Genomic DNA, 115343 nt, shown 5'->3' with positions numbered 1-115343 from the left:
ATATTTAATGAAAACGGAGTCTGCACCAGAGTTATTGAAAAAGTAACTTCAAAAACGGCAGCAGAACAGATTCTGGAAGAATAATGTTTCTTATACTAAAGCACAAATATTTTCATCTGCGAGACCCTTCTAAGGGAGGCTTTGAAAATATTTGTACTTTTTTATGTTGATCTTTATTCTGTCTCGTAATAGTTTAGCTCTTCATCTTCACCAGGAAGAGTAACACATTTTTGAAACTTCAGTCCCAGTTTTTCGATCAGATTCTGAGAGGAAAGATTGTCTTTTGAGATGATGGCCGATATTTTTGACAGTCCGAAATCATCCATTCCAATGGATTTTACCTTTTTGGCGGCCTCAATTGCATATCCTTTTCCTTCAAACTCTTCCAACAGAGAATATCCGATATCTACGACATCAAGTCCTTCTCTTTCAAAGATTCCCACAGCTCCTATTTTTTCGTTCCCTTCCTTGGTTAGCAAAAGATAGTTTCCGAATCCAAGTCTTTCAATTTGCGGCGCAAATCTGCTCAGGATATAATTCTCAGCATCCTCAATGGTATTAACGTTGCGGTTGCCGATATATTGGATAAACTTAGGTCTGTTATAAAGTTCAAAAATGAAATCTCTGTCTTCACGGGACATTGGCCGAAGTATTAACCTCTCAGTCTCGTAAACGTTATCTGCGTTTGGGTGTTTTGTTAAGCTCATCTTTCTTTGGTTCTTCCTTTTTTTCGATTTTTAAAAGTCTCGGGTTGTTAGCACATTTTTTATTGTAAAGCTCAATGTAGGTTCCGTTATCTTTTACCTGAGTAACAGCTCCTGTAGCTTTATTTACCGTCAAGGTATAATGTGTTTTCTGATAAGGGCATTCTTTTGAGGTCAGTTTTCCAAGATCTAAATAATAATTAGACTTGTCTTCGTGATAATTTCCTGCAAGATCTTTAAATTCTTCATCTACGATATAGCCGTCAGCAGATAATACTATTGCGGCTTCCTGAGCATTATCAACTTTTCCCACGAACTTTTTAAGCCCCTCTACATCAAGAACATAATTTACCTTTCCTCCTTCGGAATAGGCAATATAATAAAAACTGTCCTCACTGGGAAACAAATTGAATCCCGAAAACTGAGGAGTATAGCTTAGTTTACTCGCAGTCTTTATCTCCTCTCCTTTTCCGTAGCTGTTGTATACCAGCACCCAGGAGTCCACTTTATTATCAGGATTAATCTGCTGCAAAATACCCGAAATACTTGCAAATTTCTTTTTCTCCTGAGAATATCCTAAAATTCCCAAAAGTAAAAAAGAAAAAACAGTAAAGCGTGTTGCAGTTGTAATCATAATTTTAAAATCAATAGAAAGTATACCAAATATTACATGAATTTCTCTCCTTTCTTGAAACTTTTTAAATCGAGAACATAATCTTTTATCAGCTGATCATTTTCACGGGGGCAGATAAGAAGTGCCTTATCGGTATCTACAACGATATAATTTTCAAGACCGTCAATAATCACCGCTTTATTGTTGTTTTTTAGACGTACAATATTTCCTTTTGAGTTGTAGGCCAGTAAGTGCTTTAGTTTAAAAGCATTTCCGTCTTCATCTTTTTCTGTATTTTCATAAACAGAAGTCCATGTTCCAAGGTCACTCCATCCTAAATCTGATGGAATTACATATACATTTTTAGCTTTTTCTAAAATTCCATTGTCTATAGAAATCTTTTGAACCTTCGGATAAATGGTTTCAATACAGCTGTTTTCTTTGTCTGAATTGTATTCACACGCCATAAAATGCTGCATCATCTCAGGAAGATAGTTCTCAAAAGCATGGTGAATGCTTTTTACATTCCAAATAAATATCCCTGCATTCCAAAGGAAATCTCCACTTTCTAAAAAGCTTTGAGCAATTTCAAGAATCGGTTTTTCTGTAAATGTTTTTACTTTGAAATATTCCGATCCCGTTTTTTCTACAAACTGAATATATCCGTATCCGGTGTCAGGCCTTGTAGGAGTAATCCCAAGTGTTACCAGATAATCATGTTTTGAAGCGACTTCAAATGCCAGCTCCACTTTTTCCAAAAAAACATCCTCTTTAAGGATCAGATGGTCTGCCGGTAATACAATCATGGTTGCATCCGGATTAATTTCAGCGATTTTGTTAGCCATATAAAGGTTACATGCTGCTGTGTTCTTCATAAGAGGTTCCCCCACAACATTTTCTTCAGGAATTTCCGGAAGCTGCTGATGAGAAAGTGATACATACTCCTTATTCGTAATCACGAATATATGCTCTTTAGGAATTATCTTGCTGATTCTGTCATAAGTCTGCTGAATCATGGTACGTCCTGTTCCTAAAATATCCTGAAACTGTTTTGGAAATTTCTGCGTACTCATCGGCCAGAACCGGCTCCCGATTCCACCCGCCATGATAACGCAATATCTATCTGATTTTAACATTCTTAGCTACATTTTTCTACCCTGGCCAAAGGTTTGAAAGAATACTTTCTTCCGGTAGCCAGGTTCTGACAAAGATAGTTTTTTTTAACCAGACCTTCGAATAAATACTTTTCGTTGCGATAGATAAAAAACTCACCCTTCTGAAGTTCTTCAATAAACTGGAGCCTATCGTCTTGTTTTTCAGTATGAAAATACCGTACAAGATCCGGGCTTGCCATGAAATTTGCCTTTGGTGATTTTGAAAACTTTACGATGACTGGTTTCAAATCTTCGTCATAGACTTCAAGGCTTTCAAGAAGCATATTTTTATACGTTTCTTTCCACTCACTGCCATGAGGTGAAATTCTGCGTCCATATTTTTCAAAGGCAATCAAATGCGCCAGTTCATGGGTGAGCACAAAGAAAAAAAGCTGAGGAGTTAATGTAGAATTGACTGTAATTTCATGAGAATTGTCTGGGAGCTTTCTGTAATCTCCCAGTTTAGAATTTCTATTTCGTGTAACTTTTATATGAATATAGTAATCTGAAAACCATATCCTTAAGTATTTAAGTGTATTTTGAGGTAAATATTTTTCTAGTGATTGGATAGACATTTTACAAACTTAACGGAATTCCTGCATAGAAATTCAATAGTTTAAGACTAAAAAGGTAATTATATTTCGCCTGTGCTACTGATCCCTGTGCATTTGCATAATTATTTCTTGCGACATTTACATCATAAATAGTTGTTCTTCCCACTGCATAGCTTTTATCTGCAAACTCAAGAGCAAGTTTTGAGCTTTTTTCCGCTTCTACCGCTGCCAGATAGCTTTCATAGTTAGCATCTGCATCAAACTGGGCCTTCTGTACATTTTGTCTTACAGTCTGTTTCTGTTGTTCCCATGTATTTTTGGCAATACTTTCATTTATTCTGGATTGCTCTACCTGGAGTTTTGTTATTCCTTTATTGAAAATAGGAATATTCACAGAAACACTGGCCTGCTGTCCAAAGTTGTCTTTATACTGCTGAAAGAATCCTTTTTCCTTTACGTAGATAAACTCATTTCCTATATTATCAGTATTCAAAAGGTTGTTATAGAAAGTTCCTACTCCTACACTAGCCGTTATAGTAGGCCAAAAAGCGGTTTTCGAAACTTCGGTCTGAGCTTCTGCCGAATTGATCCTGCTTACAGCAGCTTTTATTTGAGGTTGAGATTCATAGGCTATGGCTAAAACTTCATCCACAGATTTAAGTTCAGGAGCTAACTGATCTGAAACAGCGACATCTTCCACATCAAAATTCTTATAATCAGATAATTGTAAAAGCTGAACCAAAGCAAACAAACTTCTTCCCACGTTCACCTCAGCCGTTTTTAAATTCTGCTTCTCTCTTGCTAAGGCAGCTTCCGCTTCAGCGAGAACAGTTTGAGAGGTTGTTCCTACGTTTGTTGTAATTTTTGCTCTGTCGTATTGTTTTTGTGCATTTCCCACAGCACTTTCGGAGATCTTCACAATTTCTTTATTTAGAAGTGTGGTTAGATACTGCTGTGCTATCTGTAGAGAGATATCATTTTTAATGGTTTCTACATCATAAAGACTTGCCTCTAAATCAAACTGACTTTTTCTTACCGTCTTTTCCATTCTGCCATTATTGTACACCAAAACATCAGCTCCAACACTGGCATTATTACTGAACCTGTCATTTCTTAAACTTCCTGTTCCGAACGACGTCTGTCCAAAGCTGACCGTATTTCCTAAACTCCCTGAAACAGATGGTAAATAGCCTTTTTTAGCAATTTTAAGGCTTGCATCCTGCGATTGCTTGTTATATTTATTTTGGATAACCTGAAGATTATGCTCCACTGCATAGCTTACGCATTCTTCTAAGGACCATTTCTTCTGAGCGTTTAAACCCAGATAACCCAATCCGAAAACGATAATCCAAACTTTTTTCATATGTATATGTTTATTTGTTTTTTAATGGTCCTATGAAATCGCGTCTTCTTCATCAATATTGGTATCTCCAAATGAGAGCGATTCCCTATTAAGATTTTTCAATATTAGACGAATTAAATATAAAAAAGTTACAGATTGAAAAATTATATTTTATTTTAAAAAAACTTTTGAGAATTTTGTACCATGACAAATGAACAATATCAGGAAGCTATCGATTGGCTTTTCGTGCAGATGCCCAACTATCAGGTAGATGGGCAGAAGGCTTACAAACCGGGACTTGATAATATTACCAAGCTTTGTGCTTTCTTTGGAAATCCTCAGGAAAAGATACAGTGTATCCATATCGGAGGAACCAACGGAAAGGGCTCTTCAAGCAATATGCTGGCTTCAGTTCTTCAGGAAGCAGGTTATAAAGTGGGGCTTTACAATTCACCGCATCTTATCGACTTTACAGAGCGAATCAAGGTTAATGGGAAAAACTGCAATAAAGAATTTGTCTTTGATTTTATTCAGAAACTTAAAAGTATTCCGGAAGATATCCGTCCTTCTTTTTTTGAGTTCACTACAATCATGGCGTTTGAATATTTTTATCAGCAACAGGTAGATTTTGCCATTATTGAAGTGGGACTGGGGGGAAGACTGGATTCAACCAATATTATTCAACCCCTGATTTCAGCCATTACGAACGTTCAGCTTGATCATCAGAATATTTTGGGTGATACTATTGAAGAGATTGCCGGAGAGAAGGCGGGAATTATAAAAAGCCACATCCCTATCATCTCCGGCGATGACAATGATGTGGTCAAAAATATTCTCAGAAAGAAAGCTCTTGAAGAAAATGCACCTTTTACAGATGCCACATTCATCCAGAGTGAGCTTACTTCTGATCTGAAAGGAAACTATCAGAAGAAGAACATTAAAGTGGTACTGGCTATAGTAGAAGAATTAAAGAAGTTAGAAATAAACATTACGAACGAAGATCTTGAAAAAGGACTGCTAAACGTTCATCAGAATACAGGTTTTATAGGCCGTTGGTTTGAATTCTCAAAAGATCCGCTTATCATTTGCGATACGGGACATAATCAGGCAGGTTTGGAGCACGTTTTTTCGCAACTTAATTCAATTGACAGGCACAAGCATGTCATTTTGGGGTTTGTAAATGATAAAAAAATAGATGAAGTGATGGATTTACTTCCTGAAAATTCTGAGTTTTATTTTGCAAAACCATCTGTCAACAGGGGAAGACACCCGGAAGATTATGAAAATCTACTTCAGGAGGCGAAAATTTTTTATAAAATTTTTAATTCTGTACAAGAAGCGTATCTAGCTGCAAAAGAACGATGTACAAAAGAAGAAATGATTTTTATCGGCGGAAGCAACTTTGTTGTTGGAGATTTTTTAGAAAAAAATTTGGAGATTACTGAATAAGTTGTATATTTGCACCACTCTAAACAAGGAAACAAGTATAGGGGCTCTTAGCTCAGTTGGTTCAGAGCATCTGGTTTACACCCAGAGGGTCGGGGGTTCGAATCCCTCAGGGCCCACTAAAAAGGATACTGAAGCCTTTCAAAAAATTTCAGGGCTCTTAGCTCAGTTGGTTCAGAGCATCTGGTTTACACCCAGAGGGTCGGGGGTTCGAATCCCTCAGGGCCCACAAAATCTCTCAGGAAACTGGGAGATTTTTTTGTTATATATAAACTAAAAAATCTATGAAAAAACTTTTTATACTTTCCTTATTTATTATAACTTCTATAAAAAGTCAGACTCTTGGAACTCAGGATATGACCTTTGGAAATAGTGGATCAACAGAATTCACATTTAGCCCACCTGTCAAAGGATTTCAGGCTTATAATATGAATCTTCTCCCAAACAATGATTTTCTTGTGGGAGGCGTGTCCAATTGGGGATGTAGCTCAACAAGCAATTACACAGGAATTCTTTCTAAATTTAACCAGGAGGGAACGTTAGATACTTCTTACAACCAGAACGGTGTTTTAGACAATTCAGCTATTGTCAACAGGATGAAACCATCAAGGGACGGCAATTATTTTATACTAAATCAATATTCTACTTTATCGAAAGTTGACGTTAATGGTAATCTTATTACTTCTTGGGGGGTGAATGGCTATATTACATTACCCTATCCCTATAACATCCGTGATTGGAAAGAATCTCTTAATAACGAAATTATCATTAATGCTGTTAAAGTAAATTTTGACAACAAAGTATACTCTGCTATTTTCAAATATCATCAAAATGGTACTTCAGACGTTTCCTTTGGTACTAGTGGTAAAATTGAATTTGCCAATCAGCCCAATCTCATTATAGCTAAAACTGATATAGACAATGAGGGTAATTATATGTTTACGGGAAAAATTAGCACTAGCTTAGTATATAATGATGCCAATATCATTGTTTTTAAAACCAATCCAAATGGAAATCCAATTTCCAATTTTGGAACAAACGGGCTTTTAACAATAACTAATTATGTATCTAATACTACCAATGATACTTTTACCTTTATCACTCCTGACAACGGCATTATCATTATCACCGATAGACTTTTAATGTTTAAAGTTTTATCTAACGCAACTCTAGATCCTTCCTTCAGTAATGGCTATAAGTTTCCTCAAAATGTTGCCGGTATTACCGATGTTCATTTTGTCAATAATAATTTTTATGTTTTTGCGGATAGAAATGCAACCACGTTTCTTCTGGGAAAGATAAATATCAATGGAAATATTGATACAACTTATAATGGAAATGGCTATATATTAATCAATAAACTAGCTGGTCCTCATGGTTCAACAAAGACGCTTATTCAAGGGAATCGATTAATTATTGCTGAAAATATGGAAAACTATTACTGTTCCCAACTCAACTGGAAACTTATAATGAGAAGATTCTATATTGGTGAAGTTCTTTCAACAATAGAAAATAAATACCCTGATTATACAATAATTTATCCCAACCCTGCAGAAGACAAAGTTTTTGTGAAAGGCCTTACTAATATAGAGCTTTTATCCATTGATGGTAGGAAAATTGAAATAAAAACTCAATTTAAAGACAAAGAACAAATTCTTGATATTAGCCAACTAAATAAAGGAATTTATTTTATTAAAGGCAAAAGGCATGATGACAAAGTAGTTTCTAAAAAAATAATAAAGAAATAATTTTATTGGCCGTCAATAAAAACTCGGAATTGATTTACAATCAATTCCGAGTTTTTTTTCTAAAAGCAACTTCAAAGTACAAAAATCAATACCTTTTATTTCATTTTCCGAATGAGAAGTCCCAGCTTATAAAGATCAAGATAACGAAGGCTGCAATTTCCTTTTAAAAGCTGTTTTTTAAGATAAGTATCTTTTGTCCAAAAAATAAGGCCAAGAAAAGGCTTAAATGGAGTGGAATCAATCTGGTGATACAATTTCACCAGCTTGACTTCAGAAAGCCTTGAACGGAGGTCTTCGTCTTTAAGCATTTCAGCCAGACTTTCTACAGACTCTTCCACTTTTCCAAGATAGACTCCGTTTTCTTCTAAATCATTATTGAGAATAGGATCATCAATATGGTCAATCTTTACCTTTTCAGATTTTAAATCCATTGCAAACAGAAGGTCTTCATATCCATACTTTTGAAATTGGGGATTAAAGGCAATTTTTTCAAGCACAGCTTTTTGAATCACAAAATTATTAGTCTGGAAGCTCAAATAAGGTTTCTCCAGACGCAATGCCAGTGAAAGGTTTTCTCTTTCAACAGCAAATTTCCATCTTAGCAAATGATTTTGATCCGGAAAAGAATCCAGAACCTTCCTGCCTCCATAAATAACCTGAGTACCTGGGTTATCCTGTATAAACTGAATGTATTTTTTTAAGAAATTCTCATTGACAATCTTTCCGTCACAATCCAGAAACAGAAGATATTCTCCTGTAGAATATTTAAGAAAAAGATTACGGATTTGAGATCTTCCTATGTTTTTTTCAAGAAATATAAATTTTTGTACACTATCGTGAACTTCTCTGTTCAATTCTTTGAAACTGTTTTTCGAAGCATCATCAATCAGAATGATCTCAGCATCTACCCCACTCTCTTCAACTTCATTTTTCAAAGTAAAAACAAGCTCACGAACATCAAAATTATAAACAGGAATACAGATTGATATCTTCATGTCATCTGATTTTATCAATGACTTTTTGGATCCTAAACTCCTCAAGACATGCCCAATCTCCTCTGTAGCACTCTTTATCTCCGAACACAGAACACGGCCTGCAGGTAAGATCTTTTACCTGAACCACATCTTCCTCACTTTGCCCGAATCCTAAAAATCCGGCATAAGGATGCGTTGCCCCCCAGATAGAGATGCATCTTGTTCCCATAAGACTTGCAAGGTGCATATTGGCAGAATCCATAGAAATCATTATTTCCAGTTCTGCAATTTTGTTGAGTTCTTCTTCAAGAGTTAATTTTCCGGAAAGACTTTTTGTATTAGGAATCTGCTGTTCCCATTTTTCAAGAGTTTCAGTTTCTTTTTTCCCCCCTCCGAAGAAATATATAGTATGTTTTTCTGATAAAATTTTAGCCAGTTCAAATGACTTCTCTAAAGGCAGCATTTTTCCTTTATGCTGAGCAAAAGGAGCAAAACCAATGCCCAATTTATGATTGGAAAGTGGTCTGAGTTTTTGGGAAAGTTCCACCCTGAATCCCATTTTTCTAAAAACATCAGCATAGCGTTCTACTGTTTTCTTCAGCTGTACTTTATCCAGATTCCATACGTCTGTAAGATGCTCCTTCTCTTCTTTCCCTTTATCTATTTTGAAAACCTTAAGTCCTTTTCTTCTGTAGATTTTATCCAGAACCTTTGTTCTGATTACATCATGAAGATTGGCAATACAATCGGGGTTAAATTCCCGGATCAGCTCATTACTTAACCTTCTCAATCCAAAGAATCCTTTATAGTTATCTACATCGATTCCTTTGAATATTACATTGGGAATTCCCGCAAAAAGAGCTTCAAAGTTTTTTCTTGAAACCATAACAATTTCCACATCGGGATTCTGTTCCAGAAATTCTCTGAAAACAGGCACTGTCATTGCAACATCTCCGAATGCCGAGAAACGATATGCTAAAATTCTGGTCACGGTTATGATTTCAGTTGGTAGGCTACTGCGTAAAATTTGATTTGTTTTGTCATTGCCATCAATCCATTGGCTCTGGATGGTGAGAGAAATTCTTGTAATCCTATTTCTGCTATAAACTCGAAATCGGAATCCAGAATCTCCTGAGTGGAGTGTCCACTATAAATACTCACTAAAAGAGAAACGATACCTTTTGGCAAAATCCCATCTGAATCTGCATTAAAGAAAAGTTTCCCTTCTTTAAATTCAGCATCAATCCAAACCTTGCTCTGGCAGCCTTTAATAAGGTTTTCATCTGTCTTTCTTTCTTCCGGCAAGCCCTTCAGTTCTTTTCCAAGATCAATGATGTACTCATACTTTTGCTCCCAATCTTCAAGAAACGCAAATTCGTCGATTATTTCCTGCTGTTTTTCCTTAATGGTCATTTTAATCAAATTTCTTTATGCAAAGATAACCAATTTTGTAAAAATTATCTGCAGGATGCTTTTTCAAAAAGTTGCAGGATATTCCTTTCCTCATTTTCCCAGCAGAAGACGTCTGCAGCCTTATTAAGTTCGTTTTGGTAAAACAATCTTCCGTTGTTTAGAACTTTACTGATCGCGTTTTCAATGGTACCAGGCTGATGGTCTGTAATCATTTCGCCTACATTAAACTGATTTTTTATGCGCTGCATCTCAGGGAAGTCAATCATCACAAGAGGCACCCTGGACTGGATATAGTCGCAGACTTTATTAGGAAGAGAATAATAATAGCTCACGCCGTTATTTTCTTCAAGACTGAATCCTGCATCGACAGTTTTTGTAATTTCCCGAAGGTTTTCCGGTTTTAGCTTGCCGAGAAAAAACACTTTATCCTGAAGGTTTTCCTGTGCTACAAGGTCTTCATATTCTTTTTTCTTTGGTCCATCCCCTGCTATTTTCAGAACAGCACCTTTAATATGGTGCATTGCAACAATCATTTTTTCAATTCCTCTAGACTGGTTGATCGCTCCCTGATATAGGATTATCTTAGGGCTATTATCCGGAATCTCGGGTACAGAAAGAATCTTCCTCGGAATATTTCGTACCACAACAGGGTTTACATTGTATTTCTCATGAAACCATTCTGCATAGCTTTGGCTTTCTGTCATCATGAATTCCAATTTAGGAATCAGATTTCTTTCAAGCATCCTCCAGAATTTCTGTGACATCCTGTTTTGTATAGCAGGCATTTCCGTAAAAATTTCATGGCTGTCAAAGACTAATGGGATATTAAGTTTTTTTGCAATGAGATAATTTGGCAGAAGTGCATCTATATCATTAGCAAGAAGTATGGTGTCTTTGTCAGCTTTTTTCTTCAGTTCTTTATAAAGCTTCCAGTTGAATTCAAAATAAGCAGTCTTTAGACTTTTAGACTTTACCTCTATTCTCGAAAAAGAATATGGGCGTTCCATTTTTTCATTTCCACCCCAGTCATTTCCTATAAGGTCTATGGAATATCCGTTATCAAAAAGGGTTTTGCATACTTTTTCTATTCTTTGATCAGTATACAGATTGCTAAAAGCAGAAACTATTATTTTTTTCTTCATGAATCTTTCTTGTCTATTATTAGATAGTATATCTGAATGAAACTAATCAGCCCATTGGGAATAATAACCGGCCAAAGCATTCCATTAAAGATACCGTAAATAACAAAACAAATACAGCCAATCATATTGACAACTCTGATTTTTCTTACATCTTTCAATATGAAACTCAATACGATAAAAACCGAAGCTGAGTAACCGATATAAGTGGTAATTTCAGGATTCATGAGAAAATTTTAAGAATAACAAACTTAATCATTTTCAATAAGATAATAAAATTTTTTCTGCCATAAAGTCATTAATTGATTTTTGGTAAAATATTTGTAATTTAGATAATGAATAAAAGGTAATGTTGCCTTTGTTCTAATGAGATATATTATGGATTATAAGTTTTCACAAGGTTTGAGCCAAGTGTTCAAACAAAGCAAAAGCGAAGCTAAGAGGCTGAAAAGTGAATTTCTTAATACAGAACATCTACTTTTAGGTATTATAAAAACGGAAAACTCTGCAAAAGAAATCCTTCAAAACCTTAATGCGGATTTAACACAAATCAGAAGAAAAATTGAAACTTTAAATACAGCAAGTCTTAATCCCATTTCTGAGGAGGTTACCAATATTTCTTTCACCAAGATGGCTGATCATGCCATTAAACGTGCGGAGTTAGAATGTCGTCAATATAAAAGCAATGAAATTAATACCGTTCACCTGCTTTTAGGCATTCTTTATAAATATGAGGACCCTACTTCAAATATTCTGGGAGCTTACGATATCGACTATGAAGGAGTTTCAAGAGAATACCAGACCATGCTCAAAAACTCCGGGCAGTCACCACAAATGAGTGCTTACGATGATGATGATGAGAGAGAGGAATTTGAGCAAATGAGAAAGCCTACCGGAAACTTAGGTTCTGCGAAAAGTAAAACACCTACTTTGGATAACTTTGGTAGAGACCTTACTTCTTTGGCTAGAGATGGAAAACTGGATCCTGTGATCGGACGTGAAAAAGAAATCGAGAGAGTTTCTCAGATCTTATCACGTAGAAAGAAAAACAATCCGCTTCTTATTGGGGAGCCCGGAGTTGGTAAATCTGCGATCGCTGAAGGGCTTGCATTAAGAATTCAACAGAAAAAGGTTTCAAGAGTTCTTTACGGAAAACGAGTGATCACACTGGATCTTGCCAGTTTAGTAGCAGGAACCAAATACCGTGGTCAGTTCGAAGAAAGAATGAAGGCCATTATGACTGAACTGGAGAAAAACAGAGATGTCATCTTATTTATAGATGAGCTTCACACTATTGTAGGAGCAGGAAGTTCTACGGGAAGTTTAGATGCTTCCAATATGTTCAAACCTGCTTTAGCAAGAGGAGAAATTCAATGCATCGGAGCTACCACTCTGGATGAATACCGTCAGTATATTGAAAAGGATGGCGCTCTGGAAAGAAGATTCCAGAAAGTAATGGTGGAACCTACTTCTATAGATGAAACCATTCAGATCCTTAATCAGATCAAGGATAAGTATGAAGAACATCACAATGTGGTTTATACTCCTGAGGCGATCTTAGCGTGTGTCAATTTGACATCGAGATATATTACTGACCGTTTTTTACCAGACAAAGCAATTGATGCGATGGATGAAGCGGGTTCAAGAGTTTATATTAAAAACATGAAGGTTCCTACTGAGATCATTGATTTTGAAAAGAAAATCGAAGAGATCAAAGAACTGAAACAAAAAGCTGTAAAAGCCCAGGATTATCTTGAAGCAAGAAAGCTTAAAGATGAAGAGGAGCGTCTTCAGATGGAGCTGAACTCTGCTCAGGACAAATGGGATAAGGATGCAAAAGAGAAAAAAGAAACCGTAACTGAAGAAAATGTAGCGGAAGTGGTTTCTATGATGAGTGGTGTTCCTGTAACCAAAGTTGGCAAAAATGAGCTTGATAAACTAGCTCAGATGGATGAGAAACTGAACGGGAAAGTGATCGGACAGGCAGATGCTGTGAAGAAAGTTGTTAAGGCAATTCAAAGAAACAGAGCTGGTCTAAAAGATCCTAACCGCCCTATCGGTACATTTATCTTCCTTGGAACAACTGGTGTTGGTAAGACTGAGCTGGCCAAAGTAATGGCAAGAGAACTGTTTGAATCTGATGAATCTCTGATCCGTATTGACATGAGTGAATACATGGAAAAATTTGCGGTTTCAAGATTAGTAGGTGCGCCTCCGGGATATGTAGGATATGAAGAAGGTGGTCAGCTTACCGAGGCTGTAAGAAGAAAACCTTATGCTGTGGTTCTTTTAGATGAGATTGAAAAAGCTCACCCGGATGTATTCAATATTCTGTTACAGATTCTTGATGAAGGCCACGTTACTGACAGTTTAGGAAGAAAGATTGATTTTAGAAATACAATTATCATTCTTACATCCAATATCGGAACAAGAGATCTTAAAGATTTCGGAGACGGTGTAGGATTTGGAACTTCAGCTAAAAAGACAACTTCAGATTCAAGAGCGAGAAGCACGATTGAAAATGCACTTAAAAAAGCATTTGCTCCGGAATTCTTAAACAGAATTGATGATATTGTGATCTTTAACTCTCTTGTACAGGATGATATCAAGAAAATTATTGATATTGAACTGAACAAACTTTATGGCAGACTTGAAAAATTAGGATATAAAGTTGAACTGACTGAAGAGGCAAAAGACTTTATTTCTGAAAAAGGATGGGATAAAGATTTTGGAGCAAGACCATTGAAACGAGCTATCCAGAAATACATTGAGGACTTATTGGCAGAAATGCTTGTAAATAAGCAACTGAATGAAGGAGAAACTGTAGTTCTCGAGGTGAATGAGGCAAAAGACGGACTAGTCGGAAAATCTCAAAAAACGAAAAAAACGACCGAAAAGTCCCAATCGTAGTACAAGAAATAATTTAATAATAACAGAAGCACCGCAGCTAAAACTTGCGGTGCTTTTATTTGTAATTTAAAAATCAATTTCAGGAAAAATTAAAGTCCCACCACAAAACCGATATTAGGGACCAATCCATTTGAAAACACACTTGAATTCTGCTTCCAAAGTACATTATACATCAGCCCCAGCTGCATAAAAGAATGATTGCCGATTCGCTGCATATATCCACCGCCAAGATACAATGCTGTTTCTTCTCTATTGTATTTATAATCGTAGTATTTATCTTTATAATCGATAAAATAATGCTGCATATTAGCTCCCAGATAGAAAGATCTTGCAAAATAATAGTTTAAAAACGGGCCAACTCCAAACATGGTGGACCTGTAAAAATCTGAAGTCTGCCATGACACACTTCCCACCACTCCCCCTTCAAGGTCATCGGTAAGTCTATAACCTACTCTTGGAGAAGCCTGCAGGTAAAATGAACTGTTGCTTCCAAATCCCAGACCTATTCCTCCCCCGAAAGTCCATCTGTTGTTATCCTGCGCTGCAGTGCCTACAGAAACCTGAGAAAATACTGATCCTGAAGCCATTAACATCAGGGAAATAATAATTTTTTTCATATATAGATATTTTATTTTCATAATATTCTATGCTTTCACCACGTGCTATTGGTGTAATGTGATGGTGATTATGATAATATCGTTTTTATCAATGTTTAAAATTATGGTTTTTTTACGAATTTATTTAGTTGTATTTTTGTTGCATCAAACTAAGAACTCCCGTTAAGAGTTTCGTAAAATTGAAATACAATGAAAATAGTAGTAGGCCTCTCAGGAGGTGTAGATTCCAGTGTTACAGCACATTTATTGCAACAGCAAGGTCATGAAGTTGTGGCATTATTTATGAGAAACTGGAATGATGCTTCGGTAACATTAGAGGATGAATGTCCATGGATCGAAGATAGTAATGACGCTCTGATGGTGGCCCAAAAGCTGGGGATCCCGTTTCAGGTGATTGACATGAGCGAGCTTTACAAGGAAAGAATCGTTGATTATATGTTCGATGAATATCAGAAAGGAAGAACTCCGAATCCTGATGTTTTATGCAACAGAGAGGTAAAATTTGACGTTTTTATGAAAACGGCTATGTCTTTGGGGGCTGATAAAGTGGCAACAGGACATTATGCAAGGGTTGACTCAACCATTGATGAAAATGGAAAAGAAATTTTCCATCTTTTAGCAGGAAAGGACAACAATAAAGATCAGTCTTACTTCCTATGTCAATTGAGCCAGGATCAGCTGTCAAAATCTTTATTCCCTATCGGAGAGCTTACAAAGCCTCAGGTAAGAGAAATTGCAAAAGAAATCGGTCTGGTAACGGCTGATAAAAAGGATTCTCAGGGATTATGTTTTATCGGTAAAGTAAGCCTTCCACAATTCCTGCAGCAGCAGCTGAAACCTAATGAAGGAGAAATTGTAGAGATTTTCAAAGATTCACCATTATTTTCAGAAGAAAAGAAAGAGTTTTCATCTAAAGAAGAAGAACTTGAATTTTTATCAAGAAAGATCAATTATAAAAAAGCTGACGGTAAGGTGATTGGAAAACATCAGGGAGCTCAATTTTTCACCATCGGACAAAGCAGAGGTCTTGGAATAGGCGGTCATAAAGAAAGCTGTTTTATTGTCTCCAGAGATATGGAAAACAATATTCTCTTTGTAGGAGAAGGAAGCCATTTCCCGGGTCTTTACAAAAAAGCTTTAAAAATTGATAATTCTGAACTACACTGGGTACGTGAAGACCTGAGACTTCAAAATGGAGAATCTATGAAAGTAATGTCAAGATTCAGATACAGACAGTCTTTGCAGGAGGCAACGATCTATCAGTTTGAAAATGCTTTTTATATTGAATTTAATGAGCCTCAGTCTGCTATTGCTGAAGGACAGTTTGCTTCATGGTATATTGAAGACGAACTTATCGGCAGCGGAGTGATTTCGTAAATACTATATCAGGTTAGGATCTCAGAATAAGAGATCAGCATCTGAATTATTAAAAAATTAAATATTAACAATCGATATAAGCCCGGAACAGTTTTGTTTCGGGTTTGTTTTTTATGGGTTTATTACTTTATGTTTTTCTTTAAATAGTATTTAATAAGCAACACTTCTGCAAAGCCTTCCGCTATCAATATCATGATCAAAAATCCTACAGGTTTTCCCAGCAGTACTCCTCTTACCAGTTTTATTAATCCCAAAAGGAAAATAAGAATCATAAAGGAAAGTGTGGTTTTTGAAACCGTTTCTTTAAATGATTTTAAAGCCAAAACAGAAGCATAAAATCCGAATACCAGAAGTAAATAAAACTTGAGAAACTCAGGGGCCCTTAAAATTACAGGATTGAATGTATGCGAAGTTGCAGCAAGTTCTAAAAAGCTTATCACAACCGGAACTGAATGAATAATTATCTTTTTCATAGTTTTATTTTTTTTAACCACCACAACCTCCGCATCCTCCACAGCCGCCTCCACATCCCCCGCCGCAACTACCCCCGCCGCTGCAGCTGCTTCCTCCACAGCTCGCTCCGTCGTCTTTCTTATTCTGTCCACTATTATTACTTATAGCAGAGACCAACAACCCGAAAGAGAAAATGCCTATAATGGATAAGAATATCGAAATAGAGGTGCTTATCATCTCACCCAAACACGAGGATAGCATTAGAAACACGGTGAACAGAGGAATCAATCGGAGTTTTTTCCACCAATTGTTTGTTTTTTTATCTTTTTCATATCCGGACCAGATTTCCAGAGGAGCTTCGCAGTGGAAAATTTCACGATAGCTCTTTAATGTTCCTGAAAACCAATTCATATGTTTGCGCTCTTCATGGTCTCCCCCTTTTGAAGGATGATGATGTAAGGTGCGTTTTAAAATATTCGGACAGAATTCTTCCCAGTAATTCTGCGTGTAGATCAAATGCATATGCCATACTTTATCTACTACTTTGCTGGGGGAAGCGCCATGAGGAAGAATACAGCAGAGGTATACAAACTTCTTGTACTCTTCTATGGCTCTATTAGCAAAATCAAGGCTCCAGTTTTCGTCTTTTGCCAGTTTTTTTGAAAAAGGAAAATCAGCATCAGAAGCGTCTAAGGAAAACCCCTGGATCCTTTCCCAGAGGAATTCATCTTGTAATATGAGTTTTGTTTCCATTGTATTAACTTTTATTTTCTACTCAAATATCTTTTGATTTTAAAATATAAAAGTCTTCTCTCCATCTTTTTTGGATGGATAAAAATCTTAAATTAGTCTTATAAAGTATAGTGATGAAAAAAGAAGATATTCTGCATCTTGAGAAGCTAATGAATTTTTTAGGACGCCATTTTTTAAAGAAAAACCATTGGGAGGATGTTACAAAGACTGAATGGTCCTACATCTGCGCGGAACTGAACGAGCTTATTGCAAATGATCATTCAGAAAAGGGTATCAATAAAGACCCGGATCTTCTGGGGACCAATTATCTGTATGAACATCTGATCATTAACAAGTTAAAAAAGTTCAGCCAGAATGAAAATGCAGTTCTAAGCAGGCCTAATCTCGCAAAATTAAGCCAGATTGTAAAAGTATTGGGGTATTCCAATTATATAGATTTTATCAATTCGAATACGGAGTCTTTCAATTTTAATGATCTTAGAATTGATATGAATAACACGGCCATGAATACGGCTCTTCTGGACCGTTTAACCGGCTTCTGGTATTCCTATAACAGAAATCTTCCCGAAAATCCTTTACAAGCTAAAGAAGACAGAATCTGGCGCTCGGCGATGGAGATCTACAAATCTGAAACTACCGGTGAATATTTTATAGAAAGAAGCGGTGGTGACCATCACAAATATTTCGGTAAGGTGACAGCCTATTCAGATTATGTATTTATCATTATGAACAGCAATACCTTTATCCGGCAGAGGCATTTTATTTCAAGAATAAAAGATAGTAAGGAAAAGCTTAAAAATCCGGATTACAAGCTTCATGAGCTTCACTTTATCAGCACTTGCATAAGTTTCAATCAGGAGCCGATTGCTTTATTTGAAATCTACCAGAAAGCAGACCGGAAAACCTTTGTTTCAGACTCCATCAGTTTTCCTGTTGACAGCGATGAAATACCACCGTCTATATTAAAACAGCTTGAAGATACTGAATCTAACAGAATTGATTACAAATAGTTGGATGAATAAATTATTTTTTGAAAATTTTCTGTAACGTATTTCAAATTGTCATACTTACTGAGTAAATAATAATAAAACCAGTAGTATGAAAACAACTTCTTCCAACAATCAATATACAGCAGCAAACAATGTTTTGATCTGTATCGTATCAATGCTTTTAGGTTATAATATCTATCAGGCAGTGTATCACCCTGAAAAGTCAGAACTTTTACTTTGCATTGCTCTTGTCATATTTACTTCGGCTATGATAAGAAAATATGAGACAAAAAAAATGAAAAACGAATAGGAAGATATCTATTTACCATATCCATCCCGGAGCATAAACGTTTCGGGATTAATTTTTCTCTTATGCCTAGAATACATTTAAATATTTAAAATCAATGTATTACCGCAATAATTGTATAATTTAAATGTTCATAAAAGTGAACCCTCAATAGTCTCACTATGGAATATTATGAATTGTATGAAGTTTTGAAAGGTCATTTTGACTCCGGAAAAGGCGTTGTGGAAATCAAGGAGCTGAATCTAACGATTCAATCTCTTCCTTTTGAATCCAAAGCTTGTAATCTGCTTTATGGATCTGAAAATATGAATTGTACACAGCATCAGCAGCCTCTGAACATCAATGAAAATGCTTATCTTTTTTATAGTCAGCCTTCTATAGACATCCGGGATTTTGATATTGAATGCAATAAAAAATTTGAGTATCATATTCTTAAGAGAGCAGATGTAGAAGTGGCCAGCGGATGTATTCTGTTCTTCCATGGCCTCAATGAAAAGAAATGGGATAAATATCTGCCGTGGGCTTATGAATTGGCTCAAAGAACCCACAAAGCGGTCATTCTGTTCCCTATCGCTTTTCATATGGACCGCGCTGCTCCTGTATGGGCAGACCGCCATCAAATGATGGAAGTGGTAAATTCCAGAAAATTAAAATATCCGGAAAACACCAATTACTCTTATATCAATGCTGCGATAAGCGCAAGGCTGGAGGCCCATCCTCAGAGAATATTCTGGTCCGGGCTGCAAACTTATTCGGATATCATTGAGGTGGTAAAAGACATTAAAAATAATCATATAAAAGGTATTTCTACCGATGCAAGTCTGGATTTATTCGGGTATTCCATAGGATCATTCCTTTCAATGATTATCAAAATGGCTGACCCGTACCACTTTTTCACATCATCCAAGGTATTCTGTTTTTGTGGAGGAATGACCATTGACCGGATGTTTCCGATCTCAAAATATATCATGGACACTCAGTCTACGGTTAGAATGCAGTCTGTTTTCACCGAATTACTAAGTTCGGATTTTAAATCTGATCCCCGTTTAAGACATTATCAGAATGATGATCAGCATCCGCATGAAAGCTGGTTCAAAAAGATGCTGCGCTATAATTATTTTCAAAAGGAAAGAGAAGACAGAATCCGCGAGATTCAGTCTCAGATAAAGGTATATGTTCTTGAAAAAGACTCTGTAGCGCCTCCCATTGAAGCTTTAAATACGTTAACCGGAGGATACCGTGACATTGAGGTAGAGGTTGAGATCAAAGATTTCCCTTATGAATATTCACATATGGTTCCTTTTCCTTTAACTCATAAAAATAAAAAGGAGGTGACCGAAGCCTTCTATCAGTTTGTAAAATCAGCAGGTGATTTTTATAATCAGTAAACCATTCTCATTTCAGCGGTAAAAGAACGCAAGGAATAGTTTGAAAAACAATAAAATAAGATCCATGGCATTTGTTTTTGTAAGTTGGTATGAAAGGTATATACAGCAAAATAAAGGTATTTTGAGCCTAAAAGCAATGACTTTCCTTAATACCTTTATTTTCAGTTTTTGATCAGCTTACCAGCCAATCTTTAAAATCCTTGACACGGTCTCTGCTTACCGTAATTTCTTCCTGGGGCTGAAACTCCATATCCACTTTATAATAAGGCGATGTATGAATGTTTTTAATGTAGTCTGAGCTGATAATAACCTGTCTGTTGACACGGAAAAACTTTTTATTGTCCAGTACTTCTTCCAGTTCGTCCAATGTAAAATCTGATGGATAGCTGCGGTCTTCTGTCTGAAGATATACGATTTTATTTTCACTGAAGAAGCAGCTTATTTCCTGAGTCTGTATGATTTTCAGATTATATCCTATTTTCACCAAAACTCTGGAAAGGGTTGATTTTTCTTTTTTTATAAGCTGTTTTATATCCTGAGAATTTACGGTGTCATTTGCAGGAATGAATGATTTAAACTTTTCAACAGCACCGGAAAGATCTTCTTCCAGAATAGGTTTTAATAGATAATCAATACTGTTTAGTTTAAAAGCCTTAAGGGTATACTGATCAAAAGCCGTAGTATAGATGATAAAGCCTTTGGTAGGTACTTTTTCAAAGATATCGAAAGACAGTCCGTCTCCTAAAACAATATCAGAAAAGATCAGCTGCGGGTGTTCGTTTTCAGAAAACCAGGCTACCCCTTCTTCCACTGATTCTATTTTTGTAACGACTTCAATTTCAGGAAAATTACTCAGCATTCTTTCTAATTTCCTTGAAGCTGGTTTTTCGTCTTCTATAATGACAGTTTTGATCATTGAGTTTTAATTTTGGTTGTCAGATTTTGGGAATTAAAGTTAAATAAAAACAGACCTATTTTAATAGTCTATAGGCTGTTTATCTTTTTTAAGCTCTCTTTCAATCATATCTCTTTCCCATTCGGAATCAAAAACAAACAGTTTTATGGCTTTTACAAAGAGAATAAGTCCCCATATTGCCAATATTGTGTATCTATCGAACAGTCTAATTCTAATGATTTCTTCGTCAAAAACAGTATCCGGAAGGATCAGAAGAGCAATGATAGCAAATAAAAAAATATTTCTATAGAATTTTTTAATGTTGCGGGTTCTTGTGTATGCCGTGTGATAATCCATGATTGTATAAATTTTTTAATTTATTATTATAATGTTTTTGTTTTTCCTCTTTCCTGTTCCATCAACTCTTTTATTTTTTTCTCTTCCCAGCTTCTTCCGATTCCAAATATGTTTACGGCATGAAAAATAACGCCTATTCCCCAACCCAGCATAGGCCATAAGAACCACAGATATCCTGGAGAGGTCAGCAAATTTAATGCTGCTAAAAATGGAATTACAATACAGTAAGAAGTAAGATTTCCATAAAATTCTTTTAATTCTTTTACTCTTCTTGAAGCTTTTTTGTAAGCTATCGTTTCTCTATCAGATGATAAAATTTCCATACTATTTTGTTTTAAAAGGTTAGTTTGTCTTTTTTGTTGAATCAAAGGTAGGTCAGAGAACAGCCTTAAATCAATTTTATATTACCGAACGGTAGAATATGCTATCTGAATGGTAAAAACCCGAAAGTAATGAATATATAGATGCTGAGTAGACGCAAAGCAGATCTGCCAGTCTGATGTTTTCTTGTAAAAAACAGAACCTGCTTACTGAATTATCGCAGGCATGTAAAAGAGAGGATCAATAAATAAAAGGAATTATTTTTTTGGTGTTCTTTCTGTATTCGATGTATTCATCTCCAAACTGTTCTACCAAAGCCAGTTCTTCCACTTTAATTCTGTAGGCAAATGCTAAAAACGGAGGTATAAAAGCAAAGAGTAAAGACCACCAGTTATTGAGGTATAAACCAAGACCAAGAGAGGTCAAAAGAGAAAGAGCATACGAAGGATGTCTTACATATTTATAAAATCCTTCTTTTTTGATTTTATGGTCTTCTCTTATGGTGACATCCACTGTAAAATATTTACCTAAAGATCTGATAATAATGAATCTTAAAACAATTCCCAATATAATAAAAAGCTCTCCTACATACATGATCCAGTCAGCCTTTATAATGGGAAGTTTTGTATTATAAGAAAGAATAATAGAGGCCCCTATAGAAAAAGGAATGGCAAGCCACAGAATATTCAGGGTAGATTTATCTTTATCTTTCTTGTCACTTTTCGTGGATTTCAGCATATTTTTATACAAAAACTCACTGAGAAACCAAGCGGCCATAGAAACGGTAAAGAGTATTTGTAAGGTATTCATATTTTATCTTTTGTGTTAATAAGTTTATTTCATTTATTGCCTGTTCTGCCTTTTAAGACCGTATTAAAGTTCTTTTTGTTTTTCAATCAATTCCCGGATTTTTCTCTCTTCCCATTCCTTTACAAACCGCACTTTAGGCAAAAAGACGATCAACGCATGAGAAAAAAGTCCAATTCCCCAGAATATGGCCGTAAAAAAGTTTTCAAACTGGAAATAACTTTCTCCGGGTTTCAGCTGCGAATAGTTGTAAAAGACGATTACAATATTTACCACCAAATAGGCAAATAAATGCCCGTAAAAACCTCTTAACTGGTCTACCTGTCTTTTAGCCTGCTGATATTGAATATCATCTTCGTCAAATGTTTTCATTATTTTTATTTTTTTGTTGATCCATAATTTCTCTGATCTTTTTTTCCTGCCAGGATTCTCCAATCCCGAAAACCCGGAAAGCACGGAAGGCCAAAGCAACTCCCCACCCAAATAACGGGTACCAGAACCAGTAGGTTCCCCTTCCGGTAAAAAGATTGATAAAGATTAAGAAAGGAATAATAATACAGTAAGAAATCAGGTTAGAATAAAATCCTTTAATTTCTTTAACTCTCTTTTGTGCTCTTTTATATGCCGCAGATTCATCCTCCGTCTGTACACTGGAAATATTGGGTTTAGCAGAAAGCATCGGAAGCTTTACTTTAAAATAGTCTTCAGATTTTTCTATAAAAACATTTTTCTTTGTAAGAAGAGAATAGCGCTGAACAATATTGGTAAGTCCTATCCCGGAACTTTCCTTGATCTGTTCCCTTACCTGCAGGTTGTTTTCAATACAAAGGGTATCACCGTCTGAAAAAATCCTGATCGCTAAAGGTTTTGATGAAGTAGCAAAATTATGTTTGATACAGTTTTCCAGCAATAGCTGCAGAGCCAGGGGAACCACATATCTCCGATAATCTTCTTTTGGAACATCAAAAGTGAAATCTACACTGTCTTCAAATCTGGTTTTTAAAAGATCACAATACGTTTTGGCAAATTCGATCTCATCTTCAACGGTTACCAGCTCTTTATCTTTTTGTTCAAGTACATACCGGTAAATCTTTGACATAGAGGCAGTAAATTTCTGAGCCTGCTGGGGATTTTCATCGATCAGCGAGCTTAAAACATTCAAAGAGTTGAAAAGAAAATGAGGATCCAGCTGGTTTTTCAAACTTTCAAACTGGGCATTGGCAGACTTAGCAATAAGCTTCTGCTCCACTACTTCTTTCCGGGAAGTCTTCTTCAGCTCTTCCATGAATCCTTTTGCATGAAGAAAAGCTGTAATCAGAAGAGCTATATTGATCATAAACCAATTGGTAACCCCATATTTTGAAGAGAAAAACTCTTCCACAGTAGCTGTTCTCTGGATCACAACATAATTCATATAATTACAGAAGTACACCAAAACAAAGTTCCCGATAATGATTGAAATAATGCTTAAAACAGCTCTAAGCCTGGTAGCCTCAGACCACGGAAATCTTTTATTAAGAAACTCATTAATAATTCCGTTTCCTACCCCCAATACGAAAGTATACATGGTAGAAAGCAGCATTGTCATCATAAAGGTGCGAAACGTTTTTTCATCATTAAAAAATAAGAAGAAAAACAATGTCGTTCCCATTGAGACCCAAAGTAGTATAATAAAATTTTTACGTTTCATGATCCTTTTCTTAACTCAAAATTAGTTTTTATTAAAGGTATCAAAAAGTATTTCTTACCGAAAGGCTAAATTTCTTTACCGAATGGTATAAAAAAACCTTCACAGAATGAAGGTTTTGTAAGTTTAAAACAGTAAAAAGTAAGTCGGAAAAAAGCTTTATTTACAATAAACCATAATATTATATTTCAACAACTTACATCCCTATTATTTTGTTTTTTCTTCCGGAAGGCTGATGAAATATTCAGCTTCTCCTTTTCCCCAGTTTGGATCCAGCGCTGTTCTGGGTTTATAAGCGTTGAATTTTGCCAGTGCGTCTTTAAACATCTCTACTCCTTTGGTTTTGCTTCCGCCAAACTGTTCTGGGGTAAAATAGATGTCCTCAGCCTTAATAAGAGCTATTCTTGGATTGGCTGCATCAAGCTTTTGTGCAATATTAAGCTCTTCAGTGGCTCTGGCTCCATCAGTCATATATCGCTGTTGAGGATTCACCATCATTCTCAGAGAATACGCCATTTTCCTCAATAGATGAACTTCTGCATTATCAGCACCTGCAAGATTCTGGGCCATTCCCAAATATTTTTCTGCCTGTGCCGCTACTCCATCAAGATCCTGGGTATTTCCGGTTCTCATCATAAGCCTTCCTTTCTGAATCTGGGAAAAAGCAGCATAGTACTGAGGAAGCCACTGAGAGCTTTCTTTACTTCCTATTCTCTGGAAATCGTTGGCCAATGTCTGAAACTCTTCCGGAGTTTTACAGGTTTCTATTTTCGCAATTTTCTCAGTCATTATTTTTTCGTAATCAGTCTGTGCAAAAGCAGTTAAGCTCATAAAGGCTAAAGCAAAACTTAAAAGGTATTTTTTCATGATATCAAATTTTAAAAGTTAGTTGTATTGTATATTCGAAGTTATGTTTTTATAAATTATTATTGATTGCATCATCTGTTTTATCTACTCCAAAGCTGATAAATGCTCCTATAAATACAAAGGTATTCACGGGTGGCACAACTGCAGAGCTTCTTGATCCGTCTACGGAAAAGTTATATCCGTACACGTTTTTTGATCCTAAAACATTGGTAATACTCAGAACAAGTACAGGGAAAACCTTTGAATCCTTTTTGCCTAGGTTCGGTAAATAATTAATACTGAAATTTAAAGCATTATAATCTTTTAGTTTACCCTCATTTCTGGTATAATTAATTGCTTTCCCATCTTCAAATTTAGAAGCAATATCGTAATAAGGTCTTCCTTTGGCATAGGTATAGGATAAATTAGCTCCAAGTTTCCATTCCGGAATAAATCTCTTTACCACTGCTGAAAGAGTGTGATCTGCTGCAAAAGACGGTTTCATACTGACAGGATAGTTCAGAAAGTCTCTCTTTGAATCAAGAAATGAATAGCTGATCCAATAATCAATATTTTTAAATGTTTTCTTATTGTCTCTCCAAAACAGTTCCAGTCCTTTTGCATAACCGTATCCATCATTATTTAGAGCCGTCTGCACCTGTTGGTTCTGTTCCTTGTCCGGAGTCACATTAAATGTCTTGATCAGCTGGTCATATTTTTTATAAAAAGCTTCAAAACGCAACGTTCGCCCTTCCGAAGCTCTCTGAACCTGGAAAATATAATGCTGTGACTGTTGAAACCCCAAATCCGCAGGTCTATTGATATATTTGCTCTCCGGATTTTGATAGAAAAGACCATAAGCCAAAGAAGTTGTCCAGTCTTTGGCAAGACGGTAAGCCAATGCCAAACGCGGGGCAATATTATTTTTATTCAGAAAAGATGAATGCTCTGCCCTGATTCCTATTTTTGCAGATAAAGCATTGCTGAATCCAAGATCTGTTTCTACGAAAGCAGAAGAAATCAGATCTTTATAATGTTTCTGAACCTCTTCAAAGTTTAAATTTTCATCTGTGTTATTCAATTCAAAACCTCCTCTCACAGCACTTATTTTATTTATTTTCCTTTCAAGAACTGCTTTGAAATTCACATAATTTCCATCTGTGAGCAATCTTGTTTTATTGGATTCTATATCACTTGTTTCTGTAGAAAAATTAAGATCCGATCTGTTGTACGAATAAGAGCCTCCTATATTCAGAAGATATTTCCCAAATTTTTGTCTGAAAGAGAGATTGTGATACGTATTTTTTCCGTCTAATCTTATCAAACTGAAATCATATCCAGGTTCAAGGCTTTCAGATTTCACTCCCATCTTATTAGAATTGTACATTCCGTAATATTTAAAAAATCCTCCTGATTTTGTTTTAAATCTAAAATTCATGTCTCCGTTAAGACCCTGTGGAGCGTCAATAAAATTGGTATTGAAATTAAAGACTTTCTGCATCAGGCTTAACATTGAATATCCTGCTGAAGCGCCAAAAGAATAGTTTTTACTGTCTGCCAGCTTTTGAAATCCTGCATTCAGAAAGATAGGAGAAACTCCAAGATTATAAGAACTCTCATCCGGAAGGTCAACACTTTCAAGCATCAATGCTCCTGAAAGCGCCTGCCCGTAGAGAGCAGAATATCCGCCACTTGAAAATATATTACCTTTAAAAAGAGAAGTATTAAACTGATCTCTTCCTGCAATTCCCGGAATAGAATTAGAAAAATAATTGTTGATAAGACTCCCGTCCATAAAGATCCTGGATTCGGTTCCCGTACCTCCTCTGATGAATAAACCTTCTGTTCCTCCAACCTTTTGAACCCCGGGAAGAAAGGTCAATGCTGAAGAAATCTGTCCGTCTGCTCCTGCAGTAGTATAAATATCAATAGGCGTCAGTAATGTAGTTGCTCTTTTCCGGTCGCTGGCTTCAATAGATCCTGCAGATACTACTACGGCATCTATTTCGCTGATCTGTTCTTTAAGATCCGTATTGAGAATGATTGCCTGATCATCAAGGCTGATACTTTTTTCAACGGTCTCATATTTGGGATGGGTGAAGGTTATTTTGCGATCTCCTTTTTCTGATGTTTCAAAAGAAAAATTACCCTGGGCATCCGTAGTTGACCCGTCATAGGTATCTTTTAGTGTGACATTTACTTCACTTACTCCTTTACTTTTAAAAGTTACCCTTCCTGATACTTTTATCTGAGAATATCCCGTCATAAAAGTGATCAGAGCAATCAGAAGCAGTATTTTTTGTCCTTGTGGTTTCATGGTTATTATTATCTGGGTCAAAAATAGGATGAGAAATGCCTTTCTATAAAAAAATTATTACCGAAAGGCATTCTTTTGCTACCGAATGGTAAATTACAAAACAGGAATACAAAAATCCACCATCATTTTACCTTCCGGATGCTCTTTAAAATTGGAATGGTAGATCTCAAAAGGAAATTCTTTTCTCATTGAATAATGATGCTCATTCATCCATAAAAACAATGATACCCAGCATTGCTCAAAATCATTAAGGGTTACTTCTCCACTTCCTACAATGTATTTTCCTGCATCAATGGTTTCAGAAAACACTTCTCCTTCAGTACTTTCAAGCTTTTCATCCAGAAGCATACACGCGTGTATTCTTACCTTATCGGGAGGAGTCACTTTGAAACTTTCATGGTATACAGAAATCATTTTCACATTTTCCCGTGGAAACAGATGTTTCTTTCCTGCCCAATCTATCAGAATATTATAGGAGGGTTCCACATCAGCAATTCCCAGGCTCATTACTGCTGCAAGTTGCATTTCCGGCAGTTCTTTAATTTCAATTTTCAAATTCATTTTCGTCCAGTTTAACAGGTTTTCTATAGTGCAAATATATTGGCCAAAAACCGTATCAACTTGTCCGTTCTTGCTTTGTGTTTGTAAAATCTTGTGAAATCTGGGGGGCGCTGATCTCCGGAATTCAGAAGGAGGTATTCCGTAATACTTTTTAAATGTTTTGCTAAAGACTGAATGATTTGAAAATCCGAGATCAAAATAGATATCCTTAATTCCTTTTTCTTTGTGTACAGCCAGATAAAAAGCGCTTTTTTCTATTTTCTTTCTGGTAATATAGCTCTGAAGTGTTTCTCCGGTAATCAGCTTAAATATCCTGTGAAAATGAAACGGGGAATAAGCACTGATCTCTGCAATTTTTTCCAGAGAGAGATCCGCATCAAGGTTTGTATCGATATACTGGATTGTTTTTACAATCCGTTTTTTATATTCTTCCAATTATAAAATATTGATTAACAAAAATATTGATATGAATAGGATATCTGTTGTTTATTATTGCTGTTTAAAGAAATTTCTACTTTATAATCTTATACTTCCACAAATTTTAAAAGAGGAATAGTCTTTTTAATATGTATATCGGGCGACGCAATATAGCTGTGGTAGGATTCATAAATAAAAATCTCTCTTGTAAAAAACTTTTCACCGTCAATGACACATTCATCATTCACTATTTCAAAGGATTCCAGAGGAAGCATCATACCGCTGCCATGCGCTTTTATAACCGCTTCTTTTCTCGTCCAGTAAGTAAAAAATCCTTTTACTTTATCTTCAGTTTCATAGATTTCCTGAAATTCAGCTTCTGTCATTTGAAATTTAAAGTCCATATAGTTGATTTCCGGATTGGTAAATTCTATATCTATTCCTATAGGAAATTCAGCGATAATACAGGTTACAATATCTTTAGAATGAGAAATATTGAAATGAAGATGAGAATTTTTCAGATAAGGCTTTTTATTGGGAAGAATACCTGTTTCAACTTGAGAGATATTGTAATACGTCTGTAAGCCATATTGCAATAAAACTCTTCCCAGCAGAGAAAGCTGTGCATCCTGCCATCTTCTGTATTTCATGATATCTTTTCTAAAGTCTTCAGAAAACAGGTGTAAATACCGGTCCAGAACAGACTGATGCTTTTCCTCACTGATAAAGGCAGATAAAATGACCATTTTTAGTTCTTTACGGTTGCTGATTATGATGACTGCTTATATTATATCACGCTAAAATTAAGCATTTTCCATCCATTTTTCAAAGCAATTATCCATAAGGTTCATATTATAAAATCTAAAGAAAAAATAAAATACAATAAGCTTCTACTTTTCACTAACTTTAGAAAAAAGACCTGAATCATAAAGCGCTTTGGAAAATCTTTTTTAATTTTATCCTATAATCACTATAAATCATTTAAAAATGAACGTAAAAACATTAACATTACTGGCAGGGTTTGCATTTTTAGCCGTTTCATGCGGAACTACAAAAATGTACTCTGTAAATGCCAAAAGCGGAACCCAGACAGGAGGAACAGCCAAGTTTACCCAAAAAGGAAATGAAGTAATCATGAAACTGGATATCACGAACCTTACTCCAGGAATTCATGCTGTACACATTCATGAAAAAGGAGATTGCTCGGCAGCAGACGGAACCTCTACAGGAGGTCACTGGAACCCATCCAAGAACGATCACGGTAAATGGGGAGCTGAACATTTCCATATGGGAGATATAGGAAATCTGGTTGCTGATCAGAGCGGTACGGCAACACTGACGTTCAAGACAGATAAATGGTGTCTTGGCTGTACAGACGAGTCTAAAAACATTATCGGAAAAGGACTTATTGTACACGCAGCTGCGGATGACTTCCATACCCAGCCTACAGGAAATGCAGGAGGGAGAGTAGGATGTGTAGAAATTAAGTAATCATTTTTACGCAATAAAAAATCCGCTAATTTTCATTAGCGGATTTTTTATGTTTAGGATTTTGCTCCCATATCTGATACAATATTCATTGCTTCCTGCAGGTAAAGATCTTTTTTCAGATTCTTGATCCACATTTCAGATTTTTTCTTGAAAGCTTCATCTTTTTTCTCTCTTTCAATTTCACTTGGATACATCGTGAACTGAAGACCATTTTCAAATTTTGTTAAAGCTTTGAACTTCTCGATCTGAGATTTTCTGTGCTTCATCAGGTCATTGAATTTATTAATATTCAGTGTAATATTTTCTTCTTTATCCAATTTCTCTCTCCATTGAGCTGATTCTAACAGGAGCTGATAATTGCTGTTTTTAGCCATTCTTCCAGCACTTGCCTTTTCAAGAGCCTGAATATTGAAATAATTCAGTTTTTCGAATTTTGTTGGTGGAATTTTATCCCATGCTAAAGCAAAATCATCATATCTCTCTCCTACTTCTGCATAGGTAAAGAAATCCTTCATCTGAATATCAGAAACAATTCCTTTTCTCTGTGTAGATTCTCCTGTAATTCTGTAGAACTTCTGAATCGTCAGTTTTAAAGATCCGAAATCATCTTCAGTATTCAGGAATCTATTCAGGTCAACAAACGTCTGAACGGTACCTTTTCCGAAAGACTGAGGCGATCCCACGATCATTGCTCTTCCGTAATCCTGCATTACTCCCGCTAAAATTTCAGAAGCAGAAGCTGAAAGTTCATTTTGCATGATTACAAGAGGACCAGTCCAGATAGGAGCTTCATATTTATTCTTTAGAGTCTGTATTTTTCCGTTTCCATCTTTCACCTGAACGTAAGGTCCGGCATCCATGAAAAGCCCCATAATATCTCCTACTTCAGTTAATGAACCCCCTCCGTTGTTTCTAAGATCAAGAATAATTCCTTCAATATTCTGAGCTTTAAGTTTAATGATTTCATTTTTAATATCATCAGAAGCATTTCTTCCTTTGGCATTTTCAAAATCAGCATTAAAGCTTGGAAGGTTGATAAACCCATATTTCTTCCCGTTCGGTGTATTTACGACAATACTTCTTGCAAAAGTATCTTCAATTGCTACCTCCTCACGAATCATGGTTACATCCTTGATGCTTCCGTCTTTTTTCTGAACCGTTAGAGTAACCGGAGTTCCTTTCTCTCCTCTGATAAGTCTTACGGCTTCATCAGAAAGCATTCCAACAACATTTACAGCATCTTCTTTTGGTTTAGATTTTACCTTCAGAATCTTATCTCCTTCCGAAAGCTGCTTGGACTTCCATGCAGGTGCCCCAATCGTCAGAGCTCCCAGGTAAAGATTTCCCTTTTTCTCCTGGATCAAAGCTCCGATACCAATTACTTTACCGGTAAACTGAGTATCAAAATCTTCTTTATCTTTTGGTGAATAATAGTTAGTATGCGGATCAAATACTTCTGTATATGCATTCATATACACAGTAAACCAATCCATTTTTTTTCTCTTCTTGAATCGGGTAAAGGTATCTTTCACAAGATCTTTTACTTCATCTGTCGCCTTTTTGATCTTCTCATCCTGAGTAAGAGACTTAAACTTGATGGTATCTTTCAGCTTGTACTTCTGAACAGAATCTTTCTTCTCTTTCTGAGCTTCTTCTTTGCTGTTCATTGATTCAACCTCCTGCAGGATATTATATTTAATGAATTTTTTCCATTCATTATATTGTTCCTGCTTATTAGCCGGTACTTTTTTAAGCTTTGGCTCAAGCGTCAGGGTTTCATCTTCCTGAAGGTTGATAGGCTTGCTGAAAATATCCTGTGTGATTTTATCAATCTCATCTACCCTTTGGTAAAGTCTGTCGATGGTAAGCTTATAGAACGTAAGATCTCCCTGACTGATATAATCGTCAAGCTTTGTTTCATGCTTGCCAAATTCATCCATATCAGATTGCAGGAAATATCTTTTTGCAGGATCTACCAATTCGAAATAATGCTTATAAACATCCTTCGAATAGGCATCATTGATAGTTTTTGGACTATAATGCAGATAAGAAAGTGTATTTTTTACGCTCACCATTATCGTCTGCATCTTTTCATCATCGTTCTTTGGCGAGTTGAAACAAAACATTAGACTGGTTAATGGAATAAGGAGTAAAAATTTATTCAGTTTGAAATTTTTCCACATAAACTGTCTTTATTTATTAATTTTTTAAAAAATAGGTATTGTAATGAGTAGCCATAATTAGCAGACTGTTACAAATGATCAAATTTAATACCTTATTTACAAATATCGAACAGTTTTACCTATTTTTATTAGAAGAGATTTATAAATACTAAAGTCTTCTCTCTACATCCTGTGCTATCAGGAGTTTTCAGAGAAAAACAAAGCCAATAATCTTATCTTTTTTTACTCTTTTTTATCCTGAAAAACTTTATAAACAGACCGCCTAAAAATCAATCCTTCCTCACAAGGGCATGAAATATGCTAGTATTTAATCAAATAACTTTAAAATGTAATGTCATGAGAAGTTTACTATGGTTAGTTGCAGTTATCTGTATAGTCGTTTGGCTTTTAGGAATGTTAGGAATTGTACCCGGTATTAGTACGGGTTACCTAATACATGTCTTGCTGGTTATTGCCATTGTTGTTATCCTTTACAATATTATTACAGGCAGAAAACCACTGGACTAAGCCATATTAAGTGTTTAACCCATTAAAATCATTATCAGACTCAGCAGATGCTCTCTTTCAGAGGGGAGTTGAATAAGATTCGCCTTGAAAGAATGCATCTGTGAGGTACTGAGATGATGAGAAGCTGGAATGGTCTTCGCACGATAGACGCCAGTGTTGTAAATTTTGGAAGTTTTAATGAATTTATATTCCACTTGTTTTTTTAAACACAAGATTTCCTTCTTCATGCTCCCTGCTTTATTTTCTGATCAAAATAGCTCATTTTGTTTCACTACTGCCTCATTAATAATACATCTGGTATTTTTTAACATCTTATTTTTAACTACATTTGATGTGTTAAAAATTCATTTTGTTCATTTCAAAATATGAGCAAATTGTACTGTATTTGTATTAAATAATTAAAGATAATTTATGGAAAGACCACTTATTCTGGTGACTAATGATGACGGAATTACAGCTCCCGGTATTAGAAATCTTATCAACTTTATGAATGAAATCGGGGAAGTAATAGTTGTAGCCCCGAATTCTCCCCAAAGTGGAAAAGGCCACGCAATCACCATCAATTCTACCCTAAGCTATGAAGAAGTCACTCTGGAAGGGCCACAAACCGACTATTCTTGTAGCGGAACTCCTGTAGACTGTGTGAAAATGGCTCTTGACAAAATTCTGACAAGAAGACCTGACATTGTCGTTTCAGGAATCAACCATGGAGCAAATTCTTCTATCAATGTAATCTACTCCGGGACTATGTCTGCTGCAGTAGAAGCAGGTGTAGAAGGAATTCCTGCGATTGGATTCTCATTATTAGACTTCAGCTGGGAGGCAGACTTTAGTCAAGCTAAAGAATTTATTCAGAATATCGTAAGAAGAACGCTGGAAAATCCTATGCCTAAAGGAATTGTTTTAAACGTAAATATTCCAAAACTTCCCGCCGGAGAAATAAAGGGAATAAAAGTATGCAAACAGGCTAATGCAAAATGGGAAGAAAGCTTCGACGAAAGAATAAACCCACACGGAAAAAAATATTACTGGTTAACGGGTTACTTCAACAATATGGATGAATCTGAAGATGCCGATGAAACCGCTTTGGCCAACGGATATATATCTATCGTACCTGTAAAGTTTGACCTTACAGCCTATGAGTATATGAAGACTCTGGAGGAAGTAATGAATTTTGACAATGCATAATAAGTGAGATAGCTCAGCTTATCATTCACTAGATGAATATCATTAAAATTGAGCTTTCATGGATATAAAAAGCTCTGTATTTTATGAATTACAAGAACCAATAAAGGCATGAAATAATATTTCATGCCTTTATTCATTTTAAATAATAAGCCAGACAAAGGGATAAAAACTTCATTCATTTTCTGCTTACTTTCCGGTTTTAAAGCTGTGTCTCATTTTTATTTTTACGTTGAAATTATTATAATCTTCTTACCGAAATTCCGTGGGATTAAGACAATCCTTCCCATATTATTTAGTACCTTTATTCTGAAAAATAATTACAAGATGCGTATAGAATATGAAATAAAACTGGGATTTAAGGATGTAATGTTCCGCCCAAAACGTTCCACCCTGAAGTCCCGTTCGGAAGTAGATCTTGAAAGGGAATTTACGTTCAGACATACTCAAAAAAAATGGAGAGGAGTTCCTGTAATTGCCGCGAATATGGATACTGTAGGTACTTTTGAAATGGCTGTGGAACTGGCAAAAGAAAAGATAATTACAGCTATTCACAAGCATTACAGTCTGGATGAATGGGATGAGTTCCTGGAAAGCCAGCCGGACAGTATCTATCAGTATATTGCTCTAAGTACCGGTACCGGAAAAGCTGACGAAGAGAAGATTAAACATATTGTAGAAAAACATCCAAAAATAGAATTTCTCTGCATTGATGTAGCCAATGGATATTCTGAGCATTTCGTTGATTTTGTGAAGAGAGCAAGAGCTAATTTCCCGGATAAAATTATTATTGCCGGCAATGTGGTTACGGGAGAAATGGTGGAAGAACTTCTTTTGGTAGGAGCAGATATCATCAAAGTAGGTATCGGACCTGGTTCAGTGTGTACTACCCGGGTAAAAACAGGAGTTGGCTATCCTCAACTTTCAGCAATTATAGAATGTTCTGATGCGGCTCATGGTTTAGGAGGCCATATTATCGCTGACGGAGGGTGTAAAGTTCCCGGAGATGTAGCTAAAGCTTTCGGTGGTGGTGCAGATTTCGTTATGCTGGGCGGAATGTTTGCCGGTCATGATGAAAGCGGAGGAGAAATGATTGAAGAAAATGGCAAGAAATTCCGTTCATTTTATGGAATGAGTTCTAAAACAGCTATGGATAAACATTCCGGAGGAGTTGCAGAATATCGTGCTTCTGAAGGTAAAACCGTAAAAGTAGCTTATAAAGGACCCGTTGCAGAAACAGTGAAGGATATTTTAGGCGGAGTAAGATCAACCTGTACTTATGTAGGAGCTTCCAAACTTAAAGAACTTTCTAAAAGAACAACTTTTATAAGAGTTCAGGAGCAGGAAAATCAGGTTTTTAATTAATCCTGAATTTTAGAAAGAATTAAAAAAGTGAGGCTATACATTTTGTATAGCCTCATTATATTTTTAAGTTAACATCCCTCCGTCAACGTTTAGCGTCTGCCCGGTAACGTATGATGACATATCACTTCCGAAGAATACACATGCATTAGCGATGTCTTCCGGCTGCCCTCCTCTTTTCATAGGAACTCCGTCTCTCCATCCCTGAACTGTTTTCTCATCCAGAACAGCGGTCATTTCTGTTTCAATGAATCCAGGTGCGATAGCATTACATCTGATATTTCTGGATCCTAATTCTAATGCAACAGATTTTGTAAATCCGATAACGCCTGCCTTAGAAGCTGCATAATTGGCCTGTCCGGCATTTCCTTTCACTCCAACTACTGAGGTCATATTGATAATAGATCCTGATCTCGCTTTCATCATTGGCTTGATTACCGCTTTTGTAAGATTGAAAACTGAATCTAAGTTTACTTTGATCACTTTATCCCAATCATCTTTTGACATTCTCAGAAGCAGGTTATCTTTTGTAATTCCTGCATTGTTTACCAAAATATCAATTTGTCCGAATTCTGCCATTACTTCTTCCACCAACTGCTGTGCAGCATCATAATCTGATGCGTCAGACTGATATCCTTTGATTTGGGTTACAGAACTTAAAGCTGCTTCTAATTCTTTAGCTTTGTCTACAGAGCCGGCATAGGTAAATGCTACTTTTGCTCCCTGCTGAGCAAACATTTCAGCGATACCTTTCCCGATTCCTCTTGTAGCTCCAGTAATTAGTGCTACTTTTCCTTCTAATATTCTCATATCTATTGACAATTATTTTCTTTATAACTCATTCAGCTAGCGATTGCTGACTCACTTAGTATATATTATTCCTTTACGGAATTAAACGGTTTGCAAAGATATTATAAATTGTTATTCAACGCATTGAAATCAGCAAAATACTGCACTTTTTTGATCATTTCCTATTAAAATCCTAAAGCTGAGGAGGATTATTTCTAAATCTGGTGAAATAAATGAGCTCTGTCTTTTTATTCTTATCCAGTTTCAGTACTTCCTTCTGCCAGGAATATTTATCATAATCAATTTCTTTCAGCAGTTCATTCTGAAAATTCAAAACTCCATATTTTCCCTCTTTTTTTACTACAATTTCATTTTCAGAGTTCCCAAATATTATGATATCATCGTAAATAAAGGGTACAATTTCCGTTCCTTTTCCATCCAGAATACCATAAAAATTGTCTTTATTTTTACATACAAGAGGTTTTGAATAAGGATTTAGAAAGTTAAAATATTCATTATTCTCATTCCTGATCCAGCTTATGTTTTTCAGCTCATCCCTAGATTTGTCTTTCAATGAAAATCTATAGTATTTATCCGATTCCTTCACAATAAGTCCTTCAGGATAAAATCCGAGAATATCTACATCTTCATTAATCACATTTTTAAGATCTTTATCAAGAAGTTTCTCCTCCCCTTCTTTTTTAAGATAAACAACATCTCTTCCTGAAATGGTAAAACTCTGTATGAAATTATATTCCTGTGGAACAATTATATTTCCCTCCAGATCGGCAATTCCGGATTTCTTAGTCTTGTCGTTATAAATGCTGAAAAGATTGTTAAATAAAGGGGTTAAAGATTTAAAAACACTGGAATACAACTTCTTATCTTTTTTATAAAAGACCGTTGTTTTATTATTTTTGCTGAGATAAATATATTCTTTCTTTCCAAAATATTCCGGAATGATCTCTTTAAAAGTTTCATCCGCAATTGTATTTTCTTCTGTATCGATAAGTCCGTATTTCCCTGTAGCTTTATTCTGGGTAATCAAATAAGGATAAGAACTGATACTGGTTACCAACTTCGAAAATGTGTGCAGTGTCTGTCCGTTTTCATCAATGATTTCACTTTGATTATTGTCATTAGTTATAAGAGCCCTCCCTTCTTCAAAATAATAATCATCTTTAAATCCTCTGGCACTTACCTGTTTTCCATTGAAGTCATAGAGAAACCATCCTTTATCTTTTAAAACAAAGAATCTGTTCTTTCCTGAAAATCTGATTTTGTCTGAATAGGAAATAATCTCTTTTCCATTATAATCATAAACGGCCTCTTTTCCTTCTCTGGAAGAAATGATGAACTCTTCACTCCACCACGGTGTATTAAATTCCTGATTATTTAAAGGGATAAATTCTTTTCCTTTTTCATTAATAACAGCTGATTTCCTGGTGTAATTGGTTTCTTCAGAATAAAGAATGAATCTGTTTTTAAAAACATGCAAAATACTACCTTTATAAGGAGACTCAAAGGTAACCGTACCTAAAGAATCCACAATACCATGCTTTTCGGAAACAGGATCATACAAAGTACCATACCCATCTGAGTAAGAATTAACCTCCTTTCCTGTTTTTTTTGAAAGGATAACCTTCATATATTGGTTAGTCTGCGCTGTACAGACTACAGAGCACAATACAAAAATTATTTTTTTCAAAGGAAATTAAATAGAATTATTAACAATAAGAACGATCTCTCCTTTTAAAGTTTTTGATTTGGAAAACTCAATCAATTCATTGATTGTTCCCCGTTTGGTTTCTTCAAATTTCTTAGAAATTTCACGGCTTAAACTTACTTTGGTTTCTTCTCCAAAAAACTCTTTGATCTGCTCCAAAGTAGTATTGATTTTATGTGGGCTTTCATAGAGAACAATGGTTTTTTTTTCTTCTGCAAGCTGTTTCAGTTTCGTCTGTCTTCCTTTTTTCTGAGGTAAAAAACCAGCAAACAAAAATTCATTGTTGGGAAGTCCCGAAACCACCAAAGCTGGAATAAGAGCCGTTGCTCCCGGCAGGCAGATCATTTCGATATTGTTGTCCGCTCCGGCCTTTGCCAAAAGATATCCGGGGTCCGAAATCCCAGGGGTTCCTGCATCGGTAATAATAGCAATATTCTGCCCGTTTTTAAGGTCTGTAATGACTTTCTCTGTTGCCTGATGCTCATTGTGCAAATGATAAGATTTCAAAGGCTTGGAGATTTCAAAATGTTTTAAAAGAACTCCAGAAGTCCTGGTGTCTTCACATAAAATATACTCTACTTCCTTCAGGACATTTACCGCCCTAAAAGTCATATCTTCCAGGTTCCCAACAGGTGTGGGAACAAAATATAAGATTCCGCTCAAAATTATAAGAATTTATTTTCCACCAATATCCAAAGTCTCTGCGCATATTCATCCACATTATCCCATTTTCTATCGTAATAAAGATCGCTAAGATATTCTTTCGCTTCTTCCAGTGTTTTAAAATGATTCAGCTGGGCTACTGTATCGTTAAGATCAATCTGACTTCCTGCAAACAGCATTTTTGAGAAGGCAATTCTATCATTCAGATCCAGCTTAAACTCTGGTTTTTGCTTGTCGGCTTCCATAAAATGGGTAGGAATATTAGATTTCAGAATACTTTCTGTATCTACTTTCCCAGCCGGACTCTGGGTTGCTTCTTTAGGAATTTCTCTTTCCAGAGGATCATCGTCAAAAAGTGACTGAACCGCTTTCATTCCTTTGATATTGGCTAATTTTATTTTTTTCTCCTGATGATATTCTTCTAAGTTTTCAAAACTTTCATCAGAAGGATGTCTTTCTGTTTCTTCAGGAACAGGTTTATCTATTTCAACAATTTTTCGTCTGTCATAGACTTCTGCAAGAATATTTTCTTCCTTTTGATTTTGTTCAGAATGGTCATTTTTGATCTCATTCAGAATATGATCTACATTGGAAGTTTCGGTGGTCATTTCGCCCTGTTCAATCGAAGAAGTTAAAACGAATTGTTCTTCATTTTCTTCAATCAGCATTTCGTCATCCAGCATTTCTGTATCAAAAATACTTGGAATTATTTCTTTGGCTCTGTTTTCTTTATCCTCATTCACCATTGGTTCTATTACCTCCGGTTCAGCTGTTTCATCTTCATTACTTCCTATTTCACTTAATTGACTGTTGAATGCCTCTTCTTCTTCTGTCAATGTATCACTAAACATATCTTCGTTGATATCTTCATCAAAATCAGGTTTTGAATCTGACAGAATTTTCTCTTCATCTACAAAACTCAGTACCGCTCCGGAAGCCAATACATTTTCATTTTCATCAATTTCATTCAGCTGATTATTAAAAATAGCTTCTTCTTCTGTAATTTCATGGAAAGAAACGGGCTCTTTACTGTTCTCAACTGGCTTTACCCCGGAGTTTTCTTCTACTAAGCTTATCATGTTTTCATGAAATTCATTCTCAACAATCTCATTCAGCTGATTGTTGAAAACGGCTTCTTCTTCCTCGGGTTTGTCAGCAAAAAATTCATTTTCATCAATTTCGTTCAATTCATTATTAAAAATCGCTTCCTCTTCTGTGACTTCATTTCCGGAATCGTGGTGTTCTCCTTCTCCGGACGCAAAAGAGAGATGTTGATTTTCCTGATGCCGGCCTGCATGGTCAGTAACGAAATATTCAATATTCTTTTCCAGTAATTTCAAAAAAGAAATCCTGTTAGCAAGCTCATCTACAAGATCTTGCTTGGAAAGTAATTCGTCTACGTTATTTATTTTATCCAGATTATCAATGATATTCTTGGACTCAAAAAAAATTTTTTCCTTTAAATCTTGGATATTCTGCATAATAAGATTCTTATTAAAATTGCTTACTTTTGATGTTAAAAATATACGGCTAATTTAACAAATGTTTTTAGAAAATACAATTAATCATTCCAAACAAAGCGGTTGGATGGAAGTGATTTGTGGCTCTATGTTTTCGGGTAAAACCGAGGAGTTAATCCGCAGATTGCGAAGAGCAGAAATGGCAGGACAGAATGTAGAAATTTTTAAACCGAAGCTGGATATCCGGTATTCTGAAGAGGATGTAGTTTCTCATAATCAGAATAAAATACGGAGTACAGCAGTAGAAAATCCGAATGAAATTCTTCTGTTGGCTTCCAATTGTGATGTAGTAGCTATAGATGAAGCTCAGTTTTTTGATGAAAGTATTGTGGATGTGGCCAACCAGCTTGCCAACAGCGGTGTAAGAGTAGTGATTGCAGGATTGGATATGGATTTTTTGGGCCGTCCCTTCGGGCCAATGCCCAACCTGATGGCTACGGCTGAATATGTAACAAAAGTGCATGCTATTTGTAAGAGAACAGGTAATCTTGCCAACTACTCTATGCGAACTTCCCAGGGGGATAATCTGGTTGAGCTGGGAGAAACAGAAAGCTATGAGGCAGTAAGCCGCAGGGTTTTTATTGACGAAGTACTTTTAAAAAGAAAATAATAATAAAACGGATCAGCAAATTCGCAGTTAAACAGATTTGCGTTCCTATAAATTAAATAAAGCAGAACGGGTACCAATGGATTATACAGTACAACGCATTTCAGAGATCACCAATGCAAAGGTTATTGGAGACAGAAATTTAATGATTAAAAATATAGCTTACGACAGCAGAATTATTTATTCTACAAAGAATACTGCTTTTATTGCTATTAATACTCCTAAGAACTCTGGTGAAAAGTTTATTGAATCTGCTATTAACCGTGGTATTACCGTTATTATTTCTGAACATCATTATCCGGAGTATAAAAATGTAACCTGGATCATCGTTGAAAATTCCGTAGATTTTATTCAAAAATTAGCAAAGTATCATTTCGAGAATTCTCATTTACAGTCTATCGGAATCACGGGAAGCAACGGTAAAACGATTTTAAAAGAATGGCTTTATCAATGTCTATGGAATGAATTTTCTACTGTAAAAAGTCCCAAAAGTTTCAATTCTCAGATTGGCCTTCCTCTTTCCCTTCTTCAAATCAACAGCACACATGAGCTTGGAATTTTTGAGGTGGGTATCTCGAAACCGAACGAAATGGAAAAACTGGAAAATATTTTCCATCCACAGATCGGGCTTCTTACTCATATCGGAACTGCTCATGCTGCCAACTTTTCTTCTGATGAGGAATTGATTGATGAAAAGATTAAGCTTTTTAAAGATTCCGAAGTGATTATCTACAATGGTGACAATTCTTTGGTGGATGAAAAAATAAAAAAATCCTATTCAGATAAAAAGTTAATTTCTTACGGGTTTAAAAAAGAAAACCACGTCTTCATTAAAAACAATATTTCTAAAGATGAAAACATCATCGTTGAATATTTTGGTGAAGAAATCAGTTTTCCTGCCCATCAAAGAGACGAAGCGACTTTAACCAATGCTATGGCGCTTATCACAGTCCTTAAGGAGTTACATATCGAAAATAAAAAGATCGTTGAAAAAATCAACCTTTTAAAAGCCGTTGAAATGAGGCTTGAATCCATTGAAGGAATTAAAGGCAATATTATTATCAACGATTCTTTCAACCTGGATCTTGATTCTCTGAAAACTGCTCTTCAGTTTCTGAATGAATACAACAAATCCAAAAAATCGTTAGTTCTGACTGATATCGTAGGAGTAAATGCCAACTCAAAAGAATTATATGAAGAAGTTTCTGAGCTCGTGAATGAACAGCATTTCGATTCTGTATTCTTAATTGGGAATGAAATTTCAAAATTTAGTGATTTATTTAAATCTAAAACCTATACTTTCGTAGACACTAAAGAGCTTATTGAAAGCAAACATCTTAATGAAATCGAAAATCAGATCATTTTACTGAAAGGAGCAAGGAAATTTGAGATAGAAAAGCTTAAAGATATTCTTGAACTGAGAAAACATGATACTGTCCTTGAAATTAATCTGAATGCTATTCTTCATAATATCAATTACCACAAATCTCTACTAAAGCCGGGCACAAAAATGATGGCTATGGTAAAAGCCAATGCTTACGGTTTGGGAAGTTATGAGATTTCAGAATTTTTACAGCACCATCATATCGATTATCTTGGGGTAGCCTTCGCAGATGAAGGAGCAGAGCTTCGCAAAAAAGGAATCACTACTCCTATTGTAGTGATGAATCCTGAACAACACAGCTATCAAACGATCATAGAATATAACCTGGAGCCTGAAATATACAGTTTCAGAATATTGGAACTATTTTACGAGGCTGTTCAAAAATCAGGGTGTGATAAGAAGTACCCTATCCATATTAAACTGGAAACCGGGATGCATCGTCTTGGGTTTAAAGATTTTGAACTGGACGCACTCATCGAAACTTTAAGCACTAAAAATCTTAAAGTTCAAAGTGTGCTAAGCCATTTATCATCTTCTGATATTCCAGAAGAAAAAGAATTTACTTTGAATCAGCTAAAGACTTTTAAAATAAATTCAAGCTATCTTACAGAAAAACTTGGCTACACTCCTATCCGCCATATTTTAAATTCTTCAGGAATAACAAGCTATACCGAAGATCAGCATGATATGGTAAGAATTGGTATAGGGATGCTTGGAGAATCACCAAGCAGTGAAATACAAAAACAATTGCGCTCTGTTGTAAGCTTTAAAACCGTAATTTCACAGATATCAACAGTTGAAAACGGAGAATCTGTAGGATACAGCAGAAAATATAAAGCAGATCATCCTACAAAAATAGCAACAATTCCAGTGGGTTATGCTGACGGAATTCCAAGGCTGATCGGAAATCAGATCGGAAACGTAGGCGTACATAAAGCATTGGCGGCTATCGTTGGAAATATTTGTATGGATATGATGATGATCAATGTAGATCATATTCCTAATGTAAAAGAAGGCGATACAGTGACTGTTTTTAATGCCAAACCAAGTTTGAAAGAATTCGCAGGCTACTGCAAAACTATAACCTATGAAGTATTAACGTCCATTTCACCTCGGGTGAAACGGATTTATATAAAAGATTAACTATGAGAAAACTCCTGATTGTTCTTTTCGTATTCCAATTACTATTGATCCATTCTCAGGTAAAAAAAGACTTAGTAATTCCGAAAAATCCTAAAATAGGACTCTCGCTTGCCGGGGGTGGAGCTAAAGGTTTTTCACATGTCGGAGTACTCAAAGTATTAGATTCATTAGGAGTAAAAGTGGATTATATTGCAGGGACCAGCATGGGTGCCATCGTAGGTGGACTATATGCTTCCGGCTATTCGGGAAAAGAAATAGAAAAAATTGTAATGGATACAGATTTCTATTCTCTAATTATGGATCCAAAATCCAGACAGGAAGCCAGCTTTTTCAATAAATCTGTAGATAAATATCTTTTATCAATTCCGCTGAAAAACGGAAAAATCACACTTCCCTCTTCCATCAGTACTGGTCAGAGAAATGTTTATCTTCTTAAAGAACTGTTTAAAAATGTTTCTAATATTGAAGATTTCTCAAAAATGCCTATCCCTTTTTTATGTGTTGCCACCAACCTTGAAAGCGGAAATATGCAGATATTTGAGAAAGGCGATCTCGTACAGTCCATCATGGCCAGCTCGGCATTTCCGTCTTTAATGGATCCTGTTAAAATTGGTGACAGTATTTATATAGATGGCGCAATGACGGTAAACTACCCTTCAAAACCATTAAAGGACAGAGGAATTGATATTGTTATTGGAGTTGACCTAAATCAGGATCTGTCTAAAAGAGAAGATTTAAATAACATTATATCAATTCTGAATCAGGTGATCGATTTTGGCATAAAAAAAGATACCCGAAAACAGTATCAATATACTGATATAAACATTAAACCGAACCTGAAAGGGATGTCTGCAACCAGCTATGATGACAAGAAAAAGATCCTTGACAGCGGCTATGTGGAGGGTTTAAAATATACTCAGATACTGGATCAGCTGCCAAAACGTCCGTTTGACCGTCTCAGACAGCGTGTAAATCCGATATATTCCAATGTATATAAGATTGACAGTATTTCTATTGAGGGAAGCAAAATCTTCGGTAAAAACTATACTTTAGGTAAAATGGGACTACGTCTTCCCTCTTTGCAAACCTATGGCAGCATCAATAAAATGATTGATAAACTTGTTGCCACCAATAATTACCGCTTTATCAATTACGATATTGTTCAGGAAAATGATGCCAATTACTTAAAGCTTTACGTAACTGAAGATGATACAAGACATTTTCTAAAATTCGGATTGCACTATGATGAAGTCTTCAAAACAGGGCTTCTTCTGAATTATTCTGCAAAGAGACTCTTATTCAAGAATTCAAATCTCTCCTTTGACTTTGTTGTAGGAGACAGACTTAGATATTATCTCAACTATTTTATTGATAACGGGTATATTCCTGGATTTGGTATTTATTCATCCGGAATGACTTTTGATATTAAAAATGGAGATAATTATGCAGTTGATAAATGGGAATGGGTAAGAAATGAAGCCTATATACAATCCACATGGAAGGATAAGTTCGCAATTGGAGGCGGGATAAGCCATGACTACTTCAGATTGGGGAATAACGGCGAAAACAGGCGATATGGACGCTTTTTAAATCCGTATGTGTTTTTGAAAACCGACACTCAGGATGATAAAGAATTCCCTACTAAAGGGGTCTATTTCTCAGCAGAAGGAAAGGTGATTGACCTTTTGAAATCTGAAATAGACAAAAGAATAATTCAGGTAAAAGCGGATCTGAGAATCAATGTTCCGCTGGGCAAACAATTCACTTACCGTCTTAATCTATATGGAGGAATAACAATTGGGGAGAATCTTCCAGACTATTATCAATACAGACTAGGAGGAATATTTGAACAGAATATTCTTAATTTTAAAACTTTCGGAGGCTTTTATTTCGCCCAGCTGTACACTAATAATGTCATATTAGCATCCAACGATATTCAGTTTAAGTTTAACAAAAACTATTTTATTAGTGGAAATTTTAGCTTTGCAAACTTATCTAATGACATTAAGTTTGAAGATGCAGTTAAAGTAAATTATAGTTCACTGGGAATAACGGCTGGTTACAAATCTCCTTTTGGGCAGATAAAAGTTAACTTCAGCCACTCCCTTAAAAACAATCAAAAAGGTATATTCAGTGTTATTTTAGGGCACTGGTTTTAAAAAAAATGATACAGTTCTTTTACGAAAATTTACCAGAATCGGTAAATACAGATTACAAAAAATGGCTGGAAGATCTTATTCTTTCAGAAGGAAAAAAACTAGGAGAAATCAATTACATTTTCTGCGATGACGAATATCTGCTTAAGATCAATCAGGATTATTTACAGCATGATTATTATACCGATATCATCACTTTTGATTATGTAAAAGGTAAGACAATAAGCGCTGAGATTTTCGTATCTTTGCAGCGCATTTCTGATAACGCCTCTACCCTTTCCCGAGATTACGAAGAAGAATTAAGGAGGGTTTTAGCCCATGGTATTTTACACCTTGCAGGCTATAAAGACAAGACGGAAGAGGAAGAAAAAGAGATGCGGAGAATGGAAGATTTGTACTTAGCGAAGTATAGGGATTTGAAGTTTTGAAATTGAACAATCACTTAAAGTCCGGTATGTAAAGTACTCAATCATAGCAACAATATAAGTCTACCTAGAGTACATTCTCCAAAAATGTTTCACGTGAAACATTGATTATAAAGATAAGGTTTAAAGCTTAAAACAAGCGAGATAAAAATGATTTCAGAAATATATGATGTGATAGTAGTAGGTGCCGGACACGCCGGTTGTGAAGCAGCAGCAGCAGCAGCCAACCTCGGTTCAAAAACACTACTTGTTACAATGAATATGCAGACCATCGGACAGATGAGTTGCAACCCCGCAATGGGTGGAATCGCAAAAGGACAGATCGTAAGAGAGATTGATGCAATGGGTGGATATTCCGGAATTATAGCAGACAAATCTGCCATCCAATTCAAGATGCTGAATCTTTCAAAAGGTCCCGCCATGTGGTCCCCAAGAACCCAAAATGACAGAATGCTTTTTGCCGAAGAATGGCGACTTGCATTAGAGAATACTCCCAATCTTGATTTCTTTCAGGATATGGTAAAACAACTGATCGTAAAGAATAATAAAGTAACCGGAGTTGTTACCTCTTTAGGAATTGAGATCAAAGCAAAATCTGTAGTCCTTACCAACGGAACATTTCTTAACGGATTAATTCACGTTGGCGATAAACAATTAGGCGGAGGAAGAATGGGCGAACCAAGAGCGTTTGGAATTACCGAACAATTGGTGAGCTTAGGTTTCGAAGCCGGAAGAATGAAAACCGGTACTCCACCAAGAGTTGACGGAAGAAGTTTGGACTATTCCAAAATGGAAGAACAGAAAGGAGATGAAAATCCACAAAAATTCAGTTATCTGGATACTCCGAAATTAACAAAACAATTAAGTTGTCATATTGTGTATACTAACGAAACAGTACATGATATTTTAAGAGAAGGTTTTGACAGGAGTCCAATGTTCAATGGTACCATTCAAAGTTTAGGTCCAAGATACTGCCCAAGTATTGAAGATAAAATAAACCGTTTTGCAGAAAGAAACAGACATCAGCTTTTCGTAGAACCGGAAGGATGGAAAACTGTAGAGATCTATGTAAACGGATTCAGCTCTTCTTTACCGGAAGATGTACAGATCAAAGCTATGAAACATATTCCGGGATTTGAAAATGTAAAAGTATTCCGTCCAGGCTATGCTATAGAATACGACTACTTCCCTCCTACCCAGTTGAAACATACCCTGGAAACAAAATTGATTGACAATTTATATTTTGCAGGACAGATTAACGGAACCACAGGATATGAAGAAGCTGCAGGGCAAGGACTAATTGCAGGTATTAATGCTCATAACAAAGTTCATGAAAAAGATGAATTCATTCTAAACAGAGATGAAGCATACATTGGAGTATTAATTGACGACCTTATTACTAAAGGAACAGAAGAGCCATACAGAATGTTTACCTCCCGTGCAGAATACAGACTTCTTTTAAGACAAGATAATGCAGATATCCGATTAACTGAAAAAGCATATCATTTAGGATTGGCAAAAGAAGAAAGATTAAGAAAGGTAGAAGCTAAAATATCTGAAAGTCAGTCACTTGAAGAGTTCCTTCGAGAAACTTCTTTAAAACCAGGTATTATTAATCCTATTTTAGAATCAGCAGAAAGCAGACCAGTAGATCAGGCATATAGAGCTGCTCAGATCCTTACAAGACCTAATATTACATTAGAGAAGCTGGATGAGATTGATTTTATTAAAGAAGTTTCTTCTCAATATAATAATGAGGTAAGAGAGCAGGCAGAAATCAATATCAAATACAAAGGGTATATTGAAAAGGAAAAAGAGAATGTAGCCAAACTTAACCGTTTAGAAAACATTAAAATCCCTGAAGACTTTGATTATACCAACCTTTCAAGCCTTTCCGCAGAAGCAAAACAGAAGATGTCTAATGTACGTCCGAAGACAATAGCACAAGCAGGAAGGATAAGCGGGGTTTCTCCAGCCGATATAAACGTTTTACTAGTCTATTTAGGGCGTTAAAAAAGATATGTTTCACGTGAAACATTAAAAATAATAAAGCGAAAATTAAGGTATTTAAGAGTGTATAACAAAACTCTGAATATCTTAATTTTTTTGAATATAAAAGACAACCACTTCAATGAAAATAAAAGATCATTTTCTTTCACAGGAAATATTTGAAATTAAAGAAACCGAGACAAAAGGAGTATTCAAAACCTCCCCTATCCCATTCAATATTTCCAAATACTACGAAAGCGAAGATTATATTTCTCATCATCAGGATTCCGGAAGTCTGAAAGAAAAGCTTTATAAATTTCTTCAGTCTTTTAACCTGCAGTACAAAAAAAATATTCTTATAGACAGGATTAAAAAAGGATCCAAAGTACTAGACTACGGATGCGGTGCCGGAGAATTTGTAAAGTTTATAGAAAATGATTTTGAAACATTCGGTTTCGAACCCGATGCTGATGCTAGAAAAGCAGCTCAGGGAAAAATAACAAGAGCCATCATACTGGATGATATCAATAAAATTGCAGACAACAGTTTAGACGCAATTACATTGTGGCACGTTTTTGAGCATATAGAAAATCAGGATGAGATGCTCAATATTTTCCACGGGAAATTAAAAGAAAAAGGACTTCTTGTAATTGCAGTTCCTAACCCTACTTCCTATGATGCCAAACATTATAAAGAATACTGGGCCGCCTATGATGTACCAAGACACGTCTATCATTTCTCTAAAAACGGAATGGAAAATTTAATTTCAAAAAAGACAGATTGGAAAATGAGAAAAATCAAACCTTTGATACTGGATTCTTATTATATCTCTATGTTGAGCGAAAAATACAAAAAATCACCCCTATTTTGGGCAAAAGCAACAATTTACGGAACGATTTCTAATGTAAAAGCCCTTTTTTCGAACGAATTTTCAAGTTTGATATATATTATCGAAAAAAGATAGAAACTCGAATTTTGAGCTATTTCTGAAGGCCAATTTTCAGTATTTGAACCTAAAAAATAAAAAACTCACGGAAAATATCCCTGAGTTTTTTTATGACTACTACTACAAAATTTTGAAATCTATAATATTGTCATTTGAAAACTTCAAATTTCAGATTTTCATAAAACTACTCCCCTACTCCATTTCTTATAAAAATATACAAAAGCTTTTTCAATTCTTTTTATTCTGTCTTAAAGATCTACTTTAACTTCCAAAAAACAGAGTTTTGCAAAATAAATAGTAATTATGCACAAAAAAAAAAAAAATAAGTTTTAAAAATGCCAATTCGCGCAAAAACGGCTCATTTAAGGCCCCATTTTTAAAATACACCTGTACATATGGAAAATTTAAGTTATTTAATTTTAAAAGCACTTTAAAAGGTCAATTTTAAGCATAAAACCAAAAAAATTGGAATTTAGCAGACTCTTCAAAATTATGTATGATTGAAAAAAATTAAATTAAGACCACTCCCCCACTCTCTTCCAAAAAATAAGAAAATTAAAAATCAGCTAAAACAAAACACAAAACTCTTTTAAGAAATAAACTTCATTACCATTATGAATTTTAAGGTTAAAGAAAAAATAAATCACAAAATTCTTACTGCACAAAATATTTCAATTTACCAGAATAACAAGAAAATCTTTTAAGAAAAAAATTTTAGAGAAAATCGGATAGAAAAAATAAATCAAATAAAATAACAAAGCTTAAGAAAGTATCCAGAATATTTAAATAAAATTACTTAACCTACACACTAAAAATCTAAAAATGTAGTCCTATACTGATAAAGTACATATAAAATATTGGTAATCATCATTTAAACGTTTTGTAAAATATTAAATTGAAGTAAAAATAATTTGCAACATCCATTTATTAAAATAGCAAAACATAAAAAACAACAAACAAAAACGAGCTTAATAATTATTTATCAGCCAATTACAACATCTTCACTAACATATGAATTAACTATGTAGATAATTTATATAAAGTCAAAAAAAAAAAAACATCCTATACAAATATTTTCTATAAATAGAATTTTAGAAATTAGTACAAAGTAGTGTTAATTAATAAAATTGTACTGGAAATAAAAACCTGGTAATATTCCAGGTATCATCATTACAAGTGATCATACTTATTTTTATATTCAAGCTTACCTATATCATCCAATCAAGTACCTTGTTCATCCCTCAGGAAAATATAAGTTTAGGATACATAAAAGAAATTTATAGCACAAATTCAATCCAATTATCATTAATAAATTACAAGAATTTTAACAGTCATAATGATAGAAAATACCTTTCTAAAAAGTAAAAAGATGCGAGATTAGCCAGGCAAATTTAATTGGATTCCATCTAAAATTACGGGAATCTATCAAGATAAATTGATAGATAACTGACAAAAAAATACCTATTAACCAATACAATTTTAAGAGCAGAATTTATGGATTTCTTGTAGAAGATAATATAACTAAAAGTAAATGAGACCAATGATTAAAGTATAACCTAAGGTTATATCTAAAATTAAACGAAAAGCCGATCATTACAAGGTTTTACAAGAGAATTTCAAACAAAAAAAAGTCTGCTAATATAATTAGCAGACTTTAAAATATCTGGATTTTCTAAGATTAGTTATTGATAGCTGCTATCCCTGGCAACTCAAGTCCTTCAAGACTTTCAAGCATTGCTCCACCACCGGTAGAAACATAGCTCACCTGATCTGCATACCCGAATTGTTTAACGAATGCAACACTGTCTCCTCCTCCTACTAGAGAGAAAGCTCCCAATTTTGTAGCTTCTGCAATGCTTTCACCCAAAGCAACTGTTCCGCCGGAGAAATTTGACATTTCAAAAACACCAATCGGACCGTTCCAAAGGATTGTTCTAGAGTTTAATAGTACGTCATTGAACTGATCTCTGGATTTGTGACCAGCATCAAGCCCCATCCATCCTTCAGGTATCGCATAAATATCAGCTTCTTTTCTTTCTACATTATTGTTGAAACTCTCTGCAATGATCACATCAGACGGAAGATATACTTTTACCTTATGCTCTTTTGCTTTACCTAAGATCTCAAGTGCTAAAGGAAGTTTATCTTCTTCTACCAATGAATCCCCGATTTTACCTCCAAGAGCCTTAATAAATGTAAATGCCATTCCACCTCCAATGATCAGATTATCTACAGCAGGAAGAATATTTTCTATAATGGTAATTTTAGTTGAAACCTTAGATCCACCAAGAATTGCTGTAACTGGTTTTTCACCACTTTTCAAAACCTTATCGATTGCCTGAAGCTCTTTAGCCATTAGTAAACCGAAGTATTTAGTTGATTGAAAAAACTTGGCAATGACAGCCGTTGAAGCATGAGCTCTATGAGCAGTACCAAATGCATCGTTTACATAAGCATCTCCTAATTTCGAAAGCTTCTCAGCAAAACCTTCGTCTCCTTTTTCTTCCTCATTATGAAAACGAACATTTTCCAATAGTAAGATCTCTCCCGGCTTCAGCTCAGAAGCAGCCTTTTCAGCCTTCTCTCCAATACATTCATCAACAAACTTTACTTCCTGCCCCATAACGTTGGAAACTTCCCCCAGGATATGCTTAAGTGAAAATTCATCTTTAACCTCCCCTTTCGGTCTTCCCAGGTGTGTCATTAGGATAACAGAACCTCCATCATTAAGAATTTTTTCAACTGTGGGCTTCACTGCAGCAATTCTTGTATTGTCCGTCACATTAAGCTGATCATCCTGTGGAACATTGAAGTCCACTCTTACCAGAGCCTTCTTGTCTTTAAAATTGAAATCATTGATTGTTTTCATATGTCGATTTATTTGTTTTTCCGAGCTCATATGCAATCGGCCAACTCAAGATTCTGTTTGACTTTCAGTAAATTTCGCCAAGGCCAATTCCATAGATTTCGTTGAATTTTCGTTTCACAAATGTAAGGTTTTAAACTTTTTCAACAGATTGATTAAAATAAAAGTTTTCAAAAACTTTCCCAGAACCCAATCACCCATTAATCAACAATTTTTTCTCTTTTAAAGAAAAGAATAATGTAGTTGTTGTTGTGTACTGTTAGTAACGGGGATAAGTTTTAAGCTAAAAGTTGATAACACTCAATTTATATTAAATTCATATTTAACTCACAATATAAAGATCTGTAAATATGCTATTTAACACGTTTATTAACATTTGTTAATAACTTTACTGGAAATCGTTTATTAGTTATTTTATTATGGAAAAAGTTTGGATTACGTGAAGAAAACATCTGGAAAGTAGTAGTAGAATCTTCGGGAAAGATTTTCTATTACGAAATAAAATCTTCTTTAAAAATAGAAAGTTGATAAAAGTTTTCCACACTTATTAACATACCTTTTAACAATTAACCCACGGTTTACTAACATGAATTGTTATTATTCTTAACTTTGTAAGGAAATAAAATCTAAAAAAGCTTAATAGAAGTATTATGAAAAGAAAAATTGCTATCGCAGCGGACCATGCAGGGTATGAATATAAGGAGATTGTTAAGAACTACCTTTCAGAACGATTTGAAGTTCAGGATTTTGGAACGTTCTCCACAAACAGTGTGGATTATCCGGACTTTGTACACCCTGCTGCAACCTCTGTGGAAAACGGAGAAAACGAGCTGGGAATTTTGATCTGCGGGAGCGGAAATGGAGTCCAGATCACGGCAAACAAACATCAGAAGATAAGATGCGCTCTTTGCTGGATGCCGGAGATTGCGACACTGGCCAGACTGCATAATGATGCTAATATGATTTCTATGCCGGCAAGATTCATATCCAAAGAATTGGCGATTGAAATTGTAGACAAATTTCTTTCAACAGACTTCGAAGGGGGAAGACATCAGAACCGAGTTGACAAAATCGCAGTTTGCTAAATATACTAAGGCTTGTAAATCATATTACAGGCCTTATTTATTTTTTATTCGTACATTTGCAACATCCAATAGAAATAAGATTCTATTCTTCTCCCGAACCTTTGCAATATTATTAATATATTTAATAGAAGGTTTTTCTCTATTCTTCTCCAGAATTGTATTAAATTTATACAAAACTAAAGCTTCCGTTATTAAGTAGATTTAGAAAAATAAGGTTAAATTAAACATTAAGGTTTGATGAAAATAAGAATATCTTCAGTATTGATTTTTGTCACTTTTTTTTCCAGGCTCAGGAAGTAATAGTGAAAGATTCATAAAAAAATGCATAAAAGAATTCAGTAAAAAGATAGGTCTCTGGTGAGAATAAAAAATTGTTTAATTTCAAAAAACTGCCAAAAATAACAATTAACCAAAGAATTTTTTTTAACGCAAAAGGAAATATTGTAAGTGGAACAGATTCTGATAGAATATTATTGCCGGCCAATGTTGCAATTTATTTGACATTGGATATAAAGTAAAATAAAAATGGAGCTTCTTTAAAGAATGAAGGATTTTTCCTATACATGGAAAGATCAAAAATTAAAGAGATTTCAGAATCAGATTATTATAAATAATAAAAAAATTAAAATGCCAAAAAAAAGAAAATATATAAGTCATAAAAATGATTTGAAAATGATGGAAATCGGGAGACTGATTCTTCGTTTTATGAATACTAACGCATCAAAAGTTTATAATTATAAGCAGATTTCTGATGGAATAGATTATAAAAATCCCAGACAAAGGGAACTTGTGATTCAGGCGCTGCATAAACTTCAGGGATCTGAAAAGATCAAAGAAGTGGAAAAAGGAAAATATATTGTAAATCTGAAAATAGCCGGAACGCTTACCGGAATTATAGACTTCAACCAAAGCGGAAATGCGTATGTAGATGTTGAAGGATTGGAGGACGATGTATTTGTTCATTCCAAAAATGTGAAGGATGCTTTGCAGGGAGATAAGGTTCTTATTATAACTTATCATTATAAAGGAAAGAAGCTGGAAGGCTCCGTTTTGGAAGTTTTGGAACGAAACAGAACCGAGTTTGTAGGAACTTTTCAGAAGGTTGCCCACAAGGATTTTGGTTTTGTAGTATGTGATAAAAAGTCAATCAATACAGATATTTTTATTCCTAAGAATAAATTCAATAATGCAGAAGATGGTGACAAGGTTGTTGTAAAAATGACAGAATGGAGACCCGGTGATAAAAATCCAGAAGGAGAAATTACGCAGGTACTGGGAGCGCCGGGAGAGCATGAAACAGAAATTCACTCTATCCTTGCAGAATATGGTCTTCCATACGAGTTCCCACAGGAGGTAGAAGTGGACGCAGATAAGATAGACAGAACTATTACTGATGAAGAAGTAGCAAAACGTAGAGATATGCGTGATGTCTGCACCTTTACTATTGACCCTAAAGATGCCAAGGACTTTGATGATGCCTTATCGATGAGAAAATTGGAGAACGGAAACTGGGAGATCGGGGTACATATTGCCGACGTATCTCATTATGTAGTGCCGGGAACAATACTGGATGATGAAGCCTATCAGAGAGCAACCTCTGTTTACCTGGTAGACAGAGTGGTTCCGATGCTGCCGGAAGTTTTGAGTAATGACGTATGCTCTCTTCGTCCACATGAAGATAAATATACTTTTTCAGCAGTTTTTGAGCTGAATGATCAGGCTGAAATTCAAAAACAGTGGTTTGGAAGAACAGTGATTCATTCAGACAGAAGATTTACCTATGAAGAAGCTCAGGAACGTATAGAAAGCGGTGAAGGAGATTTAGCTGATGAAATTAATGTTCTTGACAGGCTGGCGAAGATTATGCGTAATGAACGTATCAGACAGGGGGCAATTACTTTTGACAGAAGTGAAGTAAGATTCAATCTGGATGAAAATAACCAGCCAGTTGGAGTTTATTTTAAGATCAGTAAAGATTCTAATCACCTGATTGAGGAATTTATGCTTTTAGCCAACAAAAAAGTATCTGAATTTATATCTCTGACAAACAAAGGCGGGGTTACGAACAATACATTTATTTACAGAGTTCATGCTGATCCGGATCCTGCAAAATTAGAAGCATTGAGAGATTTTGTATCAACTTTCGGATATAAAATGGATCTTGCCAATACCAAAAAGGTTGCAGAATCTTTGAACAAACTTCTTCATGATGTGAAAGGAAAGGGCGAAGAAAATATGATCGAAACTCTTGCCATGAGAAGTATGAGTAAAGCCGTATATTCTACAGAACCTATCGGGCACTACGGTTTAGGTTTTGACTATTACAGCCACTTTACCTCTCCTATCCGTCGTTATCCGGATTTACTCGCACACCGTCTTCTTCAGCACTATCTGGACGGAGGGAAATCGCCAAGCAGACCAGAGCTTGAGGAAAAAGCAAAACACTGCAGTGCTATGGAAAGACTGGCCGCTGATGCAGAGAGAGATTCTATCAAGTACATGCAGGTGAAATTCATGGAAAAACATCTTGGGGAAACTTTCACAGGTGTGATTTCAGGAGTTGCAGAATTTGGATTCTGGGTAGAAATCCCCGAAAATGGAGCTGAAGGTCTGATCAAGCTAAGAGATCTTGTGGATGACTCTTATATGTATGATGCAAAAACTCATGCAGTATACGGAGCTAGACACGGAAACAAATACCAGCTTGGAGATCAGGTGCAGATCAAAGTGGTAAAAGCCAATCTGATTCAGAAACAACTGGACTTTAAGATCGTTTAGAAGAATGAAAACTGGTCTTTAAGACTAGACAATAATAATTATAAAGAGGCTGTTATGTTGTAAAAACAAACAGCCTCTTTTTTTATCTCAAAAATGCTTCCTCTTCCCGCTTCCATTCTCTTTTTTGGAAAATACTTTATCTTAAACTATGATTAAAATACAGTTGATATCTGACAACTTTATTGAATAATTAAATCATAAAGTCTAACTTTGTATTAAACGGAATGAAATTTATTTCATTTTAAAATTTATTAAATGCTTGAACTTGTACTATCTGCCATCATATTAGGATTCATGCTGAGTCTGGTTTTTATAGGGCCTATATTTTTCCTGTTAATTGAAACCAGCTTTTCCAGAGGCCCAAAGCATGCCTTGTCCCTGGATCTTGGTGTGATCACAGCAGATTTATTATGTATTGTAGCTGCTTACTATGCCAGCACAGATATTGTAGCTCTAATAGACAAGCATCCGGGGTTTTACAGGATCACCTCCATTCTTATTTTTATTTATGGAATAGTGATGCTCGTTACAAAGACCAAAATGCATATGCCTGGTGAAGAAAAGATCATTGGACAAAACTATATTAAAACTTTTTTTAATGGTTTTTTCTTTAATATTTTAAATGTCGGGGTCATCCTTTTCTGGCTGGTAACCGTAATATCTGTAAGAAATCAATATCCGGATACAAGCAGCTTTGTTTTGTATATCAGCATTGTACTTGCTACCTATCTTTCTATTGATCTTGCAAAAATATTCCTGGCCAAGCAATTTCACGATAAGCTTACCCAGAAACTGGCCAATAGGATCAGAAGAGTGGTTGGTGTTATTCTTATTATTTTCAGTTTCTTTATCTTCCTCCAGAGTTTTAAAAAATTCAACCAGTTTGAAAGACAGCTGGAAGAAGCAGAAAAGAAAGAAGTAAAATTTCAACAGAAAAAATGAAAAAAAATATCTTTCCAAAAGCTCTTAAAAAAGGAGCTAAAATAGCTGTTATATCCCCTGCCGGAGCTGTTGACGATTCTCAGCTGCAGACAGGAATAAAAATGATTAAAAGCAAAGGATTTCAACCTGTATTGGGTGAACATCTCTATGCCAGATATTCAAACGGATACAATTATGCCGGAACAGAAAAGGAAAGAATAAAAGATATCAACTGGGCTTTAAATGATAAAGACATAAGTGCCATATGGGCTTCCAGAGGAGGCTATGGATGCCAGCACCTGATTCAGCATCTGAAACTGAATAACTTTACAAATGATCCGAAGTGGTATATCGGCTATTCTGATAATACCGTGATACAAAGTTATCTTTTGAAAAAAGGTTTTGTTTCCATTCATGGGCAGACCATTAAAACATCAAGTTTCGGAGTAACAAACGAAAGTTATGATCTGATCTTTGACATTTTAAAAGGAAATGCTCCTAAATACAGCTTAAAATCTCATCAATTTAATAAACACGGACATATCGAAGGCGAACTAGTTGGAGGGAATTTAGCCCTTATTTATGCCCTTCTGGGGACCAAATATTCTTTTGATTTTAAAGATAAAATTCTGTTCATAGAGGATATTGGCGAGAACTTTTATGCATTGGACCGTATGATCATGAGCCTGGAGCTTGCAGGAGTTTTCAGAAAGATCAAAGGACTTATTGTAGGAGGAATGACTAATATGGGAGATGAAAAAGAAAACAAAAGCTATGAAGAAAGCTTTGACGAATTTGCCTATAAGCTGATCTCAGATAGAATTTCTAAGTATAAATTTCCTGTAGTTTTTGCTTTTCCGAACGGACATATCAAAGATAACAGACCCCTTATTATTGGAGGAAGAGCTAAGATGAAGGTTGATTCCAAGGTAAAGATTGAGTTTTAAACCCCTACTACTCTCCTACTTCCAAACTCTCAAATATATACTATGGCACACCATAATGATTTTGGAAAAACAGCAGAAGACCTGGCCGCTGATTATCTTCAGAAAAACGGCTATAAAATCCTTGTCAGAAATTTCAGGTTTCAGAAAGCAGAGATCGATATTATAGCAGAAAAAGATGACGTGATTATCATCGCTGAAGTGAAGGCAAGATCTACAGATGCGTTCATTCTTCCCCAGGAAGCTGTTACCAAAACCAAAATAAAATCTATAGTTTCTGCAGCCAACCATTATCTTGAAAAATTCCAGAAGGATAATGAGGTCAGATTTGACATTATCTCTGTGCTTCCTGACGACCAAAAGAACTTAACTATAGACCATATAACCGATGCTTTTCAGGCATTTGATGCAAATTAACTATGCAAAATATAGATTGGGAAACGATATACTCAGTGGTCCTTTATGTTGTTAAACATTATCCGCTGACTATTATTTTATACGTACTGTTGTGCTTTGTAATAGGGATTGCAGTAAGTATAATTCTGACCTTAGCATTCAGGAAATATAAAGTAACCTCAAGAGAACACAAATACTACAATTGGATAGTCAAACTGTACTTCCCTACCCTATTTGTCATCAATATCATATTCTCTTTAAAAATCGGATTATTCTGGGGCGTATATGAAGCCCTTAAAAAAGAAAGTCATAACATTTCCTCTCAGGTTTATCATGCAGGATCTTCCTATATTTTTAAAGATGAACAGTCGAAAAAAGAATTCATTGGAGACCTGCGGACTATTGTAACAGGGCTGAGTCAGAATAATCAGGACTTAAAAGTTCAGGTAAAAGATATTGTTAAAGCCTATGATATAAAAAACAAAGTGATAGATCAGCCGAAAAACTGGATTGCCTCTTTGTTTGCCGAAAAATATATTGACAGAATTCATACAATAGTTCTGTACGGGATGATGAGCGCTGTTCCTCATGTTTCTATTTCAGAAAGCCTTTCCTATAAAGAGTTTGATAAGCTTGCCGACAAGCTGGTTATGCTTGATTCTAAAAATATAGAAGAGTCACTTATAGAAAAAATTCAGAACCTGTTTCTGATGGTTTTAAAATCACAGTTTAAACCAATTATCAAAGGAGTTTTACTCATCTGGGGACTTCTGATGCTTATCCCATGGATAGAGCTTGTAATCTACAGATTTATAATGAAAAGAAAACAAAGTAATACTATAAAAATATAACAATGTATCAGTGTACTACCACCCTGCTATTAGCCAATAGTTATACCGCTATACAGATGCATAGCCAGATTAAATAAGTAATTTTATGAAGACAATATTAATTACCGGAGCCACTTCCGGAATAGGTAAAGCTACCGCAGAACTTCTCGCTAAACAAGGTAACAGAATTATTATCTGTGGCAGAAGAATTGATGTTTTAGAATCTGTAAAATCAGATCTATCTCAATATACCGAAATATTTAGTTTGAAATTTGATGTGAGAAATCTGGAAGAGGTGGAATCTGCTATTAATTCCCTGCCTGAGAATTGGAAAGATATTGACGTCCTCATCAATAATGCCGGGAATGCTCATGGACTAGATCCATTGTCTGAAGGAAAGACTGATGATTGGGATTCCATGATTGACGGGAACGTAAAAGGACTTCTCTATGTTTCAAAAATGATCATTCCAATTATGAAAACTAAAAATTTAGGTCATATTGTAAATCTTAGTTCAATAGCAGCAAGACAGACTTATGCAAATGGAGTAGTGTATTGTGCAACTAAAAAAGCAGTAGACGTGATTTCCGAAGGAATGAGACTTGAACTAACGGAATTTGGAATCAAAGTAACCAACATTCAGCCGGGGGCAGTGGAAACCGATTTTTCTATGGTAAGATTCAAAGGTGACAGTGAAAAAGCAGCCACAGTATATGCAGGATATGAACCCTTAAAAGCAGAAGATATTGCAGATGCAATCGCGTATTGCATTAATGCTCCAAAGCATGTTACCGTCTCAGATATGACCATTTATCCAAGTGCCCAATCTGAGCCGAGAACTATCTATAGAAAATAGTCTCAGAATAATGGATTAAATTTGCATAAAAATAAGAATACATTCTAGCTTTTTGATAGATTGTAAATTGTTAAATTTTTACATCATCCTATGAAAATTTTATATCTGGAAACCTCTTCTAAAAACTGCTCAGTAGCAGTGTCTGATGACGAAAAACTGCTTTGCCTGTGTGAAGAAGTTTCCGAAAACTATAAGCAGTCTGAGAGTCTTCATACCTATGTAGAATGGGCATTGGAGGGCGCAGGAATTTCACTCAGAGATATTGAGGCAGTCTCTTTGGGTAAAGGTCCCGGCTCATATACAGGATTAAGGATAGGAGCATCCTCCGCAAAAGGATTCTGCTATGGCTTAAAAGTGCCCCTAATCGCAGTAAATTCTCTTGAAAGCATGATAGGGCCTTTTTTAGGCGCTAACTATGATTTTGTGGTGCCGTTGATCGATGCGAGGAGAATGGAGGTGTATACGGCCGTTTATGACGGAAATACTGGCAAAGAACTTTCCGCGACCGAAGCTAAAATTTTAGATGAAACTTCTTTTGAAGAATTCAAAGATAAAAAAGTAGTTTTTGTGGGAGATGGAGCCAAGAAGGCAAAAGATATCTTGAACCTTCCTGATGCAGTTTTTAAAGAGGATATTTATCCTTCTGCACAACATCTCATCAAAAAGACACTGGAAAAAATACAGGATGGAGAATTTGAAGATATGGCTTATTTCGAGCCTTTTTATCTCAAAGATTTTCACGGAGTAAAGAAAAAGAAAAGCGAAGAATAATCTTCGCTTTTTTATTTTACTGAGGTCTTGCCGGTACTTTGGATCCGGGCTGATTCTCGTTTGCTTTTTTTACTTTTTGCAGTGGCTGCACTTTTTGATTCATATTGGATGAAGGTACATTCATATTGTTTTGCTGCTGCAATGAATTATTCATCATTTGAGATGAAGTATTATTCTGGGAACTTTGAGGAGTGCTGGCCTGGGCTGGATTTCCAGGCTGTTGAGGTATCGAATTCCCTTTATTGTCGGTAGGCTGGAAGCTGAGGTCGGTTTTCAGATAATTCAGCATTTCTTTAGCTCTTACTCCCTCAGGAGTTTTAGAGTAGTTCAGAGCAATTTGCTCAAGCTGTAATATCATAACCTCTTTGCCACTTGATTTCCCGGAATTGAATGCATTCAGCAAGTACAATTTTGGTACCAGTGCATCTTTCGGGAACTTCTGAAGAGTCTCGTCAATTACCTGTTTACTTTCTCCGAATTTCTCCGATTCGAATAGGGCATATGCCTTTTTGTATTCATTCTCAACTTCTTCTGTAGATTTTACAAAAGATTTATTTTTAGGATTTCTGGCAAATTCAGCATAAGAGGTATATGGATAATCTGCTAAGAGTATTTGTTTAGCCCTATCCGAAGCCTGAGGATTCTTCTCATAATTCATCGCAAAAATTTCGTACAATGCCTGCAGCATTACCTTTTCTTCCGGCTTTACATCCACCAGATCATAAAGTGTTTTTGTGGCCAGTGGAGTATTGGTAAAATAGTTCTGATACATAATTCCAAGTCCTAAAGAAGCAGTATCTCTGTCCTTTTTCAGCTGGCTTAGCTTCCCTTGATCCGTAGGAATCTGCTCGATATAGTAAGAAGGCTCAAAACGCCTCGGATTAGGTGCAGAAGTTACTCCCATGGCATCATTCTTCATATCTTCAAGCGTTGCCATTTTTTTGGAAGAACGCCAGTTATCCGCTAAAGCCCGGTCTCCCCATACTTGTTTAAACGAAGACGTTCCCTTGCTTACAGTTCCGGTATTATTGAAATAAAACCCTTTCGTGGTGATTCCAAAATCCTCAAAAGAATTAGCATTGTTCGCAAATACTGAATTGGCACTATAATCACCGGTATCAAATCCTTTGATTCTTTCTAAACGTCTTCTTTCCAGTTCGTCTTTCTCCTCCTTAATCTTTAGTTTTGCGATGTATTTCGTGAAAAAGTCTGTTTTCTGAGCATCATTCATCTTGGCCAAAGAAAGAACACTGTCATTTTTTTTGATCAGATAATAGTTTTTAGAAATCTTCTTAATATAGGCTGATTGATCTTTTAATAAGATTTTTGAAGGCTCATAAGTCATTACAGCAAGTGCCGAATCATAATAACTTCCAGCTCCGATGTAGTCGTTTCTGTCAAGATAGCTTTTCCCTATTTCATAATAAGCCAGACCACGGATCTGAGGATCAGAAGCCTTTTCAAAAAGAGATTTTCTGAAGAACTGTTGAGCTTCCTCCTTTTTTCCTGCTTTATTGGCCATTAACCCCAGAGCATAGTAAAATTCATTCTTTCTGGATCCATAAACACCTTTATTGCTGATGCTTTCCAGGTAGTTTTTCGCCCCGTTATAATCTCCTTTACCGTTGAAAGTTTTTGCAATAGCGATTTGAGACTTTACTTCAAATTCAAAATCGTTGGCGTATTTGTATGCCGAAGCATAGCTTTCTCTAGCCTTATCGTTTTGTCCCAGATTTTCCAGAACCTGTCCTCTTAGGTAAGCGATTCTGCTCTTTAGCTTGCGGTTGCTGTTCAGTTCAAAAGCTACGTCAAGTTCCTTGGCTGCATCCTCTTTTTTTCCTGCTTCCAGTAGTGACTCAGCGTAATAAATACTTAGAAGTTTGCCATAAGTTTTATTAATATCTTCTCCTTTCAGTTTGGCAAAAGTTTCATGAGCTCTGTGATAGTCTTTGATCTTATCATAAGCCAGCCCCTGATAAATCCTTGCTAACGGAAGCCTTTTATCATCCTTCATGTGAGTGAAAACATAATTCAGGGCATCCAGCGCTTCCAGAGATTTATTTCTGTAAATTCTGGATTGGGCAAGGATCATATAAGCATCAAAAATCTGTTTGTTTTTTTCTTCCCCGTTTCTGGTCACAGAATATTTATTAATGGCTTTTAATGCCTTTGCTTCAGCAATTTCAAGGGTAGTGGCACCTTTAGACTGTGATCCGTCCTGATTAGCTGAATTATTTCCCGGACCACCTGGCATACCTGGCGGCCCCGAGTTGCCTCTTCCGGAAGGTCTGTTGGCAACCTCTGCCATTTTCATAGAATTTTCAGCAAAAGCCTCAGTCTGGCCAAGATCACTTCCCAGGGGTTGTTCGTCATAGGTAAGAATAGGGATATAAGGAGCATAAAAATTGTCCTTATGTCCTTTATCTCTCGTTGTAAACTCACTGTTTAATGCGTCTTTAGCATTAAAAAGAGTGTTGTAATATGTGGAAAATCCTTTCAATAGTTTTGATCGCTGCTCCGGCTTTTTTGTTTTGGTAGCGCAAGAGGCAACAAGGCATATCACTAAAAGGAATAATATATTCTTTTTCATTATTCAATATAACTCGCTAATCTGCTTTTTATTATCAGCAGTTTGCTGATTTTGTAAAAATAATAAAATTTTATAATGAATAATATTTATATTCTTCAGGAAAGATTTTATTTCTTCGTCAGCCTGTCAGAAAGCGTTGTAATTTTTAAACTTTGGAATTTTCTTTCAATATTTTATAAACAAGATGGGTAGGGAGCCCCATAATTGTATAAAAGCTTCCTTTCATATTTTTAATTTTGGCCATTCCCAGCCATTCTTGTATACCATAGCTGCCGGCTTTATCGAAAGGTTTGTAGTTCTGAACATAATATTTTGCTTCTTCTTCTGTGATGATGTCGAACGTTACATCTGCAACATCAGTTTCCGTAAAAATTTTATCAGCGGTCTTAATGGTAATTCCTGTGTAAACCTGGTGGGTTTTTCCCGAAAGATTATGAAGCATATTGTATGCATCGTCTTCGTCTTTGGGCTTCCCAAGAATAAGATTATCGACAGCTACTACAGTATCTGCTGTCAGTAAAACTTCATCTGCCTGAAGACTTCTGAATGCCTCTGCTTTTAATTCAGACAAATAGGCCGCTGCTTCCTCTATTTTAATCTCTGCCGGAAGAATCTCCTCACAGTCTATTTTTACGACTTCAAATTCAAAACCAAGACTGGACAAAAGCTCCTTTCTCCTTGGCGATTGTGATGCTAAAAGTAATTTCATAGTAATTATACAGATTGGGTGTTATCATCATGCCAGTTTCCCTGCACCTTCATCACCTGTTCTATCACATCTCGTACCGCTCCGGTACCTCCTTTTTTCGGTGAGATATAATCAGAAATTCCCTTTACCTCAGGAACTGCATTTTCCGGGCAGGCTGCAATAGCCGAACTTTTCATAATATGAATATCCGGAAGATCATCGCCCATCGTCAGAATTTCCTCATTTTTAAGATTGTATTTTTTCTTAAAATCTTCAAAATCTGTAATTTTGTTATGCGACTTTGGATAATAATCCTGAATTCCCAGATAATTGATTCTATGTTTCACCATCTCATCATTTCCCCCTGTAATGACCCCTATCAAATAGTTGTTTTTTAATGCTTTTACTACTGCATAGCCATCCAGAACATTCATTACCCTGCACATATTTCCTCCCGGAAGCAGATAAACACTTCCATCTGTGAAAACACCGTCTACATCAAACACGAATGCCTTAATATCTTTTAATTTCTCTTTATAACTCATACATTTCTTGGATAGAGTGATTCATTGTTTTATAAATTTCTAGACTTTCGTCTTTTAATAAATGCTCATGCAACTGCAGAACCCTTACATCATTTCTTACTGCAGGTCCCGTTTGTGCCATTTTAGGTTCTATTTCATGAATTTTCTGAACCGTTTCTTCAATCAACGGTAAAAAATAATCAAATGGAATTTCCTGAGAATCCGAAATTTCTTTTGCCCTTGAAAAAAGGTGATTCACAAAGTTGCAGGCAAAAACTGCCGTCAGGTGAATATATTTTCTTTTCTCATGACTACTTTCCATTACATTTTTTGAAATGGAAGAAGCAAGTTCGAACAGAATTTTTTTGTCCTCTTCATTTTCAGTTTCAATGAAAAAAGGAATTTTTTCATATTCAAGTTCTTTTGATTTTGAAAAAGTCTGCAAAGGATAGAAGCTTGCCTTTCTGTATTCCCCGGCAAGAGCTTCTTTTGGAAGCGAGCCAGAGGTATGGGCAACCAGAACATCTTTTTTAATAATACTTCTGGAAACTTCCTCCACAGAATTATCGCTCACACAGATGATATATAAATCGGCATCTTTCAGCTGTCCGGTAGAGTAGGGAACCTTTAGCTCTTCCGAAATTTTACTCAATTCTTTTTCGTTCCTGCCAAAAATCTGGGCTATGGAAATTCCTTTCCCTGTGAAAGCTTTTGCCATATGATAGGCAACATTTCCGGAACCGATAATTACAATTTGCATCTAACAAATATAAGATTTTAAGCCGAGTCGGGAAAGCACCAAAAGAGTAGAATCCCTAAACTTCGATATAGGCACGCTTATTGCGTAACTGTCTCATATTATTTTTAATATTTAAACTGAAAATTGAAGAATTAATTTAACTTTCAGTTATTTTTGTAATCCAAAACAGTGAAAGGCATCTTATGAAGATTAAGGACGCGGAGATTATTTCGTTGATGCAGAATCCACGGACCCAGGATAAAGGAGTCCGGGCCTTGATGGATGCCTATCAAAGTAGATTGTACTGGCACATAAGAAGAATTATTGTGGACGGAGATCTTGCTCAGGATACTTTGCAGGAAACTTTTATAAAAGCTTATCAGAATTTTCATCAGTTCAAAAATGATAGTCAGCTGTATACCTGGCTGTACAGAATTGCTACCAACGAAGCATTGCAGCAGGTAAACAAAATGAAGAAAATGCAGAAGACCGATGAAGATCCCGAGTATCATATGCAGAATCTTGTGGCCGACAATGTGGCTGGAGATGCTGAAGAAATACAGATCTTATTACAGAACGCTATACAAAGCCTGCCCGAAAAGCAGAAGCTGGTATTTATGATGCGGTATTATGATGATTTGCCTTACGAAGAGATATCAAGAATTGTAGATATGTCGGTAGGGACATTGAAAACAAATTATCATTATGCCAAGCAGAAAATAGAAGAGTATATTAAAGAAAATTACGAAAGATAATTTTTGATAAAACAAAGATGAAAGAGTTCGACATAGAAAAACTAGAGCGTAAAAACATTTACACAGTGCCTGATAATTTTTTTGAAAATATTCAGGAGAGCGTTATGAATGATATAAAGGCAAGTAAAAAAGCACCTGTCTTTAAGATAAACTGGATGTATGCAGCGGCTGCATCACTGGCTTTGGTCTTTGGAGGAACCTATATTTTTAATTCCGGAAATGATTCCGTTGAAAAATCACTCAATTCAAAACAGGCATATACTGTCAATAAAACAGAACCAAAGACAGAAAGTGAACTTGCCTATGAAACCCTGAAAGCAGATTTAACTTCTGTTGAAAATAATAATCAAACAGTTGAAAATCAGAAAAATAATACTGCATACGCTTTTAAAAATGAAAATGGAAGTGAAAAAGCAGCAGAGTCACCAAAACAGGTGAAAACTGTGACTAAAAAAGAAGATGCCCGGATGAATGAATATCTGGATTCGTTTTCTAATTCTGAAATTGCAGAATTAGCAAGTAACTCGACTCAAGACGTTTATTTGGATTTATACAATTAAGTAAGAAGATGAAAAAGATATTATTAGCATTTTTAATTATTTATGGTTTTGGCTTAAATGCCCAGAGATCCGACTACGACTGGAAGAAGATGGATCCTAAGCAAAGGAAAGAAGTCATCAATAACCTTTCTTCGGAAGAAAGAAAAGATCTGCTGAAGAAATTCAGGAATAATATGATTATGGATAACCTGAATGTGGATCCGGGAGATAAGGCAGAATTTACACAGCTTTATAACGAATACCTGGAAAGCCAGAAACAGATAAAAAGTCAGTTTGACCCCAAATTTGATCCTGAAACTTTATCCGAGGATGAAGCCAAAGTAAAACTACAGCAAAGTTTTGAAGTAGGGCAGAAGCTATTGGATAACAGAAGAAAATATGCAGATAAAATGCAGCAGGTAATTCCCTGTCAAAAAGTTCTCAAGCTGTTTCAGTCTGAAGGAATGATGAGAGATAAAATGAACGAAAGAAAACCTCACGGAAACAATAACGCTTCGGGAACTAAACAGAACCCATAATAGTTTATTTTTTTAATGTTGGACGGCTCTCACAGATCTTTTTGTGAGAGCCGTTTGATTTTCCACTAAATTCATATTTTTGCCAAAAAATAATACATGAAAAAATTATTTTTCTTCTTTTTGCTGTCAGTTTTATTTTCAGCTCAAAAGACAGAAATAATCCAGCTTCGGGATAATATCAAAGACAAAAAAGGACTTACAAAATCACTTACTTTTATTGATAACAGAGCCGATAAAATCATAGGAGTTATTCCTGATAAAGATAATTCAGTAGAGCTTAAATTTGCTGGTGAAGATCTTAAGCAGCTTATTGAAAATTGGTTTGCAGGAGATAATAAGACAGCAGGGAATAATGATATCGTTCTGATGCTGGAAGATCTGAAGGTCTATGAAGAACAGGATGAGAACCGCCCATTTCCTTATATAAAAGCCAGAATTAAACTTTCCAGTTTTATTAAGCGAAATGAGAGATATTATTTTATCGGGAGATATGATAATGTCATTGTTTCTAATCCTAAAACAACCACACATCCTTCTCTATTTCTTGCAACACAGATTTCAAATATAATTACTCAGTTTATTAAGGGCTCTTATTACCCTTATATTGTTCCCGGTTATTTTATTCCTGAAAATGAAATGAACAGATATAATGAGTATTTAAATAAGGACTACAATGCGTTTAATAATACAGTTCTTAAAGACGGAGTATATACCAATTTTCAAAATTTTCGTAATCAGGAACCCAATCTGAATTATTTTGTTAAAAAGAACAAAAAAGGAAAAGTTGTGAAGCTGATGGAGAAGGATTTGGAAGCATCATTATCTGATATGTACTGTTATGTAGAAAATGGGAAAGCTTATAAACTTACGCCTGTTGGCTTTGATGAAATCCAGAAAAATAATAAGGGATTCTTTATTTTTTCTTCCCGAACCAACCTTTTTGCAGAAGCCAAAACCGGTGGAGTTTTTGTTGGGGCAATAGCAGGAGGTTTTGTAGGAGCATTAATAGGTGCGGCAATTGATTCCTCATCAAATGCAAATGCCGGAGCAATGAATGGGATAGGATTTAAGTCTACCTTACAAACCAATGTTTATCTGGATTCTTTAACGGGGGCTTATGTTTTTGAACAATAAACTTAAAGGCGTATTTTTTTTGAAAATGATTTCTAAAGAAATGATTTTGTGGAGTGCTGGACTGTCTTACAAGAATTTCTTTTACTGAGTATAGACAAGGGGTGTAAGAGTAAAAAAGCATATTTCCAAGAGTATAAAATAGGACTTTTAAATCAAAATTTAAATAAATTCATACAATAAGATAATGAAATACAATAATCTCTCTCTTTTTTTTATCTTTGCAAATTACAAGATTCTTAAATGAAAAACATACGAAATTTTTGCATAATCGCTCATATCGACCACGGTAAAAGTACCTTGGCAGACCGTCTTTTGGAGTATACGAATACCGTTACCCAAAGAGAATTACAGTCTCAGACGCTGGATGATATGGATTTGGAGAAAGAACGTGGGATTACCATTAAATCCCATGCGATCCAGATGGATTATGAATATAAAGGAGAAAAATATATTTTAAACCTTATTGATACACCGGGACACGTTGACTTCTCTTATGAAGTATCCCGTTCTATTGCTGCCTGTGAAGGAGCGCTTCTTATCGTAGATGCTGCTCAGAGTATTCAGGCACAAACTATCAGTAACCTTTATTTGGCACTGGAAAATGATTTGGAAATCATTCCGATTCTTAATAAAATAGACCTTCCTTCAGCCAATCCTGAAGAAGTAACAGATGAGATTGTAGGTCTTTTAGGATGTAAGCCTGAAGACGTGCTTAGAGTTTCAGGAAAGACTGGTGAAGGTGTTCACGATCTGTTGGAGCATATTGTCAACAGAATTCCTGCGCCTGTTGGAGATCCCGATGCTCCATTGCAGGCTTTGATTTTTGACTCTGTTTATAATCCTTTCAGAGGGATTGAAGCTTATTTCAAGGTGGTAAATGGCAGCATTTCTAAAAACGAAAAGATCAAATTTTTCGCAACAGGAAAAGAATATGGCGCTGATGAAGTAGGTACTTTGAAGCTAAAACAGGTTCCTAAGAAAACAATTCAATGTGGTGATGTTGGGTATATTATTTCTGGAATAAAAGATGCAAGAGAAGTAAAAGTGGGTGATACGATTACCTCTTTTGTAAATCCTGCAGATGGACCAATTGATGGATTTGAGGAAGTAAAACCAATGGTTTTTGCCGGAATTTATCCTATTGAATCTGAAGATTTTGAAGAATTAAGATTCTCCCTTGAAAAATTAAGGCTGAATGATGCTTCTTTGGTTTTTGAACCGGAAAGTTCAGCGGCACTTGGTTTTGGATTCCGTTGCGGATTCCTGGGAATGCTGCATATGGAAATTGTTCAGGAGCGTTTAGACAGAGAATTTAACATGGATGTTATTACGACTGTTCCCAACGTTTCTTACCACGGATATTCTAAAAAAGATCCTGAGACACCAATTTTAATTAACAACCCATCTGAAATGATTGATCCCAATCTTTTAGACAGAGTTGAAGAACCATATATTAAAGCTTCCATTATCACCAAATCTGATTTTGTGGGTTCTGTAATGACGCTTTGTATCGAGAAAAGAGGAGAAATTGTCAACCAAAGTTACCTTACGGCAGACAGAGTAGAGTTAACATTTAATATGCCTTTGGCAGAGGTTGTTTTCGACTTTTATGATCGTTTGAAATCAATTTCGAAAGGATATGCATCATTTGATTATTCACCAATCGGAATGCGTGCTTCTAAATTGGTAAAAATGGATATTCTGATCAATGGAGATATGGTAGATGCTTTATCATCATTGATTCACGATAGTAATGCATTTTATATTGGTAAAAGAATGTGTGAAAAACTTCGTGAACTTATTCCAAGACAGCAGTTTGATATTGCTGTTCAGGCAGCATTAGGAGCGAAAGTTATTGCAAGAGAAACTATTAAAGCATTAAGGAAGGACGTTACTGCAAAATGTTACGGAGGAGATATTTCCAGAAAGCGTAAGCTATTGGAAAAGCAGAAGGAAGGTAAGAAGAAAATGAAGCAGATCGGAAGGGTAGAAGTACCACAATCAGCATTTATGGCTGTACTAAAACTTAATGATTAAAAGTAAATAATACTTATATAATAAAAGACCGGTAATTATACTAGTCATGGTCGGAAGATTTTTCTTCCGACCATGACTACTTCAAACGAAGCGGTTTTTTTTTATTTACCTTTACGGGTGAATTTTATTTCCATTGTTTTATATTCCTTTCCTGTCTTGGAATCCGGTCCGTACATTTCCAGCTTTTGGGTATGGTCATCAACAAAAGTAAAGACTTCTCGGAAATCACAATCTTTTCCAGGTCTTGATGGGTCAGTCATTTTTCCCTTAAATTCCACAGACTTTGTTGATGCGTTCCAGTCACCCTCTCCGTGCATCATTCCGGTTCCCATATTATCAATCCAGGTACTTATAAACTTCTTCTTTGAGTTGTCATATCCTACAATACTCATCCCTTCAAAAGGCATTCCCATCATGTTTCCTTTGTGATTACTGATTTGGTAGCGCCCGCCATATATCATTTTATTGGTCGCTTCAGATTGACTCATCATGGGTTTTCCTCCATTTTCCATCCACATGGTGGTTTCTCCTGTCCAGGTTCCATCAGATTTTGCCAGCATTTTTTGCATCTCACCTGGAGTTGCATATTCCATCCATGCTTTGGTAGCAGCTGCAGAATCTACCGGCTTCCATTCACTTTCTGCAACTCCGGAATCAGCTTTACCTGAAGTTGATGTCTTTCCTTTCTCACAGGCTGTAAATAAAATAGCCAGAGAAATGCTTACTATTAGATTTTTCATAAATATTTAGTTTTAAGTTGGTTACGATGATCATATAAAGGTATGAACTTTTATTATATATTAAATATTTTTTATTGTTATGATAAATTGTAATTTTGTGTATTCGTAACGCAAATCAATTTATGGAGTCTACAAAAAAATTACAAGATATAAAAGTGGCTGTGGATGCTGTTATTTTCGGATATTTCGATAAGAAAGATCTTCAGCTTCTTTTGATCAAAAGAAATATAGAACCTTTCAAAGGTGGCTGGGCACTTCCGGGTGGTTTGGTTCTGGATGATGAAAATCTGGATGATGCCGTAAAAAGAGAACTGAATGAAGAAGCAGGCATTAAACCCGATTTTTTAGAACAACTTTATACATTTGGTAACGTAGGGCGGGATCCCAGAAATAGAGTGGTTTCTGTGGCTTATCTGGGCCTTGTGAACCCTTCTTATCATGAACTGTTTGCCGATTCTGATGCCGATGACGCACAGTGGTTCAGTGTCAATAAACTTCCTGTAGTGGCTTTCGATCATAAAAATATTATTGATATTGCACTAAAAAGACTCCGTACAAAAATTCAATATCAGCCGATTGGCTTCAATCTTCTAAATGAAGAATTTCCTTTTTCAGACCTTGAAAATCTTTATAAAACGATTGTAGGACAGGAAATTGACAGAAGAAATTTCCGCAAAAAAATGATGAGCTATGGATTGCTTAATGAAACCAATAACGTTAAAAAAGAAGGCAGCGGGAGACCCGGAAAACTTTTTACATTCAATCAGGAGAAATATAAAGAACTGGAAGAGCAGGGATTTTATTTTGAAATTAAATAGTTTTACTAAGCCCCAATATTTTCCAGGTATACAATCCTTAAATTACAATCATTCAGTTTATAAAATTCAATAGAAACGGACTTTAGTCCGTTTTTTTATAAAAATATTCCATGGGCTTTAGCCAAAATCAATTTGAAAAGTGTCATTTATGATAAATATTGGTAGCGGGCATCAATTTTATAATTAAATTTTTGTTATTGATAATCAGTTATTTAAATTTATTAGTGTAAAATAGACGCAAATAAATTTGGCAGATAAAATGATATTCATTTAAATTTGTGTAAAAATAACGCAATAATGAAATACACCATTCAAAATATTAAAGAGCGATTCCAAAAGAAAGAAAGAAAGAATCAAGTTTCTCTTTTTCTGGGGGCATACTGTAAAAGATGAGATCACCAAATCATGTTTTAGTCAATGGTTTCCAGTGAGATTTGAAGAGGATAATATCATTTATAAGACTGCAGAACATTACATGATGGCTGGAAAAGCGAAATTGTTTAATGATCATGAAACACTGGAGAAAATCTTACAGTCAGCGACTCCCAATCAGGCAAAAACTCTAGGGCGAAAAGTAAAAAATTTTGATCCAAAGCTTTGGGACGAGCATAAATATCAGATTGTAAAAAATGGAAATCTTTTAAAATTTTCGCAAAATAAAAAGTTTAAAGAATTTCTATTGTCTACCGGAGATAAAGTACTAGTAGAAACCAGTCCTTATGATAGAATATGGGGAATCGGAATGCTGGAAACAGACCAAAGAGCAGAAAACCCTTTGCTGTGGAATGGTCAGAATCTTTTAGGATTTGCGCTGATGGAAGCAAGGGATGAATTGAGAAGGTAAAAACACACACCAAACACAAAAAATGATGATAAAAAAGATTTATGTTTTCGGAAATGGAAACTTATCATGGGGAACCTTTCATCAGTTATATGTTAAACCTTTGCAGGAGCTGGACTTCTCAGATACTGAATTTATAATAGGAGATTTTACAGGCGCAGACACTCTGATGATGGAATTTTTAAAAGATAAAACACCCAATGTAACAATACTTCACATGGGGAAAAGACCAAGATATTTTGCCAATACATTCAATACCGAAGCCAGGCATTGGAAAACGGCAGGAAGCTTTCAATCCGATCAAGAAAGAGATCAGTATGCCATTTCAATCTATGCACACTTTTTAGCTGCTGATTTTAATTCTGATGAAAAAAGGATTAGTTGAACGCGGAAGAACATAGAAAAATGTTTTGCCTTACAGAAGATAAGGCTGTAAAACTATGCTATTTTATTTTTGCGTATATGTAACACAAAATATAAAACCTATGGAAAATGAATTAAAACCAAGATTTATTGAATCATTACAAAGGAATAATGACCAGATAAGAGAAGACCGAGCCAGAATCATCGGCGGAGATTCCGAATTGATTTACAGGCGAAGGGTTGAAGATCTTAAATTAAAAATAAAAAGATTGGAGCGCGAACAGGAGGGACTTATTGATATCAGTCCTTTAGACAGAAACAGTCTGACTTTTGCGGATTTCAATCCCGAAGAATTTGTTCAGAAAGACATGGAATTATCATTAATAATCAGAAATCTGAATATTCAGCTTGAAGTAACCAGAAAAAGATTTGAATATTTATTTGGAAAAAATTTTTAGCTATGGGAAGTACAAGATATGATATGGACGCTCGCTACGACAGAGCAAGTAAAGAAGGATACGGAACAAAATCCGCAGGTGAAATTTTCACACAGAATGCCAAAAGAAAAGCTCACGAATCCATGAATCCTTACGGTATTTCCTTCAGGGAATCCAGAGATTCAGAAATTCATCCCAATTCTGTTCCGATTATTTTAGGATTAGATGTTACAGGAAGTATGGGGCATATTCCGCATGAACTCATCAGAGAAGGTCTGCCAAAATTAATGGGAGGAATTATCCAGGGAGGGGTCCCGGATCCGGCCTTACTATTCTTAGGAATTGGAGATCATGAATGTGACGGCTATCCTTTACAAGTCGGGCAGTTTGAATCCGGAGATGAAGAACTGGATATGTGGCTTACCCGCACTTACATTGAATCCGGAGGCGGAGGAAATGCCGGAGAGAGCTATCTTTTAGCCTGGTATTTTGCCGCTTTTCATACCAGAACAGATGCCTTTGAAAAAAGACAGCAGAAAGGATTGCTGTTCACAGTAGGTGATGAGCCCTGCTTAAAAGCACTTCCTGCTTCAGCCATCAGAGAAATTATGGGTAAAGGACAGCAGACTTACACCCACAAGGAACTACTGGAAGAAGCGAAGAAAAGATACGAAGTGTTTCATATCAGTGTTTTGCATTCAGATCAGGCACTCAGAGCAGACCAGGGATGGAAAGATTTATTAGGGCAAAACTGTATATCAATAGAAGACCATAGAGAGATTCCGAATGTGATTAAAGATATTATCTGTGATAAATTTAAAAATCAGACCTTCGGAACATCAGAGAGAGATGGATTGGATAACTTTCAAATGCTTTAAAAATGAAAAAGGCGCAAATAGTGATAGGACTTGGCTTTGGAGATGAAGGGAAAGGGATTACCACAGATTTTCTCGCTTCTCAAAACCCTCAGGCTGTTGTTATCCGATTTTCCGGAGGCCAGCAGGCTGCACATACCGTGATGATTGATAACAGAAAACATGTTCATTCAAGCTTTGCAAGTGGTGCACTTCGCGGCCTGCCTTCTTACTTCACCGAACACTGTACAATTCATCCGATGTTTTTGCTTAACGAACAGGAAGAATTAGAGGCTAAAAGAGGAAATATTGAATTGCATATTCATCCGCTTGCAAAAGTGACAACCCCTTTTGACGTCTGGCAAAACAGAACCAATGCCAGAAATCTCGAACACGGTACCTGCGGAAAAGGAGTCGGAGCTACAATGAAAAGACAGGAAAGTCCCTATAAGCTGTTTGCGATAGATCTGATTGCCCCAAGAGAAATGTTGATAGAAAAACTGAAAGGAATTGCTTATTACTATGGTTTTACAGAAGAAAGCCAAATCAATGAGTATTTGCATGACTTTTTGGAAGCAATTGATAAAATAGACTTAAAAATAGATGATTATAGCTATTTAAGTTCATTTGATCATCTTATATTTGAAGGAAGTCAGGGTGTTTTACTGGACATGGATCACGGAGTTTTCCCGAATGTTACTTACGCCAATACCACTTCAAGAAATGCATTTGAGATCTGCAGATTTTTAAAAATTGAAGATATCGAAATGTATTATGTGACAAGAAGCTATGCCACCCGCCATGGAAACGGATGGATGAGTAATGAAAAAGAGATCATTCTGAAGAATAATGAAGAGGAAACCTGTACATTTAATGAATATCAGAAAGAGCTCAGGGTGGGTGAATTAGATTATAAACTTTTGAATTATGCATTAAAATTGGATGGTGCTTACGGGGAGCCGGCAAAAAAAAACCTTGTCATCACCTGTATGGACCAGATTGATGAAAAATGTAAAATTGAAAATCTGAATATAAAATTGGATGCAGTCTATGGATCTTATTCCCCATATTCAAGTGATTTTAAGCAGATTTACTAATTCTTAATGAGAGAATAGCCGGAGGATAAAAGCATTCATTTTATATTTAATGACAGAAAAAATAACCATGAAAACAATACAATATATAAAAGGAGATGCAACCCTTCCTCATGCTGAAGGAAATAAAATAATTGCTCATATCTGTAACGATATAGGAGGTTGGGGAAAAGGTTTTGTAACGGCCATTTCAAAAAGATGGAAGCAGCCGGAACAGAAATACCGCGAATGGTTTAAAAACAGAGAGAATTTTAGCCTTGGAGAAATCCAGATTGTTCACACAGAAGAAGATATCTGGGTCTGCAATATGATTGCTCAGCATAAAATTATAACCCATTCAAGTGTTCCGCCTATCCGATATGAGGCCGTTGAAGAATGTCTATTGAAACTCAGTTATGAAGCTTCACAACAGAACGCTTCAGTGCATATGCCGAGAATCGGATGTGGTCTGGCGGGAGGAAAATGGGAAGAAATAGAACCTATTATTGAAAGAACATTACTTGCAAATGATGTGGAAGTATATGTGTATGATTTTGGATAAAACTGAAGTTATGAAAACAAAAACATTATATAGACAGGTAGGAGAAAAAGAAATGATCTTGATTATAGAAAGTGGATTTAAAAGATTTCCTCCAAGATTGGAATGGCAGCCCATTTTTTATCCCGTTTTAGATGAAGATTATGCCTCAGAAATTGCAGAAAAGTGGAATACAAGAGATGAAGCAGGAAATTACCTTGGTTTTGTAACCAGATTTAAAGTGTTGGAAAGTGAAATCAATAAATATCCTGCACAGAACGTAGGAGCGAAAAATCACAATGAACTGTGGGTTCCCTCAGAAGAGCTGGAAACATTTAATAAAGCTATTCTAGGAAATATTGAAGTTATAAAAGTATTTATAGGAAAAGACTTCAAAAAACCCGCAAATGATGAGATAGAAAAACTATTATTAAACATAAAAAAACTAACGATGACCAATAAAGGAATGGCAAAAGATACCTTAGAGATCCTTGCCAGAAAATATTATATAAACGAGCAAATAAATATAGAAAACGAACTGGAAACCAGTAAAAAAGGAACTATTTTGTTTTCGCCAGAAGAACTTTCTGAACTTGCAGATAAACCTCTTGGAAACAATGATTTTGAAACCCAATTTGAAGTGTGGAGATGCAGTTCTTTAAAAGCTATATTAAAACTGTCTGGAGAAGAAAACCAGGAAAAGATTATGTGCCTGAATTTTGCCTCTGCAAAAAATCCGGGAGGAGGTTTTATCAATGGCGCAGAAGCTCAGGAAGAAAGCCTTGCAAGAACCTCGGGGTTGCACGAAAGCCTACTTCAGGGTTGGGAGTACTACACCATCCACAGAGCCATGGAATCCTGTTTTTATACCGATACCATGATCTACAGCCCGAAAGTTCCTGTGTTCAGAAAAGATAAAGGAGAATTGCTGCCAAAACCTGTTTTTTGTAATTTCATCACCTCTCCGGCAGTGAATGCAGGGGTCGTAAAACGTCAGGAACCGGAAAGAGCTCATGAAATTTTTGGAGCCATGGATATCAGAACCGATAAAATGCTGGCATTAGCCCTGGATCAGGGAAATGAAACTTTGATTTTGGGAGCCTGGGGCTGTGGAGTTTTTAAAAATGACCCACAAGAAATTGCTGAATTATTCAGAAAATATCTCAAAGGGAAGTATAAAAATAAATTTAAAAGAGTGGTCTTCGCAATTCTTACCAAAAAAGAAGAAATGCTGATGCCGTTTGAAGAAATACAATGAAACCGGATAAACTCTTTTTTGCAGAAAAATCATTGCTTGGTCTCTCCATTGGAGACGCATTTGGAGAAAGCTTTTTTGGAGAAGAAAGTTTGATGAAGACTCATATTCATCAAAGAATTCTTCCTGAAAGTTCTTTGGATTTTACCGATGATACCATTATGTCAATTGCTATTTTCAGGTCTTTGGAAAAATGTGGGGAAATCAAGCAGGATTGTCTGGCAGAGGAGTTTACAAAAAACTATTACCGGGATATCAGAAGAGGATATGGACCTTCTATGCATCAATATTTCAGAGCATTGAATACTGGCGAAAGCTGGAAAGAGGTTTCTTATGCGAAGTTTGAAGGACAGGGATCCATGGGAAATGGCGGAGCAATGAGAGCTTCAGTCATCGGTGCTTATTTCTATGATGATCTTGAAGAAATTAAAAATAATTCAGAACTTTCCTGTGAGGTGACCCATGCTAATAAAGAAGCGATAGAAGGCACAAAAGCTATTGCCCTTGCAGCAGCCTTTGCTGTTCAGGAAACGTTAGGAATGATAAAGCTTGACCAGCAAGATTTCATCCACAAAATTCAAAATGAATTGAATGATTCTGATATGAAAAGTAAGCTGAATAAAGCTCTTTATTTGCAAGGAAACCCAAGTATTGAGTTATTGACAAAAACACTTGGAAACGGCATAAAAATGACAGCACAGGATACCGTACCGCTTGTCATATGGATGCTGTCAAGATATAGAACAGACTTTGAAGAATGCCTTTGGAATACGGTTTCGGCATTAGGAGACAGAGACACAACCTGCGCCATGGCAGGAGCAGTAAGCATTTTATACGGTGATGAAAATACAATTCCTATTTGGACAAAAAAGGTAGAAAACTGGAAAAAAAGCCCATTTTATGAACATTGAATTAATAAAAGCAGATATTACAAAAATTCATGCTGACGCTATTGTCAATGCAGCCAATTCATCCTTGCTTGGGGGCGGAGGCGTAGATGGTGCCATTCATAGAGCCGGAGGACCAAAAATATTGGAAGAGTGCAGGGCAATCAGAAACCGCCAGGGTAAATGCCCTACAGGAGAAGCGGTCATCACTACTGCCGGAAATCTTCCTGCGAAATATGTTATTCATACGGTTGGCCCGGTTTGGAATAATAATGAAGAAAGATGCTCGAGGCTTTTGGCAAACTGTTATGTTAATTCTTTAAAACTGGCAGAAAGCCATGGCATAAAAACTATTGTCTTTCCAAATATCAGTACAGGCGTTTATAAGTTTCCAAAAGAACTGGCAGGAAAAATTGCTGTTGATGTGGTCAGAAAATTTAAATCAGAAGTTATAGAAAAGGCTATTTTTGTATGTTTTGACGATGAAAACGAAGATATTTATAAAAAGCTTTTAGAGTAGGTTTTGGCAATCTTACGAACAAAAATATTGGGATAGTCATGACAAAACAAATGGCCGCTGCCCGAAAAAAAAAATTAAAAACCAATGAAAAAATTAACCATATTAAGCGGTGCTGGGATAAGCGCAGAAAGCGGAATACAAACATTCAGAGACGGAGACGGTCTTTGGGAAAATCATAACGTAACAGATGTGGCAAGTCCGGAAGGATGGAGAAAAGACAGAGCGTTGGTTCTGGAATTTTATAACCAGCGAAGACGACAGCTGCATGAAGTACAGCCTAACGAAGCCCACCATTTATTGGCAGAGTTGGAAAAACATTTCGAAGTAGAGATTATTACCCAGAATATCGATGATCTTCATGAAAGAGCAGGTTCCACTAATATCCTTCATATCCATGGTGAGCTGTTCAAATCCTGCTCTTGTAATAATAAAGGATTGATCTATGAGCAAAAAGGCGATATTAATATAGGAGATAAGGCTGAAGATGGAGCCCAATTGAGACCTTTTATCGTGTGGTTCGGAGAAGATGTTCCTTTATATCAGACGTCAAAAGATATCGTAAAAAATTCGGATATTTTACTGGTAGTCGGAACTTCTCTACAAGTATATCCTGCAGCAGGATTGATTCATGAGATCAAAGATGACTGTCTCTTAATCGTTATCAATCCTAACGAAACAGGCTTCGGATACGGGCAGAGAGCCGTTGTGATGAAAGAACCCGCAACAAAGGGAATGAAACTTTTATTTGACAAACTGGTAAACCTTGCATAATGGAAAACAAAGTCAAAGCCGGTATTATGGGAGTCTGCATTGGCGATGCACTAGGCGTTCCTGTAGAATTAAAAAAAAGAGAAGATCTGAAAAGAAATCCTGTTACCACAATGCTGGAGTATATGTCCTGGAATCAGCCTAAGGGCACATGGAGTGATGACAGCTCTATGACCCTTTGCCTTACAGAAGAGCTCACAAAAGGGTATGATCTGGAAAAGATAGGAGCAAGCTTTGTAAAATGGGTGAAATACGGACACTGGACCGCTCACGGAAGGCTTTTCGATATTGGCGGTACTACAAGGCATTCCGTTGCAAGACTGATTAAAGGAGAAAGTGCCAGATTTTCAGGAAATATTTTTGAAGAAGATAACGGGAATGGTTCTCTCATGAGGACTCTTCCTCTTGCTTTTTACCTTGAAAATGAAGAAGATATTCAAAAGTTATATCTTACCGTAAAAGAGGTTTCCAGCATCACCCATGGGCATTTCCGTTCCGTTTTTGCCTGTTTCATGTATGTGATTTTTGCTATTCAGCTGATTAAAGGAAAAGATAAAAAAGAAGCCTATTCTCATATGCAAAATATAGCTTTGGAATATTCAGAATATCAAGGTTTTAACCCAAAAGAGGTCGAGCTTTTTCATAGAATTTTAAAGAATGATATTTCAGATTATCCTGAAGATGAGATTAAAAGCCGGGGCTATGTCCTCTATAGTTTAGAAGCTTCTTTATGGTGCTTTTTAAACTCAGGAAGTTATTCAGAAGCCGTTTTGAAGGCCGTTAATCTGGGTGAGGATACTGATACTAATGGAGCGATTACCGGAGGAATTGCCGGAATTTATTATGGATTTGAAAATATTCCTCAGCGATGGGTTGATGAGCTGGTAAGAAAGGAGGATATTGAAAACCTTTGTACACGATTAGAAAATAAATATTTTATATAATAGTGAAAACCTTGATAAGAATGCTCTCAAATTTATTTTGCAGGCCAAAAAAAGAAGGATCTATTGCTGAAGAGCCCTTGAAGGAATATAAAGGGAAAATCAAAATAGATAAATATGTAGACATGGGAAACAAGAAGATTTACAACGCTACAAAGTACTTATTTAAAACGCCACCTGAAGTATTGGACTTTTTAAATAATAATACTTTATTTTGGGTGGATGAGAAAAACGGCATGTTAGGTTTTTCAACTTATAATAGAACTTTATTAGTTCCTTTACATGAGGTAAAAGGAATAGAAATTCAAAATATGCTTCCCGGAAAGGGACCGGGTGATGCTAGTTTTTTTATTTGCCTACCGAACAATAAAATTTTGATGCTTTCAATTTCTCCAGTTATTCGTGATTTTGATAAGTACGCAGAGAGAATAACGGAAATGATGGGGTTTGAAGTAACTTTTTCTCCAGAATTTTATAATTGCTAACTAAAACATAACCATGAACGAAATAGAAAAGAAAAAAATAAGTAAATTTTTAAGCCTGATCTTACGCCATCAGCCGGAAACAATCGGTGTGAAATTAGATGAAAATGGCTGGGCAGATGTAGAAGAGCTGAGAGCAAAATCAGCCCAAAAGAGAATATATTTTACTCCCGAAGAATTAGATGAGGTAGTAGAAACTAATAATAAAAAACGTTTTGCTTTTAGCGAAGATAAAACCCAAATCCGTGCAAGCCAGGGACATTCTATTAATATAGATCTTTCGCTGGAAGGTGTGCAGCCTCCTGATTTTTTGTATCACGGAACGGCTGAAGCTAATATGTCCTCTATTTTAGAAAAAGGAATTGAAAAAAGGACCCGTCAGCACGTACACTTAAGTGCTGATAAAGAGACTGCTACAAAGGTGGGAATGAGACACGGTAAACCTGTTATTCTGACAATCAGAACAGGGAAGATGTATGAAGAAGGGGTCGTGTTTTATCTTTCAGCAAACGGAGTCTGGCTGACAGATTTTGTAGATGCACAGTATATTTCAAAATAATGCTGAAGAGCCTGATAAAAAAGTAGTAGACGTTAATAAAGACAAATTTAATGAGCAGAACATTAGTAATAGGAGATATTCACGGTGGATTTAGGGCATTGCAGCAGATTTTTGAACGCGCTGAGGTTACTCCTAATGATACATTGATTTTCCTTGGAGACTATGTAGACGGCTGGAGTGAATCCTCCCGGATTATTCAGTTTCTAATAGAGCTTTCTCAAAATCAGGAATGTATTTTCATCAAGGGAAATCATGATGCATGGTGTGAAGATTGGCTTGCTTTCGGGAACGCTCCGGAAGTATGGCTTTTCAATGGCGGAAAAAGTACAATACAAAGCTATAAAGATTATTCCCCGAAAGATTTGGAAAACCATCTTGAATTCTTTCAAATGATGAAAAACTACTACGTTGATGATCAGAACCGCTTGTTTATTCACGCAGGATACTCCTCCATGCATGGACCCGAAAAAGAAGTCTACTCCAGTAATTACCATTGGGACAGAACCCTTTGGGAAACTGCTGTTGCAATGGATAAAAATCTGAAAAGAAATTCAGAATTATATCCTAAAAGACTGCTTTTATATAAAGAAATATTCATTGGGCATACCCCAACATTATATCTTGGGATCAAAACACCGGTCAATAAGGCCAATATCTGGAATATAGATACCGGAGCCGCCTTTACTGGAGCTTTATCCATCATGGATATTGAAACCAAAGAATTCTGGCAAAGCGATCCGCTGCCACTCTTGTATCCTCATGAAAAAGGAAGAAACAGATAGTATAAGAAAGAGAAATAGATGAATTTCGGGATATATAAATTGTTTACCCGTCAAACATCACAGGTTTTCAAAACCTGTGATGTTTCTGATTTAACATAATAAATTCAGTCTTTTTAGCATTTTGTTTTTTTGGAAGCTTCATATTGACTAATTTTAAATCGTGAAATATGTCCACAATGAAACTGAAATACCTCCTGCTTTTTATAAGCTCCACATTTATTTTCGCCCAAAATTCACTTCAGACCCCTTTTGAAAAAGGAAACGGAAATCAGACCGTTACCTATGATGAAATGAATACCTATTATCAGAATCTGTCTAAAAAATTTCCTGAAATTCAATATCTTAAAAGAGGTGAAGATGACAACGGAAAACCTATTTATGTAGTTGTTTATAACCCTTTCCCTGAAAAAGATCTTGAAAAATTAAGAAAAGATAAAGCCATTCTTTTTGTTAATAACGGAATTCACCCAGGAGAACCGGATGGAATTGATGCAACGATGATGCTGATGCGGGATCTGGCTGTTAAGAAAATCAAAACTCCTCAAAACTTCATTATTGCCGCTATTTCTGCATATAATATAAGCGGAATGCTGAACAGAGGTTCTTATTCGCGGGCCAACCAAAATGGACCTGAAGAATATGGCTTCAGAGGAAATACAAGGAACTATGACCTGAACAGAGACTTTATAAAAGCTGATTCTAAAAATGCCCGAAGCTTCCAGGAAATTTATCAGTGGCTGAAGCCTGATGTATTTATTGATAACCATGTCAGCAACGGAGCAGACTATCAATATACATTTACCTATATCTCTACCTTCAAAGAACGGCTGGGAAATATTTTAGGTTCTTATTTCTATAATGATTATCAGGCTAAAAATCTTGATGATATGAAGAAACTGGGTTACGAAAGTACGCCCTACGTAAACATTCATGGTGATGTACCCGAAGTTGGTTTTGCGGCCTTCGAAGATTCTCCGAGATACTCTACAGGATATACGACACTCTTCAATTCTTTAGGAACCGTTCCCGAGACGCATATGCTGAAACCTTATGACAAAAGAGTAGACGCTACTTATAAGTATATGTTAGTAAATCTTCAGAATTTAGACAAGGATTATCATAAAATAAAGCAGCTTCGCCTTGAAAATTTAAAACAGTATCAAGCCGGAAAGCAATACGGAATCCGTTGGAAAATAGATTCTACTAAATTTTCTTCCATGGATTTTAAAGGGTACGAAGGAAAATATAAACCCAGTGAAGTTTCAGGAAAGCTGAGGCTGTATTATGACAGAAACAAACCTTTTACTAAAAAAATAAAGCTTTTTACAACAGCTGTTCCTACAGGATATATTACCATTCCTAAATACTATGTAATTCCGCAGTCTCAATACCGTGTTATTGAAGAGTTTAAGAGAAACGGAATTCAAATGAAACCTATTCAGAAGGACAGCACCTTTGCAGTCGAATCCTATAAAATTAAAGATTTTAAAACTGTTAAAAATCCATATGAAGGGCATTACCTTCATTCTGATACTTCAGTAGAGTCAATGAAAAAGAACGAGACGTTCTCAGCAGGAGACTATTTGATTTCTACCAGCCAGGCAGGGGTAAAATATATCATAGAAACACTTGAACCTGAAGCATTAGACTCTTTTTTCAACTGGAATTTCTTTGACGGAATCTTAGCTCAGAAAGAATACTACTCTGCATACATTTTTGAAGATACCGCAGCAGAGCTTTTGAAAAATGATAAAAAACTGAGACAAGATTTCGAGGTTGCTAAAACTTCAGATAAAAAACTTTCAGAAGACGGGGAAGCACAATTGGATTGGGTGTATAAACATTCTCCTTATTTTGAAGAGAAAACATTCAGACAGTATCCTGTCTATAGAGTCTTGTAAATAGTTGACAAATAGATTGTAAACAAAAAGACGTTTCACTCGAAACGTCTTTTTGTTATTTTGGTAAACCTCTTTTCAAGGCGATTTCGGCTCTTCTAAAAGCAAGTTTTTCTTTCCAGTCCATATATTTCTTTTTGAAATTCGACTTCATAATGTCATCGAACTTTCGCTGTACAGTAAGGTTCCACAGAGAATGTGCCTTTACTGCCCATGATTTGTCCCACGCTCTTAGAGAAATAGAAAAACTTCCGTCCAGATACTTCATCCAGTGCCACCATCCTGTAGGCATAAACAAAGTATCCCCATGTTCAAGGAAACACTCAATACCTTCTACGCCATCGAGGGCTGGGAATTTTGTAAAGTCGGGATTTTCGATATCATAATCTTCCAATGCATAAGTCGCATAAGGAATCTGGTACAGTCTTTCTTTCCATTTATAATCAAATAGAAGGATATGTTTCCTTCCATTGAAATGCGTGTGAAAAATATGGGCCATATCGATATCAAAGTGAAGGAAAGTTACAGATCCCTTTCCGCCAAAGAACATATTAGGGTATTTATCAAGGAAACCTCCCATCAGTTTTTTAGGAGAAATATAATCTTCCAAAAGTTTTGGAGCGTATTTTATGGGATCAAAAAGGAATATTCTTAGATCGGTAGGCTCGCGCTGTATAAGGTCTATATAGTCTGCGAACTTCATTTTTGCAGCAGAAGAATTGATGGGGGCAGAAGGGTCTGCTTTTGAGCTGTCATATAAAGGGACTTCCACTTCTCCTACAACCTCCTTCATATATTCCATCGTCCATTTTTGATATGCAGGCCAGTTTTTTGCCATATTTTTGATGACAACGGGCCTTCTTGGCTTTAGATATTTTTCGTAGAATTCTTCTTTAGAAATGTCATCTACAACATCTATAGGCTTTAAAATTATTCCCATTTTAATAAATTTATATTACAAAATTATTAAATTAATATTTACAAATGAAGGTTAATGATTTTTTTAACTCATGATTCTAACTCAATTTTATTATTTAGTCTAAATAAAAACATAGGTGTTTGTATTGGTTAATTAGTTTTTTACTATTCTTTGAATAAATGAGAATGAAACACTTTAAAATATACCTGTAGGACAGTTAATAGTTATTGCAGCTGGAATAATTGAAATAACCATAAATATTATATTTCTATTAAATAGATAAAATCACTTGGAAGTTGATAAAATTTGAAAATGAGAATCAATGAGCTGTTTTAGTTCTTCATGTAGGGATATATGTTTATATGTAAATTTTAATATTAAGACTTGAGAATTTTGATTCGTTTTGCTACTATAATATTAATTTTTGTAAATAGAACAAAAATGATAAAAATGAGCTTATTGACCAATTTTATTTTTATGTGGTAATTCAAAATTTATTTTAATAATTCTTACTTATGAATTGCTAATAAGCGATTCATTCTAATAAATTGAGTAAAATTTTCGACATATGAAAAATATAACTATTTTCGTAGTGATATAGATTTAACTTTTTGTAATAAAAGAGATCTTTAAAAGAAGTGTAACGAATTATCATAAAGACTAACTAATTGAGCAAATAATAAGTATGAAAAAAAATATTTCTTTATTTCTGATGCTTTTTTTTACTGTGCTTACTTTCGCACAGAAGACGGTTTCAGGAAAGATCACTGACGACGACGGGGTAGCAGTACCAAGTGCCAGTGTTACAATTGAAGAGCCCGGTAAAGATGCCATACTTGCCTATGCAATTACCAATTCTAAAGGAGAGTACAAAGTAACTTTTACTTCCGGAGAGAGTAATGTAGATCTTAAGGTAAAAGCATTCAATCAGAAACCCCTTACCAAACAAATCAGCAATAGTGACCAGACTCTGAATTTTAAAATGCAGTCTGAAGCTACAGAAATTAAAGAAGTACAGTTAAAAACAAAGATGATCACCGCAAGAGGAGATACCATCTCTTATGATCTTAAGGCATTCAACAGTAAAAACGACAGGACACTGGCAGATGTGATGAAAAAGATTCCGGGTATTGAAGTGAACAATGACGGAACAATTCTTTATCAGGGAAATGCAATTAATAAATTCTACGTCAACGGAAAAGACCTTATGGAAGGAGGATATGGTACCATAAATAATTCTCTTCCCAAAGATGCCGTCCAAAAAGTAGAGGTTCTTGAAAACCACCAGCCCGTAAAAATACTTCAGGACAAGGTTCCTTCTGATCAGGCAGCTATTAATATCAAGCTTAAAAACTCTGTTACCATGACAGGTAGGGGAGAAGTAGGAACCGGTTTCGGAGATCCATGGCTTTGGAATGTTAAGCTTACCCCTATGTTTTTTGGACAGAAAAGTCAGTGGGTGGTCAACTACAAAACCAATAATATGGGCGAGCAGGTAGAAAATGAAGGAAATATTCTTGCCTTTGGAAGTTCATGGGAAGGAAGAAGAATCAATGCCGGTCAAAATAACTGGCTGAGTGTAGAAAATGCAAGTACTCCTGATCTTCCTGTCAAGAGATATTTAATGAATAATGTTCATTATTTATCAGCCAATTATTTAGTTAATATCGATAAGAAGAAGGAGTGGGAATTAAAAGCGAGTGCCAACTATACCAATAATGCAGTAAGCAGGGAAAGTTATAAACAAACGGATTATTTTGCAACACCTGATACGCCTGCTTCTACTGTCATTCAGAATGTTTTGAATAACTTTTATACAGATAAAGCAAAAGGAGAATTGATCTTTACAAAGAATGCTAAAAAAGGGTTCTTTAAAAATACCACCAGTTTCTCTCAATTCTGGAATGCAGACAGGGCGTTGGCAGACAGAACGAGTACATCGTCAAATACATCTAGCAGACATGGAGAGGAGGCTGTAGAATCCCCTACTTCATCGTTCCAGAACTCGTTGAGTACAATAATTCCGTGGAAAGAAAAAATGGTGAATGTTAAATCATTTATCAATTATCAGAATGATAAACAGACTTTAGATGTTACGCCTGCTTCTTATCTGGAAATTCCGGGTTTTATGCCAGGATTTAAAGCAGAAACTGTAAGACAGAAGTTCGGACTTAAAACTTTTGAAGCTAATCATTCTGCCAATATTGGCTTTTCTGCTAAAGGATGGACATTTACCCCGGAAGTAGGTTTTAATTATAAGACAACCACTCTTAATTCTGCGTTGATTAATCTGCAGGCCGGAAAGTATTTTGGATATGGGGATGCTTATTACAATGATCTCACCTATTCTATAGCTTCACCTTATGGAAGTGTAGGAGTGAACTATAAAAGCGAATCGTGGATGTTATTTGCTAATCTTCCTGTAAATTCCAATAATATTAAGGCAGATGATCCTTTGAGAAACGTTGACAAATCGGTGAATAAAGTTACTTTTGAACCGAATGCTTTTGTACAGTACTCATTTGCTTCATTTTGGAAAGCTTCCGCGAATGGGAACATAAGCAATAATTTTGGTGATGTGAATACGGCATATGCAGGTTACCTTATGCAGTCTCCAAATGGAATCAATGTGATGAGCCCAGATAATCCCATTCCACAGAGTAACACAAAATCTACGGGAGTCAGGCTTGAATATAGAAATCCACTTAATAATTTGTTTTTTAACGTTAATTATCGCTTCAGTGACATCAAAAGAAACCTAATGTCCAACCCTACAAGGAATTCTTCCGGGTTTATGATCGGAAGCTATATAGAACAGGACAACCATGCTGTAAGCAATGTATACAGTGCAGAAGTAGGAAAATATTTCCCAAAATTTAAAACAAATGCTTCAGTAAGCTATAGTAATAATACTTCAAGATCAGATGCTTATCAGAATGATGGAGCCTATGAAGGAGAAAATAATGCCCAGTCTTATGGGTTTAAGCTGAATAATACTTATTTCAGCTGGATGAGTATTGATTATAATGCAAGTATTTCACTTACCAAACAAACCAATACCAGTTTGCTTCCTGAGCTTAATGGTAAAAGCAAAAGAAACGGATATACCCACAACCTTGCAGCCTATTTCTATCCGATAGAGAACCACACAATAGGTTTTAACTGGGATCAGGTGAACAGCAGTAATATAAACCAAAGCTATAATAATGCATTCTATGATATTTCATATCAGTTTTCATGGGCAAAGAAAAAAGTCGATTTTGAAATAAAATGGATGAATATTGCCAACAGAAAAGTTTTTGAAACGTATGATGTGAGCGCTACAGCCAATACATACACCAAAATTCAGCTCCGCCCCAGCCAGGTAATGTTTACCGTAAAATTCAACTTTAAATAAAATAAAAACCAATCCCTCGGGATTGGTTTTTTGTTGAGATATAATGATGTATTAAAAACTTTGCTGATCAGCAGAAGGACCGTAACTTCCCGGTAAAGGAATATTGTTCAGTCTGTAATATACTCCAAGCTGAGCTCTGTGGTGGGTAATTTGATTTAAAGCATGTCTGATCGCTCCGTATTTACTCCAGCTGGCCAGTGCGTGCCCATCATTTTTAATCGTCCAGCTTGGGTTCAGCTCATCTTCTGTAGCCTTTTCTAAAGCAGCTTTACCGGCCTGATAACTGTCATCCAGTTTTTTAATCAGATCCTCCCTTGTTGAAAGAACTGTAGGTTTGTAGCCTCCTGTGGCAAAATCCAGTTCCGAGGTATTCAAAATGGTATTGGGCCATTCAAAAACTTCTACAAGATGGGTGGCAAGCGGCATCATTTTCATGCTCTTTTCATGAGGGGCGTAATCATTTTTCCCTTCAGGGTAAAGATCAATAAATTTTTTTGTGGTTTGGAATTCTCCCTCCAGTTCGGATTTTAATTGAGATAAGGTATCCATAATATTTTGTTTTTAAAAGCCTAAAGATAAGTGTTTTAGATTCAAAAATATTTTAACAGAATCATAATTTTTTGCATGGCAAATCATAATTTTAAAACTGATGAAAAAAACTACAAAAAATAAAAATTAAAAAATATTGTAACAAAATAACAAATATGATTACTTATTAGGTAAACTTTGATACAATGAAAAAGCTATTCTCAGTATTTCTTATCGCTCTTTTTGCATTTGCAGGAGCTCAGGAATCCAAAGAAACTGCAAACCGTTTCTTTTATGAATTGACTTTCAAGCCGAAGAAAGATTCGGCAAAGCTGGATAAGGTAGTGACCATTTTAGATATAACAGATAAGAACAGATCAATTTATCAGGATTATACAGTGATCGCTCAGGATTCTATTATGAAGATTGAAATGGAGGCAATTAAGAAATCAGGGATGATGAAAGACTTTTCAAAATCTCTTAAAACCCCGAAAATTTCAGCAAGGATATACAAGTCATACCCAAGTATGAAAGTACAATATGTGGATAAGATAGCTAACGGATTTACTCCAACAAATATTGGTTATAGTGAAGAATTAAAATTCAACTGGAATATCTTAGCTGATAAACAAAAAATAGGAGAATATAACGCACAAAAGGCAACAACTGATTTTGGAGGAAGAACTTGGACTGCTTGGTTTAGTACAGATATTCCATTTCAGGACGGACCTTATAAGTTTTATGGGCTTCCCGGTTTAATTGTAAAAATTGAAGATGCTGATAAAAATTACTCTTGGGTATTGCAGGGAAATAAAAAAGTGAAAGATTATACGGAATTCTCTTACATTGAAAATTTAATGCATGCTTCAGGAGGAAAAGTAAATGAGTTAACAAGAGAAAAATTTGAGAAAACTTTTAGTGACTTTAAAAAAGATCCGTTTTCTTCTGTAAGACCTATGATGACACAGGAAATGATGTCTAAAACCATCCCTGGAATGGATGGAACGGTAGGAGATATGATGAAAAAGCAGGAAAAGCAGTATAAGGATTTTTACAATGCTAACGACAATCCAATAGAAAAAGAACAAGCTTCTGATAAGAAGAAAAAATAAGCATTCATATCAACTAAATTATATTTTGAATCAACCCAGATACAGCAATGTGTTTGGGTTGATTTCTTTTATACCGAAACGTTATTTAGATTAAATTTAAATAGCGTATATTTGCATCACTAAAAATTAGGCTTTGGAAGTGAAAGGATTACATAAATTAAGTGGATTCCCTAAAAATAAAATGGGGAAGATATTGGGATATGATAATGACCATCTGAAAATGCCCAATAAAATCATTGAAATGGGACTTCTCCCGGAGACCATTTTCAGGATTTTGTACCAGGCTCCTTTCAATGGACCGATGTATGTAGAATTTGGAGCAGAGAAAAGCCGGATTGCTCTTCGTGAGGAAGAAGGAGATTATATCATTGTTGAAGAATTGAATTAATGCAGGAAAACAAGAAAAAACAGATACTTTTAGTCGGAAATCCCAATGTAGGAAAATCTACCGTTTTCAATACGCTTTGCAACAAAAAGCAGAAAACAGGAAACTATGCAGGTGTTACCGTAGCAAGCCATTCAGGGAAATATGTGTATGAAAATGAGGAAGTTGAAGTAGTTGATCTTCCTGGTTCTTACAGTGTGTATCCAAGTTCTGAAGATGAAGCTATTTTTTCAAAATATCTGATTGATGAGCAGAAAAACTATGCAGGAGTTGTTTATATTCTTGAAGCATTAAGCTTAAAAAGAGGACTTTTGCTTTTTCAGCAGATTCAGGATCTAGGTATTCCGATGATGCTGATTGTCAATCAGATTGACCAGGCAGAAAGAAGAGGGGTAACCATAGATGTCAAGAAATTTTCTGAAGCCCTGGGCATTAAAATTATTCAGACCAACGCCAAAGAGCAGATTGGTATTGATGAGGTAAGAGAAGCCGTTTATAACAATGAGTTTTTAAAAGCAGATAAAATCTCTTTCGAAACGCCAAGCGAACATAAAGATTTCATTCAGAAACTGGCATCACACAAAGGTTTTGATAATGAATATAAAGCCTGGATGAGCCTTTCACTGGGCACAGATCTCGGAAGAATAGGATCCGTAGTAGAACAGATTAATGCTTCTGAGACTAAAAGCCTGGTTCCTAAAAGACTGCAGGTTCAGGAAACTGTTAGAAGATATCAATATGTAGATAAAATCTTAGAAGATGTAATCTCTAAAAAAGCACAGTTTAAAGAATTACTGACAGAAAAACTGGATAAAGTTTTAGTTCATAAATTCTGGGGTTATGTAGTTTTCCTTATAATTCTATTGGTTATTTTCCAGAGTGTATTCTTTCTGGCAGAATATCCGATGAACTGGATTGAAAGCTTCTTTTCATGGTTGGCTGCTTTTACAGGAGAGCACCTTCCGGCAGGGCCTGTTAATTCCCTGATCTCGAACGGTATCGTTCCGGGAATCGGAGGAATTGTGGTATTTGCACCACAGATAGGAATTCTTTTATATTTCCTTTATCTGTTAGAAGATTCAGGATATATGGCAAGAGTAGTGTTCCTCATGGATAGATTACTCCGTCCCTTTGGGCTTAACGGTAAAAGTATTGTTCCCCTTGTATCGGGAACTGCATGCGCTATTCCCGCGGTAATTTCCACTAGAAATATTGAAAACGTTAAAGAAAGATTGCTGACTATTCTCGTAACACCATTTATGACGTGTTCAGCAAGACTTCCGGTATACAGTATTGTTATCGGTCTGATAATTTCTGAAGGATCATTTTTGGGAATAAAGTACAAAGCTCTGGTCCTGATGGCAATGTATCTTCTCGGCTTTTTAGTCGCATTATTATCAGCTGCAATTCTTAAAGGATTTATTAAAAATCAAGGGAAAACCTATCTGGTAATGGACCTTCCTGCCTATAAAAAACCACTTTTCGGATATGACTTTAAAATGGTTTTGGGTAAAGTATGGGACTTCATCACCGGTGCTGGTAAGATCATTTTCATTGTAAGTATCATTATCTGGTTCCTTAGCTATTTTGGGCCCAAGCAAAAAGCAGATGAGCTGGTAGCGGCAGACGTTCACCTTGATCACTCTTATCTGGCAAAAATGGGTAAAGGAATAGAGCCTGTTATCGCTCCTTTGGGTTACGACTGGAAAATGGGGGTAGGAATCCTTACCAGCTTCGTAGCAAGAGAGGTTTTTGTGGGAACAATGTCTACTTTATACAGTCTGGAAGATGACGCTCCGGAGGTAAAGGTAATTGATAAAATGAGAAGAGATGTAAAACCGAATGGAGAAAAAGTATTCAGCTTTGCTACAGGAATTTCCGTTCTTCTGTTTTACGCATTTGCAATGCAGTGTGTTTCTACACTTGCAGTAGTCTACAGAGAGACCAAAAGCTGGAAATGGACCGGCTTTCAGGTAGTCATGATGACAGGTTTGGCATATTTTGTGTCGATGATAGCATATCAGATTTTAAAGTAATGGACTCATCATTAATTTTTCAGTATGTACTTATTTTCATAATTGTAGCATTTGCCTGCTACTCTTTATTTAAAGTACTTAGAAAGAATTTTGCACCGAAAAAATTCAGCTCCAAAAGAACAAACTGCGATAAAGACTGCGGCTGCTCTTAAATAGGGATATCAATGGATAATTGAAAAAAATGTAGTATTTTCATTTTTTAATTTAAAATATCCGGGTTGAGTATTCCAAAAGCGATATTCGTTTTATTATTTTTATCATTTGCCTTCCTTACGAAAGCACAAAGCGATACTGCCAATATTAAATCTTATGCGGAGCAGGTTATGATCCGTGTCAATCTCGATACCAATATTGAAAGCTATACCTTTTCAGAAGGAGAATATAAAGATGCAGAGAAAACAGTCTTCTCAATCAATAACAAGGTTAAAACATCCCTTTCAGTCGATTATAAAATTATAAGTGCTACGCTATCATTTGCCCCTAAGTTTTTACAGGGAAATGACAGCGGGGCTTTGAAAGGCAGCAGTTCTTATACAGACTTCAGCTTCAGGCTTTTTCCAAAAAGATTTATCCAGACTTTTTATTACAAAAATGTACGTGGATTTTATCTTGAAAATATGAAAGACCTTTTTCCTCAATGGCAGGAAGGAAGAGACCCTTACCTTCAGTTTCCTGATCTGCGGGTGCAGAGTTTCGGAGGATCTACATCCTATATTCTTAATAAAAATTTTTCAGCAAAAAGCATTTATACCCAGGGAGAATGGCAGAAAAACAGCAGTGGAAGCTGGGTCCCGTTTCTGGATTATGATCTTACGATTTTCAGAAATAAAACCGAAGGAATAAAAAGTAAAGAATTTCAATATAAAATTGGGGGTAACATCGGATACTTCTACAATTGGGTACTTGGTAAAAATATTAATATTTCACCTTTTCTGGCATTGGGACTCGGAGGGAAATTCTCCAGCTACCGTAATATTGAGAATGGAGGTGTAAAGGAAAATGCCCAATATCTAACCATAAGAATGGAAGGAGGGCTTCACATCGGTTACAACACCGATCGTTTTTTATTCGGTGGGAAAATGAATTTTAGTGCTTATGCTTACGATCAGAAAAATAACCAAACAGTAGAAAACAGTAACCTCTACGGGCTCTTATACATAGGCTATCGTTTTGCTCCTCCGAAAGTTGTAAAAAACACCTACGATAAAATCCAAAAAAAAATCCCGGTTCTATAAGTTGAAAGGTCTTTTAAGTATCTTTGCGTTGGAAAATTTAGACAGAAAATAATAAAATAATAAAAACATAATGTCGTTAATAAAATCTATTTCAGGGATTCGCGGAACCATAGGCGGAAAAGTAAATGATAACCTTACCCCACTTGATGTGGTGAAATTCGCTTCCGCATTCGGGACCTGGCTTCAGAATAATAAAAATAAAAAAGATCTGACTCTTATTATCGGTAGAGATGCGAGAATATCAGGTCAGATGGTCTCTTCTCTGGTTACAGCAACATTACAGGGGTTGGGTATAAATGTGATTGATTTAGGTCTTTCTACAACACCTACAGTGGAGATAATGGTTCCTGAGCTTAATGCAGACGGAGGAATTATCCTTACGGCTTCTCACAATCCAAAACAATGGAATGCCCTTAAACTATTAAATGAAAAAGGAGAATTCATCACCGGTGAAAACGGAGCCGATGTATTGGCGCTGGCAGAAAGTGAAGACTTCAACTATGCAGAAGTAGATAATCTAGGGAAATATGAAACCAGAGATGATGCATTTGATATTCACATCCAGCAGATTCTTGACCTTCCAATGGTAGATGTGGAAGCTATTAAAGCAAAAAAATTCAAAGTAGTACTGGATGCAGTAAACTCTACAGGAGGGATTGCAATTCCAATGCTTTTAGATAAACTGGGATGTGAAACCATCAAGCTGTATTGTGATCCAACAGGTCACTTTCCACATAACCCGGAACCTTTGAAAGAACATTTGGGGGACATCTGTGAATTGGTAAAAAAAGAAAAAGCAGATTTAGGAGTTGTAGTAGATCCGGATGTAGACAGACTTGCTTTAATCGATGAAAAAGGCGAAATGTTTGGTGAAGAATATACATTAGTAGCCGTTGCTGATTACCTGTTGAAACATAAAAACGGTGCGGCAATCTCCAACCTTTCTTCCAGCCGTGCTCTGAGAGATGTAGCACATACCCATAATTCAGAATACTTTGCCAGTGCAGTAGGAGAAGTGAATGTAGTGACTCTGATGAAGGAGAAAAATGCTGTGATTGGTGGAGAAGGAAACGGAGGAATCATTTATCCGGAGCTGCATTATGGAAGAGACTCTTTAGTAGGAGTAGCCTTATTTTTAACGCATCTGGCAAAAGAAAATAAGACCGTTTCAGAATTAAGAGCAGGATATCCAAGCTATTTCATGGGTAAAAAGAAAATAGAACTTACCCCGGAAATAGATGTAGATGCTATTTTAGGAAAAATGGAAAAGGAATATCAGAATGAAGAAGTTTCTACCGTAGACGGAGTGAAAATAGACTTTGAAAACAATTGGGTCCACCTAAGAAAATCCAATACAGAACCTATCATCAGAATTTATACAGAAGCTAAATCTCAGGAAGAAGCAGATAAATTAGGAGATGATATCATTGCCAAAATTAAAAGTTTAATCTAAATAAATAAAAAGAACGGAACTCCTTTTGTTCCGTTCTTTTTTATACTGAAATGTTTGAGCATATTAAAAACAGATTCCCTTTTCCGAAAGAAAAATGGAGGAAGTTCCTAGGCTGCTTTGAGCGGATGGAGGTTCCTGCCAAAACCCTGCTTTTAAAAGAAGGAGAAGTTTCATATCATGCTTACTACATTAAAAAAGGAATTGTAAGAGCCTGGTATAACAACGACGGAAAGGATGTAACCTTTCAGTTTTTTCTTGAAAACACAATGTTCTCATCGCTGGAAAGCTTTAAAAAAGGATTGCCAAGCATGGTTTCTTTCGAAACAATAGAGCCTTGTATCTTGTATAAAATAAATAAACCTGATGTAGAAGCATTTCTGGAAGATGTTTATGAAAATAAAGACCTTCGAACGCTGTTTATGGATGCCCTTTTTGAAAGGATATTCGATTACATGAAACACTTCTTTTCATTCATAAAAGATACTCCTCAGCAGCGCTATATTAATCTGGCTCAGCAAAAACCTGAGATCATTAAAAGGGTTCCCCAGCATTATATTGCATCATATCTGGGCGTTACAACCGTCCATCTCAGCAGGATAAAAAGCAAAATCCTGAAAGAAACATCCCTCTGAAAATTCAATTCTCGATACATTTTATCAATTATTTTAAACTGATAACAAATGTTATTGCTCCGGAAAATGCCCTGCAATAATTTTGTGTAAAATTTAAAACAATGAAAGCAGCAGTCGTATTTGAAAAAGGTGCTATCCCTCAATATGCAGATTTTCCGGAGCCGGAACTAACAAAAGAAAACGAAGTCCTGGTTCATGTAAAAGCAGCTTCTATTAAAAATCTTGACAGAGCAAGGGCGGGAGGAAACCATTATTCTACAGGCCACGAAGAACATAAGCCCACTGTTATCGGCTCGGATGGGGTAGGCCACCTCGACAACGGTGACAGTGTTTATTTCTTCAGTAAGAAAGGAACAGTAGCAGAAAAAGCAGTAGCAGATAAAAAAATGATGGTTGAGATCCCTCAAGGACTTGATTTTTCTATAGCAGCAGCATTACCCAATGCAGTAATGGGATCTGCAATGGCATTAAAATTCAGAGCAGGGATACAGCCCGGAAATACAGTACTTATTAACGGAGCAACAGGAATTACAGGCAAGATAGCAGTTCAGATAGCCAGAATTTATGGCGCTCAAAAAATAATTGTTACCGGAAGAAATGAAGAATCCCTGAAGTCTCTCCTTGCATTGGGAGCAGATGAAATAATTTCCCTCCAGCTGAATGATGATGACTTTAAAAAAGCAATTAAAAAAAGTCATTCTGAAACACCCGTTGATATCATTCTGGACTATCTATGGGGGCATTCTGTGGAGATGATCCTGGCTGCCTTCAAAGGAGACGGAACATTTTCCCATAAAACAAAGCTGATTACAATAGGAGGAATGAGCGGTGATACCATTCAGCTTTCTTCCCAAATTCTTAGAGGTACCGATATTCAGATCTCAGGATCTGGCCTGGGAAGCTGGACAAGAGAGGAGTCTGCCCTTTTATTTTCGGAAATTATTCCGGAAATGTTTCAGGCAGCTGCGGATGGGAAAATTAAAATAGAAACAAAAGAGGTTGATATCAAAGAGATCGAATCAGCATGGAACGCTGAGATACCAGGCGGAAAAAGGCTGGTGGTAAGAATTTAACCACAATTTTCATTTTTTTATCCACAATCCTTTTACTGGTTTTCTTTTTTTACTATTTTTATAATAGAAATTTATGAAATGGTAAATTCAAAAAAAAGTTGCAACTTTGCATAAATATTTGAATATCAGTTTCAGATGTATTATTAATTAAAAGTTTGCCGAGGTTTGTAAGCTAATTCAGACATCGGGCCGACAAAGACGACACTATTGGAAGAGTATTTTGGAAATGAACTTGTAAAAAAGTTCGAGGAAATGATGGAAAACAATGACGAATTCTACTTCGATACCGAAGAACTGGAAGATATCATTGTTTATTATTTGGAGCTTGGAGATTTTAATTACGCCGATAGGGCTGTTAATTATGGATTGAAGCTTCATCCCAATTCATTGGATATCAAGATCAAAAAACTTGAAATTCTTTTGGAGTGGGAAGAATATAATACTGCGAAAAGCCTTATCAATGAGCTGAAAGGTTCCTCTATGGAAAATACAGACTTTTTGGTTTGCTACGCCAAGTATTATTCGAGTTTAGGAAATCCTAGAAAATCCATTGAGATCTGCAAAAAAGCTTTAACATTAGAGGAGGAAGAAAACTTCCTTCACAACTTTATTGCAGATGAATATGTGAATCTCGGGGATCCTTTTAACGCTCTTAAACATTACAGAAAAGCACTGAAGGAAGATCCAACGGATGAATACTCGCTGGAAAACTGTATGGTGTGTTTCAGTGACCTGAATAAGAGTGAGGAGGCTATTGCCTTTCTAAATGAATATTTAGATGAATTCTCGTATTCTGAAACCGCATGGTTTGAGTATGGACAATTCTATTTCAACAGGAAAAATTATGATGAAGCAATAAAAGGCTATGATTATCTGTTGGCAATCAACTCCAGCTCTGTTGGAGTATATGCTAATAAAGCGGCCTGTTATGAAGCTTTAGGACAATATCAGAAAGCCATTGAGACTTATGAGGAAATGCTTGAGCTGGAATATACGAAGGCATTTACTTTCTATAAGATCGGCTTATGTAATAAAGCCTTAAAACAGCCAATTTTAGCTTTAAACTCATTCCAGAAATCACTGAGAGAAGATCCTCAGTTTTATCTTGCAATGATGGAGCAGTCTTATCTGTACGAAGAAATGGGCGGAATGTCTGAAGCATTGCATTATGCTAAAGAAGCTACCCAGCTGAATGAAAGTAATCTTGACTATCAGAAAAGATTGGCTTTCCTATTCATTGATTCAGGAAAATTTGAAGAAAGTCTTTCCTGTCTTAAAATATTGGTTGATGCAGAACCTACAAGATTCTACAACTGGTATGCTTATTCAGAAGTGTTGATGCTGGTAGGTGAATATGAAGATGCAGTAACAGTATTGAATAGCGCAATAAAAAATCATTATAGAGCAGAACTGTTTTATCAGCTGAGTAATTGCTATTTTAACCTGAAAGAACAGGATAAAGGAATAGAATCTCTTCAGAAAGCTTTGGAGCTGGATCCGTCTTTGGTTAAAGATATGCAGAAAAAATATCCATTCATTAAAGATGAGGTGAAAAAAGTGAAAGCCAGTAAGGTGAAGAAAAAGAGCTAGATTAATCTAAAATAAATAAAAACCTGCAGAGATGCAGGTTTTTTTAATATAACGTGCTTTTATTTCTTTGGATTTGTTCGTAAAAATATCAATCCGGCAATGATAATTCCTGCCCCTATAAACTGAAGATAGGTCAGCTTTTCACCGTCAATAATTCCCCAGATAATTGCTACAATAGGCATCACCAAAGTGACGGTTGAAGCAAAAAGGGGAGTGGAAACCTTCAGCAGACGATAATTCATCATCATAGCCAGGCCTGTCCCGAAAATAGATAGCAGACTGACAAACATTAGTCCAGTCATATTATCTTTTGAAAAGCTGAATTCAGAAAAAAATCCAGTACTTGTCAAGGCCAGAAGAGAGGGTAAAAATAAAATAAAAGAGAAAACAAAAGCAGATAAAACAGAGGAGGAAACTGTCATCAATTTTGATTTTACAGTCGTTGTACTTAGTGCATAGCATAACGTTGCCAATAGTAAAAGTAAAATAGGAATCAATTTGAATTCTCCGCTGTCACTACCGCCGAATGCAAGAATACATACTCCGGCAAAGCTTATTATCGTTCCTGTAATTTGTTTTTTTGTAGTTTCGAATTTCCAGACTAATGCTCCTACAATAATGACAAAAATAGGCATCATAGAATTGATAATCCCCGCAATACTGCTGCTTATCTCAGTTTCAGCAATTGGAAAAAGAAACATAGGGATAAAATTTCCCGTAAAAGCAGCCAGAATAAGCCATTTCAAATGCTTTTTCGGAAACAGTTTGTAGTTGGAAATGGCAATAGGAAGTAAAATAATCCCGGCAATAAGAACCCTTAAAGATCCTACCTGAAACGGATTAAAATGTTCCAGTGATTTCTTGATTAAAATAAATGAGGAGCCCCAAATAATACTCAGGACCGCCAGAAGAACCCACTTTTCTTTATCTGCGTTCATTATTTTCGTGTAAGATTTTTAGAAATTCTTTTTTAGAAATCATTTTCGCTCCTAAGCTTTCAAGATGATCAGTATGAGACTGGCAATCAATTAATTCAATATTATTTTTATTACGTTCTACAAATTGAATGAAACCTGCTTTTGAGGCATTACTTACCTTTGCAAACATACTTTCGCCACAGAAGACATTTCCAATTTGAAGTCCATAAAAACCACCCACCAATTCACCATTCTGCCATACTTCAATACTTTTGGCTAAACCATATTGATGCAGCTTGATAAAAGAATTCATCAGTTCATCAGAAAGCCAGGTTCCTGTCTGCCCCTTTCTGTTTGCCTGCTGGCAGTTTTTGATTACTTCCCTGAAATTCTGATTCTCGGAGAAAGTAAATACATCTTTGTTTAATATCTTTCTCATAGATTTTGAAACCTTTATCTCTTCAGGATACAGAACAAATCTCGGATCCGGGCACCACCACAGAATTTCTTCATCAGGATTATACCAGGGGAAAATCCCTAATTGATAGGCGAACCAGATGCGCTCTACGGACAGATCACCACCAAAGGCAATCAATCCCTCGTGACCATCATAAAGCTCAGGGTCGGGGAATGAAATCTCGTTTTCGTCTAGTCGGACCATTTTTTAGAAAAAAAATCCTACTTTAAAAAGCAGGATTTATATTTGATCTTTATTCTTTAATTAAAAAGGTAAATCATCATCGTCATCTCCGGCAAACGGATTCTCATTAGAAGCTGGAGAAGCTGAATGCTGAGGCATAGCCTGAGTAGGCTCTGATGAAATATCAGAAACTTTCTCTACTCTCCAACCTGTAATAGAGTTGAAGTATTTGGTTTCACCTTGAGGAGAAACCCATTCTCTTCCTCTGATGTTGATTCCAACCTTTACATTCTCTCCTTCTTTAAGGTTATCTAATAAATTGATTTTATCAGATAAAAATTCTATGTTTATCGGCTGTGGATACTGTTCCTGGGTCAAAATAACCATTTCTCTTTTTTGAAACCCGCTCGCAAATGTTTGAGCATCAAAAAGTTTCTTTACCGTTCCTTGTAATTCCATATCGTAAATATTAACGATGTAAAAATAAGAAAATGAAATGTAATAAAAGGTGCCGTGAAAAAAAAATGTAGAAATTTTAATTTTTTTTCTGGAAAAGTTTGGAGATAAAGGAAAATGTCCTATATTTGCACTCACAAAAACGAAGCAAGCTCTTTAAAACTTACAATATAAAAAAACCAGCGGATGTGGTGTAATTGGTAGCCATGCCAGACTTAGGATCTGGTGCCGTGAGGCGTGGGGGTTCGAGTCCCTTCATCCGCACTATGCGAAAATAGCTCAGCTGGTAGAGCACAACCTTGCCAAGGTTGGGGTCGCGGGTTCGAATCCCGTTTTTCGCTCCACACCTGCCCTGGTGGTGGAACTGGTAGACACGCAGGACTTAAAATCCTGTACCTTTGGGTGTGCGGGTTCAAGTCCCGCCTGGGGTACAAAGCCTTCTGTACAGCTTACGGAGGGCTTTTTGTTTTAATAGAGGCTGTTATTTAAATAAAAAGTCTTATATTTGTAAGAAATAGAGTTGTATTTGCAAAAGCAAATCAGCAAAGTTAGCGGATGTGGTGTAATTGGTAGCCATGCCAGACTTAGGATCTGGTGCCGTGAGGCGTGGGGGTTCGAGTCCCTTCATCCGCACTAAGCGAAAAAAGAATATCTTGTCGGGATATCTTTTATAAGATTGGTACTTCGGTTCGAATCTTTTTTTTCGCCATACACCCGCCCTGGTGGTGGAACTGGTAGACACGCAGGACTTAAAATCCTGTACCTTTGGGTGTGCGGGTTCAAGTCCCGCCTGGGGTACAAAGCCCTCTGTAATTTGATTACGGAGGGCTTTTTTTGTGATATCGATTTAATTTTACAATTTAATGAAGTAAAAGATGTGACTTGACAGGTCTTTTGGTAAATTTGTCTTTATAAAACAAAACCATGAAACTATTCAACCTCATTTTAGTAGTCAGTGCGATTACAGCTTCCAATCATTTATTCTCTCAGGAATCGAGCCAAATAAAAGCCCATGATATTATAGAAAAAGCTATTCAGGCTACTGGCGGGAAAAAGCTTTTGAACAGTATAAAAACTCTTTATTCTAAGTCCGAGACAGTGATGGACGGGAGAAATGTGAATTGGATCACCAAGGAAATGGCACCCAATAAAGGCAGTTTTGAAATTGAATACCAGGGAAGAATTGTTTATAAATCCTGGTTTGACGGGAAAACGGGGTATGAATTGGTAAATGGAGAAAGAAAACTGGCAGATCAGGCAGAGTTTAAGGATAAAGTCAATAGAAAGTACATCATAAATGAATTGGCTTATATAGATCCTGCACTGTATACGATTGAGCTTGTAGAGACTAATACTGAAAAAGCTTATTATAAAATAAAGGCCACTTATGTCGCGGGCAAAGTAACTTACCTTTATTATGATCTAAAAACTTATTTATTAAACAAGGAAGAAACTGTCGAGAACAATAATAAAAGTGCATTTTCAACCATTTTGATGAGCGATTACAAAAAATTCGGCGATCTTTTATATGCTACAAAATCTACATTTGTATCCGAAGACGGAGACCAGATAGCCACTCTTGTAGATTTATATTACAATAAAGAGATTAAGGATAAAGATTTTAAATAATGAAAAATAATAACCTTAAAGGTTGTCTACTGATAGAAAGCCCTGTGTAATTCAATTACACAGGGCTTTTTTTGTTTATAATACCTATTACTGTTGTTATCTATATGCTTAAGGTTTATTGTCTTCCATTTGTCAGTTTTTTTGTCAGTTCTGTCAGGTATAAACAAAATAAATTTACCATGCCATATTAGAACAGATACCGTTTAACAATAAAAAAATAATTTATGAATTTAACCAAAGACGAAGAAATTTTACAGTCTGTTGTAAAAAAAGCCTGGAAAGATCCTGTATTTAAAAACAGTTTAATCCAGAATCCGGTAGCTACTATGGAGAATTTTTTGGGAAGTCCTATTATTCTGCCTGCAGGGAAAAATCTGGCGTTCGTAGATCAAACTGACTCTACTACCATCTTTGTAAATATTCCGGCAGAGCTGGATATGGATGATATGGAATTAGATGAGGAACAGCTGGACGTGATATCTGGAGGAAATGATGGAGACCCACCTATCTACATAAAACCAGTTAACTCTGAGGGCCGCATTTTTGGCGGAAAGTAGATGTAGAAAATTCTATGAATCGTATATAATTCCTGATTTTAAGAATTATATGCGATTTTTTATTAAAAAAGTATGAATGATAAAACGGTCTCTAAGGCTCATTTTATATATTTTATACTATTTAATTAATATGCAACGCAATAAAAGCCTTTTCGTTATGATAAATTATAAATACATATTGTTTTTTTGTTTTTTATATATCGGAAATTATCCTGGAACGTTTTCTCAAACCAATAAAAAAATAGAGAGCCAGTCAATGGGTTCTAAAAGCACTGCAGACAGCCTGCTGAATATTGGTATAAAGCAGCAGGAGTCGGGAAATTTTGCAGAATCTGTGCTGTACTTTAATAAAAGCTTAGTAAGCTATTATGAACATAAAGATTTTAAAAAAGCAGGAGACTGCTATAGCTATCTGGCTATTTCTTACTCTCTTCAGGGAAACTATATTCAATCTCTTTCTTATTTTGAAAAAAGTATTTCTGAATACAAAAAGGTGAGATACAAATTAGGAATCTCATCAGTAACCAACAATATGGGGGGAACCTACTACTATTTAGGTAAATTTTCTCAGGCTCTCAGCTGTTATCAAAAAGTTTTAGAAATTCAAACAGAAATTAAGGATCCTAAAACGATCGCTATAACCACTCAAAATATCGGTGGGATCTATTCTAAGCTGGAAGATTATACAAGTGCCTTAAAGTATTATAGAAAAGCATACAATGTATATACAAAGCTGAATGATGTAAAGGCAATCGCTCAGAATTTAAATTCTACAGGATCTATTCAGGTAAAGCTGAAGGATTTTGATCTTGCCTATGAAAATCTGAGCAAAGCGCTTCAGGTTGCTAATGAACAGAATGATAAGCAGATTAAAATTGAAGTCCTGAATAACTTAGGAACGCTGTTTTATGAACAATCAGATTATTCTAAGGCCTTAGGATATTTTAATAATACATTGCAGCTCGCAAAAGAAATGAATAGCCAGCAGTACATTGGAGATTCTCAGATTGCTATAGGGAACATCTATGCAGGGCAGGGTAAAAACAAGGAAGCGGTAAAAAAATGCAGCGAAGGATTTACCATTGCTCAAAAAATAGGATCCCTAAGTTTGAAAAAAGATGCTTGCGACTGTCTTTATCATTCATATAAAACACTTGGAGATGATAAGAAAGCTCTTACCTACTATGAGAAATCAAACATTTTTGAAGATAGCTTAAACTCCAAAGAGACATCTAACAGGATGATGAACATGGAGTTCCAGAAACAGCAGCTGACGGACAGTATTGCCTATGTAAAGAAAGAACATACTATTCAGATCAAACATAAAGAGGAGGTACAGAAAAAGGAAAAACAAAGAAATGCCATTATTATTTCTTTAGGTTTCATTCTTGTTTTAGCTGGAGGCTTATGGAACAGGCTCAACTTTGTCAAAAAGTCTAGAGAAGCACTTAGAATAGAGAAAGATCGCTCAGAAGAACTACTGCTGAATATCCTTCCGGAAGAAATTGCTGAAGAACTAAAGCAAAAAGGAAGTGTCAATGCCAGGGATTTCAATCTGGTATCCATTCTCTTTACCGATTTTAAATCCTTCACACAAACTGCTGAAAAAATGTCTCCTCAGAGTTTGGTTGAAGAAATTAACGTTTGCTTTAAAGCTTTTGATCTCATCTCCGAAAAATATAAGATTGAAAAAATAAAAACAATAGGTGATTCCTATATGGCTGCAGGAGGAATTCCGAAACCTGATCAAAATTCATTGAAGAATATTGTTTTAGCCGGGCTGGAAATGCAGGATTTTATGGCGGAAAGGAAAAATGAAAATATGCAAACCAATAGACCTGCTTTTGAAATGCGGCTAGGAATTCATGCGGGGCCTATTGTCGCAGGAATTGTAGGGGTTAAAAAATTCCAGTATGATGTATGGGGAGACACTGTAAACACTGCCAGCCGAATAGAAAGCAACGGTATGGTAGGGAAAGTAAACATTAGCGAATCACTTTATCTCCTTATAAAAAATGAAGACTGTTTTAGCTTTGAATACCGTGGAAACATTCAGGCAAAAGGAAAAGGTGAACTTAAGATGTATTTTGTAGAGGCTAATTTATGAAAAAAATGAATAAAGCTAATAATTGGCAATTTTCAAGTATAAATTGACAATTTTATACAAAAATAGCCACATATCTTTACAATATTGAAAATGACAATTGTCCAAGAGCAGAAGAGATAAAAGATAATTAGAAAGAAAAAATAGGACTGACAGTTTTGAAGTAAAACTTGGCAAATCTATACAAGAAAAGCATTTTACCTTTATCTCATACAAAACAGAAGTGTTATGGAAGACAAAAAAGAACAAATTATACAAACGGTTATTTCTAAGGCATGGGAAGATGTGGATTTTAGAAAAGATTTACTGGCAAACCCTGTAGCTGCTATAGAAAGATTAACGGGAGTAGAGGTGATTTTGCCGGAAGGGAAAGAGTTGATAATTGTTGACCAGACGGATAAATCTAAAGTATATGTAAATATCCCTGCAGAACCGGAAATGGATAATATAGAACTTACGGAAGATCAACTGGAAGCTATAGCAGGAGGAGGACAAATGATATGGAAAGATCTGGCAGACGCAATGTTTCCCGCATTAAAAGATTGCATAAAAATTTAAAAACTGAACGGAGAGATTAAGAATCCTGTTGTTGATCTTTCTGATTTAGCAATCTCTCAATACATAACTAATTATAAATAAAAACATAATTATCATGGAATTTACACAAGAACAAAAATTATACGCAGAGATCATTCAAAAAGTATGGGATGATGTTGAGTTTAAAAAAGAGCTAATGGCCAATCCCGTAGAAACTATCGAAAAACTGACAGGTAAAAAGTTGAATTTACCAGAAGGTAAAACTTTGGTAGTAAGAGATCAGACTGATGATTCAAATGTCTACATCAACATTCCTGCAAGGCCAAAAATGGATATGGAACTAAATGAGGATCAACTAGAGATGGTCGCAGGAGGAGGTACTGTTAAAGATGTTGTTTCCGGTGTTCTAGATTTTTTAAGCTATATGAGTACTCCTCCAATTCTTCGTTAAATAAATATTAAATATATAATTATCATGGAATTTACACAAGAACAACAAATGTACGCAGAAATCGTACAGAAAGCATGGAATGATGCTGAGTTTAAAAAAGAACTAATGGCTAATCCCGTAGCTGTTATTGAAGAATTTACAGGAAAAAAAGTTAGCCTTCCTGAAGGAAAGACTATCGTAGTGAGAGATCAGTCTGATGAATCTACTATGTATATCAACATTCCTGCAAAAGTACAGATAGATGCAGAATTGAATGAAGAGCAGTTAGAAGCTGTTGCTGGAGGTGTTTGGGATCCTACAGGAACAGGAGGTGGTTGTACAGGAGTATTTCCATTTCCTGGATTCCCTCCAATTTTAACAACATTGTAATCAATAACAAATAACTATATAACCATGGAATTTACACAAGAAGAAAAAGTGTACGTAGAAATCGTGCAAAAAGCATGGGATGATGCTGAATTTAAAAAAGAATTAATAGCAAATCCCGTTGCAACTATTGAAAAATTTATAGGAAAAAAGCTAAACTTACCTGAAGGAAAAACATTAGTGGTAAGAGATCAGTCCGACGGATCTTCTGTATATATCAATATTCCTGCAAAAGTAGAGGTAGATGCTGAATTGAACGAAGAGCAGCTGGAAGCGGTAGCCGGAGGTGTTTGGATTGGTCCAGACGGCGGAGGTTGCATACCTACTTTTCCTCCTAAACCATTGTCTCCTGGCCCATTCTTAACAGCATTATCATAATAGCTATATAACCATGGAGTTTACACAGGACGAAAAAATATACGCAGAAATCGTACAAAAAGTATGGGATGATGCTGAGTTTAAAAAAGAATTACTAGCAGATCCTATTTCTGCTATTGAGAAGCTGACAGGTAAAAAACTAAACTTACCGGAAGGGAAAACTTTAGTAGTAAGAGATCAGACCGACGAATCTACTATATATATCAATATCCCTGCAAAAGTACAGATAGACGCTGAACTGAATGAAGAGCAGTTAGAGGCTGTTTCAGGAGGTATCATGTGGCCAACTAGTACGGGGCTTCCACCATGGATAGTACCAACTTTACCTATAGAGTACTAGCCACATTATTTAAAAAATAAAAACATATTAACATTTCACAATTAACATTATGACAACATTAGAACAACAAAAAGGAGAAGACCTAATAAAAACTTTAATTGAAAAAGCTTGGGCAAATCCAGAATTCAAAAAACAATTAGTTAATAATCCTGCTGAAACAATAGGTAGTATTGTTGGGAAAGATTTGGGAGCTACTATGCCAAATGGAAAAAAACTTGTAGTCGTAGATCAAACTGACGATAGTACGTTTTACTTAAATATTCCATCTCAGCCACAAATAGATGTGGAACTAAAAGAAGAAGAATTAGAGCAGGTATCAGGAGGGGCAGGTGGTCCATTATATGATGCAGGGGTATGGGTTGGACATCAGATTAAAGATTTCTATAACTGGGCAACGAGCTAATCAATTTTCTGAAAATTACTGTAAACATAATTACTATAGAAATTTTACCAATCAATTTTACTTTACAAAAAATTACTAACGAATAAAATATAATAACATGAAACTAGCAAACGAACAACAATTAAATATTATTAATGATTTAATCATCAAATCAACAAATGATTCTAAATTCAAAGCAGAATTTATTAACAATCCTAAAAAGGTAATTGAAGACTCTTATGAATTTAAAGTATATGACAACGTTAAATTAGTTGTTGAAGACCAATCTGACGAAAATAAGATTTTCATTAATATTCCTCGTAAGCCAGATCTTAACGAAGTGGAATTAACTGACGAAGAACTAGAGAAAGTAGCAGGTGGTGGTACTCCGGCAATAGTTGGTTTGGGTATCCTTGCTTGTGCAATTTATGACTTTGGATGTGGAGTCGTAGATGGTATTAGAAACTAATATTTCCAGCTAATAAATAAAAACATGATGTTTTTTGTCACTGTACAAAATAGACATCATGTTTTTTTATATTCATCAATTATTTAAATAAATTTCAATTAATGGATATTAAATATATACTTTATTTCACATTGGGAATTTTAATATATAAGATAGTCATTCATATATTAAGAAAAAAATAACTTTTTATAGTAAAAGCAATAATGTTATGGAAAATAATCAAGAGAAAAAAAAATACAGTACTATTCAATTAGGATTATCATTCTTTGCAGGTGTTATTTTATATCACTTAATTATAAATGTCTTTTTTAAATAACCTTTACTATTTTGGTTACCCGGTCATCATATAACAATATTCAAGATCCAGCACTCCTTTTTATAGAGGGAGTTTTGTTGTCATTTTTTGAGGACTTTAAAAAGGCTGATTTATCCCGGACATTTGATGGGTATAAGAGAGAATTAGAAGCAAGCAACCTTCAGTTGATTTTTAACAAATACCCTGTTGCAGAGAAATTATTGAATAAATACGAGTGGAAGAAAACTAATTTGTTTTCAACTATTTCAGAAGGATTCATTCGGGATATAGACACTTTATATCAACATCAACTGATTGGTAAGGACTCTTCAAAAATAGAAGATATTAAAATAGGAGTTGGTGATTTTCATAAAGGGATGTCCACTGCAATTCTTGATCTTGGGAACAATAGGAAAATTGTTTTTAAACCTACAAAAGCTAATATTACAGAAGCTTTTTTTAAATTGTTGAATTGGGTTAATCAATATTATTCATTAGGAGATTGTTTTTATCAAATAGCTGGAGATAAAGAATATCACTGGTTAGAATTCGTAAACCCGATCTCTTGCAAATCTAAGGATGAACTTCACTTATATTATGAGCGTGCAGGGTTTATGCTGGGGATTTTATATGTTTTGAATGCAGTAGATTTTCATTATGAAAATGTTATTGCCAGAGGTACAACTCCGGTTATCATTGATCATGAAACTATTATACAGCCCAAAATTCATCCGGAAAATCAAAAGTTTTTCAAAAAATTTACTACCGGTGAGATTGATGATTCTGTGTTATTGACCATGCTGTTGCCTAATCATTATGAATCGGGCACTGGTATGCCTATTGGTACTTGTGGTTATGGTTATCATAAACAAAAAAGTATCCAGAATTTAGCAAATGAAAGTGTCGATCGTTATACGGATAACTGGCGCTTTGTGATCAGGTTTGTGGAAGAAAATTTTCAAAAACAGAATATACCCACACTCAATGGAGAAGCGGTATATCCCGTATACTATCTGGAAGATTTTTTGAAGGGCTTCGAGAAAAGCTATCATTTGTTTTTGGATCATGTTGGCTTTTTACTTGAAGATCAAGCTTCTCCTTTATCTGCATTTAATAATAGTACAGTAAGATATATATGGAGAAATACTAGTTTATATACAAAAATTAACAACCAATTGAAGCTACCTAAGAGCTTAGTCAGTTTTCAACATTATGAACAGAAAATTCATGATTATTTGGCTGCAGCTTTCAAAAATGTTCCTAAAGATTCTGATTTGATGTTGATCCACAAACATGAAGTGGCTCAAATGCTAGAAGGTGATATTCCGTTTTTTGAAGTTAATACCTCTTCTAGAGATTTGGAAACTGATTTTGGAATAATAAAAGACTTTTTTGAATACAGTGCCACAGAAAATCTTCAGAGAAAATTAAAAAAACTATCCCTTAAGGATTTAGAGATCCAAAAGGATTTGATTAGAAAAAGTATATCAAATTAATTTATTAAAAAATATAACAAAAAGTTTCTATAGTCAACAATATCTTATGATATAGAATAAAAAAGGCTTGTTTGTTACTATGTTGATAATTAATTATTTAATGAGGTGTTGTTGTTATGAATAAATATAGTGGATATCTATAATTAATTGAGAATAATATTAAATTTTTGATAGACTGTTTTATAGCTATTCATTCTAAATATTTAAAAACTTATATTTACACAGGAATTTACTATTCTCGTTTTGTTTTTGAATTAAAATAAGCGAAAAATTTATGAGCGAAAAATGCTTAAATTGTAATGCAGCTACTAAAGATAATTTTTGTTCTATCTGTGGGCAAAAAAATTCTACCCATCGTTTCTCCCTGGAACATTTCATAGTGCATGATCTTATACACGGAGTATTTCATCTAGATAAAGGCTTCTTTTTTACTTTAAAAGAACTTTTTACAAGACCAGGACACAGCGTAAGAGAATACGTACAAGGTAAGAGAGTGAAATATTTCAATGCATTCACTGCAATCATCATCATTATCGGGGTAGGATACTTTCTTGGAGAATTTGCAAAGGGTAAAACTATTGACTTATCCCAAACTGATAAAGACTTTGAAGGATTTTCAAGAGTTACTAAACACTATGCAAAATTAATTGCTTTATCATGGGTTCCGTTTTATGCACTCATGAGCTACCTTCTATTTAAAAAAAGTAAGCAAAATTATTCCGAAAATTTAATACTGAATATGTATATGATTGTAGGAATTCTTGTGATAGAAGGAATATTTTCTGTTACAATACTTCCATTTGCCAGTGGAATGGTATTAAAGGGGGCTCTTGGTCTTATGACGATTGCGAAAATTTGCTATATTTTTTGGTTCTATTACCAGTACTTTTCAACAAGTTATGGGAAAGTGAATCTTCTCGTAAGGTGCATTACCATGGTCTTTATTATTTTATTAATTACAAAATTAATAGCTCAGGTTGTGAATAAAATAGGACTAGCCTATTTTCATTAAATTAATTGATAGAAAATCAACTTATATATATATATATTCTTTATCCGGTATAAAGAACTTAGTAGAAGTAGACTCATAAAGACAAGAGTAGAGCAAAGAAAGCAGGAATATATTTTATATGACTTTCCAACTAGGTTTTATAAAAAAGCCTGATACCTATAAAAATACATTGGCAGTACCAATACTATCCATTAAATCAATTTATTATTTGTGGCATACGCAATAGCCTCCGTGATATTGCTCACTTCTAATTTTTCAAATAATTTTCTTCTATGAAACTTTACCGTATCTGGAGAAACAAATATAGCTTCAGCTATGTCATTAATGGTAAATCCTCGTGCACAAAGTTGTAGGATTTCTTGTTCTCTTTTAGATAAAACAGCTTTTTTCTCCGTTTCCCAGACACCCCTGTCAAGACGGTAATGATAAACTTTATTTTCTCCGTTTTGATAGATCTTAATATTTCCAGAATCTCTTTCGGAAGAAATAGAAATAATACATATTGCTTTCCATATTTTTCCGTCCTTGTTTAAAAATAAAGGGGTTAATTTTTGATTGACTAATATCTTTTTATCTTCCTTATTGATGATATGAAAATCGTAAGAGATCGTATAATCCAATCTGCTTTCCAAGGAAATGTTGTCATAAAAATCAAATCCTACAGAATTGATTTTTAGTAATAGCTCCAGATCCGTTTTAGGAACATATTTGAAATAAAAAGCATATCCCATTTCTAGTACCTGCTGGGGAGTGTTACCACAAAGGAACAAAGGATTGTCTGAAACATATTCAAATCCTTGTTTCATATAATCAATCACATATATACTGGTATAGGTAGCTCTCGCAAATGCTTTAATAGACTCAAGATAGCTGAATTGCTGCTCCTTCTCTTCCTCTGTTACACTACTAATTGTATTCCTATGATTAAAGAAAGAATTCGTTTCATTTGCATTCATTTTATCAGTTTTATACAAAAATAGCATAAAATCAATAATGTTAGTTGTTTTTTGGATTTAAATTTATTTTTTTCATATTAAAATCTGTTTCTTAATGTTTTTTTTTAAATGTATTTATCATTTTGATACAATAAAGAATTAAACTACACTTTTGTGTAGTAATTTGATAATCAGGGTAATACTACAATTTGGTGTAGTGGGATTGACATTTATGCCAAGTAGATTTGTTAAAAACATAACCACCATGAGAATCACACAAAGTTATTTAAACCAATTAGAATTGGAACAGTTGACAGAGCTGGCCAAATTTGTAGTACAGGAAAACTTTAATCATCATTCCGAAAGTACCATGCCGGCTATGGAGCTGCAGAATGATGTGAAAGAAGTATATAATGAAGAGTTAAGCTATTTTAAAAATTCTGAGATTTTTGTTGTAAAAGACACTACAGGAAATATCCAAGGTTCTATTCGGGTCATTAAATGGGACTATCAAACAAAACTTCCTATACAAAAGCTATTTAATATCAATCCTTTAGATATTAGTAATTCTCAGAATATATCATCAATATGGCATATTGGAAGATTTGCCACCCATAAAACCAACCAAGACCGAACATTATTTAAAAAGTTGATGGTATGTGCAATTACTCCCATTTGCAAAGATGAGAATAGTGTTGCTTTCGCAGAATGTGACAGCAAACTTTTAAGGGTAATGAATCTAATGGGAATAAAAACAGATGTTATAGGTGATTCAATTAACTATTTAGGTTCCGAAACGATTCCGGTATCAATGAACTATGAAGGTCTAAAAGGTTTTTATGAAGCTAATAGATATTTAGTAAGCTAATAATCAGATTCTTATTAATCAAATCCCCACTAAGATGAATACAGCAAAAAGTATAGATTGGAGTTCTCCTGATATTTTGGAACAAATTATTCAAAATATTAAAAATCCCTTGGAAAATATCATCACCGTAAGCAAGAGTACGGCTTTACACCACAAAGATAAAAAAGACGAAATAATATTTTCCAGTAGTAAAGAAATAAGTGACATCATCGAAGAGGTCATGTTGAAAACAAAAGCTAAAACATTGAATTTGACCTTTCGAAGCCGTCCGGAAATTTTTGATATATACGAATCCAACGGAAATGTTCGGGATTTGTGCTCTGAACACATAAACCCTCATAAAATTGCAAAAATTGATCAGGACTGGCTGATTAACTTAGAAAAAGAAATTTATGGCTCGCTTACTCAGAATGAGTTAAACCTTTACGAGCTTTCATATAAAATGGCGGTGAGTGAAAGACAGCTGCACAGAAAAGTGGGTAATCTAGTCTACCTGACTCCCAATAAATATATAAGAGTATTGCGCCTTCATAAAGCAAAACAGATGATAGATAATTACATACAAAAATCTATCTCACAAATTGCATATGCAGTCGGTTATAATGATGTGCATTATTTTTCAAGACTATTTGCAGATCAATATGATATTACCCCTAAAGAACTCATCAACTCTTTGGAATAATAGATATAAAATAAAAATATGAACCTAACAGAAGAACAAAAAAAAGGGCAGGAAGTATTCTTTAGAATTATCTCAGAAGCTTGGGAAAATGAAGATTTCAAAAACTATTTGCTTGAAAATCCTGAAGAAGCTTTAGAAAAATTCTTTGGAAGAAAACTGCCGATTGACAAGAAAATTAAAATAACAGATCAGTCGGATCCGGAGTATTTATACATCAATATTCCTGTAAAACCAGACAATGGGAATCAGGATTATGGTAATAAATCAGACAAAACAGCCAGCAGTAATAAAAGCGGGCGGATTATGACAGATTATAAAGGATTATATAATTCTCTGCAAAAAATAAAGAAATAAACAAGCGTCAGGAATAGCAGTTTTTTTGGCGTAATTATCAGCGTAAAACAAAATATTTTAGCATAACCTTATTAAAAAGATATAATTATGAAAAGAGTACTTTTTTTCTTAGGTCAATTAAATGACAGAGATGTAGAATGGATGATCCATAACGGAAGTAAATTAGAATTACCGGTAGGATATACCCTTATCAAAAAAGGAGAGTCTATTGACAGTTTATTCATCGTTCTATCAGGCCAGTTATCTGTATATGCAGATAACAGCCACGGAGAGAGCGTTGCCAAACTGGAGGCAGGAGAGATCGTAGGAGAGATGTCCTTTCTGGAATCAAGGCCGCCATCAGTTTCTGTGGTCGTTACAAAGTCGTCAGTGGTCTATCAGATCTCCCGTGATACAATAAGCAAACGGATGGCAGCAAACCCTGAATTTAGATCAAATTTCTACTATGCCTTAGCCTTGTTCCTGTCAAACAGATTGAGAAAAACAACAGATCAGCTGGGATATGGCAATCCGGAAGAGGAGGATCTTATAGACACCAATATATTAGATGGTGTAGCTCAGGCAGGTTCCCGTTTTGGGCAGATACTGCACCGGTTTTCAGAGGTTTAACTTTAAAAATAATTCATTTCCAAAATGAGGTTTTACAAATTTATCTATGTACTATTTACGGGTTTAGGTGTTACCAGCCTTTATGGACAGTCTAAAATAAACTGTGATCTGGTAGAAATTTCAAATATTGCATTTGAAAAGAATCCCAGCATAATAAGGAGTGGTTATACCATAAAAGATGCTGAAGGTGACTTTCAGATCCAAAGAAGCGTATTTGATGTTAACCTGTTTTCGGAGGTAGCGGTCAAACACAATAAATATACACTTTTTGACGCAGATCCTAGAAATCAGTATATGGATAAATTTCTAAAAACCAATACACTGGACTTTTCAGCAGGGCTCCAAAAGAAGCTCAGATCAGGACAGATAACAGATATAAGTCTAAAATATGGTTTTAATAATAATAACTTTCCTTATGACAGCTTTAACCAATATGTTGGGGCTTTCTGGGGAAATCATCTTGGGTCTGTCAATTTTTCATTGACACAACCCCTATTAAAGGGAAGAGGAAGAGAGGTAACAACAATTTCTGAAAGAGTTTCACAACTTTATATAGAAAATACCAGGAGCAATAATGAATTTACCAATTCATATACCATTCTACAGATAGGCCAGGCTTACTGGAGTTACTATCTGGCCTATAAAAGTTTAGAAATCTATAAAGAAAACGAAGGCCGGGTAAGGAATGTAATGGATGTTACCAAAGAACTTATAAAAGCAGATAAAAAACCTGCAGGAGACATCGCTCAGGTGAATGCAGACCTTTATAATCAGGAAAAGCTGACTGCTGTGGCACAACAGGGCTTGTATGAAGCAAGAATTAACCTGGGAAGAGTAATAGGACTCAGTAACGAGGAAAGTCTCCAGCTGGACATCCCCGTCAATGAATTTCCTGCTATCAAAGAATCGCAGTACACAACAAATCTTGACCGAAATTCTTTAATCAAAGTTGCCAAAGAAAAAAGAGGAGACCTGAAAGCCGTTGAAAAAATTTCCGATGCATTGGAAATACAGTATAAACTGGCAGAAAATAACAAAAAACCTCAATTAGATCTGACGGGTTTTGTTTTCTATGGAGGAGCAATTGCAGGAAACGGAGTAGATAAAGCATTCTCTTCATTTACCAATAACGAAGGAAGGAATTTAGGCGCAGGAGCTAAACTGACATTTACTTTCCCGGTCAATAACAATTTGGCCAAAGGGAATTATGCCAAAAGTATGATCGCTTTAAATGATCAGAAAATATCAAATGAAAATTTAGAGCGAAATATAGAACTGAATATCAGTAACGCCATCAATACTCTGGATAACAGTGTGGTCGTCTTAGAAAGAGCAAAAGAAGCTCTGGATTCCTATAAAGAAGCTTTTAATAATGAACAGGTAAAACTTCAGGCAGGATTAACAACGATACTTAATGTAATTCTATTTCAGGAACGGCTTACCTCTTCAGAGCTGCAATATCTGCAGGCTTACCAACAGTTTGCCAATGCTATCATCAATTTAAGACATGAAACAGGAACACTGATTTCACAGGGAGACAAAGGATTTACTTTAAATCAGGAAGTCTTCTATACCATTCCAAACACAGCTAATTATTAAACACTAAAACTATGTCAGCAGGTTTTTTTAGAAAGTCAGCATTAGAAAAACTATCTACTCCCGAAAAATTAGATCAGTTAATAAAAGTTACAGGTCCAAAAGCCTGGATTGCCCTTGTTACCGTCTTCATCGCATTGGGAACGGGGATTTGCTGGGCAGTATTCGGTACTGTGAAAACAAAGCTGAACGCAATAGGTGTGGTACTCGGTGGAGAAGTTCACGAAGTAGTTGCCACCTCTCAGGGGCAGCTTGTAAAATTACACGTTGGCATTGGAGACCATGTGAAAAAGGGAGATGTGATCGCCACCATCCAGCAGCCCGATCTTTATCAGCAGATTGAGGATGCAAAAGCAGTTCTGTCAGACAGGAAATTTGAGATGGGAAAATTAATGGCCTATGGAAATCAGGGAAGCCATCTGGAAGGGCAGTTGATCAGCCAAAACAGAGTTAGCATTCAGGGAGAAATAGAAGCAGAAAAGAAGAAGCTTGCATTTCTTTACAATCAATTAGAATCTGAAAACAATCTATTGAATAAAGGACTCATCATCAAATCTCAGGTCGCTGGAACCAAACAGCAGATAGACGCATCAAAAAATACGATCGAAAGGCTTAAAGGGCAGATGGCAGAAACGTCAAGCCAGCAGCATAATATCGGATTTGATTTACAGCAAAAAATAACCCTTCAAAATCAGCGTATTTCCGAAGCCGAAAGAAACCTCCAGTTTTTATCAGAAAGATATGAAACCCAAAATAAAATAAAAAGTCCTTACGATGGTGAAGTAGTAGAAGTACTGACTGATGCCGGAGGAGTGGTAGGTGCGGGGACACCATTATTCAAATTAAAAAACATAGGTACAGAAAAATTGGCAACCCTGAAGGGAGTACTTTATATCCCTTCTCAGGATGGTAAAAAAATTAAAAAAGGAATGGAAGCTTTTGTGGTTCCTTCCACTGTACAGCCCCAGGAATATGGATTTATTGAAGGAAAAGTTAC

At 35.6% G+C, this 115343-nt stretch carries 114 protein-coding genes and 7 tRNA genes (2 of these 121 running past the window's edge); 81 read left to right on the top strand and 40 right to left on the bottom strand.

Going from position 1 to position 115343, the window contains the following annotated elements:
• On the top strand, nt 1-84 hold the end of the coding sequence (gene bcp, locus LF887_RS23935) for a thioredoxin-dependent thiol peroxidase (RefSeq protein WP_236856741.1). 366 nt of this gene lie to the left of the window's left edge; only the last 84 of its 450 coding nucleotides appear in the window; the start codon falls outside the window, past its left edge; it ends in the stop codon at nt 82-84.
• Between the two features lie 89 nt (nt 85-173).
• On the opposite strand, the gene LF887_RS23930 is transcribed toward bcp, so the two are convergent.
• The 5 genes from LF887_RS23930 to LF887_RS23910 are packed head-to-tail and all read right to left on the bottom strand — an operon-like array spanning nt 174 to nt 4388.
• Nucleotides 174-707 (bottom strand): GNAT family N-acetyltransferase, encoded by a 534-nt coding sequence (locus LF887_RS23930; RefSeq protein ID WP_236856740.1) that lies wholly within the window; start codon nt 705-707, stop codon nt 174-176.
• Nucleotides 676-1338, bottom strand: coding sequence for a hypothetical protein (locus LF887_RS23925; RefSeq protein ID WP_236856739.1), 663 nt, complete (start codon nt 1336-1338; stop codon nt 676-678). Before LF887_RS23925 ends, LF887_RS23930 begins: the two co-directional genes overlap by 32 nt.
• A 32-nt stretch (nt 1339-1370) precedes the next feature.
• Nucleotides 1371-2453 (bottom strand): mannose-1-phosphate guanylyltransferase, encoded by a 1083-nt coding sequence (locus tag LF887_RS23920; protein WP_236856738.1) that lies wholly within the window; start codon nt 2451-2453, stop codon nt 1371-1373.
• A gap of 2 nt (nt 2454-2455) precedes the next feature.
• Nucleotides 2456-3046 carry a SprT-like domain-containing protein gene (locus LF887_RS23915; protein ID WP_236856737.1) on the bottom strand — a complete coding sequence of 197 codons (591 nt, stop codon included), beginning with the start codon at nt 3044-3046 and terminating at the stop codon, nt 2456-2458.
• A 1-nt stretch (nt 3047) separates the two neighbouring features.
• Nucleotides 3048-4388, bottom strand: a complete 1341-nt coding sequence (locus tag LF887_RS23910; protein ID WP_236856736.1) for a TolC family protein — start codon at nt 4386-4388, stop codon at nt 3048-3050.
• A 183-nt stretch (nt 4389-4571) separates the two neighbouring features.
• Here LF887_RS23910 and LF887_RS23905 point away from each other — a divergent pair, with 183 nt between their 5' ends.
• The 4 genes from LF887_RS23905 to LF887_RS23890 all read left to right on the top strand — a co-directional run bounded on the left by LF887_RS23905 (nt 4572) and on the right by LF887_RS23890 (nt 7561).
• Nucleotides 4572-5816, top strand: a complete 1245-nt coding sequence (locus LF887_RS23905; RefSeq protein WP_236856735.1) for a bifunctional folylpolyglutamate synthase/dihydrofolate synthase — start codon at nt 4572-4574, stop codon at nt 5814-5816.
• A gap of 41 nt (nt 5817-5857) precedes the next feature.
• Nucleotides 5858-5932 (top strand) — tRNA-Val (locus LF887_RS23900).
• A gap of 35 nt (nt 5933-5967) precedes the next feature.
• Nucleotides 5968-6042: transfer RNA gene (locus LF887_RS23895), tRNA-Val, on the top strand.
• 55 nt (nt 6043-6097) lie between these two features.
• A complete protein-coding gene (locus LF887_RS23890) occupies nt 6098-7561 on the top strand; it encodes a T9SS type A sorting domain-containing protein (RefSeq protein ID WP_236856734.1) in 1464 nt (487 codons plus the stop codon).
• A 95-nt stretch (nt 7562-7656) separates the two neighbouring features.
• On the opposite strand, the gene LF887_RS23885 is transcribed toward LF887_RS23890, so the two are convergent.
• From LF887_RS23885 to LF887_RS23865, 5 genes are read right to left on the bottom strand one after another with little or no spacing between them, the layout of a single operon-like run.
• The gene (locus LF887_RS23885) at nt 7657-8556 is read right to left on the bottom strand and encodes a glycosyltransferase family 2 protein (protein ID WP_236856733.1); all 900 of its coding nucleotides are present in this window, start codon (nt 8554-8556) and stop codon (nt 7657-7659) included.
• Between the two features lies 1 nt (nt 8557).
• A complete protein-coding gene (locus LF887_RS23880) occupies nt 8558-9526 on the bottom strand; it encodes a glycosyltransferase family 9 protein (protein ID WP_236856732.1) in 969 nt (322 codons plus the stop codon).
• 2 nt (nt 9527-9528) lie between these two features.
• On the bottom strand, nt 9529-9948 hold the full coding sequence (locus LF887_RS23875; RefSeq protein WP_236856731.1) for a SufE family protein: 420 nt from the start codon (nt 9946-9948) through the stop codon (nt 9529-9531).
• A gap of 44 nt (nt 9949-9992) precedes the next feature.
• Complete coding sequence (locus tag LF887_RS23870) at nt 9993-11090, bottom strand: glycosyltransferase (RefSeq protein ID WP_236856730.1); 1098 nt, start codon at nt 11088-11090, stop codon at nt 9993-9995.
• Entirely contained in the window at nt 11087-11314 is a 228-nt protein-coding gene (locus LF887_RS23865) for a uroporphyrinogen decarboxylase (protein ID WP_236856729.1), read from the bottom strand. The genes LF887_RS23870 and LF887_RS23865 overlap by 4 nt, the downstream gene beginning before the upstream one ends.
• A gap of 151 nt (nt 11315-11465) precedes the next feature.
• Between LF887_RS23865 and LF887_RS23860 the strand changes: the two genes are divergently transcribed.
• A complete protein-coding gene (locus LF887_RS23860; protein ID WP_236856728.1) occupies nt 11466-13997 on the top strand; it encodes an ATP-dependent Clp protease ATP-binding subunit in 2532 nt (843 codons plus the stop codon).
• Nucleotides 13998-14086: 89 nt separating this feature from the next.
• On the opposite strand, the gene LF887_RS23855 is transcribed toward LF887_RS23860, so the two are convergent.
• Entirely contained in the window at nt 14087-14614 is a 528-nt protein-coding gene (locus LF887_RS23855; RefSeq protein ID WP_236856727.1) for a hypothetical protein, read from the bottom strand.
• Between the two features lie 189 nt (nt 14615-14803).
• Between LF887_RS23855 and mnmA the strand changes: the two genes are divergently transcribed.
• A complete protein-coding gene (gene mnmA, locus LF887_RS23850) occupies nt 14804-15991 on the top strand; it encodes a tRNA 2-thiouridine(34) synthase MnmA (RefSeq protein ID WP_236856726.1) in 1188 nt (395 codons plus the stop codon).
• 122 nt (nt 15992-16113) lie between these two features.
• On the opposite strand, the gene LF887_RS23845 is transcribed toward mnmA, so the two are convergent.
• Nucleotides 16114-16563: a hypothetical protein gene (locus tag LF887_RS23845; protein WP_236856725.1), complete on the bottom strand. Its 450-nt coding sequence runs from the start codon at nt 16561-16563 to the stop codon at nt 16114-16116.
• Nucleotides 16478-17197, bottom strand: a complete 720-nt coding sequence (locus tag LF887_RS23840) for a glycine-rich domain-containing protein (RefSeq protein ID WP_236856724.1) — start codon at nt 17195-17197, stop codon at nt 16478-16480. Before LF887_RS23840 ends, LF887_RS23845 begins: the two co-directional genes overlap by 86 nt.
• Nucleotides 17198-17310: 113 nt before the next feature.
• Between LF887_RS23840 and LF887_RS23835 the strand changes: the two genes are divergently transcribed.
• From LF887_RS23835 to LF887_RS23825, 3 genes are all read left to right on the top strand, one after another.
• Nucleotides 17311-18207: a hypothetical protein gene (locus LF887_RS23835; protein WP_236856723.1), complete on the top strand. Its 897-nt coding sequence runs from the start codon at nt 17311-17313 to the stop codon at nt 18205-18207.
• 88 nt (nt 18208-18295) lie between these two features.
• A complete protein-coding gene (locus LF887_RS23830) occupies nt 18296-18496 on the top strand; it encodes a hypothetical protein (RefSeq protein WP_236856722.1) in 201 nt (66 codons plus the stop codon).
• 158 nt (nt 18497-18654) lie between these two features.
• Complete coding sequence (locus LF887_RS23825) at nt 18655-19881, top strand: DUF6051 family protein (protein WP_236856721.1); 1227 nt, start codon at nt 18655-18657, stop codon at nt 19879-19881.
• A gap of 172 nt (nt 19882-20053) precedes the next feature.
• On the opposite strand, the gene LF887_RS23820 is transcribed toward LF887_RS23825, so the two are convergent.
• From LF887_RS23820 to LF887_RS23775, 10 genes are all read right to left on the bottom strand, one after another.
• Nucleotides 20054-20797 carry a LytR/AlgR family response regulator transcription factor gene (locus tag LF887_RS23820; protein ID WP_236856720.1) on the bottom strand — a complete coding sequence of 248 codons (744 nt, stop codon included), beginning with the start codon at nt 20795-20797 and terminating at the stop codon, nt 20054-20056.
• Between the two features lie 60 nt (nt 20798-20857).
• On the bottom strand, nt 20858-21133 hold the full coding sequence (locus tag LF887_RS23815; RefSeq protein WP_236856719.1) for a 2TM domain-containing protein: 276 nt from the start codon (nt 21131-21133) through the stop codon (nt 20858-20860).
• 26 nt (nt 21134-21159) lie between these two features.
• Nucleotides 21160-21456, bottom strand: coding sequence for a 2TM domain-containing protein (locus tag LF887_RS23810; RefSeq protein WP_236856718.1), 297 nt, complete (start codon nt 21454-21456; stop codon nt 21160-21162).
• Between the two features lie 238 nt (nt 21457-21694).
• Nucleotides 21695-22264, bottom strand: a complete 570-nt coding sequence (locus LF887_RS23805) for a methyltransferase family protein (RefSeq protein WP_236856717.1) — start codon at nt 22262-22264, stop codon at nt 21695-21697.
• A gap of 63 nt (nt 22265-22327) precedes the next feature.
• Nucleotides 22328-22633: a 2TM domain-containing protein gene (locus LF887_RS23800; protein ID WP_236856716.1), complete on the bottom strand. Its 306-nt coding sequence runs from the start codon at nt 22631-22633 to the stop codon at nt 22328-22330.
• Complete coding sequence (locus LF887_RS23795) at nt 22620-23951, bottom strand: 2TM domain-containing protein (protein ID WP_236856715.1); 1332 nt, start codon at nt 23949-23951, stop codon at nt 22620-22622. Before LF887_RS23795 ends, LF887_RS23800 begins: the two co-directional genes overlap by 14 nt.
• A 204-nt stretch (nt 23952-24155) precedes the next feature.
• Nucleotides 24156-24815 (bottom strand): hypothetical protein, encoded by a 660-nt coding sequence (locus tag LF887_RS23790; protein WP_236856714.1) that lies wholly within the window; start codon nt 24813-24815, stop codon nt 24156-24158.
• Between the two features lie 49 nt (nt 24816-24864).
• Entirely contained in the window at nt 24865-27111 is a 2247-nt protein-coding gene (locus tag LF887_RS23785) for a TonB-dependent receptor (protein ID WP_236856713.1), read from the bottom strand.
• Between the two features lie 93 nt (nt 27112-27204).
• Nucleotides 27205-28107: a GyrI-like domain-containing protein gene (locus LF887_RS23780; protein ID WP_236856712.1), complete on the bottom strand. Its 903-nt coding sequence runs from the start codon at nt 28105-28107 to the stop codon at nt 27205-27207.
• Between the two features lie 89 nt (nt 28108-28196).
• Nucleotides 28197-28835 carry a 4'-phosphopantetheinyl transferase family protein gene (locus LF887_RS23775; protein ID WP_236856711.1) on the bottom strand — a complete coding sequence of 213 codons (639 nt, stop codon included), beginning with the start codon at nt 28833-28835 and terminating at the stop codon, nt 28197-28199.
• A gap of 241 nt (nt 28836-29076) precedes the next feature.
• On the opposite strand from LF887_RS23775, the gene LF887_RS23770 reads away from it, so the two are divergent.
• Nucleotides 29077-29580, top strand: a complete 504-nt coding sequence (locus LF887_RS23770) for a superoxide dismutase family protein (RefSeq protein ID WP_236856710.1) — start codon at nt 29077-29079, stop codon at nt 29578-29580.
• A gap of 53 nt (nt 29581-29633) precedes the next feature.
• Here LF887_RS23770 and LF887_RS23765 read toward each other — a convergent pair whose 3' ends face one another.
• Nucleotides 29634-31763 (bottom strand): carboxy terminal-processing peptidase, encoded by a 2130-nt coding sequence (locus tag LF887_RS23765; RefSeq protein WP_236856709.1) that lies wholly within the window; start codon nt 31761-31763, stop codon nt 29634-29636.
• Between the two features lie 336 nt (nt 31764-32099).
• Between LF887_RS23765 and LF887_RS23760 the strand changes: the two genes are divergently transcribed.
• The 3 genes from LF887_RS23760 (at nt 32100) to LF887_RS23750 (ending at nt 34820) form a co-directional block, all read left to right on the top strand.
• Nucleotides 32100-32270: a lmo0937 family membrane protein gene (locus tag LF887_RS23760; RefSeq protein WP_236856708.1), complete on the top strand. Its 171-nt coding sequence runs from the start codon at nt 32100-32102 to the stop codon at nt 32268-32270.
• Between the two features lie 411 nt (nt 32271-32681).
• The gene (surE, locus tag LF887_RS23755) at nt 32682-33458 is read left to right on the top strand and encodes a 5'/3'-nucleotidase SurE (protein ID WP_236856707.1); all 777 of its coding nucleotides are present in this window, start codon (nt 32682-32684) and stop codon (nt 33456-33458) included.
• 324 nt (nt 33459-33782) lie between these two features.
• Nucleotides 33783-34820 (top strand): GMP reductase, encoded by a 1038-nt coding sequence (locus tag LF887_RS23750; protein ID WP_236856706.1) that lies wholly within the window; start codon nt 33783-33785, stop codon nt 34818-34820.
• 63 nt (nt 34821-34883) lie between these two features.
• Here the strand turns inward: LF887_RS23750 and fabG are convergent, their stop codons facing one another.
• From fabG to LF887_RS23730, 4 genes are all read right to left on the bottom strand, one after another.
• Nucleotides 34884-35627, bottom strand: a complete 744-nt coding sequence (gene fabG, locus LF887_RS23745; protein WP_236856705.1) for a 3-oxoacyl-[acyl-carrier-protein] reductase — start codon at nt 35625-35627, stop codon at nt 34884-34886.
• A gap of 172 nt (nt 35628-35799) precedes the next feature.
• A complete protein-coding gene (locus tag LF887_RS23740) occupies nt 35800-37314 on the bottom strand; it encodes a WG repeat-containing protein (RefSeq protein ID WP_236856704.1) in 1515 nt (504 codons plus the stop codon).
• 6 nt (nt 37315-37320) lie between these two features.
• On the bottom strand, nt 37321-37995 hold the full coding sequence (rsmI, locus tag LF887_RS23735) for a 16S rRNA (cytidine(1402)-2'-O)-methyltransferase (protein ID WP_236856703.1): 675 nt from the start codon (nt 37993-37995) through the stop codon (nt 37321-37323).
• A gap of 2 nt (nt 37996-37997) precedes the next feature.
• Nucleotides 37998-39476 (bottom strand): hypothetical protein, encoded by a 1479-nt coding sequence (locus tag LF887_RS23730; protein WP_236856702.1) that lies wholly within the window; start codon nt 39474-39476, stop codon nt 37998-38000.
• A gap of 61 nt (nt 39477-39537) precedes the next feature.
• Between LF887_RS23730 and LF887_RS23725 the strand changes: the two genes are divergently transcribed.
• The 6 genes from LF887_RS23725 to LF887_RS23700 all read left to right on the top strand — a co-directional run bounded on the left by LF887_RS23725 (nt 39538) and on the right by LF887_RS23700 (nt 48183).
• The gene (locus LF887_RS23725) at nt 39538-40125 is read left to right on the top strand and encodes a thymidine kinase (RefSeq protein ID WP_236856701.1); all 588 of its coding nucleotides are present in this window, start codon (nt 39538-39540) and stop codon (nt 40123-40125) included.
• 76 nt (nt 40126-40201) lie between these two features.
• A complete protein-coding gene (locus LF887_RS23720) occupies nt 40202-42649 on the top strand; it encodes a bifunctional UDP-N-acetylmuramoyl-tripeptide:D-alanyl-D-alanine ligase/alanine racemase (RefSeq protein WP_236856700.1) in 2448 nt (815 codons plus the stop codon).
• A 2-nt stretch (nt 42650-42651) separates the two neighbouring features.
• The gene (locus tag LF887_RS23715) at nt 42652-44808 is read left to right on the top strand and encodes a patatin-like phospholipase family protein (protein WP_236856699.1); all 2157 of its coding nucleotides are present in this window, start codon (nt 42652-42654) and stop codon (nt 44806-44808) included.
• 5 nt (nt 44809-44813) lie between these two features.
• Nucleotides 44814-45233: an rRNA maturation RNase YbeY gene (gene ybeY / locus LF887_RS23710; protein ID WP_236856698.1), complete on the top strand. Its 420-nt coding sequence runs from the start codon at nt 44814-44816 to the stop codon at nt 45231-45233.
• 147 nt (nt 45234-45380) lie between these two features.
• The gene (gene mnmG / locus LF887_RS23705; protein WP_236856697.1) at nt 45381-47243 is read left to right on the top strand and encodes a tRNA uridine-5-carboxymethylaminomethyl(34) synthesis enzyme MnmG; all 1863 of its coding nucleotides are present in this window, start codon (nt 45381-45383) and stop codon (nt 47241-47243) included.
• Between the two features lie 118 nt (nt 47244-47361).
• Nucleotides 47362-48183, top strand: coding sequence for a class I SAM-dependent methyltransferase (locus LF887_RS23700; RefSeq protein WP_236856696.1), 822 nt, complete (start codon nt 47362-47364; stop codon nt 48181-48183).
• Nucleotides 48184-49843: 1660 nt separating this feature from the next.
• Here LF887_RS23700 and LF887_RS23695 read toward each other — a convergent pair.
• Nucleotides 49844-51034: a phosphoglycerate kinase gene (locus LF887_RS23695; RefSeq protein WP_236856695.1), complete on the bottom strand. Its 1191-nt coding sequence runs from the start codon at nt 51032-51034 to the stop codon at nt 49844-49846.
• Between the two features lie 647 nt (nt 51035-51681).
• Here LF887_RS23695 and rpiB point away from each other — a divergent pair.
• The 8 genes from rpiB to tsaB all read left to right on the top strand — a co-directional run bounded on the left by rpiB (nt 51682) and on the right by tsaB (nt 59612).
• Complete coding sequence (gene rpiB, locus LF887_RS23690) at nt 51682-52116, top strand: ribose 5-phosphate isomerase B (RefSeq protein ID WP_105682920.1); 435 nt, start codon at nt 51682-51684, stop codon at nt 52114-52116.
• A gap of 627 nt (nt 52117-52743) precedes the next feature.
• Complete coding sequence (rnr, locus tag LF887_RS23685; protein WP_236856694.1) at nt 52744-54894, top strand: ribonuclease R; 2151 nt, start codon at nt 52744-52746, stop codon at nt 54892-54894.
• Nucleotides 54895-55149: 255 nt separating this feature from the next.
• Nucleotides 55150-55836 carry a LysE family translocator gene (locus tag LF887_RS23680; RefSeq protein WP_236856693.1) on the top strand — a complete coding sequence of 229 codons (687 nt, stop codon included), beginning with the start codon at nt 55150-55152 and terminating at the stop codon, nt 55834-55836.
• Nucleotides 55833-56762 (top strand): LD-carboxypeptidase, encoded by a 930-nt coding sequence (locus tag LF887_RS23675; RefSeq protein WP_236856692.1) that lies wholly within the window; start codon nt 55833-55835, stop codon nt 56760-56762. Before LF887_RS23680 ends, LF887_RS23675 begins: the two co-directional genes overlap by 4 nt.
• A gap of 42 nt (nt 56763-56804) precedes the next feature.
• On the top strand, nt 56805-57176 hold the full coding sequence (locus LF887_RS23670; protein WP_236856691.1) for a YraN family protein: 372 nt from the start codon (nt 56805-56807) through the stop codon (nt 57174-57176).
• 2 nt (nt 57177-57178) lie between these two features.
• Nucleotides 57179-58006, top strand: a complete 828-nt coding sequence (locus tag LF887_RS23665; protein ID WP_236856690.1) for a hypothetical protein — start codon at nt 57179-57181, stop codon at nt 58004-58006.
• An 85-nt stretch (nt 58007-58091) separates the two neighbouring features.
• Entirely contained in the window at nt 58092-58841 is a 750-nt protein-coding gene (locus tag LF887_RS23660; RefSeq protein ID WP_236856689.1) for an SDR family NAD(P)-dependent oxidoreductase, read from the top strand.
• 90 nt (nt 58842-58931) lie between these two features.
• A complete protein-coding gene (gene tsaB / locus LF887_RS23655) occupies nt 58932-59612 on the top strand; it encodes a tRNA (adenosine(37)-N6)-threonylcarbamoyltransferase complex dimerization subunit type 1 TsaB (protein ID WP_236856688.1) in 681 nt (226 codons plus the stop codon).
• Nucleotides 59613-59628: 16 nt separating this feature from the next.
• On the opposite strand, the gene LF887_RS23650 is transcribed toward tsaB, so the two are convergent.
• The 4 genes from LF887_RS23650 to LF887_RS23635 form a co-directional block, all read right to left on the bottom strand.
• Nucleotides 59629-62202, bottom strand: a complete 2574-nt coding sequence (locus tag LF887_RS23650) for a tetratricopeptide repeat protein (RefSeq protein WP_236856687.1) — start codon at nt 62200-62202, stop codon at nt 59629-59631.
• Between the two features lie 145 nt (nt 62203-62347).
• On the bottom strand, nt 62348-62911 hold the full coding sequence (locus LF887_RS23645) for a Maf family protein (RefSeq protein ID WP_236856686.1): 564 nt from the start codon (nt 62909-62911) through the stop codon (nt 62348-62350).
• 5 nt (nt 62912-62916) lie between these two features.
• Nucleotides 62917-63435 carry a KdsC family phosphatase gene (locus LF887_RS23640; protein ID WP_236856685.1) on the bottom strand — a complete coding sequence of 173 codons (519 nt, stop codon included), beginning with the start codon at nt 63433-63435 and terminating at the stop codon, nt 62917-62919.
• Nucleotides 63425-64174, bottom strand: coding sequence for a Rossmann-like and DUF2520 domain-containing protein (locus tag LF887_RS23635; RefSeq protein ID WP_236856684.1), 750 nt, complete (start codon nt 64172-64174; stop codon nt 63425-63427). Before LF887_RS23635 ends, LF887_RS23640 begins: the two co-directional genes overlap by 11 nt.
• A 182-nt stretch (nt 64175-64356) precedes the next feature.
• Here LF887_RS23635 and LF887_RS23630 point away from each other — a divergent pair, with 182 nt between their 5' ends.
• The 5 genes from LF887_RS23630 to lepA all read left to right on the top strand — a co-directional run bounded on the left by LF887_RS23630 (nt 64357) and on the right by lepA (nt 69157).
• Nucleotides 64357-64908: an RNA polymerase sigma factor gene (locus tag LF887_RS23630; RefSeq protein ID WP_236856683.1), complete on the top strand. Its 552-nt coding sequence runs from the start codon at nt 64357-64359 to the stop codon at nt 64906-64908.
• Between the two features lie 17 nt (nt 64909-64925).
• Complete coding sequence (locus LF887_RS23625) at nt 64926-65468, top strand: hypothetical protein (RefSeq protein WP_236856682.1); 543 nt, start codon at nt 64926-64928, stop codon at nt 65466-65468.
• Between the two features lie 8 nt (nt 65469-65476).
• Nucleotides 65477-65986 carry a hypothetical protein gene (locus LF887_RS23620; protein WP_236856681.1) on the top strand — a complete coding sequence of 170 codons (510 nt, stop codon included), beginning with the start codon at nt 65477-65479 and terminating at the stop codon, nt 65984-65986.
• A 96-nt stretch (nt 65987-66082) separates the two neighbouring features.
• Nucleotides 66083-67120 (top strand): hypothetical protein, encoded by a 1038-nt coding sequence (locus LF887_RS23615; protein ID WP_236856680.1) that lies wholly within the window; start codon nt 66083-66085, stop codon nt 67118-67120.
• Nucleotides 67121-67360: 240 nt separating this feature from the next.
• On the top strand, nt 67361-69157 hold the full coding sequence (gene lepA, locus LF887_RS23610; RefSeq protein WP_236856679.1) for a translation elongation factor 4: 1797 nt from the start codon (nt 67361-67363) through the stop codon (nt 69155-69157).
• Between the two features lie 101 nt (nt 69158-69258).
• Here lepA and LF887_RS23605 read toward each other — a convergent pair whose 3' ends face one another.
• Nucleotides 69259-69897 carry a DUF1579 domain-containing protein gene (locus tag LF887_RS23605; RefSeq protein WP_236856678.1) on the bottom strand — a complete coding sequence of 213 codons (639 nt, stop codon included), beginning with the start codon at nt 69895-69897 and terminating at the stop codon, nt 69259-69261.
• Nucleotides 69898-70019: 122 nt separating this feature from the next.
• Between LF887_RS23605 and LF887_RS23600 the strand changes: the two genes are divergently transcribed.
• The 16 genes from LF887_RS23600 (at nt 70020) to LF887_RS23525 (ending at nt 82916) form a co-directional block, all read left to right on the top strand.
• Nucleotides 70020-70715 (top strand): NUDIX hydrolase, encoded by a 696-nt coding sequence (locus LF887_RS23600; RefSeq protein ID WP_236856677.1) that lies wholly within the window; start codon nt 70020-70022, stop codon nt 70713-70715.
• A gap of 316 nt (nt 70716-71031) precedes the next feature.
• Nucleotides 71032-71559: an NADAR family protein gene (locus LF887_RS23595; RefSeq protein ID WP_317207819.1), complete on the top strand. Its 528-nt coding sequence runs from the start codon at nt 71032-71034 to the stop codon at nt 71557-71559.
• A 22-nt stretch (nt 71560-71581) separates the two neighbouring features.
• Complete coding sequence (locus tag LF887_RS23590) at nt 71582-71941, top strand: hypothetical protein (RefSeq protein WP_236856676.1); 360 nt, start codon at nt 71582-71584, stop codon at nt 71939-71941.
• A gap of 100 nt (nt 71942-72041) precedes the next feature.
• Nucleotides 72042-72377 carry a hypothetical protein gene (locus LF887_RS23585; RefSeq protein WP_236856675.1) on the top strand — a complete coding sequence of 112 codons (336 nt, stop codon included), beginning with the start codon at nt 72042-72044 and terminating at the stop codon, nt 72375-72377.
• 2 nt (nt 72378-72379) lie between these two features.
• Entirely contained in the window at nt 72380-73234 is an 855-nt protein-coding gene (locus tag LF887_RS23580; protein WP_236856674.1) for a hypothetical protein, read from the top strand.
• 2 nt (nt 73235-73236) lie between these two features.
• Nucleotides 73237-74307 carry an adenylosuccinate synthetase gene (locus LF887_RS23575; RefSeq protein WP_236856673.1) on the top strand — a complete coding sequence of 357 codons (1071 nt, stop codon included), beginning with the start codon at nt 73237-73239 and terminating at the stop codon, nt 74305-74307.
• A 67-nt stretch (nt 74308-74374) separates the two neighbouring features.
• A complete protein-coding gene (locus LF887_RS23570) occupies nt 74375-74845 on the top strand; it encodes a macro domain-containing protein (RefSeq protein ID WP_236856672.1) in 471 nt (156 codons plus the stop codon).
• 10 nt (nt 74846-74855) lie between these two features.
• Nucleotides 74856-76079 carry a TIGR02452 family protein gene (locus tag LF887_RS23565; RefSeq protein ID WP_236856671.1) on the top strand — a complete coding sequence of 408 codons (1224 nt, stop codon included), beginning with the start codon at nt 74856-74858 and terminating at the stop codon, nt 76077-76079.
• Nucleotides 76076-76987, top strand: a complete 912-nt coding sequence (locus tag LF887_RS23560; RefSeq protein WP_236856670.1) for an ADP-ribosylglycohydrolase family protein — start codon at nt 76076-76078, stop codon at nt 76985-76987. Before LF887_RS23565 ends, LF887_RS23560 begins: the two co-directional genes overlap by 4 nt.
• Nucleotides 76977-77483 (top strand): O-acetyl-ADP-ribose deacetylase, encoded by a 507-nt coding sequence (locus tag LF887_RS23555; protein ID WP_236856669.1) that lies wholly within the window; start codon nt 76977-76979, stop codon nt 77481-77483. Before LF887_RS23560 ends, LF887_RS23555 begins: the two co-directional genes overlap by 11 nt.
• A gap of 84 nt (nt 77484-77567) precedes the next feature.
• A complete protein-coding gene (locus LF887_RS23550; RefSeq protein ID WP_236856668.1) occupies nt 77568-78254 on the top strand; it encodes an SIR2 family NAD-dependent protein deacylase in 687 nt (228 codons plus the stop codon).
• Nucleotides 78254-79195: an ADP-ribosylglycohydrolase family protein gene (locus tag LF887_RS23545; RefSeq protein ID WP_236856667.1), complete on the top strand. Its 942-nt coding sequence runs from the start codon at nt 78254-78256 to the stop codon at nt 79193-79195. Before LF887_RS23550 ends, LF887_RS23545 begins: the two co-directional genes overlap by 1 nt.
• Before the next feature lie 2 nt (nt 79196-79197).
• Nucleotides 79198-79677, top strand: coding sequence for a hypothetical protein (locus LF887_RS23540; RefSeq protein WP_236856666.1), 480 nt, complete (start codon nt 79198-79200; stop codon nt 79675-79677).
• A 13-nt stretch (nt 79678-79690) separates the two neighbouring features.
• Complete coding sequence (locus LF887_RS23535; protein ID WP_236856665.1) at nt 79691-80233, top strand: RNA 2'-phosphotransferase; 543 nt, start codon at nt 79691-79693, stop codon at nt 80231-80233.
• A gap of 50 nt (nt 80234-80283) precedes the next feature.
• A complete protein-coding gene (locus LF887_RS23530; protein WP_236856664.1) occupies nt 80284-81015 on the top strand; it encodes a metallophosphoesterase family protein in 732 nt (243 codons plus the stop codon).
• Nucleotides 81016-81191: 176 nt separating this feature from the next.
• Nucleotides 81192-82916 (top strand): hypothetical protein, encoded by a 1725-nt coding sequence (locus LF887_RS23525; protein ID WP_236856663.1) that lies wholly within the window; start codon nt 81192-81194, stop codon nt 82914-82916.
• Between the two features lie 55 nt (nt 82917-82971).
• Here the strand turns inward: LF887_RS23525 and LF887_RS23520 are convergent, their stop codons facing one another.
• The gene (locus LF887_RS23520) at nt 82972-83853 is read right to left on the bottom strand and encodes a cupin-like domain-containing protein (protein ID WP_236856662.1); all 882 of its coding nucleotides are present in this window, start codon (nt 83851-83853) and stop codon (nt 82972-82974) included.
• A gap of 664 nt (nt 83854-84517) precedes the next feature.
• On the opposite strand from LF887_RS23520, the gene LF887_RS23515 reads away from it, so the two are divergent.
• Complete coding sequence (locus tag LF887_RS23515) at nt 84518-87229, top strand: Plug and carboxypeptidase regulatory-like domain-containing protein (RefSeq protein ID WP_236856661.1); 2712 nt, start codon at nt 84518-84520, stop codon at nt 87227-87229.
• Nucleotides 87230-87280: 51 nt separating this feature from the next.
• Here LF887_RS23515 and LF887_RS23510 read toward each other — a convergent pair whose 3' ends face one another.
• Nucleotides 87281-87778: a DinB family protein gene (locus tag LF887_RS23510; RefSeq protein WP_236856660.1), complete on the bottom strand. Its 498-nt coding sequence runs from the start codon at nt 87776-87778 to the stop codon at nt 87281-87283.
• A 185-nt stretch (nt 87779-87963) separates the two neighbouring features.
• Here LF887_RS23510 and LF887_RS23505 point away from each other — a divergent pair, with 185 nt between their 5' ends.
• The 8 genes from LF887_RS23505 to LF887_RS23470 all read left to right on the top strand — a co-directional run bounded on the left by LF887_RS23505 (nt 87964) and on the right by LF887_RS23470 (nt 97273).
• Nucleotides 87964-88869, top strand: coding sequence for a GLPGLI family protein (locus tag LF887_RS23505; RefSeq protein WP_236856659.1), 906 nt, complete (start codon nt 87964-87966; stop codon nt 88867-88869).
• 133 nt (nt 88870-89002) lie between these two features.
• Nucleotides 89003-89257 (top strand): ferrous iron transport protein A, encoded by a 255-nt coding sequence (locus tag LF887_RS23500; RefSeq protein ID WP_262912498.1) that lies wholly within the window; start codon nt 89003-89005, stop codon nt 89255-89257.
• Nucleotides 89257-91290: a ferrous iron transport protein B gene (gene feoB / locus LF887_RS23495; protein WP_236856658.1), complete on the top strand. Its 2034-nt coding sequence runs from the start codon at nt 89257-89259 to the stop codon at nt 91288-91290. The genes LF887_RS23500 and feoB overlap by 1 nt, the downstream gene beginning before the upstream one ends.
• 218 nt (nt 91291-91508) lie before the next feature.
• Nucleotides 91509-92525, top strand: coding sequence for a DUF4421 family protein (locus tag LF887_RS23490; RefSeq protein WP_236856657.1), 1017 nt, complete (start codon nt 91509-91511; stop codon nt 92523-92525).
• Nucleotides 92526-92595: 70 nt separating this feature from the next.
• Nucleotides 92596-93978, top strand: a complete 1383-nt coding sequence (gene glmM, locus LF887_RS23485; RefSeq protein WP_236856656.1) for a phosphoglucosamine mutase — start codon at nt 92596-92598, stop codon at nt 93976-93978.
• 50 nt (nt 93979-94028) lie between these two features.
• A complete protein-coding gene (locus LF887_RS23480; protein ID WP_236856655.1) occupies nt 94029-94610 on the top strand; it encodes a Crp/Fnr family transcriptional regulator in 582 nt (193 codons plus the stop codon).
• A gap of 101 nt (nt 94611-94711) precedes the next feature.
• Entirely contained in the window at nt 94712-95683 is a 972-nt protein-coding gene (locus tag LF887_RS23475) for a zinc-binding alcohol dehydrogenase family protein (protein ID WP_236856654.1), read from the top strand.
• 207 nt (nt 95684-95890) lie between these two features.
• Nucleotides 95891-97273 (top strand): tetratricopeptide repeat protein, encoded by a 1383-nt coding sequence (locus LF887_RS23470; protein ID WP_236856653.1) that lies wholly within the window; start codon nt 95891-95893, stop codon nt 97271-97273.
• A gap of 59 nt (nt 97274-97332) precedes the next feature.
• On the opposite strand, the gene LF887_RS23465 is transcribed toward LF887_RS23470, so the two are convergent.
• Genes LF887_RS23465 through LF887_RS23455 form a run of 3 tightly spaced genes read right to left on the bottom strand, consistent with a single transcriptional unit; the run spans nt 97333 to nt 99289 of the window.
• Nucleotides 97333-98211, bottom strand: a complete 879-nt coding sequence (locus LF887_RS23465) for a DMT family transporter (RefSeq protein WP_236856652.1) — start codon at nt 98209-98211, stop codon at nt 97333-97335.
• Nucleotides 98198-98851, bottom strand: coding sequence for a leucyl/phenylalanyl-tRNA--protein transferase (gene aat / locus LF887_RS23460; protein WP_236856651.1), 654 nt, complete (start codon nt 98849-98851; stop codon nt 98198-98200). Before aat ends, LF887_RS23465 begins: the two co-directional genes overlap by 14 nt.
• Nucleotides 98852-98911: 60 nt before the next feature.
• A complete protein-coding gene (locus tag LF887_RS23455) occupies nt 98912-99289 on the bottom strand; it encodes a DUF3127 domain-containing protein (RefSeq protein ID WP_236856650.1) in 378 nt (125 codons plus the stop codon).
• A gap of 179 nt (nt 99290-99468) precedes the next feature.
• Between LF887_RS23455 and LF887_RS23450 the strand changes: the two genes are divergently transcribed.
• The 17 genes from LF887_RS23450 to LF887_RS23370 all read left to right on the top strand — a co-directional run bounded on the left by LF887_RS23450 (nt 99469) and on the right by LF887_RS23370 (nt 109302).
• Nucleotides 99469-99550, top strand: a tRNA-Leu gene (locus LF887_RS23450).
• A 4-nt stretch (nt 99551-99554) separates the two neighbouring features.
• Nucleotides 99555-99630 (top strand) — tRNA-Gly (locus tag LF887_RS23445).
• Between the two features lie 5 nt (nt 99631-99635).
• Nucleotides 99636-99717 (top strand) — tRNA-Leu (locus LF887_RS23440).
• A gap of 120 nt (nt 99718-99837) precedes the next feature.
• Nucleotides 99838-99919 (top strand) — tRNA-Leu (locus tag LF887_RS23435).
• Between the two features lie 83 nt (nt 99920-100002).
• Nucleotides 100003-100084, top strand: a tRNA-Leu gene (locus LF887_RS23430).
• Nucleotides 100085-100210: 126 nt separating this feature from the next.
• Nucleotides 100211-100915: a hypothetical protein gene (locus tag LF887_RS23425; protein ID WP_236856649.1), complete on the top strand. Its 705-nt coding sequence runs from the start codon at nt 100211-100213 to the stop codon at nt 100913-100915.
• 224 nt (nt 100916-101139) lie between these two features.
• Nucleotides 101140-101472, top strand: coding sequence for a hypothetical protein (locus LF887_RS23420; protein ID WP_236856648.1), 333 nt, complete (start codon nt 101140-101142; stop codon nt 101470-101472).
• A gap of 256 nt (nt 101473-101728) precedes the next feature.
• A complete protein-coding gene (locus LF887_RS23415; protein WP_236856647.1) occupies nt 101729-103579 on the top strand; it encodes an adenylate/guanylate cyclase domain-containing protein in 1851 nt (616 codons plus the stop codon).
• A 225-nt stretch (nt 103580-103804) separates the two neighbouring features.
• The gene (locus tag LF887_RS23410) at nt 103805-104134 is read left to right on the top strand and encodes an NHLP leader peptide family RiPP precursor (RefSeq protein WP_236856646.1); all 330 of its coding nucleotides are present in this window, start codon (nt 103805-103807) and stop codon (nt 104132-104134) included.
• Between the two features lie 94 nt (nt 104135-104228).
• The gene (locus LF887_RS23405; RefSeq protein WP_236856645.1) at nt 104229-104564 is read left to right on the top strand and encodes an NHLP leader peptide family RiPP precursor; all 336 of its coding nucleotides are present in this window, start codon (nt 104229-104231) and stop codon (nt 104562-104564) included.
• Between the two features lie 24 nt (nt 104565-104588).
• Complete coding sequence (locus LF887_RS23400; protein WP_236856644.1) at nt 104589-104933, top strand: NHLP leader peptide family RiPP precursor; 345 nt, start codon at nt 104589-104591, stop codon at nt 104931-104933.
• Nucleotides 104934-104957: 24 nt separating this feature from the next.
• Nucleotides 104958-105308 (top strand): NHLP leader peptide family RiPP precursor, encoded by a 351-nt coding sequence (locus tag LF887_RS23395; RefSeq protein WP_236856643.1) that lies wholly within the window; start codon nt 104958-104960, stop codon nt 105306-105308.
• A gap of 13 nt (nt 105309-105321) precedes the next feature.
• Complete coding sequence (locus tag LF887_RS23390; protein ID WP_236856642.1) at nt 105322-105648, top strand: NHLP leader peptide family RiPP precursor; 327 nt, start codon at nt 105322-105324, stop codon at nt 105646-105648.
• Between the two features lie 49 nt (nt 105649-105697).
• Nucleotides 105698-106051 (top strand): NHLP leader peptide family RiPP precursor, encoded by a 354-nt coding sequence (locus tag LF887_RS23385; RefSeq protein ID WP_236856641.1) that lies wholly within the window; start codon nt 105698-105700, stop codon nt 106049-106051.
• A 97-nt stretch (nt 106052-106148) separates the two neighbouring features.
• Complete coding sequence (locus LF887_RS23380) at nt 106149-106499, top strand: class IIb bacteriocin, lactobin A/cerein 7B family (RefSeq protein WP_236856640.1); 351 nt, start codon at nt 106149-106151, stop codon at nt 106497-106499.
• Nucleotides 106500-106826: 327 nt separating this feature from the next.
• Nucleotides 106827-108290 (top strand): type 2 lanthipeptide synthetase LanM, encoded by a 1464-nt coding sequence (gene lanM / locus LF887_RS23375; RefSeq protein ID WP_236856639.1) that lies wholly within the window; start codon nt 106827-106829, stop codon nt 108288-108290.
• A gap of 274 nt (nt 108291-108564) precedes the next feature.
• Nucleotides 108565-109302: a DUF3667 domain-containing protein gene (locus LF887_RS23370; protein WP_236856638.1), complete on the top strand. Its 738-nt coding sequence runs from the start codon at nt 108565-108567 to the stop codon at nt 109300-109302.
• A 191-nt stretch (nt 109303-109493) separates the two neighbouring features.
• On the opposite strand, the gene LF887_RS23365 is transcribed toward LF887_RS23370, so the two are convergent.
• Nucleotides 109494-110258: a response regulator transcription factor gene (locus LF887_RS23365; protein ID WP_236856637.1), complete on the bottom strand. Its 765-nt coding sequence runs from the start codon at nt 110256-110258 to the stop codon at nt 109494-109496.
• A 244-nt stretch (nt 110259-110502) separates the two neighbouring features.
• Between LF887_RS23365 and LF887_RS23360 the strand changes: the two genes are divergently transcribed.
• From LF887_RS23360 to LF887_RS23335, 6 genes are all read left to right on the top strand, one after another.
• Complete coding sequence (locus tag LF887_RS23360) at nt 110503-111105, top strand: hypothetical protein (RefSeq protein WP_236856636.1); 603 nt, start codon at nt 110503-110505, stop codon at nt 111103-111105.
• 34 nt (nt 111106-111139) lie between these two features.
• Nucleotides 111140-111787 carry a helix-turn-helix transcriptional regulator gene (locus tag LF887_RS23355; protein WP_236856635.1) on the top strand — a complete coding sequence of 216 codons (648 nt, stop codon included), beginning with the start codon at nt 111140-111142 and terminating at the stop codon, nt 111785-111787.
• Nucleotides 111788-111805: 18 nt separating this feature from the next.
• Entirely contained in the window at nt 111806-112141 is a 336-nt protein-coding gene (locus tag LF887_RS23350) for a hypothetical protein (RefSeq protein WP_236856634.1), read from the top strand.
• 87 nt (nt 112142-112228) lie between these two features.
• On the top strand, nt 112229-112750 hold the full coding sequence (locus LF887_RS23345) for a cyclic nucleotide-binding domain-containing protein (protein WP_236856633.1): 522 nt from the start codon (nt 112229-112231) through the stop codon (nt 112748-112750).
• Nucleotides 112751-112774: 24 nt separating this feature from the next.
• Nucleotides 112775-114349 (top strand): TolC family protein, encoded by a 1575-nt coding sequence (locus tag LF887_RS23340; RefSeq protein ID WP_236856632.1) that lies wholly within the window; start codon nt 112775-112777, stop codon nt 114347-114349.
• Nucleotides 114350-114360: 11 nt separating this feature from the next.
• A protein-coding gene (locus tag LF887_RS23335) for an NHLP bacteriocin system secretion protein (RefSeq protein ID WP_236856631.1) crosses the window boundary here: on the top strand, nt 114361-115343 show its 5' portion. It continues 280 nt past the right edge of the window; only the first 983 of its 1263 coding nucleotides appear in the window; its start codon is at nt 114361-114363; its stop codon lies beyond the right edge, outside the window.

It is taken from the genome of Chryseobacterium sp. MEBOG06 (genome assembly GCF_021869765.1).
Lineage (GTDB): Bacteria > Bacteroidota > Bacteroidia > Flavobacteriales > Weeksellaceae > Chryseobacterium.
This window is presented reverse-complemented; position numbering and strand designations above follow the sequence as displayed.

What these genes read in the sequence shown, in the direction of transcription:
- LF887_RS23930 (WP_236856740.1), bottom strand. Translation starts at nt 707, where the DNA reads ATGAGCTTAACAAAACACCCAAACGCAGATAACGTTTACGAGACTGAG.
- LF887_RS23925 (WP_236856739.1), bottom strand. Translation starts at nt 1,338, where the DNA reads ATGATTACAACTGCAACACGCTTTACTGTTTTTTCTTTTTTACTTTTG.
- LF887_RS23920 (WP_236856738.1), bottom strand. Translation starts at nt 2,453, where the DNA reads ATGTTAAAATCAGATAGATATTGCGTTATCATGGCGGGTGGAATCGGG.
- LF887_RS23915 (WP_236856737.1), bottom strand. Translation starts at nt 3,046, where the DNA reads ATGTCTATCCAATCACTAGAAAAATATTTACCTCAAAATACACTTAAA.
- LF887_RS23910 (WP_236856736.1), bottom strand. Translation starts at nt 4,388, where the DNA reads ATGAAAAAAGTTTGGATTATCGTTTTCGGATTGGGTTATCTGGGTTTA.
- LF887_RS23905 (WP_236856735.1), top strand. Translation starts at nt 4,572, where the DNA reads ATGACAAATGAACAATATCAGGAAGCTATCGATTGGCTTTTCGTGCAG.
- LF887_RS23890 (WP_236856734.1), top strand. Translation starts at nt 6,098, where the DNA reads ATGAAAAAACTTTTTATACTTTCCTTATTTATTATAACTTCTATAAAA.
- LF887_RS23885 (WP_236856733.1), bottom strand. Translation starts at nt 8,556, where the DNA reads ATGAAGATATCAATCTGTATTCCTGTTTATAATTTTGATGTTCGTGAG.
- LF887_RS23875 (WP_236856731.1), bottom strand. Translation starts at nt 9,948, where the DNA reads ATGACCATTAAGGAAAAACAGCAGGAAATAATCGACGAATTTGCGTTT.
- LF887_RS23870 (WP_236856730.1), bottom strand. Translation starts at nt 11,090, where the DNA reads ATGAAGAAAAAAATAATAGTTTCTGCTTTTAGCAATCTGTATACTGAT.
- LF887_RS23865 (WP_236856729.1), bottom strand. Translation starts at nt 11,314, where the DNA reads ATGAATCCTGAAATTACCACTTATATCGGTTACTCAGCTTCGGTTTTT.
- LF887_RS23860 (WP_236856728.1), top strand. Translation starts at nt 11,466, where the DNA reads ATGGATTATAAGTTTTCACAAGGTTTGAGCCAAGTGTTCAAACAAAGC.
- LF887_RS23855 (WP_236856727.1), bottom strand. Translation starts at nt 14,614, where the DNA reads ATGAAAAAAATTATTATTTCCCTGATGTTAATGGCTTCAGGATCAGTA.
- mnmA (WP_236856726.1), top strand. Translation starts at nt 14,804, where the DNA reads ATGAAAATAGTAGTAGGCCTCTCAGGAGGTGTAGATTCCAGTGTTACA.
- LF887_RS23840 (WP_236856724.1), bottom strand. Translation starts at nt 17,197, where the DNA reads ATGGAAACAAAACTCATATTACAAGATGAATTCCTCTGGGAAAGGATC.
- LF887_RS23835 (WP_236856723.1), top strand. Translation starts at nt 17,311, where the DNA reads ATGAAAAAAGAAGATATTCTGCATCTTGAGAAGCTAATGAATTTTTTA.
- LF887_RS23830 (WP_236856722.1), top strand. Translation starts at nt 18,296, where the DNA reads ATGAAAACAACTTCTTCCAACAATCAATATACAGCAGCAAACAATGTT.
- LF887_RS23825 (WP_236856721.1), top strand. Translation starts at nt 18,655, where the DNA reads ATGGAATATTATGAATTGTATGAAGTTTTGAAAGGTCATTTTGACTCC.
- LF887_RS23820 (WP_236856720.1), bottom strand. Translation starts at nt 20,797, where the DNA reads ATGATCAAAACTGTCATTATAGAAGACGAAAAACCAGCTTCAAGGAAA.
- LF887_RS23815 (WP_236856719.1), bottom strand. Translation starts at nt 21,133, where the DNA reads ATGGATTATCACACGGCATACACAAGAACCCGCAACATTAAAAAATTC.
- LF887_RS23810 (WP_236856718.1), bottom strand. Translation starts at nt 21,456, where the DNA reads ATGGAAATTTTATCATCTGATAGAGAAACGATAGCTTACAAAAAAGCT.
- LF887_RS23805 (WP_236856717.1), bottom strand. Translation starts at nt 22,264, where the DNA reads ATGAATACCTTACAAATACTCTTTACCGTTTCTATGGCCGCTTGGTTT.
- LF887_RS23800 (WP_236856716.1), bottom strand. Translation starts at nt 22,633, where the DNA reads ATGAAAACATTTGACGAAGATGATATTCAATATCAGCAGGCTAAAAGA.
- LF887_RS23795 (WP_236856715.1), bottom strand. Translation starts at nt 23,951, where the DNA reads ATGAAACGTAAAAATTTTATTATACTACTTTGGGTCTCAATGGGAACG.
- LF887_RS23790 (WP_236856714.1), bottom strand. Translation starts at nt 24,815, where the DNA reads ATGAAAAAATACCTTTTAAGTTTTGCTTTAGCCTTTATGAGCTTAACT.
- LF887_RS23785 (WP_236856713.1), bottom strand. Translation starts at nt 27,111, where the DNA reads ATGAAACCACAAGGACAAAAAATACTGCTTCTGATTGCTCTGATCACT.
- LF887_RS23775 (WP_236856711.1), bottom strand. Translation starts at nt 28,835, where the DNA reads ATGGTCATTTTATCTGCCTTTATCAGTGAGGAAAAGCATCAGTCTGTT.
- LF887_RS23770 (WP_236856710.1), top strand. Translation starts at nt 29,077, where the DNA reads ATGAACGTAAAAACATTAACATTACTGGCAGGGTTTGCATTTTTAGCC.
- LF887_RS23765 (WP_236856709.1), bottom strand. Translation starts at nt 31,763, where the DNA reads ATGTGGAAAAATTTCAAACTGAATAAATTTTTACTCCTTATTCCATTA.
- LF887_RS23760 (WP_236856708.1), top strand. Translation starts at nt 32,100, where the DNA reads ATGAGAAGTTTACTATGGTTAGTTGCAGTTATCTGTATAGTCGTTTGG.
- surE (WP_236856707.1), top strand. Translation starts at nt 32,682, where the DNA reads ATGGAAAGACCACTTATTCTGGTGACTAATGATGACGGAATTACAGCT.
- LF887_RS23750 (WP_236856706.1), top strand. Translation starts at nt 33,783, where the DNA reads ATGCGTATAGAATATGAAATAAAACTGGGATTTAAGGATGTAATGTTC.
- fabG (WP_236856705.1), bottom strand. Translation starts at nt 35,627, where the DNA reads ATGAGAATATTAGAAGGAAAAGTAGCACTAATTACTGGAGCTACAAGA.
- LF887_RS23730 (WP_236856702.1), bottom strand. Translation starts at nt 39,476, where the DNA reads ATGCAGAATATCCAAGATTTAAAGGAAAAAATTTTTTTTGAGTCCAAG.
- LF887_RS23725 (WP_236856701.1), top strand. Translation starts at nt 39,538, where the DNA reads ATGTTTTTAGAAAATACAATTAATCATTCCAAACAAAGCGGTTGGATG.
- LF887_RS23720 (WP_236856700.1), top strand. Translation starts at nt 40,202, where the DNA reads ATGGATTATACAGTACAACGCATTTCAGAGATCACCAATGCAAAGGTT.
- LF887_RS23715 (WP_236856699.1), top strand. Translation starts at nt 42,652, where the DNA reads ATGAGAAAACTCCTGATTGTTCTTTTCGTATTCCAATTACTATTGATC.
- ybeY (WP_236856698.1), top strand. Translation starts at nt 44,814, where the DNA reads ATGATACAGTTCTTTTACGAAAATTTACCAGAATCGGTAAATACAGAT.
- mnmG (WP_236856697.1), top strand. Translation starts at nt 45,381, where the DNA reads ATGATTTCAGAAATATATGATGTGATAGTAGTAGGTGCCGGACACGCC.
- LF887_RS23700 (WP_236856696.1), top strand. Translation starts at nt 47,362, where the DNA reads ATGAAAATAAAAGATCATTTTCTTTCACAGGAAATATTTGAAATTAAA.
- LF887_RS23695 (WP_236856695.1), bottom strand. Translation starts at nt 51,034, where the DNA reads ATGAAAACAATCAATGATTTCAATTTTAAAGACAAGAAGGCTCTGGTA.
- rpiB (WP_105682920.1), top strand. Translation starts at nt 51,682, where the DNA reads ATGAAAAGAAAAATTGCTATCGCAGCGGACCATGCAGGGTATGAATAT.
- rnr (WP_236856694.1), top strand. Translation starts at nt 52,744, where the DNA reads ATGCCAAAAAAAAGAAAATATATAAGTCATAAAAATGATTTGAAAATG.
- LF887_RS23680 (WP_236856693.1), top strand. Translation starts at nt 55,150, where the DNA reads ATGCTTGAACTTGTACTATCTGCCATCATATTAGGATTCATGCTGAGT.
- LF887_RS23675 (WP_236856692.1), top strand. Translation starts at nt 55,833, where the DNA reads ATGAAAAAAAATATCTTTCCAAAAGCTCTTAAAAAAGGAGCTAAAATA.
- LF887_RS23670 (WP_236856691.1), top strand. Translation starts at nt 56,805, where the DNA reads ATGGCACACCATAATGATTTTGGAAAAACAGCAGAAGACCTGGCCGCT.
- LF887_RS23665 (WP_236856690.1), top strand. Translation starts at nt 57,179, where the DNA reads ATGCAAAATATAGATTGGGAAACGATATACTCAGTGGTCCTTTATGTT.
- LF887_RS23660 (WP_236856689.1), top strand. Translation starts at nt 58,092, where the DNA reads ATGAAGACAATATTAATTACCGGAGCCACTTCCGGAATAGGTAAAGCT.
- tsaB (WP_236856688.1), top strand. Translation starts at nt 58,932, where the DNA reads ATGAAAATTTTATATCTGGAAACCTCTTCTAAAAACTGCTCAGTAGCA.
- LF887_RS23650 (WP_236856687.1), bottom strand. Translation starts at nt 62,202, where the DNA reads ATGAAAAAGAATATATTATTCCTTTTAGTGATATGCCTTGTTGCCTCT.
- LF887_RS23645 (WP_236856686.1), bottom strand. Translation starts at nt 62,911, where the DNA reads ATGAAATTACTTTTAGCATCACAATCGCCAAGGAGAAAGGAGCTTTTG.
- LF887_RS23640 (WP_236856685.1), bottom strand. Translation starts at nt 63,435, where the DNA reads ATGAGTTATAAAGAGAAATTAAAAGATATTAAGGCATTCGTGTTTGAT.
- LF887_RS23635 (WP_236856684.1), bottom strand. Translation starts at nt 64,174, where the DNA reads ATGCAAATTGTAATTATCGGTTCCGGAAATGTTGCCTATCATATGGCA.
- LF887_RS23630 (WP_236856683.1), top strand. Translation starts at nt 64,357, where the DNA reads ATGAAGATTAAGGACGCGGAGATTATTTCGTTGATGCAGAATCCACGG.
- LF887_RS23625 (WP_236856682.1), top strand. Translation starts at nt 64,926, where the DNA reads ATGAAAGAGTTCGACATAGAAAAACTAGAGCGTAAAAACATTTACACA.
- LF887_RS23620 (WP_236856681.1), top strand. Translation starts at nt 65,477, where the DNA reads ATGAAAAAGATATTATTAGCATTTTTAATTATTTATGGTTTTGGCTTA.
- LF887_RS23615 (WP_236856680.1), top strand. Translation starts at nt 66,083, where the DNA reads ATGAAAAAATTATTTTTCTTCTTTTTGCTGTCAGTTTTATTTTCAGCT.
- lepA (WP_236856679.1), top strand. Translation starts at nt 67,361, where the DNA reads ATGAAAAACATACGAAATTTTTGCATAATCGCTCATATCGACCACGGT.
- LF887_RS23605 (WP_236856678.1), bottom strand. Translation starts at nt 69,897, where the DNA reads ATGAAAAATCTAATAGTAAGCATTTCTCTGGCTATTTTATTTACAGCC.
- LF887_RS23600 (WP_236856677.1), top strand. Translation starts at nt 70,020, where the DNA reads ATGGAGTCTACAAAAAAATTACAAGATATAAAAGTGGCTGTGGATGCT.
- LF887_RS23590 (WP_236856676.1), top strand. Translation starts at nt 71,582, where the DNA reads ATGATGATAAAAAAGATTTATGTTTTCGGAAATGGAAACTTATCATGG.
- LF887_RS23585 (WP_236856675.1), top strand. Translation starts at nt 72,042, where the DNA reads ATGGAAAATGAATTAAAACCAAGATTTATTGAATCATTACAAAGGAAT.
- LF887_RS23580 (WP_236856674.1), top strand. Translation starts at nt 72,380, where the DNA reads ATGGGAAGTACAAGATATGATATGGACGCTCGCTACGACAGAGCAAGT.
- LF887_RS23575 (WP_236856673.1), top strand. Translation starts at nt 73,237, where the DNA reads ATGAAAAAGGCGCAAATAGTGATAGGACTTGGCTTTGGAGATGAAGGG.
- LF887_RS23570 (WP_236856672.1), top strand. Translation starts at nt 74,375, where the DNA reads ATGAAAACAATACAATATATAAAAGGAGATGCAACCCTTCCTCATGCT.
- LF887_RS23565 (WP_236856671.1), top strand. Translation starts at nt 74,856, where the DNA reads ATGAAAACAAAAACATTATATAGACAGGTAGGAGAAAAAGAAATGATC.
- LF887_RS23560 (WP_236856670.1), top strand. Translation starts at nt 76,076, where the DNA reads ATGAAACCGGATAAACTCTTTTTTGCAGAAAAATCATTGCTTGGTCTC.
- LF887_RS23555 (WP_236856669.1), top strand. Translation starts at nt 76,977, where the DNA reads ATGAACATTGAATTAATAAAAGCAGATATTACAAAAATTCATGCTGAC.
- LF887_RS23550 (WP_236856668.1), top strand. Translation starts at nt 77,568, where the DNA reads ATGAAAAAATTAACCATATTAAGCGGTGCTGGGATAAGCGCAGAAAGC.
- LF887_RS23545 (WP_236856667.1), top strand. Translation starts at nt 78,254, where the DNA reads ATGGAAAACAAAGTCAAAGCCGGTATTATGGGAGTCTGCATTGGCGAT.
- LF887_RS23535 (WP_236856665.1), top strand. Translation starts at nt 79,691, where the DNA reads ATGAACGAAATAGAAAAGAAAAAAATAAGTAAATTTTTAAGCCTGATC.
- LF887_RS23530 (WP_236856664.1), top strand. Translation starts at nt 80,284, where the DNA reads ATGAGCAGAACATTAGTAATAGGAGATATTCACGGTGGATTTAGGGCA.
- LF887_RS23525 (WP_236856663.1), top strand. Translation starts at nt 81,192, where the DNA reads ATGAAACTGAAATACCTCCTGCTTTTTATAAGCTCCACATTTATTTTC.
- LF887_RS23520 (WP_236856662.1), bottom strand. Translation starts at nt 83,853, where the DNA reads ATGGGAATAATTTTAAAGCCTATAGATGTTGTAGATGACATTTCTAAA.
- LF887_RS23515 (WP_236856661.1), top strand. Translation starts at nt 84,518, where the DNA reads ATGAAAAAAAATATTTCTTTATTTCTGATGCTTTTTTTTACTGTGCTT.
- LF887_RS23510 (WP_236856660.1), bottom strand. Translation starts at nt 87,778, where the DNA reads ATGGATACCTTATCTCAATTAAAATCCGAACTGGAGGGAGAATTCCAA.
- LF887_RS23505 (WP_236856659.1), top strand. Translation starts at nt 87,964, where the DNA reads ATGAAAAAGCTATTCTCAGTATTTCTTATCGCTCTTTTTGCATTTGCA.
- feoB (WP_236856658.1), top strand. Translation starts at nt 89,257, where the DNA reads ATGCAGGAAAACAAGAAAAAACAGATACTTTTAGTCGGAAATCCCAAT.
- glmM (WP_236856656.1), top strand. Translation starts at nt 92,596, where the DNA reads ATGTCGTTAATAAAATCTATTTCAGGGATTCGCGGAACCATAGGCGGA.
- LF887_RS23480 (WP_236856655.1), top strand. Translation starts at nt 94,029, where the DNA reads ATGTTTGAGCATATTAAAAACAGATTCCCTTTTCCGAAAGAAAAATGG.
- LF887_RS23475 (WP_236856654.1), top strand. Translation starts at nt 94,712, where the DNA reads ATGAAAGCAGCAGTCGTATTTGAAAAAGGTGCTATCCCTCAATATGCA.
- LF887_RS23465 (WP_236856652.1), bottom strand. Translation starts at nt 98,211, where the DNA reads ATGAACGCAGATAAAGAAAAGTGGGTTCTTCTGGCGGTCCTGAGTATT.
- aat (WP_236856651.1), bottom strand. Translation starts at nt 98,851, where the DNA reads ATGGTCCGACTAGACGAAAACGAGATTTCATTCCCCGACCCTGAGCTT.
- LF887_RS23455 (WP_236856650.1), bottom strand. Translation starts at nt 99,289, where the DNA reads ATGGAATTACAAGGAACGGTAAAGAAACTTTTTGATGCTCAAACATTT.
- LF887_RS23425 (WP_236856649.1), top strand. Translation starts at nt 100,211, where the DNA reads ATGAAACTATTCAACCTCATTTTAGTAGTCAGTGCGATTACAGCTTCC.
- LF887_RS23420 (WP_236856648.1), top strand. Translation starts at nt 101,140, where the DNA reads ATGAATTTAACCAAAGACGAAGAAATTTTACAGTCTGTTGTAAAAAAA.
- LF887_RS23415 (WP_236856647.1), top strand. Translation starts at nt 101,729, where the DNA reads ATGGGTTCTAAAAGCACTGCAGACAGCCTGCTGAATATTGGTATAAAG.
- LF887_RS23410 (WP_236856646.1), top strand. Translation starts at nt 103,805, where the DNA reads ATGGAAGACAAAAAAGAACAAATTATACAAACGGTTATTTCTAAGGCA.
- LF887_RS23405 (WP_236856645.1), top strand. Translation starts at nt 104,229, where the DNA reads ATGGAATTTACACAAGAACAAAAATTATACGCAGAGATCATTCAAAAA.
- LF887_RS23400 (WP_236856644.1), top strand. Translation starts at nt 104,589, where the DNA reads ATGGAATTTACACAAGAACAACAAATGTACGCAGAAATCGTACAGAAA.
- LF887_RS23395 (WP_236856643.1), top strand. Translation starts at nt 104,958, where the DNA reads ATGGAATTTACACAAGAAGAAAAAGTGTACGTAGAAATCGTGCAAAAA.
- LF887_RS23390 (WP_236856642.1), top strand. Translation starts at nt 105,322, where the DNA reads ATGGAGTTTACACAGGACGAAAAAATATACGCAGAAATCGTACAAAAA.
- LF887_RS23385 (WP_236856641.1), top strand. Translation starts at nt 105,698, where the DNA reads ATGACAACATTAGAACAACAAAAAGGAGAAGACCTAATAAAAACTTTA.
- LF887_RS23380 (WP_236856640.1), top strand. Translation starts at nt 106,149, where the DNA reads ATGAAACTAGCAAACGAACAACAATTAAATATTATTAATGATTTAATC.
- LF887_RS23370 (WP_236856638.1), top strand. Translation starts at nt 108,565, where the DNA reads ATGAGCGAAAAATGCTTAAATTGTAATGCAGCTACTAAAGATAATTTT.
- LF887_RS23365 (WP_236856637.1), bottom strand. Translation starts at nt 110,258, where the DNA reads ATGAATGCAAATGAAACGAATTCTTTCTTTAATCATAGGAATACAATT.
- LF887_RS23360 (WP_236856636.1), top strand. Translation starts at nt 110,503, where the DNA reads ATGAGAATCACACAAAGTTATTTAAACCAATTAGAATTGGAACAGTTG.
- LF887_RS23355 (WP_236856635.1), top strand. Translation starts at nt 111,140, where the DNA reads ATGAATACAGCAAAAAGTATAGATTGGAGTTCTCCTGATATTTTGGAA.
- LF887_RS23350 (WP_236856634.1), top strand. Translation starts at nt 111,806, where the DNA reads ATGAACCTAACAGAAGAACAAAAAAAAGGGCAGGAAGTATTCTTTAGA.
- LF887_RS23345 (WP_236856633.1), top strand. Translation starts at nt 112,229, where the DNA reads ATGAAAAGAGTACTTTTTTTCTTAGGTCAATTAAATGACAGAGATGTA.
- LF887_RS23340 (WP_236856632.1), top strand. Translation starts at nt 112,775, where the DNA reads ATGAGGTTTTACAAATTTATCTATGTACTATTTACGGGTTTAGGTGTT.